This window comes from Pseudomonas sp. Pseusp9 (assembly GCF_059491265.1).
Genome location: NZ_CP168500.1, coordinates 3750705 through 3862209, shown reverse-complemented (window position 1 = coordinate 3862209; position 111505 = coordinate 3750705). Strand labels below are relative to the sequence as shown.

The following is a 111505-nucleotide window of genomic DNA, read 5'->3' as shown; positions in this document are numbered from 1 at the left end:
CGACCCAATTACGGCCGGTCTAGGGCCGGATTTCATACCCTTCGAAATCAAACGAGCGTCGTAAAGATTCAGAAAGAGAGCGCCATTTGTCCCGGAAGGTTGAGCCCCAACCGGAGATTTTTTTGTCGAATAGAGACGGATACCTATCTGTACCGTATCCAGAACCAGCGGATTGCTTGGCACATGGGTAATCCATGCTTACCGGCGTATGAAAAGCGTGATCAAAATAAGGACGCCGAAGATAACAATTGCCCGCAAAATTGCCCGTAACTGTTGGGCGGATTGCGGATCAGATATCAATACGGGCCGAAGCGGTTCCGGTTCTAGCTTTTCTTTGGATTTGACCGTAGTACTGACTGACTCAATCGGAAGAAGCTTTGACTGTTCTATTTCCCATATCGTCTTTGCAGTACGTGAGGTAAGAGCATTACCACCGATATCAACCCAAAGACTTATTTCGGTGGTGTCCATATTGGCGTTAAGCAATGAATCGAAAACTTCGACCGGCAGCACCGTGCTAATGCAGTAAGTTTCCATGCTATCCAAATAACGAATATTCCCAATTGGCCCGGACGGCTCACCGCATTCGATAGCTACACTGCCTTCCCTCACCATGCCGTGCCCAGGAATTTCAAAAGGGTTGCTCAATTCCAAGGCTGTTTTGAAGGTCAACTGTCTAAAGCTGCCTTCCGCTGACAATTCGTAGTTGGAGCGTCGGTCGCTCAAATCGAAACTCAGTAATGTCATGGTTTGTCATCCGGTTGTAGGGGCGGTCGGCATACCGAAACAAGTATATTCAGGTTGTGTACTTTTGGGCCTACACCACCGCATAGCCGTTCGGAACGGTTCCCTACGCCCGGATTCGGTCATGACGTTCGTCGGATAGGTTGCCGTTTCGACTTTCCCCGCCCTAGGGGAAGCGCTGGGGAAATCTCTTCAAGATTCAATTTAATTCGTTGTATATCAACAGCTTACATTGCCGCATACACGGGTGAAATCATTTCACTACTACACTGAAGCGAACCACTCCCCCGAGTGACACCGATCATGCGCTTCGACTGGATGGCCTCCTGCCTCGCCCTAACGTTGCTTGCCGACCCGGTAGCCGCCGGGGATCAAGCGCAAAAACAGCAAGCGGCGGAGAACAAGGCCGAGGTGCTTGAGCAGAAAGCCGCCGAAAACGACAACTCCGCACCGGTACCCAAGGCGCAAGCCATTACCCCGTCCGAAGTCCAGGCCGTCGACCCGGCGGGGTCCGCGCCCCTGGACGATGCGATCACCTGCCTGGCCCGCTCGATTTACTGGGAAGCCAAGGGCGAGGACCCCGCCGACATGGAGGCGGTGGCCAACGTGGTCATGAATCGCCTGGGCCACGAGGGCTTTCCGGACACGGTATGCAAAGTGGTCAAGCAGGGTTCCGAGACCAGGAGTTGCCAATTCTCCTGGTGGTGTGACGGCAAATCCGACTCGGTGCAGGAAGAGGTGCCTTACGCGATGGCCAAGGAAATCGCGCGCAAGGCCCTGAACAAGGAACTGCCGGATCGCACGCAGGGTGCCCTGTATTTCCATGACCGTACCGTCACCCCGGATTGGGCCAGGGAATACATCCGGACCGTGGATATCGGCTTGTTCCGGTTTTACAAGCCACATGACATATCGGCCAAAAAATAGCAGTCGTTTCGGCCAAATATCGTTTTTTTGCTGATGTCGTGCGCGCAATTATCGAAACTAAAATGTTTCTGTTTTATAAGCTTCATAACGTAACCTTGCGCGAATGACGCCATATGCAGGAACTACACATGAAGCTGTCGAGGGTCTGGAACAGTAATCTCGCGCCAATCGCGGCGCAGTCGCAGGTGTGCGCCCAATGACCGTTCTGGTCACCGGTGCGGCCGGTTTCATCGGTTTTCATACGGTCCAGCGTTTGTGCCGTGAGGGTCAGGACGTTGTCGGTATCGACAACCTCAACGACTACTACGACGTGGAACTCAAGCACGCACGCCTCGAATTGCTCGAGGCTTTGCCGGGCTTTCGCTTCCGGAAAATGGACATCGTCGATAAACCGGCGCTGATGAGCCTGTTCCAGGAACACCGTTTTACCGAGGTGGTGCATCTGGCCGCTCAGGCTGGCGTGCGCTACTCGCTGGACAACCCGGATGTCTATGGGCAATCGAACCTGGTAGGTTTTCTCAATGTGCTGGAAGCCTGCCGGCACCATCGGCCCGAGCATCTGATCTACGCCTCGAGCAGTTCGGTGTACGGCACCAACAGCAAGATGCCGTTCAGTGTCGAGGATCCTGTCGAACATCCCGTTTCGCTGTACGCTGCCAGCAAACGCGCCAATGAACTGCTGGCCGAAAGCTACTGCCATCTGTATGGCCTGAAAGCCAGCGGCCTGCGGTTTTTTACCGTCTACGGTCCATGGGGCCGCCCGGACATGGCGCTGTTCAAGTTTACCGACGCCATCCTCAAAGACCTGCCCATCGATATTTACAACCAGGGGCAGATGTCGCGCGACTTTACCTATGTCGACGACATTGTCGAAGGTATCGCCCGACTTCTCCCGAAGCCGCCGGTGCCGCAAGGCTCCGTCGCCGGGGTAAACCGGCTGTTCAATATCGGGCGTGGCATGCCGGTGGCATTGCTGGATTTCGTCGACTGCCTGGAATCCGCCCTGGGCCTGCAGGCCCGACGCAACTACATGCCAATGCAGGCCGGCGATGTGGTCAAGACCTGGGCCGACGTCTCGGCACTGGCCGAGTGGGTGGGTTTCAGCCCGCAGGTGACGCTCGAGACCGGCGTCGGTGAATTTGTGAAGTGGTATCGACAGTTCTATCAGATTTGAAGCGTTCGCCTCTGATCTCGAAGAAATCAAAAAGGCGAGAGAGACTCCATGAGCCAAGACATTTTTGTATCCGTACTGATTCCCGCCAAGAACGAAGCGAACAACCTCAAGCCTTTGCTTGAGGAAATCCGCGTGGCGCTGGCCGATGAATCCTACGAAATCATCGTCGTCGACGATGGCAGTACCGACTCGACCCTGCAGGAGTTGCGGCAGATGCGCCACGACGGCCTGAACACCCTGCGCATCCTCCATCACGAGCGCTCGTTGGGCCAGAGCACCTCGCTGTACCACGCGGCACGGGAGGCCCGCGGGCAATGGCTGGCGACCCTCGACGGCGACGGCCAGAACGACCCGGCGGACATTCCCGGCATGCTCGCGCTGGTGCGCGGCGAACCGGGCCAGGTCGATGTGCAGCTGGTTGCCGGGCACCGGGTCAATCGCCGCGACACCGCGAGCAAACGCTACGCCTCGCGTTTCGCCAACAACCTGCGCCGGCGCCTGCTCAAGGACTCGACCCCGGACACCGGTTGCGGCCTGAAGCTGATCGAGCGCGCGGCGTTCCTGCGCCTGCCGTACTTCGACCACATGCATCGCTATATTCCGGCGCTGATCCAGCGCCATAACGGGCGCATGATCGTGCACCCGGTCAACCACCGGCCGCGCACGGCCGGGGTGTCGAAATACGGCAACATCGACCGCGCGCTGGTCGGCATTCTCGATCTGTTCGGGGTCTGGTGGCTGATCAAGCGTACGCGGCTGAACACCACTGCCCAGGAGATCGAAGGATGATGTTGTCTCGTGAAACCCTGTGGCTGATCGTCGGCTTTGCGGGGCAGGTGGCCTTTACCGGGCGCTTTGTCCTGCAGTGGTTGTACAGCGAGTACAAGAAACGCAGCGTGATCCCGACCAATTTCTGGTACCTGAGCATCGTCGGCAGCACCTTGCTGCTCGCCTACGCCATCTATCGCGAGGACCCGGTGTTCATTGCCGGGCAGGCGTTTGGCTCCATTGTCTATTTTCGCAATCTGCAATTGATCGCCAAAAGCAGAAGCGTGAAGGAATAAACCATGCGTAGATCGTTGTCGCCCAGGGTCGAATGCCTGGGCCTGATGCTGCTTGCCCTGTTGCTGATCGGCGCGGGAATGGGGCTGCGCCAGGCGCAGAATGTGGATGAGGAACGCTTCCTCGGCGTCGCACTGGAAATGCTGCAAAACGGCTCGTGGCTGATCCCGCACCGGGCCGCCGAGATCTACGGCGACAAGCCGCCGATTTTCATGTGGACGGTGGCGTTCTTCACCTGGCTGACCGGCAAACCGAACATCGCCCTTTACATCCCGGGACTGTTTTCGGCCGTGACGGTCACGGTGATGGTCTATGACCTGGGCCGTCGCCTGTGGACCCAGCGTACCGGGCGTAACGCCGCACTGTTGTACCTGGCGACGTACCAGACCTACAGCATCCTGCGCACCGGTCAGATCGACAGCTTGCTGATTCTGTTCACCTCCCTGGGCCTGTACGGTCTGGCGCGACACCTGCTGCTGGGCCCTGCGTGGCGCTGGTTTTACGTAGGCTGCGCGGCCATGGGCATCGGCGTGATCACCAAGGGCGTGGGTTTTCTGCCGGCGCTGTTGCTGATTCCTTACGCCTATGCGGTGCGCAAAGGCTGGCCCGGTGTGGTGGCCATGCCCGGCGAGGCGCGCAAGTGGTTGCTGGGGTTTGCGCTGATGCTCGCGGCGATTGCGATCTGGCTGTTGCCCCTGGCCTTGTCCATCCTCTTCAATGGCAGCGAAGACGAAATTGCCTATGCGCGGGAAATCCTCCTGCACCAGACCGCGGGCCGCTATGCCGCCGCGTGGCATCACCGCGAACCGTTCTGGTACTTCTTCACCAACGTGATTCCGCAGTACTGGCTACCGCTGGTGCTGGTGCTGCCATGGCTGGTGCCCGCCTGGCGCCGTCAGTTGCAAAAACGTGACGGCCGGGTCCTGGTGTTGCTCGGTTGGGTAGCGCTGGTGGTGCTGTTTTTCTGCATCAGCAGCGGCAAGCGCAAGCTGTACATCTACCCGGCGCTGCCTGGGCTGGTGCTGGTCGCCGCGCCGTTGATTCCGTGGATGCTCAAGCGCTGGTTCAAAAGGCACCCGCGTTTGCGCCGGGTGTTCCCGGCACTGGTGGCGACCTGGTTCGTATTGTGGTTCGTCCGTGGATTCATCGAACCGCTCAAGGAAGGCACCAACATCGATCAGGTGCTCATGACGCAGGCTGCGACCATGACCCAGGGCGCCGATCTGGTGCTGGTCAACTGGGAGGAGGGGCACTGGTTGTTTGCCCGTCAGCCGATCGTGCATTTCGGCATGGATTATTCGTCCATCGAAAAAGCCGCGCTGTACCTGCGCGAACACCCCAAGGCCTACGCCCTGGTACCGGATGACGTGCTGAACCAGTGCTTCAAACCCGAAGCGGCCCGTGAACTGGGTGAAAACTCCCGGGCTAACTGGTCGATCGTGGGCGCGGATGCCGACACCGGCAAATGCGTGCCGCAGGAAGCCAGCAAGGCCTATCGGTTCACCTGGAGTGACCCGCATATGCCAGCGGTGCCGGCGCAAGTGGCCAATCCTTGACAGAAAACGAGCCTGCCAACCGGGCAACGGTTGATCAGGCTCGTCACGGTCGGGTCGCCTGCACCGCAAGGGCAACCCGTCTGTTTCTGCGTTACTTCACCCCGGGAACTGCTCGCCGAACATGGGATGCCCGCCAGCGGAGCTGTCGCGCGTAGCCTCGTCCTGAATGACATCCCAATGTTCGACCATCACGCCATCCTCAAGGCGCAGGATATCGACCACTACCCAGTTCACCGGTAGACCGAGACCGGAGAACCGGCCGTGCAGCATGACAAAATCGCCCTCGGCCACCGCCAGCTGACATTCGTAACGCAGGTCGGGTGGCGCTGTGGCGACCAGATTGAACAGGCCCTCACGCCCTGAGGGCACATGGGCACTGTGCTGGATGTAGGCGGGCGACCAGAAGTGCTCGGCCGCGGCCAGGTCTTTGCGATTGAACAGGGTTTCGAAGCCTTCGAGAACGATTGCCTTGTTCTCGCCGGGGGGGCGTGTGCTCATGGTGTGGGTCCTGCAAGTGGTGAGTGGATCTGGAGCCAATGGTCTCAGCCGAATGCCGGTCCGCTGGCAACCATGTCGTTGAACTGATTGACCCACGCGTGCTCGTTCGGGCCCGGATTGGCTCGCATCGCCTCGGCGGGCGCGACCAGGATTTCGTCCACGCCGCTTTCGAACTGCGCCATGGCGCCGGTAATGAACTGGTCGAGGGGAATGGCGCGCTCTTCCTCGCTGCTGTTGAGCAACTCGGTGCGTACCCAGGGCGGCGCGATCTCGACCACCTGCACGCCGTGTTCGCGCAGCAGGTAACGCTGCGACAGGGTGTAGGAGTGCAGAGCGGCCTTGGTCGCCGAATAGACCGCCGTCACCGCCATCGGCACGAAGCCGAGCACCGAGGAGACGTTGACGATGACCGCATCAGGCTGCGCCTTGAGGTGCTCGACCAGTGCCGAGGTCATGCGGATCGGGCCGAGCAGGTTGGTGGTGACGGTCGACAGTGCCATTTCATCGTCCACCGGACCTTCGGCATGATCGAGCAGCATGATGCCGGCGTTGTTGATCAGCACATTGACTTCGGGGTAATGGGCGATGAGGTGCCGGGCTGCCGCCTGGATACTGGCGGTGTCGTTGATGTCGAGTTCAAGGGCGGCCATGCCGGGGTTGGCGTCGAGCGTCGCTTGCAGCCGCTCCTTGCGCCTGCCGGAGATGATCACTTGATTGCCGAGCTTGTGGAAGGCTTCTGCCAGACCGCGGCCAATGCCGGAGCCGCCGCCAGTGATGAAGATCGTGTTGCCAGTCATACGCATGAGGGATTTCCTTGAACGAAAAAGTCAGGGCGTCCGCCACGCTGCCAGGTCGATCAACTCGACCATTGCGTCGCGGGGTATGGCGATAAATTGGCAGCTTCGGCGGGAACGCAGTAGACGCAGTGGCGGGCTATCTTCTATGCGTCGGATGCATAAGCGCCGCCGGCATCGTCAAGCAGGCTGGCGACAAGGTGTTCGATCAGGGCACGACCGGCACTGCGGGTCCGCGAGCCATGAGGGAAGTAGGCGTGAACGGGGACCGATTCGGTCGTCCAGTCGGTGAGCAGGGCGACCAGTTCGCCGCTTTCCAGCTCACGGCGGCAGGCCCATGCCGTCGTCGAGGTTATTCCCAATCCAGCCGTGGCCGCCGCGACCGCCCCTTCGTTTTCGTCGGTCGAGAAGTGCGCCTCCAGCGCAATGGTTTGGGTCTGTGCGTCGCGCGTGAACATCCAGCCGCTCGGCACAGTCGAGGCTGGACCAGCGATGATTCGGTGGGCTTGCAGGTCTTGCGGTGTCTGCGGTACGCCGGCCCTGCGCAAGTAGGAAGGCGAGGCCAGAATCAATCGGGAAATCGTCATGATCTGCCGGCTCGTTGCCGTGGAGTCCACCAGGCGCCCGAGTCTTATCGCCACATCGATGTTTTCACGCACCAGGTCCTGCCAGTGATCGGCGAGCAGGACCTGAATATGCAGGTTGGGGTGCTTCGCCACGAAAGGCGCCAGGCGCGGAATGATTTCCCGCACACCGATGCTCGTGGGCATGCTGATGCGCACGATGCCACGCAACTCCCCACCTTCGCGTACGCTTTGCTCGGCTTCTTCGACCGCCGCGAGGATGGGGTCCATGCGCGCCAGAAAGTCCGCCCCGGCCTCGGTGGGTACGACGGCGCGTGTGGAGCGCGCCAGCAACAGGGTGCCGAGATCGGCCTCCAGTTCGGCAATGATCCTGGAAACCTGGGGTTGTGAAAGACCGGCTTCCCGGGCGGCGGCCGAGAAACTGCCCAGCCGCGCCACCCGGATGAAAAGCCGGTAGGTAAAAAGGTCCTTCATGGGCAACCGGTCACTGACTGGCGTCCAGCACCACCCGGTAGCGCGCCTTGCCGCTGCGCAGATGATCGATGGCTTCGTTGATCCGGCTCATGGGAAACATCTCGACCTGTGGCAGGATCTGATGGCGCGCGCAGAATTCCAGCATGGTCGCGGTGTTGGCCGGTGAGCCGACCGGTGAGGCGGACAGGACCTTTTGCTGGGGAATCAGGTTGAACACGTGCACCGGAATGGCATCGGGCACGACGCCGACGAAGTGCAGGCGACCCTTGCCGCGCAGGGTGGCAAGCATGGCGGTCCAGTCGAGGTTGGCGTTGGCGGTGACCAGGAGAAAATCCAGGGTGCCGGCAATGGCATTGAGTGCATGGGTGTCGGTCGAGGCGACCACCTTGTGCGCGCCCAGGCGCCTGGCTTCGTCCTGCTTGCTCAGCGATGAGGTGAACGCCGTGACGTCGCAGCCCCAGGCGTTGAGAAAGCGCAGCGCCAGGTGGCCGAGGCCGCCGATACCCACCACGCCGACCCGGTCGGTGGGCTTGATGCCGAATTCCAGCAGCGGGTTGAACACGGTCGAGCCGGCACAGAACAATGGCCCGGCCAGCGCCGGATCGAGCCCGTCGGGAATCGGCAGGGCCCAGGCCCAGTGCGCGCGAATGCGGTCGGCAAAGCCACCGTTGCTGCCAATGATGGTCGGTTGAACCGTGCTGCACAGGTTATGGGAGCCTTCGATGCACGACGTGCAATGCATGCAACTGCCCTTGTACCAACCGATGCCCACCCGCTGGCCCGGTTCCAGACCGCGCACCTGGGCGCCCAGCCGCACGATACGGCCGACGACCTCGTGGCCGGGAATGAACGGGTAGCTGCTGATACCCCAATCGTTGTCGATCAGCGACTGGTCGGAGTGGCAGACGCCGCAATATTCCACGGCGACTTCCACCTCATCGTTTCCCAACGGGCCGGGATCGTAGCTGTAGCGTTGCAGTGGCGCGCCCGCTGCCGTGGCGGCCCAGCCGGTAAAGGTAGTGAGTTCGCTGCTGTCGCTCATGGGACACCTCCAGATCAGAAGTCAGGGGTTTTGGCCGCTGGGGTACAGCGGCGGAGCGAGGAAAGTGTAGCGGGTTGCCGGCGCTGTATCGGGCGCGACCCTGGCTACTTGCAAATACAAAGGCGTCTGATGTGGACACAATGCAGATACATGAGCGCGGTTTCATGGGCCAACTCCGACGTTCACAGAGAGATCAGCCATGTTCCGCAAATTGCAGCAGGTCGTCAGATTGCTCGGCCAAAGCGCCCGCTTGATGGTCGGCGTTCCCGAGTACGACAACTACGTGGCGCAAATGGCCCGCAACCGTCCGGGCGAGCCGGTGATGAGTCATGAGGCGTTTTTCCGCGAACGCCAGGAAGCGCGTTTTGGCCGGGGCAAGTGTAATACGCGGTGCTGCTGAAGGCGTTGGGTGTATGCGCGGGCCTTTAGTGACCGACGCATACGCCCGCCACGGTCACTGTTCGAACATTTGGCGATTGGCCTGTACGAAGTCAGCCACCGTTTGCGGCGCTTGACCGGTGATCTGCCCGATCACGCCATCCACTCCGGCAAAGATCCCGTTCTGGTAATCGACGGCCACTTCCAGGAAGTGCTGGATGACAAATTCTGGCAGATCGTAGGTTTGCAGGTGCTGGCGATACTCTTCCAGTGTCGACGGACTGTAGGTGATGGCACGGCCGACGATGGCGCTGATTTCCTCGGCGATTTGCCCATGGCTCAGTTCCACCGGGCCGCACAGGGGGTAGGTCTTGCCGATATGGCCGGCCGGCTGGGTCAGTAGCCTGGCGATCACACGGGCCTGGTCTTCGGCGGCAATCGGTGCGTGTCGTCCGTTACCGTACGGCAGCGTTATTTTGTTTTCCTTGACGATCTGATCCAGCACCCACGGAAAAATCAGCCATTCGGAAAAGAATGTCGGGCGAATGTGCACCACAGGCACACCCGACCAGTCGAGTACGCGCTCGGCGATCCAGTGGTCGCGGGCGGCATGGCTCAGCGAGTCTTCGCGGGCGGAAATCTGCGACATTTCCACCACCACCTCGACGCCTGCACGCCGTGCGGCATCGGCAAAGTAGGCAGTCGCCTGAATGTAGCCGGGGCGAACCGGGTAGCACAGGTAAGCACCGGTCACGCCCTCCATGGCACGCAAGATGTCGTCATGCTCCAGCAGGTCGCCGACGAAGATTTCGGCGCCCTCGTTCTGCAATGCGGTGCTGCGTTCGTCCAGTTGATGCACGAAGGCGCGCACCGCATGACCTTCATTGAGCAGATGACGGACGGTATGAACCCCGGTTTTACCGGTTGCCCCGGTGATGAGGTAGGTACGTGGCTGCATGGTGGAGTCTCCCAGAGTAATGAACGGATTGGCGTGGGTCAGCTGTCGAAGGGCGCGTTGTCGATCAGGTCGCAGACATTCGGGCAGTCGAAGCCATGGATATGGCGACGCCCGACATCCGCGAGCCCGGTGCCAATGGCCGTATGGGGTTTCTTCCTGGCCACTTCGGCAACGGCCTGGGTAAAGGCCGCTTTCATGCCGATGCGGGGGTAGAGCGCGAGCGTGTCGTCGACCAGCGAGGGGGTGATTTCATCCAGGTGCAGCCCCATGACATCGACATGGGCACCCAGATAGATCAGGGCGATTTCCGGCTGTTTGCGGTCGGCGATGCCGGCACTGGAGTGCAGGGCGATCGCATCCCAGACCTGTTCGGCTTTTGCCTGCGCATAACCGTTGGCCAGGAGAAAACGACGGGCGGCATCGGCGCCATCGACTTCAAAGCGCTGGTCGGCGGCAAACTCGGGCGTCAGCCCCAGATCATGCAGCAGTGCCGCGAGGTAGACCGTTTCCCGGTCGTACTGCAAGCCCCGGCGCTGACCGAGGAATTCGGCAAACCACCATGTCCGGTGCACGTGATGCAAAAGTGCCCTGGAGTGGACGCGTTCCACGAGCGCAGCGGCTCTGCGGGCCAGCTCGGAGTCTGGTGCGCTGAAGCCGCCGATGTTGATGGGTGTATTCATGTTGCCTCCCGGGGATGACGTTGACTTGACGTTCACTCTAGGGATGTGACGAGTGGCACGATTGACTATTTTCGGATGATTTGTGCCAATATTGATGTCCTGAACCTGCAGGAGTCAGCCGTGATCAGCAAGACAAAACCCGGCCAGCCATCGATTGGCCGCACGCCAAAACGCATCGTGATATTGGGCCTTCCACCGGTGGACGGGCTCGATGTGATCGGCCCGGCCGAGGTGTTTTCCCTGGCGAATACCCTGCACGAGGGAGCCTTCGCGCCCTACGTACTTGAGCTGGTTTGCGCGGGTGTCGACCCGCAGATGGCGAGTAGCACCGGCATCGGGCTCATGGCGCACACGACCCTGGAACACGAGCGGCGTGCCGACAAGTCCATCGACACGCTGATCGTGGCGACGGGCTGGCAGGCAATCGATCAACTGGACGGGGCGGCCATCGAATGGATTCGCACGCGTTCACAAAACGTACGCCGGGTGTGCTCGATCTGTGTCGGCGCGTTCGCCCTGGCGGATTCGGGGCTGCTGGATGGGCGCCGTGCGACGACTCACTGGCGCATGGCGCGTGACCTGGCCGAGCGTTTTCCCAAGGTGCGGGTCGATCCGAATCCGATCTGGATCAAGGACGGCAACGTCTACACCTCGGCGGGCATCTCGGCGGGCATCGACCTTGCCTTGGCTCTGGTCAGCGAAGACCTGGGGGATGACGCCGCGCTGGACATCGCGAAAAACCTGGTGCTGTTCCTGCGCCGTCCCGGTGGGCAGGCGCAGTTCAGCGTCGCCCTGCAATCGCAGCAGGTCCCCGGTTCAAATCTGGATGAGCTGCGTCACTGGATCAGCGAACATCTGGGTTCACAACTGACCGTGGAAATCCTCGCGGACCGCTTTGCCACCAGCGTGCGAACCCTGATCCGGATCTTCCAGCGGGAGTTGCAGACCACGCCGGCCAGGTACGTTGAAGACGTTCGGCTGGAAGCGGCCTGCCGGGAGCTCGAACTGGGCGGGCGCTCGATGGAAGAGGTCGCACGCCGATGCGGATATCAAAGCGTCGATGTGCTGAGGAAGGTTTTCGTCCGGCGCCTTGGCGTGAGCCCCAGGGAGTACGCGCAACGTTTCGCGCCAAGCGTGGGGTAAGGTCGCCCGAGGCTTTCGGGCGACCCCTTGACCAGCGGCCTAGTCGAGCGGCTTGCCGGCGGTTTCCTTGACCCGCGCCAGTCCGATCAGGGTCAGGCACAGGCACGCCATGACATACAGCGCCGGGGCGTTGTTGTTGCCGGTCAAGCCGATCAGCCCGGTGGCGAAGAACTGCGCGAAGCCACCGAACACCGAGACGCCCAGGCAATAAATGATCGACAACCCGGTGGCACGAATCGCCCTTGGGAACAGTTCAGTGATCAACACCAGGGTCGGCACCGTGATCAACACCAGCAACAGGGTGGTGAGCAACGAGACGGCCAGCAACATGCCGAGCGTCGGAAACCGGTTCATCAGGATGAACGCCGGGTAAATCAGCAACAGCATGGGGATACTGCCCAGGGCGATGGTGCGGCGCCGGCCGATCCGGTCGCTGAGCCGGCCGGCCCAGATCGACAGGCTGATCTGTACCAGTGCGCCAAGGCACGCGGCGGTGGTGCCCATGGTCATCGGCAGGTGCAGCACCGTGACCGTGTAGTTGGTCATGTAATCGAGCACGATGTAGCTGGACGCGGTGCTGCCGATCACCAACAGCACGCCGGTTACGATCAGGCGACGATAGCCGGTGAAGATCACCCGCACGCTGGATACCGCTTCATGACCTTGTTCGGCGGCGGTTTCCTTGAGGTGGCGACGGATGTAAATGCCGACCGGGATCACCAGGATTCCCAAGGCAAAAGGCACCCGCCAACCCCAGCTCTCCAACGCCTCGGGCGACAAGGATGAACTCAGGGCCAACGCCACCAGCGCCCCCAGCAGAAAACTCAAACCCTGGCTGAACAGCTGCCAACTGCCATAGAAACCGCGGCTTTTGTCGTCGGCGTATTCCATCAGCATCGCCGTCGAGGCTCCGACTTCACCGCCGATGGCGAAGCCCTGAATCAAGCGTGCCAGCACAATGATCAACGGCGCGAAGAGGCCGATCTGCGCATAGGTGGGGGCGATAGTGAACAACAGCGAACCCAGTGCCATCAGCCACAGGGTCAGCATCATCGCCGGTTTGCGTCCGGCCCGGTCGGCATAGGCCCCCAGCACCAGGCCACCGATGGGGCGCATGCCGAAACCGACGCCAAAGGTGGCCAGCGACAGCAGCAATTGCCCGAGCGTGCTCTCCACCGGGAAAAACTGGCGACCGATGAGCGTGGCGAAGAAGCTGTAGACGGAGAAATCGTAGAACTCGAGACCCGAGCCGATGGTGATGGCGGCGATGGCTTTTGCGCCAATCGGCCGCCGGGCTGCGGCGGCATCGGGCAGGGCGGTAGAAAGGGGAGTGGACATGGGGCGAACTCCTGAAGACGAGGGCGATACCAGCAGGTTTTGGAAGGATCAGGCCAGGAAGGCCTCGACCAGTCGCACCCAGTAGCTCGCACCGGTCGCCAGGCAGTCGTCGTTGAAGTCGTAGCCGGGGTTGTGCACCATGCAGCCGCCTTCACCATCACCGTTGCCGATCAGCAGGTAACAGCCGGGGCAGCGCTCGAGCATCACGGCAAAATCCTCGCTGCCGGTCAATGGCTGCATGTTCGCGATCAAGCCTTGTTCGCCCACCCAATCGAGCGCCACCTGCCGAGCGAATTCGGTACTGTCGGGGTGATTGAACAGTGCCGGGAAGCGCTGGGCCTCGTCGACCGTCACCGTGGCGCGTGCGCCAAAACTCGCTGCCTGGGCTTCGGCCACGGCGGTGATCCGTGTTATCAGCTCGTCGCGTACTTGCGCCTTGAGTGCGCGCACGCTCAGTTGCAACTCGGCATGATCGGGAATCACATTGGCCGCGATCCCGGCATGGAACGCGCCGACGGTGATGACAGCGGTGTCGAGCGGCGCGACATTGCGCGAGACGATGCTCTGCAACGCCATGACGATGGCCGAGCCGGCCAGCACCGGGTCAACGGCCTTGTGCGGCATGGCACCGTGGCCGCCAACGCCGTCGACCCGAATGCTCACGGTGTCGGTCGAGGCCATGAACGGACCGGCGAGGAAACCCAGTTTGCCCGTCGGCAGCCCCGGCATGTTGTGCATCGCAAATACCGCATCGCAGGGGAACAGTTCGAACAGACCGTCTTCGAGCATGCGCCGGGCGCCACCGTCGCCTTCCTCGGCGGGCTGGAAAATCACCACCAGCGATCCGTCGAACGCGCAACTCTCGGCCATGTAGCGGGCGGCCGCCAGCAGCATCGCCGTGTGCCCGTCGTGACCGCAGGCGTGCATTACACCCTCGTGGCGGCTGGAGTAGGGCAAACCGGTCTGTTCGATGATCGGTAGCGCATCCATGTCGGCACGCAGGCCGATCGTCTTGCCGCCGGTGCCTCGGCGCAGCAGCCCGACCACGCCGGTGCCACCCAGGCCCCGATGCACTTGATAACCCCAGGCCTGAAGCTTGCCCGCCACCAGGTCGGCGGTGGCGAACTCTTCAAAGCTCAGTTCCGGGTGGGCGTGGATGTGCCGGCGCAGGGCGATCATCTCTTCTTCGAGCGCACGAATGCCGGGCAGGGCGGGCAAATCGATCATCAGATTCTCCTCGTTTTTATTGGTCGTTTTCGGCTGTTGGACTGATACCCTGCGATGCTAATGAGTTGGCGAATGCCGCGGCAGTCGCAAAAAAGCTGGGCTGAAAACCATTGGTTTACACCCGGTGCATCAGGAGGAAGAGATGAAGCTGCATCAATTGCGGGCGCTGGTGATGATTGCCGACTGCGGCAGCATTCGTGCGGCGGCGCGGCAACTGGGCGTGTCGCAGACGGCAGTGGCCAAGGCGTTGCGCGAGCTGGAGGAGCACTTGAACCTGCCGCTGCTGGTGCGCAATGCCAGCGGCGTGGTGCTGACCACCTACGGTCAGTCGCTGTTGCAGCATGCGCGGCAGATGCTCAGCCAACTCGAACGCGCGCAACTGGAACTGGCACACCTGAGCGATCAGGCCGAAGGGCAGTTGCGCCTGGGCATTTCGCCGTGGATGGGCATGACCCTGTTGCCCGAAGTCGTGACGCTGTTCCGCCAGCGCATGCCCCGGGTACGCCTGGAAATTTTCGAAGGCCTGATGGCGGTGACGTTGCCGCGTTTGCGCGACGGCACCATGGAGTTTGCGGTGGGGCTGGTGTCTTCGTTACTGCCGCGCCCGGAGTTTGTCAGCGAGCAGATTTTTTCGTATCGCATGGCCGTCGTCGCCCGCCATGGGCATCCACTGCGTGAAAGCCGCTCCATCCACGAATTGCTCGATCAGGATTGGGTGGTCAATTACCCGGATGCCAACCACGAAGGTTTGATGACCGAGCTGTTCTGGCAGCACGGCGCGCAGATCGACATGCAGCATATCCACCGTGCGCATTCACCGCAGCTGACGCTTTCACTGGTCGAGCAGACCGACATGCTCAGTTATTTTCCGGAACCGATGCTCACCATCCCGGGCTACCGCGAACGGGTGAGGCGCCTGGCTCTGGAGGAGAGCTTTGCCACCGACACCATCGGTATCGTCACCGGGCGCAATGCCCAGATGGGTGTGGCCGCGCAATGCTTCGTCGACTGCCTGTTCCAGATCATCCGGCGCCGCGCCCGGTCGGCTCGGCCGGAGGATGTCGAGCTGTTCGATACACTGGAACTGTTGATCTGAGGGTTGCCTCAGAGCGCAAGGTCGATGACGAAGGCGTCATCGAAATCAGGATTTTCGTTGATGCCATTCCTGGCATAGCCCCGGGGGTTGCAGACCACGCGGGTGTTGCCCACCCGATAATCGAAGCTGCCATGGGTGTGGCCATGCAGCCACAGTGCCGGCTGCCAGTCTTTGATCCGCGCTTCGAGGTCCGAGACAAAACTTGAGTTGATCGGCGAACCGGCAAACGCCGGGCTGATGCTCGACCGTGTCGGGGCGAAATGAGAGACCACCACCGTGGGCATGCTGCGGTCGCGGGTGAAGCAGTCTTCCAGCCAGGCGACCGTCTGCAGGAACACCAGCTGGGAAATGGCGGGCGTGAACAGGTCCGGAAAGTCGGGGGCGATCTTGATGTGGCTGAAGTCACGGATCAGTTGGGTCGCCAGATCGATGCCCTGCGCCCGATCCTCGGGGCTGTCGAGCAGACGATGATCAGACCACAAGGTGCAACCGAGAAAACGCACACCGTCGTGGACATACTCCGAACGCTCCAGAACGTGGATCCGGGTGCCTTGCGCCAGGCTGTTCAACTGTTCGTGGGTGGACACCAGGTCACTGCCGTAAAACTCGTGATTGCCCGCCACGTACACCAGCGGAACCGGGCACGCCCTGGCCCACTCGATGGCCTTGACCGGCCGGGCGATATCCCCGGCGAGCACGACAATATCGGCATCCACGGCGGGAAAGGGGATCGCGTTGACGGACAGGTGCATGTCGGACAGCAAGGCGATGCGCATTGATCAACTCCGGCGGGTTTTGCAGGGCAGGTCATTCAACTTACGCGTTGTCAGCCCGTAGCCACAAGCCCTGTGGGAACGAGCCTGCTCGCGAATAGGCCGGCATATTCAACAGATATTTCGACGGACCCAGCGCTTTCGCGAGCAGGCTCGCTCCCACAGTTTTGATCTGCTGTGAACGCCAATCCTGCGGCGGACCGCAAGCCCTGTGGGAGCGAGCCTGCTCGCGAAGAGGTCGGTACATTCAACAGAGATGTCGACTGACCCAACGCTTTCGCGAGCAGGCTTGCTCCCACAGTTTTGATCTTCAGTGAACGCCAGTCCTGTGGCGGGCCACAATCCCTGTGGGAGCGGGCTTGCCTGCGATGAGGCCAGCACATCCAATAGAGATATTGGCTAACCCACCGCTCCCACAGTTGACCCGCTTACTTCAAATACCACCCCCACGGCTGGTCACTGACGTACTCGGTGACCTGCTTGACCTCCAGGTAATTGTGCAGGCCCCATTGGCCCAGCTCCCGGCCGATGCCGCTGTGTTTCATGCCGCCCCAGGGTGCCTCGACGAAGGTCGGTTGCGAGCAGTTGACCCAGACAATCCCGGCGCGCAGCTGGTTGGCGACCCGGGCGCTGCGTTGCAAGTCGGCGCTCATCACGGCGGCAGCCAGGCCGAAGCGGCTGGCGTTGGCCATTTGCACTGCTTGCTCTTCGGTCTTGAAGCGCTTGATGCACAGCACCGGGCCGAACACTTCCTCGCGCCACAGAATGCTGCTGTGGCCCGGCTCATCGAAAATCGCCGGTTCGATGAAATAGCCTTCGGCCAGGTGCGCCGGTCGCTGTCCACCCGTGAGCAGGCGGGCGCCGCTGGCCAGGCCCTGGTCGATGAAGCCGAGCACCTTGTCGTACTGGCCCTGGCTGACCAGCGGCCCGAGCAAAACGCCGGGCTGCATGCCGGGTCCAATGCTGATCCTGCGGGTCTCCTCCACCAGCCGCTCGATCAGGCGCGGGGCGATGGTTTCCTGCACCAGCAGGCGTGACGTGGCGCTGCACACCTGACCCTGATTCCAGAAAATCCCGAACAGAATCCACTCCACCGCCGCTTCGACATCGGCGTCGTCGAACACGATGAAGGCCGACTTGCCGCCCAGTTCCAGGCTGATGTTCTTGATGTCCCGCGCCGCCGCCGACATGATTTTCGCCCCGGTGGGCACGCTGCCGGTGAACGCCAGTTTGTCCACGCCCGGGTGCTCGGTGAGCGGGCTGCCGGCGTCGGCACCGAGGCCGCTGACCACGTTCAACACCCCGGCGGGCAAGCCAATGCGATCGGCGGCGGCGGCCAGTTCCAGGGCGGTCAGCGGGGTCAGCTCGGACGGTTTCAACACCACCGTGGCCCCGGCGGCCAAGGCGGGCGCCACCTTCCATGCAGCCATCAGCAACGGGTAGTTCCACGGAATGATTTGCCCGGCGACGCCAATCGGCTCGTGGCGGATGCGGCAGCGGAAACGCTCGTCCGGCAAGGCCAGCGGCTGGTCCTGCTGCTGGTCCAGTTCGCGGGCCAGGCCGGCGTAGTAGCGAAAGCAGGCGATGGCGTCGCCGATGTCCCATTGTGCTTCCGGCAAGGGTTTGCCGTTGTCGCGCACTTCCAGTTCCGAGAGTGCCTGTTTGCCGGTTTCCAGTTCATCGGCCAATGCCTCCAGCCACTGCGCGCGTTCGGCGCCGCTGCTTTGGCCCCAGCCATTGTCGAAGGCACGACGGGCTGCGCGCACGGCATGGTCGACGTCTTCTTCGGTACCTGCCGCGACACGGTGGAAGACCTGTTCGGTGGCCGGGTCGATCACGTCCAGATAACCGCCCAGATCCGGGCTGACCCACTCGCCATTGATGTAAAGCTGATCACGCATGGTGCGACTCCTGGATGCCGGTACGGCGGTTTTGCAGATGGCGGGAAGTGAACAGCAGGGCCAGCGACACGCAGATGATCACCGTCGAGATCGCGTTGATCTCTGGCGTGACGCCCCGGCGGATGGAGGAAAAGATGTAGATCGGCAGCGTCGTTTCGGAGCCGGCGACGAAGAACGCGATGATGAAATCGTCGAAGCTGAAGGTGAAGGCCAGCAGGAACCCGGCCATGATCGCCGGGCTGATCTGCGGCAGGGTCACCCGCCAGAAGGTGTCCATCGGCGGCGCGTAGAGGTCGGCCGAGGCTTCGAGCAAGGCCTTGTCCAGCGAGTCGACGCGGCTGCGCACGATCACCATGACCAGGGCCATGGTGAACAGCGAGTGTGCGGCGATCACGGTGAAAAAACCCATGTTCAACTTCGGCAGCGTCGGCAACCAGCTCGCCAGCAGCGGGTTGATCAGGTCGAACAGGCTGATGAAGGCGATCAGCGTCGAGATGCCGATGACGATGCCCGGCACGATGATCGCGCAATAGGTCAGCGCATCGAACAGCATCCGCACTTTGCTACCGCAGCGCTGCAAGCCGAACACCGCCAGGGTGCCGAACAGCGTGGCGATCACCGCCGAGCTGAAGGCGATCAGCGCGCTGTTGCCCAGTGCCTCCATGATGAACGGGTTGCCGAAGGCAGTGCCGAACCATTGCACCGAGCAGCACTGAAAGGCCAGGCCACTGCGCCCGGCGTTGAAGCTGAACAGCACGATCAAGGCAATCGGTGCGTAGAGGAACAGGTACAGCGATGTCGAATAGCTGCGCAGCCACATGTCACAGGCCTCCGTCGGCAGGGCGGCCGCCGTAGCGCGCCACCAGTTTCAAATACACGCCGATGATCAGCAGCATCATCGCCACCAGCGTCATGGCCAGGGCACTGCCGAACGGCCAGTTGCGCGATTGCAGGAACAGGTCGACCAGCGCGTTGCCGACAAAGAACACCTTGCCGCCACCGAGAATCGCCGGGATCAGGAACTCGCCCATCAGCAGGATGAACACCAGCATCACCCCGGTGATGATCCCCGGCGCGGACAAGGGCAGGGTGATGCGCCGGAAACTTTCGAAGGCGCTGGCACCGAGGTCCGCCGAGGCTTCGAGCAGGCGCTTGTCGAGTTTTTCCAGGCTGACGTAGATGGGGAATACCATCAGCGGCAGGTAGCCGTAGACGATGCCGATCAGCACCGCCCACGGCGTGTTGATCAATCGCACATCCTCAAGGCCCAGGCTGGCCAGCAGCGCCGGAATGCCTTTGCCGCTGAGGATGAAAATCCACGCATAGGTGCGGATCAGGAAACTGGTCCAGAACGGTACGATCACCAGGGTCAGCAACAGCGAACGGTTCTTCGTGACCTTGACCGCCAGGAAATACGCCAGTGGATAAGCCGCCACCAGGCACACCAGGGTGCCCAGCGGCGCGAGCATCAGCGTGTTGCTGAACGCCGCACCGCGCGAGCCGAGGTTCAGGTAGTTGGCCAGGGTGAAGCCACCGGCGTAACCGCCCACGGCACTGCGCTCGCCGAAACTGAAGACCAGGATGATCACCAGCGGCATCAACAACAGCAGCAGGAACCACAGGGTCGACGGCAAGAGCATCAACAGGGTGATGCGCCCGCCGAGGCTGCGCCGTTGGCGAACCTCGGCCGACAGGGCACGGCCCGGCTGCACCGTTTGCGGGTGGGCGGCGGCATTCATGGGTGACTCCTCATTGGCCATGGTCAAGCGATCAGGCGGACTTGAAACGTGCCATCAGTTCGGCGCGTGCCGGGCTGGTGAGCGTGGCGGCCGCCCCGAACTCCAGCGGGCTCAAGGCCTCGGCGGCCGGGTACATGATCGGGTCGTCGAGCATCGCCGTGGGCAGCAAGGCATCGACACGCTTGTCGCCGCTCGGGTAGCCGTGGCTCAGCACTTCGAGTTTGTTGTGCTGCGGATCGAGCAGGTAGTTGATGAAGGCATAGGCGGCGTCCTTGTGCTCCGAGCTTTTCGGAATCGCGAAGAAGTCGCTCCACAGCTCGCCACCTTCCTTGCCCAGCTCGAACTGCATTTGCGCGTTGTCGCGGTGCAGTTGCGAGGCGTCGCCGGTCCACGACATCGCCAGCCAGGCGTCGCCGCTGCGCATCGATGGCTGGATGTCGGAGTTGATCGCGAACAGGTGCGGCTTGACCTCGATCAGCAGTTTTTCCGCGTCGGCCAGTTCTTTCGGGTCCAGGGAGTTGAAGCTGTAGCCGAAGCTTTTGAGGGCGTTGCCGATGGCGGTCAACTGGTAGTCGTGGACCATCGTCCGGCCACTGGCCGGGCCTTGGGCGGCGGCCCAGAATTCCTTCCAGCTGCTCGGGCCGTTTTTCAGTTTGCCGGTGTCGTAGAGCATGCCGGTGGTGCCCCAGTTTTTCGGCACCGCGTAGACCTTGCCATCCACCGTGCCCTGGGCCATGAACTTCTGCTGGAACGCCGAGGCGTCGAAGTTGGGAATGCGCGACAGGTCCAGCGGCTCGATCAGGCCCAGCCCGACGTACGTGCTGATGGTGTAGTTGGTCGGTACCAGCACGTCCCAGCCACTGCCGCCGGCCTGCAATTTGGCGAGCATTTCTTCGTTGGAACCGAACACACTCATCGACACCCGGGCGCCTGTGGTCTTGCCGAAGGCGTCGAGGTTTTCCTGGCTGTGGTAGTTCGGCCAGGTCGCCAGCGACAGGCGATCACCGAGTTTGCTCTGCTCGGCCGCCTCGGCGGTGGAGGTCAGCAGGCCGGGCATATTGGTCGCGACCACGGCGGCGGCAATCCCGAGGCCCGTGCGGCCAAGGAAGTCGCGGCGACTGATCGAGCCGTTCTGCCAGCTGCGCAGGGTTTTTATAAAAGTCTTCTGGTCCATAGCACGCTCCACATCCGGTTGATGAAACGAATCGATGATTTACAACGCCATGGCCAGGCCATTGGCGTGATCCCAGCCGACGCGTACTGCCGCGCCGTGTTCGAATGCATTGGCGCCGTGATCCAGATGGCGCGGTACACGCACGCACACCACCCCGAAGGCCTGGGTGCGTACGCGGTATTCGGTGGAGTTGCCCAGGTAAATGCGGTCTTCGACGTTGCCCGGCAGCTTCACTTCGCGGGTCATTTCGGTGTTGGCCCCGGCGATGCTGATCAGCTCCGGGCGTACCGCAATGCAACCGGCGGCATTGGCGCTCAGGCCCTTGCCGGTGGGGGTGAGCGGGCTGGTCAGCTCCAGACCCTGCTCGGTACGCAGCACCACCGAATGGCCGTTGAGCTGGCGAACGGTGCCGTCGAACAGGTTGGATTCGCCGATAAAGTCGGCCACATAACGGCTGGCCGGGGCTTCATAGAGTTGTTCCGGGGTGGCGGTCTGGATGATCGAACCGTTGTGCATCACGCTGATGCTGTCGCTCATCGACAGCGCTTCTTCCTGATCGTGGGTGACCAGCACGAACGTGATGCCGACCTCGCGCTGCAAGCGCAGCAGTTCCGATTGCATCTCCTTGCGCAGCTTGCGGTCCAGCGCCGCCAGTGGCTCGTCGAGCAGCAACACCGTCGGCTTGTTGACCAGGGCGCGGGCGAGGGCGACACGCTGTTGCTGGCCGCCGGAAAGCTCGCTTGGCTTGCGTTGGCCGAAGCCGCTCAGGCGCACCATTTCCAGCGCTTCATCGGCCATGCGCAGTTGCTGTTTTTTATCCGGGCGCGGGGTGCGATAGCGCAGGCCATAGGCAATGTTCTGCGCCACGGTCAGGTGCGGAAACAGCGCATAATGCTGGAACACCATGTTCACCGGCCGCTCGAACGCCGGCACGCCGGCCACGCTCTTGCCGGCCAGACGCACCTCGCCGCTGGTGGGCTGTTCGAAGCCGGCGATCATGCGCAGGGTGGTGGTCTTGCCGCAGCCCGAACCACCGAGGAAGGAGTGAAACGAGCCACGCCGCACCGCGAAATTCAGACCGCCAACGGCCTGCACCTCGCCATAGCGTTTGACCACATTGCAGAATTCGATATCGCTTGGCGGGGTGTCGTTCACGCTGTTGTTCACGATGCGGGCTCCCTTGCAGTGATGAATCAGTGCGTCGGGGGCCAAACTAGCAATCGGGGTTTTGCGGTGTATATATCCCTTGGGGGATAGGAGCGATTTATTGTAGGAGCGAGCTCGCTCGCGATGAACTCAAGAGCGCTGCGTTGAGCCAGTCATCCCGCGTAATCGTTAACGACCATCGCGAGCGAGCTCGCTCCTACACAAAATGCAGGTGTGTGTTTAAAGACACCCGGCGTTACTTCGCGGAGGCTACAACACCTTGCGTCGTTGCCTACGGGTACGCCAGAATCCGCCGGCTTGTGCGCCTTGGACCTGGGTTTTATCGTTTGCCGGTCGCTGGAAAACAACAGCGATCGGGTTTGGTAGCCCAGGTATACGAGGTGCAATGCTTCATCATCTGCAGCGTTTTTCTACGCAGCTTTATGGTGGCCATGCACAGGGCGCCTTCGGGCGCGCCGGTCTCCTTGTATCCCGGTCTACCAACCTGCGTATGGCCACCACCCTACGTTTGGTAGCGTGAGAGTGATGGCTCCTTTTTACGATACGAGGAGTTTCACTATGTTCAAGGTCACATCCAGCCCGCCAGACACCGATCCGGCAACCCCGCGCACACCCTGCACGATGTTCATCGTCAATCCCGAGCTCAATACCGAAACCCTGCTGGTGCATGCCTGTGAATCGCTGGCGTCGGCCAATGTCATGGCCAACGATCTGGTGGATCATCTGCAGGGGACGAGCCGCAATGCACTGTTGGGGATTGCGCAGGTGATCATGTTGGGGGAACTGGCGGTAAACCGGGCGCTGGATCAGCTTGATCCACCTTAGGTATCTGAATCAGCGCCAAACAACCTGTGGGAGCGAGCCTGCTCGCGAATACGGTTTCACATCCAACGCTGATGTTGGCAGATACACCGCTTTCGCGAGCAGGCTCGCTCCCACAGGGATTTGCGTAAACCGACAGGTATCAGGCCTGCAGCTTGAAGCCGGGCGCCTGCAACGGATCCTCCGTCAGCTCCCGAATAAACAACCCGAGCAACTCCGACTGGCTGCCAATGCCCAGCTTGGCGTAGATGTTCTTGCGGTGAATCTTCACCGTGCCGGGGCTGATGCTCAGTTGTTCGGCCACCGACGCGCTGGAGTGGCCGCGCAGCAGCAGTTGCACGATTTCCTGCTCGCGCCCGGTGAGGATGTGCGCGCCGAAGTGGTCGAAGGCTTCGCGGATCTTGAAGTCCAGGTCTTGGGCCGGGCGTGGTTGCTGGGCCTGACGCAAGCGCCAGGCTTCATTGATGACCTGCTCGACCACCGCTTGCGCGCATTCGACCAGCTGCATTTCGTCACGGCTGAACGCGCAGCTGGCGGTCGAACGCATCAGCGACAGCACCGCCGTGGCGCCGTCGCCGAGGTCGACGAAAAACGCCACTTCCTCGGCCAGTCCGGTTTGCTGGTAATAGGTCAGGAAGTATTCGCCGAGATAGAAATGGTCGGGGGCGAACTGGCGCAAGCGCCACAGTCCCGGTGCCTGACCGCGGGTGCAGGCCAGGTAGAACGGATCGAGCAGGTAAGGCCCGCACTGGTAGTCGTCGACATACACCGCGCGCTTGTCCGCCGAGAACGTATCGAACAACGCCAGTGGCCGGTGATTGCCTTCGTAGACAAACAACACGAAATGATCGACCGGGCAGATTTGCCGGATCCAGTGGCTCAACCCCGACAGCCGCGCATGCCCGGCGGGCAGGTCGAGCAGGTGGGCGACACCGGTGGTCCAGAGTTTCAGTTCCTTGGGGCGCATGGCGGCTACAGGCAGAAGAGGATGGCCTTTGGATGCACAAAGTACGCCATGGCGGTTCTGCCCGTGTGGAGCGCGGCGGTTGGCGGCGCGTCGTGGAGAACACGCACCGCAACAGGGCCGGGTGTTACCGAGTGCTACAGGGCGGGTAGCAAAAGTGATCAGGTGGAGCGGTCATTCACGCTCCCGACGGGCGTTTTGCGGTAGACGGCAACAGGATCGTCAGAATCCCCAGCAGCGGCAGGTACGAACACAGCGTGTACACGTACTCGATGCCCTGGATATCCGCCAGATGCCCCAGCAGCGCGGCGCCAATCCCGCCGAATCCGAACATCAGGCCGAAGAACACCCCGGCGATCATGCCGACGTTGCCGGGCACCAGTTCCTGGGCGAAGACCACGATGGCCGAGAAGGCCGAGGCGAGGATGAAGCCGATGATCATGCTCAGCACGCCTGTCCAGAACAGGTCGACGTAGGGCAGGGCGAGGGTGAACGGCGCGGCGCCGAGGATGGAAAACCAGATCACCCGCTTGCGGCCGATCCGGTCACCGATCGGGCCACCAAAGAACGTTCCCGCCGCGACAGCGCCGAGGAACAAGAACAGGTACAGCTGCGAACTGGCCACCGACAGGTCGAACTTCTCGATCAGGTAGAAGGTGAAGTAACTGGTGAAGCTGGCCATGTAGAAGTATTTGGAGAACACCAGCAGCGCCAGCACCACCAAGGCGAACGTCACCCGTCGCTTGGACAGGCCGTGGGTGGCCTTGCTGCCTTGCTTGAGCTTGAACAGATTCAGGTGATTGCGGTACCAGCGGCTCAGGCCGTACTGCACGAGGATGGCAAACACTGCGAACAGGCCGAACCAGGCAACGTTGCCCTGGCCGTAGGGAATGATGATCGCCGCCGCCAGCAATGGGCCGAAGGCGCTGCCGGCATTGCCTCCCACCTGAAAGGTCGACTGCGCCAGGCCGTAGCGACCGCCCGAAGCCAGGCGCGCCACCCGCGAGGTCTCGGGGTGAAAGGTCGACGAACCGACGCCCACCAGTGCCGAGGCCACGAGAATGGCCGGGAAGCTGCCGACCATCGACAGCATCAGAATGCCGATCAGGGTGCAGACCATGCCGGCCGGCAGCAGCCACGGTTTGGGATGACGGTCGGTGTAGAAACCGATCCACGGTTGCAGCAGTGAGGCGGTGAGCTGGAAGGTCAGGGTGATCAGCCCGACCTGGGTGAAGCTCAGGCCATAAGTGGCCTTGAGCATCGGGTAGATCGACGGCAGCACGGCCTGGATCAGGTCGTTGATCAGGTGCGCCAGTGCGCACGCACCGATGACACGCATGACCAACGGGCTGGCCTGGTTGGCAACCGTGACGGTGGCTGAGGGGGAGCTGAGGGTAGTGGTCGACATGGGCGGGTTTCCGGATAAAAAACGCGAACTGCGAACGCAAGGCGCAGCCAATTTCGGGGTTCGGCGTTATCCTAGGGGCCGTAAAGGCGCCCGTCTCGCGCAACTCGGGCATGGACCATCGCAAAAAGGGCGTCATGATCAAGCCATTGCAGACATTTCTTGCGGAGATCGACCAAGGCGGCTGGAGCGTTCGCAGCAGTGCGACCGACTACCCGGAAAACTGGTTCATCGCGCCGCACTCCCATGAAAAACATCAACTGATCTATGCCATCGAAGGTGTGATGGTGGTGCACGCCGCTGCGGGCCAATGGACGGTGCCGCCGAGCCGTGGCATCTGGATGCCGAGTGGAGAGGTGCACTCGATTCGCTGCGTGGGGGCGATCAAGATGCGCAGCGTTTTCGTGCACCCGGACGCGAGCCCGGATCTGCCCGCCGAAACCCGGGCGGTGAGTGTTTCCGCGTTGCTGAGTGAGCTGATCAAGGTCTCGGTCGATTTCGACTTTTCCGCCGATCCGGACCCGCGGCAAGCCCGGGTGTTGCGCCTGATCCTGGATGAACTGACGATCCTGCCGACCTTGCCATTGAACCTGCCGCAGCCCACTGATCAACGTATCAACCTGATCTGTACCGCGTTGCAGCGTGATCCCGGTGATGGCTCGACAGTGTCGGACTGGAGCGCCCGGCTGGGCCTTGACGAAAAGACCATCCAGCGACGCTTCCGCAAGGAAACCGGCATGACCTTCGGCCAATGGCGCCAGCAAGCGCGACTGCTGCTGGCGCTGGAGCGAATCGCCGTCGGCGAGAAGATCATCGACATCGCCGGCGAGCTGGGGTACGACAGCCCGAGCGCGTTCACCACCATGTTCAAGAAGCAGTTCGGCAAGACGCCGAGTGATTTTTTCAAGTGATGGAAAGGGTGTTCACTTATAGAAGAGAACACCCCTGTCACTGGCCCATCTTCAAACAAACAGACGCAACAGTATCGTCGCCAGAATCACCGTCGAAGCCCCACCGATACGGGTGGAGATCTGCGCGAACGGCATCAACGACATGCGGTTCGAGGCCGAGAGAATTGCCACGTCACCGGTGCCGCCCAGGCCGCTGTGGCAGCAGGTCACGATGGCTGATTCGATGGGGTACATCTTCATCAGGTTGCCGATGAAGAAGCCGGCCACGGTCATCGACACCACCACCGAGACGCAGACCAGCACATAGCCGATCGAGAACACTTTCACCACGCTGTCCAGTGGCACGTAGAGCATGCCCAGGCCGATCATCACCGGCCAGATGAACGCCGAGGACACCAGTTTGTAAAAGCTGTTGGCACCTTTCTCGAGTTTTTCCGGTAGCACTCGAAGGTACTTAAACAGCACCGCGGCGAGGATCATCATCACCGGGCCGGGAATGCCCACGACTTTTTCCAGCAGACCGCCGAGGACGAAGAAAGCGCAGATCAACAGTACGCCGGCGCCCATGACACGGAAGTCGACGATGGCGCCTGCGTCTTCCTTGACCTGGAACCGGTCATTCTCGGCCTTGGCGCGAATCAGCGAGCCTTCACCGTTGATGGTCGGGCGTTTGAGGGCCAGGCGCGACAGATAACCCGCACAGATGATCGCCACGATGTTGCCGACCACGGCGGCGGGTGCCAGTTGCGCCACGTAGATATCCGGGGTGCCGCCGAGGATCGCCGAGTAGGCCAGCGACAGCGGCAGAATCCCTTCGCCGATCCCGCCGCCAATAATCGGCACGATGATGAAAAAGAACGTGTGGTGGAAGCTGTAGCCCATCAGTTTGCCGACCATCAATCCGCTGGCAACGGCGGCCAGGGTGCCGACGAGCAGGGGAATGAACATCCGCAGCATGCCCTGGACCAGAATGAAACGGCTCATTCCCAGAATGCTGCCGACCACCAGGCTGGCGATCACGAAGTACAAAAAGTTGGCTTCCTTCATCAACATTTTGGTCGCGTCGATCGTTGCCGGCCCGAAGAAGCCATAGAACACCAATATCGACGGCAGCATCAGGCACAGGATCGCGCCGCCGCCAATTTCCTTGAGGACCGGCAGGCGCGAGCCCATCTGGCCGAAGAACATGCCCATGGTCATGATGACGGCGAGCCCGCCGATCATGTTCTTGGGCAGGAAGCCCAGGTGGGCCGAGAGATAAACGATGACAGCGATGCCGAGAAACACCGGCAGCGGGATGACGCCGATTTCGTAGGCGCACAGGCTGCGCAGGCGTTGCACAAACCCGCCATCGGAGGCGGTTGCGACTTTCAGGGATTGCTCATAGGGCTTGTTCATGTCGCTCTTTCCTCATGTTGTTTTTATCGAGGATTCAGAAACCACGGCGGACCGGGGATGGATTGCCACTCGGTAGATCGATGGTATCCTTCGCAAATAGCGCAATAAACAGCGAAAGTATGAGGCGTATGAACACGAATCGTGATCAGTTTCCGTTGCCGGAAGACCTCAAGGTTTTCCTCACCGTCGTTCGAAAAAACGGCTTCGCCAGCGCCGCCGAGGAATTGGGTTTTTCACCGGCTTACATAAGCAAGCGCATTTCCGTTCTGGAAACCACGCTCTCGACCCGCTTGCTGCACCGCACCACACGGCGCATTGCGCTGACTGACGACGGCGAGCGGGTGCGGGTGTGGGCGGAGAAATTGCTCGGTGACTTCGATGATTTCGTCGGCGAAATATCCCAGGCGCGGCAACAGCCAATGGGCTCGCTGCACATTTGCAGCAGCTTCGGTTTCGGGCGTAACCATGTGGCGCCGGCCATCTGCGAACTGTCGCAAACCTATCCAAAACTCGAGCTGCGGCTGGACGTGTTCGATCGCGTGGTCGATATCGTCGGCGAAGGCTTCGACCTGGAAATTCGCGTGGGCGATGACCTGCCGGGCCAGCATCTGGGCCGCAAACTGGTGAGCAACCGGCGGGTGCTGTGTGCGACGCCCGAGTACCTGGAACGGCGGGGTGTGCCGCAATCGCTGGCGGACTTGAAAGACCACGATTGCCTGGTGCTGAAGGAGCGCAACAATGCGTTCGGCGTGTGGAGCCTGACGAAGGACGGGCAGGAAGAATCGGTGCGCGTCAGCGGACCTTTGTCCTCCAACAACGGTGAGATCGTGTTGCAGTGGGCCTTGAGTGGCGGCGGGATTCTGTTGCGCTCGATGTGGGATGTGAAGCCGATGCTGGAGCAGGGGCGGTTGGTGCAAGTGCTGCACGATTACACTCAGAGCGCCAACGTGTGGGCCGTGTACCCGACGCGCTTGAGCCAGTCGGCCAAGCTACGGGTTTGCGTAGAGTTTTTGGAACAGTATTTTCGTCATCTCTCGGTTGAGTGAACCATTGGCATCTGCACTGCTGTAGGAGCGAGCTCGCTCGCGATGGTCGTTAACGATAACGCGTGTTTGCAGGTTAAATGCGGTGCCGTTGAGTCCATCGCGAGCGAGCTCGCTCCTACAAAAATCCGTACATCCGCCGGGGTTTTCCATCAGTTCAGCCAGGGATTTTCCGCCAGGTGCCGGGCCTCGAAACTGCGAATCTGCGCCTCACGTTGCAGCGTGGTGCCAATCGCATCCAGGCCCTGCAACAGCGATTGCTTGCGCAATTGATCGATCTCGAACGGGATCACGTTGCCGTCTGCCAGTTCGATGGTTTGTTCCGGCAGATTGACGCTGATTCGAGCCGTTGCCGGGTTGCTGGTCAACGCGGCAATCTGCTTGAGTTGATCCTCGGCCAGCTGAATTGCCAACACACCATTGCGCTGGCAGTTGTCATAGAAAATACCGGCAAAGCTGCTGCCGATCAGCGCCCGGATGCCGACCTGTTTCAGCCCCCAGACCGCGTGTTCACGGCTTGATCCGCAACCGAAGTTAGGCCCTGTCACCAGAAAAACGGCGTCAGCCCAGGCTGGCTGGTTGAGGATGAATTCAGGATTGGCTGCGCCGGACTCCAGGAACCTCAGGTCAAAGAACAGGCCCTTATCCAGGCCCTTGCGATCGATTCCCTTGAGGAACTGCTTGGGCATGATCACGTCGGTGTCGATGTTGGCGGCCAGAAGCGGTGCGGCGCTGCCGCTGACGATAGTGAAAGGTTGCATGGTTCAAGCCTCCTGCGCGAACGTGCGCACGTCGGTCAAATGCCCGGTAATCGCTGCGGCGGCGACCATGGCCGGGCTCATCAGATGGGTGCGCGCACCGGCGCCTTGCCGGCCTTCGAAGTTGCGGTTGGTGCTCGAGGCGCAGCGATCGCCGGGGGCGAGCACATCGTCATTCATGGCCAGGCACATCGAGCAACCCGACTGGCGCCATTCAAAACCGGCATCGAGGAAAATCTGCGCCAGCCCTTCCTCTTCGGCCTGATTACGCACCAGTGTCGAACCGGGCACGATCATCGCCCGGACGTGGGCCGCCACCTGTTTGCCGCGCACGACGCGGGCGACATCGCGCAGGTCTTCGATGCGCGCATTGGTGCACGAACCGATGAATGCATGGCTGATCACCACGTCGCTCAGCGGCATGCCCGGTGCCAGGCCCATGTAGTTCAGGGCGCGTTGCATGCCCTGGCGCCGGATCAGGTCAGGCTGCGCGGCCGGGTCCGGTACATGCCCGCCCACCGGTGCCGCCTGATCGGGGCTGGTGCCCCAGGTCACCATGGGTTCCAGCGCCGCGACATCCAGGGTGACTTCGCGATCGAACACCGCGCCTGCATCACTGTGCAGGCCGCGCCATTTCGCGACGGCCTGTTCCCACAATTGGCCCCGAGGGGCGCGGGGCTTGTGTTGCAGGTAGGCGAAGACCTTGTCATCCGGGGCCATGAACGCGCCCCGGGCGCCGGCTTCGACGGCCATGTTGCAGATGGTCATGCGAGCTTCGACGCTGAGGTCGCTGATCGTCGGGCCGGTGAACTCGATGGCATAGCCGGTGGCGCCCGAAGCGCCGATTTTTTCGATCAGGGCCATGATGATGTCCTTGGATGTCACGCCTGTCCCGAGCACGCCATTGACCGTCACGCGCAGGGTCTTCAGGCACTTGTAGACCAAGGTTTGCGAGGCCAGCAAGTGTTCGATTTCCGAGGTGCCGATGCCGAAACCGAAGGCTCCGAGGGCCCCGTAGGTGGTGGTGTGGCTGTCGCCGGCGGCAACGACCATGCCGGGCAGGATAAAGCCTTGTTCGGGGGCCACGACGTGCTCGATGCCCTGGCGCTTGTCCAGCACGTCGAACAGCTCGATGCCGAAGTCGCGGCAGTTTTCTTCGAAGTAGGACACCTGACGGGCACCGCCAGCATCCGGCATGGCGGCAGTGCGCGTGGGTGCCGTGGGATTGACGTGGTCGACGACCGCCAGCGTCGCGGCCGGTCGCCAGGCTTTGCGACCCGATTCGCGCATGCCGCTGAAAGCTTGCGGGCTGGTGTACTCGTTGGCGACCTGGCGGTCGATGTACAGCAGCACATGGCCCTGATCGTCAAGGGCGCACACGGTGTGACTGTCGATATGCTTTTGGTAGAGCGTTCTGGGGCTGTTCATGGCGTGGGTTCTTTATGCGTGGGCGAGTTCACGGGAAACATGGCCACAGCATATTCGTCGCCATTCCTGCATCAAGTGCCATTAAGTGAAGGCATTGAGCACAATGCGTGAATTATCGAGCGCAACCCAACGTAAAGAAACTACCTAGGACACTGCGGCAAATGCCGTAAACCATGGGGTTCGTCTCAATATCCCGGCGGCGGGGGGCTGTCATAGGCTGTGGGCTTTGAAAGCCGTTCGCCGGAGTCGTTATGCGTTTTTTTGAACTGATCACTTTTACTGTGCGCGTGCGTACCGTCGCCGATGCCCTGGCGCGCATCGAGGCTGCGCTGGATGATCCGAATGTCGGCGGCACGCTGATGGGGTGCTGGGCCTCGGAGATCGGCCAGTTGAACCAGATTGCCGTGTTGCGTGGTTTCGCTGACGAGAGCCTGCGGCAGGCGGAGCGCGAGCGTTTTCTGTTGGGGGGCGAGGTCTTCGGTATCCGCGAATTCATCAGCGACCTGCGCATCGAAAACTACACGCTGTTTCCTTTTCTTGAACCCTTGAGCGCCGGCCAGCACGGTCCGTTCTACGAGTTGCGCGTCTACGACCTGGTCAGCAGCGGGTTGCAGCCAACCCTCGACGGCTGGAGCAAAGCCATCGAAGCGCGGACCGCCGAACAGTATTCGCCGGTGTACGCGGCGTTTTATGCCACTGACGGCGCGCTGCCGCGCTATCTGCACATTTGGCCGTGGACCAGCCTTGAACAGCGCTTGCAGGTGCGCACCCAAGCGGTCGCCGACGGCGTCTGGCCGCCAGAAAACTCCGGCCCGCAACTGCGCGACATGCGCTCGACGATCTATCTGCCCGCGAAGTTCTCGCCCTTGCAATGACCCGGGCGCGGCACGATCAGCCAGGTGTGAATTCAAGCGCAGCGGATGTCTGCCTCAATGCAACGCCTGCTCGTCCAGATACTCATTCAGGCACTCGATGAACGCCTGATGCTTGCGCGTGTGGCGGCGGTGCGCCGGGTAAATCACATGGATTTTCCTGCCGAACTGCTCAGGGTCGAGGTCGGCGTCCGGCAACAGTTGCACCAGTTCGCCACGCCGAAGGTACGGTGCGGCGCTCCATTGCGGGCAGAACTGTAAACCCCGGCCGGCCAGCAGGGCACCGAACAGGAAGTCGTAGTTGTCGCTGCTCAGCCGCGGTATCGGCTGGGCGATGCGTTTGCGTTCACCCTCGTGTTGGATCCACCAGTAATGCGGGTTCAGGGCGGGATGACGAAACAGCAGCCAATCATGCTGATTGAACGTGTGCGGTTGCACCTCCAGCGGGTTGCGTTGCAAGTACCGGGGGCTGGCGCACAAGAGGATACGGTTGGCTGTCAGCGGGCGCGTGATCAGATCGGGCAGTTCTATCGGGCCGTCCCGCACCGCCAGGTCGAACCGGCCTTCGACCAGGTCGACGAACTCATCGGTCAGCACCACGTCGAGGCGCATCTGCGGATAGCGCTCGAGAAAGCGACAGCACACCGCATTGAGAAAGGCCGGCGCGAACGAGGGTGGGGCGGTCACGCGCAGCAGGCCATACATTTCCCGCTGCAGTTGATCGATGTCTTCCCGGGCCTGCTCCAGTTGCGTCAGCACCTGCCGTGAACTGGCGAGGAAAATCTCCCCGGCCTCGGTCAGCGCGATGCGTCGTGTGGAGCGCTCGAACAGGCGCGTGCCCAACTCCTCTTCCAGGTGGGTGATGGCCCGGGTCAGGGCCGACGTGGTTTTGCCCAGTTGCGAGGCGGCGCGGGTGAAACTGCCTTGGTCGGCGGTTTCGACAAACATCGCGATGGCGCTGAGTTGGTCCATGCAGTGTTTCCTGTTTGGAAAGTATGTGTTGCGTGGGCCGAGTATTCTTTACTGCCACCCGGTTCGCTAGTCTCTCGGCATTCTTACAAGAAAAAAGGTGCGGGACGATGAAGCGAATATTCCAGTCGGCATTGGCCATGGCTATTGGTCTTTCCTCTATGGAAAGCATGGCGGCCGCCGATCTGATTTTGCATAACGGCAAAGTCTTTACGGCCGAGCAGGGCAAGGCCCTGCAACAGGCCGTGGCCGTGGAGGACGGAAAAGTCGTCAAGGTCGGCAGCGACGCCGAGGTGCTGGCGCTCAAGGATCCCGGTACGCAGGTCGTCGACTTGCAGGGCAAGGTATTGATGCCCGGTTTCATCGACACCCACAGCCACGCGGTGTTTGGCGGCGTAAAGCTCAAGTCCGCGGACCTTGAAACGCAAATGCTGCCGTTCGACGAACTGGAGCAGCACTTGCGCGAGTGGCGCGACAACGGCAAGGCCCGGCATGGCGACATGCTCGTCGTCGGTGGAACGCCCTCGACCTATTGGAGCCAGGTGGCGGAGTTTGAAAAGCGCTTCAACCAGGGTGAGTGGGCGGCCACGCCGATATTGTTTGTCGGTTGGGATTACCACACCGGTTGGGCCAACAAGGCCTTGCTCAAACGCGCTGGTATCGATGCCGAGCGGGTCAAGGCCCTGACTGGCGAAGCCGTGGCAACCATCGGCCATCATGACGACAACACACCCAACGGTTTCGTCGCCGATGCCGGATTGTCGGCGGTGATGTCGCAGCTGCCGCCAGCCAGTCTCGAGCAATTGATCGGCGCCGCCGAGGCTGCCCGCGATCTCTATCACAGCCTGGGCGTGACGGCCCTGATGGACCCGGCGGCCAACGCGGTGCCCGGCGATGCATTGTTCGACTTCAAGCCCACGGTGAAAAACGTCGGGGTACTGCCGGCCTACAAGGCGTTGGCGGACAAGGGTGAACTGCGCTTGCACGTGGCCGCCCTGATGGTCGTCAACCCCAAGAGCAAACCCGCCGACCTTGAGGTCATGGAGCAGGTGCGCCAGCAGTTTGCCGATGTCGACAATCTCAGCCTGCCCGGCATCAAGGTGTTTGCCGATGGTGTGGCCGAGTTTCCGGCGCAAACGGCGTCATTGCTATCGCCCTACAAAAACTCGCTCAAGGGCGGCGAACTGCTGATCGACCCGGCGCACTTCGGCGAACTGGTGGGGGCCGCCGATGCCCGCGGATGGCTGGTGCATATTCATGCCATCGGTGATCGTGCGGTGCGTGAATCCCTCAATGGCATCGAGCAAGCGCGCCGCGAGGGACACAACAACGTGGCCCATTCCATCACTCATTTGCAGATGGTCAACCCCAAGGAATTCACCCGGTTCAAGCCGCTCAATGTCATTGCGTCCATGCAACTCTACTGGGCTTCGGCAGACGAGCTGAGCATCGATCTGCTCCAGCCGTACATCAATGCCATGCAATTCCAGTTCATGTACCCGGCGCGTTCGCTGCTCAAGAACGGCGCGACCCTCTCCGGTGCCAGCGACTGGCCGGTGTCGACGCCTGAACCATGGAAAGCGATCGGGCAAGCCATCAGCCGCAAAGGCCCCAAGGGTGTGCTGAACCAGGCTGAAGCCATCGACCGCGAAACCATGTTCTACGCCTACACCCGCAACGCCGCGAAAACCATTGGCCTGGAACAACAGATCGGCTCGCTGACCCCGGGCAAGCAAGCCGACATGATCATTGTCGATCGCGATGTGTTCAGCGTCCCTGAAACGCAGCTGGCCGACACCCAGGTGCTCAAGACCTACTTCGCCGGGCGCGAAGTCTACAGCCGCCCGTAACTCCTCCCCCTGTTCGCCCACCCTTTGCCCGGCTGGCAAGGGGAGGGCGAAGCCTTGCCGACTCAATAATAAGAAAGGACCTGAAACATGCATCGCCCTGCATTGACCCTGTTTGTCGCCTGCACTTTTTTGCCGCTGGCCGCCCACGCAATCACGCTGACCGATGACTTTCAACTGATGCTCAAACCGGCGGTGGTCAGCGACTACCGCAGCCGTGGCTTGTCACTGACCCTGGGCGACCCGGCAGTGCAACTGGACGCGACATTGCTGCACAGCAGCGGCGCCTACGCCGGGGTCTGGACCTCCAATGTCGATTTCGGCCTGAACTATAAAACCCGGTTGGAGCAGGATTTCTACGCGGGCTTTTACAAGCAGCTCACCGATGACGTCAGCCTTGACCTGGGCTACCTCAAGTACACCTACGCCAGGCAGTCGGACTTCAATCAGAGCGAGGTCTACGCCATCGTCAAAGCCTATGGCTTCAAGTTCGCCAGTTACTACTCCAACGATTTGCAGACTTACCTGGGCAAGGACCAGGACACCCTCTACACCTGGCTGGGTTACAGCTACGCGCTACCGGCGGACACGGGGTTGGAGGTGCGTTATGGCCGATTCGATTTCAAGAATGACGTGTTCGTTTCCGGCAGCGGCAATACGCGCAGTGATTATCACGAGTGGGAAGCCCGGCTGACCCATAGCGCTGTGGGAGTCGACTGGGCGCTGGCCTATGTCGACACCGATCTGTCCAGCCATGAGTGCACCAGCTACTACGGTTATGGCGACGTGTGCGCCGCCACCGTTGTGGTCAGCGCCAGCAAGACCTTCTGATCGAGGCGGTTGTGTCCTGAGCAGAAGGTCTCGGCAGGTTCATTCAGAAACGATCCAGCCGGTACGCCGCTGTCGCCGGCAGGTCGTGGGGCTGGGTGCCGGTCAAGGGCGAGGCCATCTGCGCAATCATTTCCGCCGTGACCGCCGCCTGGGTCAACCCCAGGTGCTGATGGCCGAAGGCGAGCAGGACCTTGCCGTCGCACACCCGATCGATGATCGGCAGGGAGTCGGGCAAGGAGGGGCGAAAGCCCATCCATGGTGTGGCCGCTTCGGCACTCAGGTCGCGTTTGAACAGGCCTTTGCTCAGGCGGTGCAATTGCCAGGCACGCTCCATCGTCGGTGGGCATTCGAGACCGGCGAATTCAACGGTGCCGGCCAGGCGTAGCCCATCGGCCATCGGCGTCATGATGAACTTGCGCTCCAGCGAGGTGACGGCAAACGGCAAGCGCTGGTGTTCGTGGGGCAGCATCAGGTGATAGCCGCGCTCGGTGTCCAGCGGCACCTTCTTGCCGGTCAGCGCGGCGGTGAGCTTCGCCGAATGCGCACCGCAGGCGATCAGCACTTGCCGACTGCTGACGCGACCCTGATCAGTGATCAACGACACGCCGTGTTCATTCAATTGCCCGCCCTCGACCCGCTGCTGGAGGAATTGCACGCCGTTGCTTTTTGCCGCGTGGACCAGTTCGCCCACTACCCGGAAGGGATCGAGAAAATGCCCGGTGCGCGGGAAGAACAGGCCACCGCGAATCTGCTCGCTCAGTTGCGGCGCTGCATCGCGGACGGCCTTGGCCTGCCAGAAATCGACCGGCACCTGTTGCTGGCGCATGCGCGCCTGCAGTGCCTCGATGGCCTGTTGCGAGTCGGCGCGCTCGAACACCAGTAGCGAGCCGTCCTCCTTCAGCAGCCCGGGACGCTCGATGGCCTCCAGCAAGCGGTACCAGGCCCCCAGGCTGCTTTCATTGAGCGCACGGATGCCGGCCACGGTGCGCCGGAATGGCGCCGGCCGCAGGTTCAGCATCAGCCGCATGAACCAGGGCAGGGCCCGGGGCATGTATTTCCAGTCCAGGCGTAGCGGGCCCATGGGGTCCAGGAGCATGGCGGGCAGGCACTTGAGGATGGACAGGTCGGCAATGGGGAACACCTGCTCGGTCGCCAGGTGCCCGGCATTGCCGAACGAGGCGCCACGACCAGGCTCCTGCTGATCGATGACCACCACGCGCCGGCCCTGGCGAGCCAGGCGCAAGGCGCAGGCGACACCGATGATCCCGGCGCCGATCACGGCAACGTCCGCCGTGGCGTGCGGGTTGCTGAAAAGGGAGACGTTGGACATGGCCTAGGCTTCTCTCTGCCCATCGAGCAGGCGACGCAACTGCAACGGATTGCCGTGCTTGAGCGCGGTCGGCAACAGGGCGTCCGGGAAATCCTGATAGCAGACCGGGCGCAGGAAACGCAGGATGGCGGCGGTGCCGACCGAGGTGGTGCGCGTGTCGGAAGTCGCCGGGAACGGGCCGCCATGAACCATGGCATCGCACACCTCGACCCCGGTCGGCCAGCCATTGACCAACAGGCGCCCGGCCTTGCGTTCCAGAGTCGGCAGCAATGCCCTGGCGCTTTCCACGTCGGCATCGTCCAGGTGCAGGGTGGCGGTCAGTTGGCCTTCCAGGTGTTCGATGACCTGGCGGATTTCCTCGTCGTTGGTACATTGCACGATCAGCGAAGCGGCGCCGAACATTTCTGCCTGCAAGGCTGGGTCAGCGAGAAAATCACTGGCCTGGGTGACGAACAAGTGGGCCTGGCACTGGTTAGGTGTTTCGCCCTCAAGGCCGCTGGCCACCGATTGCGCGCGGGCATGCTCGAGCAGCGCGCCGACACCTGTCTCGTAGGCGTTGAAAATGCCGGGGGTGAGCATGGTCTGTGCCGGGCTGCGCTGGATCAGTTGCGCGGCCGTCTGGATGAAACGCTCAAGGGCCGGGCCTTGGCGGGCAATCACCAGGCCGGGGTTGGTGCAGAACTGGCCGGCACCCTGAGTGAAGGAGGCGACGAAGCCTTGCGCCAGCGCTTCGGCTCGCGATTGCAGTGCTGCCGGGAACAGCAATACCGGATTGATCGAGCTCATTTCCGCGTACACCGGGATCGGTTCGGGACGCGCCTGGGCCGCCTTGCACAAGGCGATGCCACCACTGCGCGAGCCGGTGAAACCCACGGCCTTGATGCGCGGGTCGGTGACCAGGGCGATGCCCACTTCGCGGCCTGAGCCGAACAGCAGCGAAAACACGCCTTCATGCAGCCCGCACAGTTTGACCGCACGAGCCAAGGCCCGGCCCACCAGCTCACTGGTGCCGGGGTGCGCGCCATGGGCCTTGACGATCACCGGGCAACCGGCGGCCAGCGCCGACGCGGTATCACCGCCGGCGACCGAGAAGGCCAGGGGAAAGTTGCTGGCGCCGAACACGGCCACCGGGCCCAACGGCACCTGACGCTGACGCAGGTCCGGGCGGGGCAGAGGCTGGCGTTCCGGCAGAGCGTTGTCGACCCGTACATCCAGCCATTCGCCAGCGCGTACAGTGCGGGCAAAGGTGCGCAGTTGCTGGCAGGTACGGCCGCGTTCACCCTGGATGCGCGGGCGTGGCAAGCCGGTCTCGGCCACGGCGCGGTCGATCAGCGCATCACCGAGGGCTTCGATTTCGCTGGCGATGGTTTCGAGGAATTCGGCGCGAGCATCAAGGGATGTTGCGCGATAGCTGTCCAGGGCACTCCACGCCAGGGCGCAGGCCTGTTCGACGTGCTCGCTGCCGCCACCGTGATAGGCCGGTTCAAGGGGAAGACCGGTGGCCGGATCAATGCCGTGGATCGCTTCGCGGTTGCCGGGGATGGCCTGCTGGCCGATCAACATGTTGCCTGTCAGAGTCATGGTTTTTCCTGAAAAAAAGAGGCTGGGCGTTTGCAAAAAAACGCGCTACCGCCGTGGACGAAAATAAAAGCGGCGCGCTTTGGCACGCCGCTGTACCGGCTGAATATCAGGCGAAGTCCTGCTCGGCCGACCATTGCTCGTACCACTGGCGGAACAGCGCGTACTGGTTCTCGGCATAACGACGCTGGGCATCGCTGAGGGCATCGGTCTCGTTGAAATGCAGGGTGTATTCCTTGTCGCCGTTAAGCACCATCAGGTGCTTGTAGTAGAGCACCAGGTCGCAGCCCTCATCGAAGGACGACAGCACAGCCAGGGCGGACTCCAGTTCCCGCGCCTGACGACGTGCCTTGGCATCGCCCTTGGCCGCTTGTTTGCTCAAGGCCACCAGGCGCAGCACTTCGCGCGGCAATGCGTTGCCGATGCCGGTGATGGCGCCGGTGGCGTTGCAGTTGACGAAACCATGCACCACCTGGGTGTCGACACCGACCATCAGGGTCACGTCATCGTCCCTGGAGGTGATGTGTTCGGCGGCGTAGCGCAGGTCGGCCGCACCGCCGAACTCCTTGAAGCCGATCAGGTTCGGGTACTCGCGGCGCAGTTCGAAGAACAGGTCGGCGCGGGTGGCGAAGCCGTAGTAAGGGCTGTTGTAGATCACTGCCGGCAAGCCCGGGGCAGCTTTGAGGATCGCAGCGAAGTGGGCTTTTTGCGCGGTGACCGAAGCGCCGCGAGACAGCACGCGAGGAATGACCATCAAGCCATGGGCGCCGACTTTGGCTGCGTGTGCGGCATGGGAAACCGCTTCGCGGCTGTTGACCGCACCGGTGCCGACGATGGTCGGAACGCCGGCGGCCACCAGGCGCGCCACGCCTTCCTGACGCTCGGCTTCGGTCAGCAGCGGCCAGTCGCCCATGGAGCCGCAATACACCACGGCGCTCATGCCGATGTCGATCAGCTCGCGACCCTTGGCCACCAGCGCGTCGAAGTCCGGCTTGCGCTCGGCGGTGCACGGGGTCATCAGTGCAGGGATGCAGCCGGTGAAAATGTTGTCGCTCATTTTGTTGTCACTCCTTGAAGCGTTCATACAGATCGGGTGAAGGAAGAGGCGTGGGGCTCAAATGCCCCACGCAAAGGGATCCTGTTCGTCGATCAGCAAGGTGCTGTCGGCGGTCATGTAGGCGCGGCCAGTGATGAAAGGGATGATGCGTTCGCCTGCCCATTCATAGCTGCCGACAAATTGGCTGGCGGTGATGCTGGCCTGGACCCAGCGTTCACCGGCGGCCAGTTTGCCGTCGGCCGCCAGGCATGCCAGTTTCGCGCTGGTGCCGGTGCCGCAGGGCGAGCGGTCGTAGGCCTTGCCGGGGCACATGACGAAGTTGCGACTGTCGGCTGATTCGTCGTCGGCAAACAGTTCGATGTGGTCGATCAGCGCGCCGTCTTCGCCGTGGATGCCCTGGGCCTCGAGGGCCTTGAGCATTGCCCAGGTGTACTCGGTGAGGAACTCGACGTTGTCCATCTGCAACGCCTGACCGTGATCGGACACCAGGAAAAACCAGTTGCCGCCCCAGGCGATGTCGCCGTACACGCGGCCATGCCCCGGCACTTCGACCGGCACCTGTTGGCGGTAGCGGTAGGCAGGCACGTTGCGCAGGGTGACGTTGCCGTCCTCGTGCAGCGTGGCGCTGACCGGGCCGACCGGCGTATCGATCTTGTGCTCACCGGGCTGTATGTGGCCCAGGTGATGCAGCGAGTTGACCAGGCCGATGGTGCCGTGACCGCACATGCCGAGGTAGCCGGCGTTGTTGAAGAAGATCACGCCGCAAGTCGCATCCGGCGACACCGGTTCGCAATACAGCGCACCCACCAGCACATCGTTGCCACGGGGCTCCAGCAGGCAGGCGCGACGCCATTGGTCATGCTGCTCGCGCAGGGCATCGCGCTTTTCGGCCATGGTCCGGCCGGACAACGGGGGCAGGCCCGACATCACCAGGCGAGTCGGTTCGCCGCCGGTGTGGGAATCAATGACATGTACTTTTTTCATAAACCTTTCCATTAGAGGAACACGCAGGCTTTGCCGGCCTGAATTTCAGCGAGAGGTCTGGACGGCTATACCGATCGGACGCCGGCCTGTGGTCGTGCCGCGGTGAACGGGATCGGCTTCGCTTTCACCGTCCTCTTCTTCCAGGCGAACCAGATGCGCCGGCACCCCGGTGGCCGCGCCCCAGTAGTAGATGCCCAAGGCGCAAGCCGCCACGACCAGGGTGTCGAAGGGATGGGTAAGCACACCTATGCCGCCGAAGCTGCCGAGCCAGGACAGCACGATGGTCACGGCGTAGAAGCCGATCAGCCACGCCGAAGAACGCACTTGTTGGCCCAGGCTCAGGTGCTGGGTCGGCACAAAGCGACCGCACAGCAGGTACACCACGAACATCAGGATTTGCAGGCCAAGCAGCCAGGACACGGTGCTCCAGCCGGACCAGTAGACGATCAGCGCGGCGATGATGAACGACACCGGGCCGAGGACGCCCATGCGCTTGACCTTGAACGGCCGTGGCATGTCCGGCGCATTGCGGCGCAGGGCAGCCACCGACACCGGGGCGACGGCGTAGCTCAACACCAGCGCAGCGGAGACCACGTTGATCAGCGCTTCCCACGAAGGGAAGGGCAGGGTCCAGAACACCGACAGGGCAAAGGTCAGCCACAACGCCGGACGCGGGATGCCGGACTTTTCGTCAATGCGGGTGAAAACCTTGAAGAACGTACCGGTCTGCGCCCAGCCGTAGATCACCCGCGGGGTTGCGTTCATGTAGATGTTGCCGCAGCCGCTGGGGGAGATCACCGCGTCGGCCACCACCAGATAAGCCAGCCAACCCACGCCCAATGCCAGGGCGATGTCGCGGTAGGGCAGGGCCAGTTCCTTGGCGACGCCGGCCCAACCGTTGGCGAGCATTTCGCTGGGCACGCCGCCGAGGAAGGCCACTTGCAACAACACATAGATGGCGGTGGAGAGCAGTACGGAGAGGATCAGTGCAATCGGGATGGTGCGTTGCGGATTCTTCACTTCGCTGGCCACCGAGATGATCGGCGTCAACCCCAGGTAGGCGAAGATGATGCCGCCGGCGGACACCGCCATCTCGACACCGGACAGCCCGAACGGCATGAAGCCCTGGGACTGGAAGTTCTGCGGTTTGAAGAAAGTGAACAGCACGCCGATCACCAGCAACGGCACGATGAACTTGAACATGCTGATCAGGTTGTTGGCCTTGGCAAACGTTTTCACGCTGTAGTAGTTGAGCATGAAGAACAGGCACAGCAGGCCGAACTGAACCAGCCAGCCGATCGCCGTCGGATTGCTGGAACCGGCCTGGGTCAATGCCGGAAACCACGCCGCGGCGTACTGGCGCGCGGCGACCACCTCGATGGCCACCAGGCTGGAAAACGCGATCAGCGTGATGAAGCCCATCAGGTAGCCGAGCAACGGCCCGTGGGAGTAAACCGGGTAGCGAATCACACCACCGGCACGGGGCAATGCGGCGCCGAGTTCGCAGTAGACGATGCCCAGCAGCAGCACCGCAAAACCGCCCAGCAGCCAGGAAAATATCCCCGCCGGCCCCGCAATGGCGGACACATGACTGGCTGCGAACAACCAGCCGGAGCCGAAGATGGCACCCAGTCCGATGAACGTAAGGTCTATCAATGAAAGTTGTTTTTTGAACTTGCCTTGGCCTGACATGGCATTGTCTTCTTGTGAGTTATTGGATAGGCAGGTGTGCACTTCAAGTCGTCCCCCGTCGGTTTTGCCGAGGAGGGCGGTGGCCATAGAGTGAACTCGGCGGCTTGCTCGCGATTGATGTTTTCCTTGGGTGTCGATGACGAAATCAGCACAATGGGCAATGGCCGATCATTGGGAGAGACAGGTAGATGACTGAGGATGCGTTTGCGCTGTTGTGCCAGGGCGACGACTCGAACCGCCCCGAATCCATCGAGCAACTGCTGGCAGGCATTGCGCTTTTGTTGCCGATGCTCGATGTCATTCCGAACGCCGCGATCTTCATCAAGGACGTGCAGGCGCGCTATGTCATGGCCAACCGCACGCTGGTGCAACGCTGTGGCTTGAAGCAGCTCAAACCGCTGCTGGGGAAAACCAGCGCCGAGGTGTTTCCCGAGCAGTTGGGGCCCGGCTACACCGAACAGGACCGGCGTGTGCTGGAGCAAGGTCTGGTGCTGTCAGATCAGCTGGAGTTGCATCTGTACGGCAGCCGGGAGCCGGGCTGGTGCCTGACCCATAAACGACCGCTGTATAACCGTCATAATCAGATCATCGGTCTGGCGGGCATCTCGGTCGACCTGCAATCGGCCAGTGACACGCACCCGGCGTACCAGCGCCTGGCGGCGGTGGACGAGCACATCCGCACGCATTTCAACCGTCGCGTCACCCTCGGCGAGTTGACGCGCATCGCCGGCATTTCCGTGGCGCAGCTCGAGCGCTACTGCAAGCGTGTGTTCCATTTGACGCCACGGCAAATGATCCAGAAGGTTCGCCTGGAACACGCGCATCGACTGCTCCACACGGACCTGCCGATCACCGAGGTTGCCCTGCAATGTGGCTATACCGACCACAGCGCATTCACCCGGCAGTTCAAGGCGTTGACCGGCTTCACCCCGCGCCAGTACCGCCAGGCCACCGGCCACATGCAACCGTCCGGTGCGGATTAGCGACGCGCCGGCAATGGCCCTGTAGACTGGCCGCGCAAAGGCGCCAGCCTCACCCCTTCAAGCAAGAGAGTTCTCATGGCAAATCACGACCTGACCTTTACGCCCGATCCTGATGCGGATTCGATTTCCTCCGACGTCGTCGGTTTTGGCGGCGTGCTGGTCTCCACGCAGATCCCGACCCGCGCCGACGGCAGCCTGGAACTGGGCGACATCACCCTGCAAAGCGAATGCACCCTGCAAGCGCTGAAGGTTGCGCTGGAGCGTGCCGGCAGTTCCATGGACCGCGTGATGCACCTGACCATCTACCTCACCGACATGGCCGATCGCGCCGCATTCAACGAGGTCTACAAGCGCTACTTCGCCAAGCCATGGCCAGTGCGCGCTGCTGTCGGGGTTGCCTCGTTGGCGGTGGAAGGCATGCGTGTGGAAGTGACCGCAATGGCGGCCAAGGCCTGAGTCCGTCGACACACACGCACAACCCTGTGGGAGCGAGCCTGCTCGCGAAGGGGCCATCTGGTCCGGCATCATCATTGCCTGATACACCGCCTTCGCGAGCAGGCTCGCTCCCACAGTGGTTATTTGTCGAATCCAGAATTTGGGCGCGCATCCAGCTCCGCCAATACACCACCTGGCAGCACACGGGTGCCGGTCGGGCGTTTCGCCGCTACAATGCACGCCTCGACCGTGACAAGCCTGACTAAAAAAACTATGTCTTTGCCCAAACATCACCTGGAATTGCTCAGCCCTGCCCGCGATGTCGCCATCGCCCGCGAGGCTATCCTGCATGGTGCCGATGCCGTGTACATCGGTGGCCCGAGCTTCGGCGCCCGCCACAACGCCTGCAACGAAGTGAGCGATATCGCCCAATTGGTGGAATTCGCCCGTCGCTACCACGCGCGCGTGTTCACCACCATCAATACGATCCTGCACGACAACGAACTGGAGCCGGCCCGCCAGCTGATCCACCAGTTGTACGACGCCGGCGTCGATGCGCTGATCGTCCAGGACCTGGGTGTGATGGAGCTGGACATTCCGCCGATCGAACTGCACGCCAGTACCCAGACCGACATCCGCACGCTGGAGCGGGCGAAGTTCCTCGATCAGGCCGGTTTCTCACAACTGGTACTGGCCCGCGAGCTCAATCTCAAAGAGATCCGTGCCATCGCCGACGAAACCGACGCGGCCATCGAGTTCTTTATCCATGGCGCGTTGTGCGTGGCGTTCTCCGGCCAGTGCAACATTTCCCACGCGCAAACCGGGCGCAGCGCCAACCGAGGCGACTGCTCCCAGGCCTGCCGTCTGCCGTACACCCTCAAGGACGAAAAGGGTGGCGTGATCGCTTACGAAAAGCACCTGCTGTCGATGAAGGACAACAACCAGAGCGCCAACATCCGCGCACTGGTCGAGGCCGGCGTGCGTTCGTTCAAGATCGAGGGCCGCTACAAGGACATGGGCTATGTGAAAAACATCACCGCCTACTATCGCCAGCGCCTCGACGCGGTGCTTGAAGACCGTCCGGATCTGGCCCGTGCCTCCAGCGGCCGTACCGCGCATTTCTTCCTGCCCGACCCGGAAAAAACCTTCCACCGCGGCAGCACCGATTATTTCGTCACTGACCGCAAGATCGATATCGGCGCGTTTGACTCGCCGACCTTCACCGGTTTGCCGGTGGGTGTGGTCGAGAAAGTCGCCAAGCGTGACATGCAGGTCGTGACCCACGAGCCGCTGTCCAACGGCGACGGCCTCAACGTGCTGGTCAAGCGTGAAGTGGTGGGTTTCCGCGCCAACATCGCCGAACCCAAAGGCGAGTTCGAGGAGGACGGCGAGAAGCGTTATCGCTATCGCGTCGAGCCCAATGAGATGCCGGAGGGAATGTACAAGCTGCGCCCCAACCATCCGCTCAATCGCAATCTCGATCACAACTGGCAACAGGCGCTGCAAAAGACCTCCGCCGAGCGTCGCGTGGCCCTGCGCTGGGTTGCGCGCCTGCGTGAAGAGCAGTTGGAACTGACCGCTACCAGCGAAGAGGGCATCGACGCCAGCGTTACCCTGAATGGCCCGTTCGGTGCTGCCAACAAGCCGGAACAGGCACTGGAGCAATTGCAGGATCTGCTCGGCCAACTGGGTACCACGCAGTACCACGCCATCGACATCAAGCTCGACGCACCGCAGGCGTACTTCATCCCGAACTCGCAGCTCAAGGCCTTGCGCCGTGAAGTGATCGACGCCTTGACCGAAGCGCGGATCGCCGCCCACCCGCGTGGCAGCCGCAAGGCCGAAACCTCCCCGCCGCCGGTGTACCCGGAGTCGCACCTGTCGTTCCTGGCCAACGTCTATAACCAGAAGGCCCGCGACTTCTATCATCGCCATGGCGTCAAGCTGATCGACGCAGCCTACGAGGCCCACGAGGAAGCCGGCGAGGTGCCGGTGATGATCACCAAGCACTGCCTGCGTTTCTCCTTCAACCTGTGCCCGAAACAGGCCAAGGGCGTGACCGGCGTGCGCACCAAGGTTGCGCCGATGCAGCTGATCCACGGCGATGAAGTGCTGACGTTGAAGTTCGACTGCAAGCCTTGCGAGATGCACATCATCGGCAAGATGAAGGGCCACATCCTCGATATGCCGCAGCCGGGCAGCGTGGTGGGGCACATCAGCCCCGAAGACCTGCTCAAGACCATCCCGCGCGCGCCGCACTGAGTGAGCGGTGAGCGCGTCGCAATGGCGCGCTCACCTGTTGTTCAAAACCCTGTGTACTTGAAGTAAACGAATGCCACGGCCACTGCCAGACCAAAGGCTGCCAGGGCTTTTGTCTGTGCCGTGGCCTGGAATTCGCTCGGCGCCTGCTCATGGGGTTGTGAGTAGGCGGTGGCGTGTTGCTGGCGCTGCAGAATGGCCCGCCAGGTGTAACCCAATCCGATCAGCAGGGAAACGGCGATCAGGCCGAGGATCAGCCAACGTGTGGTTGCCGGCTTTTTAGCGGCGGCCAGGCTGTTCTCGTGTTCACAGGCCGCGCTCCCGAACTCCAGGACAGAAACGGGTTGGTAGACCGGCGAGGACTGTTGCGCATCACTGCGTGTCGCCGCCATTTGTTCCAGGTCCAGTGCCCGATACCTCCAGAGTGTCGTCGATCCCTCCCTGCAGTAGGTGAACGCTGTGGGGCTGGAAGCGCCGATGATGCAGGCGTCGTTGATACCGATTTTTTTCAGGGTTTCCGTTGCAGACCGGGTGAAGTCCAGTTCCAGAACAGGAATGACGCCATTGGCAGACACCGCGACCGACACCAGCAGGCCCGCGATGGTGCAGAGGGTTGATATTTTCAAAGTCGGGGCATCCTCGTTTTCGTGGTGTTCTTGTTATAAACGCGGAGTCTGGTTGCAACCCGTCTTCACTGAACTCTAGACGCTGGCGACAAACATGGAGCGGTTGTTCGGCGCTATTGGCAAGTCTCGGCGACGGCCTTTTCAGCTCGTTTGAATTCCTGTTTGACGTCGGTGGGGATGCGCTGTTTCTTGAGCTCCTGACCGAGGAAGGGTTGATCGCCCCGGGACTGGACCTCTGCGTCTTCGGCGGTTATTTGCGCTTCGATGGCCGCAGCGTGCTTGTCGATGACGGCATCGACCTCGGCTGCATTCCTGGCGGTATCGAGTGCCAGGACCAACTGGCCGGCCTCGGCTTTTTCGGCTTCGGCATAGGCTTCGACCGTCAATCCGGAGGCCAGCGCCCGCGCCTGGATTTCCAGCCTGTTGAGATGCTCCCGGGCGGCCTTGCAGACCGTTTCCTGTCGCTGGCTCTGGATGTGTTCCCAGGTGTTCAACCCATAGATTGCGGCCCCGACCACCAGGAGGGTTACTGCGGTACCCAGTAATTTGCCTTTCACATTTGGCGCCCTCAGATGGCAAGGGTAAGGGTGTTGCGCAAACGGTTCCCGGCTTCATTCGAGAAAAGCGTAGCAGACCTGGCCGGGCTGAACCTGTACTGACCGTTCGCCGCGATACGGCTCAACACTAAGCGTCTGTTTTAAAAAACAAAATGTTCTGTTGGGGCTTCCCAGACGCGACAAAAGTTGGTAAATTGCGCCCACACTTGCACAGGCCCTCACGGAGCCTCTCGCGCAAGCAGGCGACAGGTCTTGTTGCCACTCAAGAAAGCGAGTGCCAGGCACTCATCGCAACAGATACAGGGGCGTCGCCAAGCGGTAAGGCAGCAGGTTTTGATCCTGCCATGCGTTGGTTCGAATCCAGCCGCCCCTGCCATTTTCTTCCTGCACAATCAGATAACACCCGATCGGCGGTTATTATTCGTCGATTCGCTGGCGTTTTGCGTCCGTTATCCATTTCCCTGATCTTCCCTTGCCAGTCAGCGTCCAGCCAAGGCTCGCAGGCGTTCTTTCGGCGCGTGTCATGAAGGCTTCCCGGATAATCGACTATCGTCTCAGGAGTCTTGCCGGCATGGCGCCGGGACAGTCAATGTGGCGATTGTTCCCTGGATACATTCAGCGCTGTAGTTGTTTCTACATAGCGCTTACACTGATGATGCCGGCCGTTTCCTAACTTCAAAGTCAAGAAAAGGACGCCTCACATGAAAGTCAGTGCACGCAACGTATTCAAAGGCAAAGTCAGCCAGGTCCAGCCAGGCGCGGTCAACGCCGAAGTGGTCCTGACCCTGGCGGGCGGTGAGCAACTGGTTGCCGTCGTCACCATGGAAAGCATCAAGAGCCTGGGCATCGCCGTCGGCAAAGAAGCCGTCGCGCTGGTCAAGGCGCCGTGGGTAATGTTGATGACCGAGTCGAGCGACATTCGCCTGTCGGCGCGTAACTGCCTGGAAGGCAAGGTACTGAGCGTTACCGATGGTGCGGTCAATGCAGAGGTGGTCATCGAGCTGGCCGGCGGTTCGAAGGTCTATTCGATCGTCACCCGCGATGCCGTGGCAGAGCTGGGGCTGGCAACCGGCGTCAGCGCCACGGCAGTGATCAAGGCTTCCCACATCATCCTGGGTGTTCCGGCCTGAATAGACGCAAGCGTTCATTACTGATCCCCGTGATCCATTGCTCGATGGATCACGGGGATTTTCGTTTTCGGCTCTCGATCATCACTACCGAAACCGTTGTGGAATGGCCTCGGCGAACGGGTACATGGAAAAGTACGGCCTCGCCTCGTCGATCACCCACTTGACCGAAGGCCTCTGGATCAACCTGTCGAAATAAGCGTTCAAGCGCTGATGATCGTCGGGAAACGGCACCAGGGTGCTGGCATAGAACAGCGCCGGGGCAGCGGCACAGTCGGCCATGCTGAACGCCGGGCCGGCGGCCCAGGTGTTTGCGCTCAACTGACGTTCAAGCATGCCGTATGCCGTTGTCAGCGCGGCGCGTTCGCGGGTCAGGTCGCCGTTGCAGGCGTTCATTCGGTCAACGACGATCTTCTGCATCGGCACCTGGACGTGCAGGTCGAAAAAACGATCCCACAGGCGTACTTCCAGCGCGGTTTCCCAATCTTCAGGAATCAGGCGCAGGTGGCCGGCCTGGTGGTGGTCCAGGTATTCGATGATCACACTCGACTCGGCTACGTTCCGTTGGCGGTCGTGATCGCGGATCACCGGAAATTTGCACAGTGGCCACAGTGCTTGCAACTCGGCCCGGTCAGCCGCGTTGCCGAGGTCGATGATTCTTTTTTCAAACTCGATTTCCAGTTCATAGAGCGCGATCAACGCTTTGTGGCAGAACGACGAGAGCGGGTGGAAGTAAAGAGTCAGCGGCATGTCTGTTTCCTCGGCGATGGGGGAGGCCTGTGCAGTATCGACCGAGGTTCGCGTCGGTGCGAGGCGGCTCGTCAGGTGGCTGTGATCTCGGTGGCGATTGCCATTCCCCGCGCAAACTGGTTTAAGGGCAAAAGACTGGCTTGCCCAAGGCTTTCAACTTGCGTAAACAGTGCAGGCGCCGAATGTTCGGCGCCAGGGGATACAGGTTTCCAGGTCGGGAGTGACAGGTATCAAAGCGTTATTTCACAGGTTCGTCGACAGGACGAAGCGAGGCGAGCGTTGGTAGAGCGACGTCAGTTCAGTGGAGCGATGAAAGGCAAGAACCTTCGCTTCCTCAAAGAGCATGAAGGCCAAGCCGTTCTGCAGGCGCGTGCAGGTTTCCTGTTGCTGGAGCATTTCTCGCTGCCGGCGTTTACCCAGGCGCTGGATACGGTCGTGACAGCGAACCTGTTGCGGCCGGAGCTGTTTTCAACGAAAACCTTCGGCCTGAAGGACGCAGAGGTGATCAGCGATCTGGGCTTGGTCATCCGTCCCGACGCCTGCCTGAGCCATGCCGAGATTCAGAACCTGGACCTGCTGGTGGTCTGTGGCGGATACCGCACCCATCTGCACGCCGACGAGGCATTGATCAACCTGCTGCAAGACGCGGCGGAGCAGGGCGTTACCCTAGCTGGCGTGTGGAACGGCGCGTGGTTTCTCGGGCGCGCCGGTTTGCTTGAGGGTTATCGCTGCGCGATTCACCCGGAGCACCGCCCGGCACTGGCGGAAATTGCCAAGCTGACCCAGGTGACCAGCGAAGCCTACGTGGTGGATCGTGACCGCCTGACAGCGTCGAGCCCGACGGGTACGTTCTATATGGCCCTGGAGTGGATCAGGGGGCTGTACGACAAGGCGCTGACCGATGGCATCGAAGACATCCTGGCGTTTGAAGCTTCACGCTACCGGCGCATCAAGCCGTCGCTGAATGTCTCGGTCAGTGGGCCGCTCAGGGAGGTGGTCAACCTGATGGACGCCAATCTGGAGGAGCCGCTGGAAATGGAGACGCTCTGCCTCTACGCAGGGCGCTCTCGACGGCAGATCGAGCGTCTGTTCAAGGAGCAGTTGGGCACCACGCCGCAGCGCTATTACATGGACTTGCGCATCACTGAAGCGCGACGCTTGCTGCAGCACACCACGCTGACCATCGTCGAAGTCTCGGTCGCCTGTGGTTTTGTTTCTCCCAGCCACTTCAGCAAGTGCTACAGCTCTTATTTCGGCTATCGGCCGTCCAGGGAAACCAGGCTGGTGAAGTAAGCCGCCGATCAACGCCCGGCGTCACCCTGATTTCCGCTGCGGGCTGTTCGGGTTAGAGTGCAGGCTCTGGCCTGATTGTCAGGCATGCCACGTTTAGGGTCATAACGCCATGCACCAGATCGGACTCATTGTTTACCCCGGTTTTCAGGTTCTGGGGCTGGCCATGTGTGCCGCCTTCGAGTTGGCCAACAGCGCTGCGGGTGAGCCGTTGTACAGCATTGCATTACTGTCCGAACCGGGTGGTCTGGTGCAGACGTCCGCCGGTTTCGGTGTGCAGACCGAAGCGTTCGACCAGCGCTCGTTCGATACGCTGCTGGTCATGGGCGACAACCTGATCCGCCCGACCACGCCGGGCATGCTGGCGTTTTTGCGCCGCGTCAGCCACGGCACCCGACGTCTGGGCTCGATCTGCACCGGTGCGATTGCGCTGGCGGAGGCCGGCCTGCTCGACGGTCGGCGGGCGACCACCCACTGGGCGCATGTGCCGGCCTTTCGCAAGGCATACCCGAATGTGAAGGTCGAAGAAGACCGGATCTTCATCAATGATGGTCAGCTGTGGACGGCGGCGGGCATGAGCGCGTGCGTGGACCTGGCATTGGCCTTGGTGGAGATGGATCTGGGCGCCGAGGTTGCCCGCAAGGTGGCGCGGCAATTGGTGGTGTACCACCGGCGTTCCGGCGGGCAGTCGCAGTTTTCGGTGATGCTGGAACTGGCCCCCAGGACCGATCGGATACAGGCCGCGCTGAACTATGCCAAGCAGCATCTCAAGTCGGCGCTGACGGTCGAGGAACTGGCCGGCGCGGCCAATCTCAGCCCCCGGCAATTCAGCCGGGTGTTTCATGCCGAAACCGGCCAGTCTCCGGCCAAGGCCATCGAAAACCTGCGGGTCGAGTCGGCCCGGTTGATGATGGAAAGCGGGCGGCACTCCATCGATGCAGTGGCGACAGCCACTGGTTTTGGTGATCGGGAACGCATGCGCCGCGCTTTTATACGGGCGTTCGGACAGCCACCGCAGGTGATTCAGCGAGCCAGTCGGGGGTGATTTCACGATGTCCTAAAAGGTGGTGCATACGACATTCATGCCTTTATATTATTGACGTAATATTGATCTCGTTGAAACCTTTCCCTCAATGAGATCACCGCCATGAGCCTCGTCAAAGCCGCCGCCGTACAAATCAGCCCTGTTCTTTACAGCCGAGAAGGCACCGTCGACAAAGTGGTGCAGAAGATTCTCGAACTCGGCGAACAGGGTGTGCAATTCGCTGTGTTCCCGGAAACCGTCGTACCGTACTACCCGTACTTTTCCTACGTGCAGTCGCCGTTCGAAATGGCCGCCGAACACCTCAAGCTGCTGGATCAGGCAGTCACCGTGCCGTCAGCTGCCACCGATGCCATCGGCGCGGCGGCCAGGCAAGCCGGCATGGTCGTGTCCATCGGCGTCAACGAGCGCGATGGCGGCACGCTGTACAACACGCAGTTGTTGTTCGATGCCGACGGCTCGCTGATCCAGCGTCGTCGCAAGATTTCCCCGACTTACCACGAACGCATGATCTGGGGCATGGGCGACGGCTCCGGCCTGCGGGCCGTCGACAGTGCAGTAGGGCGCATCGGTCAATTGGCTTGCTGGGAGCATTACAACCCGCTGGCCCGTTATGCCTTGATGGCCGATGGCGAGCAGATCCATGCGGCGATGTACCCGGGGTCGTTTGCCGGTCCCCTGTTCACCTCGCAAATGGAAGTCAGCATTCGCCAGCATGCCCTGGAGGCCGCGTGCTTCGTGGTCAACTCCACGGCCTGGTTGTATCCCGAGCAACAGGCGCAAATCATGGCCGACACCGGTTGCGCCATCGGCCCGATCTCCGGCGGTTGCTATACCGCGATCATCAGCCCGGATGGCACGGTGCTGGGCTCGTTGCTGGAAGGTGAGGGCGAGGTGATCGCCGACCTCGACATGAGCCTGATCGACAAGCGCAAGCGCATGATGGATTCGCGCGGCCACTACAGCCGCCCGGAACTGCTGAGCCTGCTGATTGACCGCACACCTCACACTCATGTGCATGAACGCAGTGCGCATCCGAAACTGGCCGAGGAGACTGGGCTGGAGGAAGTGATTGGTTAGTTTCAAGGCAAAAAAAACAGGGGACTTCATCGAAGTCCCCTTTGTTTGTCCGCGTTGCGGATTTCGTTTCAGCGCCGCCAGAAGAAACGGGTCAGCAGCGCATCGATGCTGAGCTTGCCGGCACCCGACAGCAGCAGCGGCGTAAAGGCCACAAGGTAGATCAATGGCAGTTTGAAGTTGCCGTAACCCTTGTTGCTGATGGCATAGCCCTGGGCAAGTTCACTCAGGGTGTGCCAGTCGGCAGGCCAATGGATGGCCGCGGTTGCGACGAGGGTCACGACCATCAGGCTCAACGCCGAAAAACGCGTGCCCAGGCCAACCAGCAACGTCATGGAAAAGATCAGTTCGGCCCACATCGACAGCTCCCAGTTCAGTGTTGCGGGAATGTGGTCGAACGGAAACGGGAAGCGCTCCTGGATATCGGCGAACCAGTTCTGGCCGTTGAGTTTCTCAAGGCCGGACTCGAAGAATTCCCAGGCGAGGAACACCCGCAACGCCAGGGGGGCAACCCAATCGCCGGCACGGTCGAGGTTCAGGTGCAGGCCTTTGACGGCCGAAGAAATGGAGGTGCTCATGGACGTTGATCTCTTTCAGGTCAGGGAGGTGGGGCAACGGCATGCCCCATGAGTTGAGCGCTTTGATCGGCTGAGCCAATCGGCAGGCGTATTTCAGCAATGGGGTGTATCTGCGGTGTGTCGTTGTGGCGGGGTTTTGAGTGCGGGGTGTGTCGGGGGCGGGGCTGTATACATTGAGATACGTAGACGGCCACCACATGACCCCTGTGGGAGCGAGCAGGCTCGCTCCCACAGGGAATTTGCTATACATTTTCAGGCCGCCCATTGCCTGGTGTAACCGCTTCATGTCTCTTGCGCTCGAACGTCTAGTCGCTGGCACGCCCATCCCTTTCGCCGGTAATCGTGTCACTGTCGTCAGCCCCGAACTGGCGCAACGCTTCCAGCCCGGTGACCACCTGCTGGTGGAGCAGGTCAGCGGCGAGTTGCTGCTGATCCCCGTGGCGGACCAGCAAGCGGCCAGCGTGGCAATCGAGCGTGCCGAAGCGGCATTTACCGCGCTGTCGGCGGTGTCTGATCAAGCGATCAGCGCCTTTTTCGACCTGTTTGCCCAACGTCTGGAAACTCCTGAATGCTGGGCGTTGATCGAAGCTGCCAACCTGGCCGACATCGAACGGGCCAAGGCGCGCGGTCGCTCGACCACCCGGTTGCTGGCCGATGAGCGCATGCGTCGCGACATGATCGCCGGCCTGCGCGCGTGGCGTGATGCAGCGGCCAGCCGTGGCAAGGTGATCAGCTGTGTGGAGCACGATGGCTGGAAAGTCGAGCAAGTGGTTTCGCCGCTGGGCATCGTCGCGTTCGTCTTCGAAGGCCGGCCGAATGTGTTTGCCGATGCCGCTGGTGTGTTGCGCACCGGCAACACCGCTGTGCTGCGCATCGGCAGTGATGCGTTGGGCACGGCCCAGGCGATTGTCACCCATGCGCTGAACCCTGCGCTGAGCGACGCCGGCTTGCCGGCCGGTGCCGTGTCGCTGGTGGAAAGTGTCAACCACGCCGCCGGTTGGGCGATGTTCGCGGACCGGCGCCTGTCATTGGCGGTGGCCCGCGGTTCGGGTCGCGCCGTCAGCCAGTTGGGCAGCATCGCGCAGCAAGCCGGCACGGCGGTCAGCCTGCACGGCACCGGTGGCGCCTGGCTGATCGCCGATGCCAATGCCGACGCCCGGCGCTTTGCCGCGGTGGTGCGCAACTCCCTGGACCGCAAGGTCTGCAACACTCTGAACGTCTGCCTGATTCACCGCGACCGCGCCGCTGAACTGGTGCCGCTGTTCCTCGACGCACTAAAGCAGGCCGGCACCGCGCGGGGCCAGGGTTGCAAGTTGCACATCGTCGAAGGCAGCGAGTCGCACCTGCCGCCAGACTGGCTGGCGGCAACGGTCAAGGTGTACCGCGCCGAAGGCTATCAGACCGAGGCGCAGGCCGAGCCGTTGCCGGAAGATCAATTGGGTCGTGAGTGGGAGTGGGAGGAAACCCCGGAAGTCAGCCTGAAAATCGTTGATGACCTGGACAGCGCCATTGCCTTGTTCAATCGCTACAGCCCGCAATTCACGGTGTCGTTGATCAGTGAAAATGCACAGGCGCAGGAGCACTTCTACAACGCGGTCAACGCGCCTTTTGTCGGCAATGGCATCACCCGTTGGGTCGACGGCCAATACGCGTTGAACAAGCCGGAACTGGGTCTTTCGAACTGGGAAAGCGGGCGCCTGTTTGCTCGCAGTGCGATTCTCTCGGGTGATGGCGTGTTCACCATTCGCAGCCGCATGACCCAGATCGACCTGGGCGTCAAACGCTGAGCCGGCGCAATCGTGACCGCTGCACGGGCGGTCACTTTCTTCGGAGGTGGCTCAGCTTGAGTTTGCGTTGCTGAGCCCGGACTGCATCACCCGCACATGCATCGATGAATATTTCTCAGGTGCACATCACGCCCAAAGTGGCGTTTGTGGACCTGGTGTTGGGCACTGATCTTTCAGGACCGCCACAAAACCCACAGTTGATCTTCATTCGGACATGAAAAAGGCCTGCTCTTTTTGGGAGCAGGCCCTTTTATTTATAAGTCAGTAATGACTCATTTCAATCAGTAGAACCGGTCAATCACCCGAACTTCGTTCTGATTCTGCATCGAGGCCCAGGCCTGTTTCAGGGTTTGCAGAACATTACCGATGAAGTCCTTGTCGGCTGCGGCTTTCTTGCCGACATAGCCATGGCCGCGACGGTACATCTTCAGTCGGGCAAGCAGGTTCTGGTTGTTCTGGTCGAACTCTGCTTCATGGGCGTGCGGCGACAGGCAGTCGATATGCACCTGGCCACACTTGCTGATCCAGAGAATATGGCTGTCGTGGCTGTCTTTTTTTGCAGCGAAGATACGAGCCAGTTCATCGATAGTTGGTTGATTGTTCAGATTCATCATAAAGCCCCTTGACCAATTGGTGATCTTTCAAAGTTGATTCGCTAATACAGGTAGCCCATCGGTTAGTTGATCCCTGGCACCGAAACCAGGACGTCAGCGTTCGACCGCCTTATCGGGCGGGGTCCTGCGTCTGTTGCATGTAGTCGTGTTGAATAACTGCTACGCAATAGCGTCACAACGAAGAGAAGCGGCGAAAACCTTAAGGCCACTGCCGACGTTTTCAGGGTCGGCCACAAGCTTCATGAGGATTGCTCGCCAAGACTTCTCGCCCTTGTACTGGACGTTCAGGCCAGGTCAGCTTCTTCAATCTGCCTTGTGGGCAGCGTGTATCCGGGAAAAACAGCTCGGCGGTCAGACGAGCTTGCTCAAACGTGTTGCCTGTACTCCCGATCGGGGAGACGTCTGCATCATGCAAGGGCAAATCGGAGGCGTCAACGGTTTTGTAGTGAATATTTTCAGTCACTACATATTGTCGGACAAAGCTGTTGGGAATTAGCGCGGGGAGTCGAGGGCGTGCCGGTCAGGACGACACGGGCGGACACTGAAAGCGGTAAAACGTGCAGGGATGGCGTTCAACCACCTGCTGATGCAGGGTGAACCCATCAATGCCGAGCCCTGGCATGACGGCCGCCCAGAACAGCCGAGCCGGTTGATTGGCCTCGATGTGGAAAATCTGCCATTGACCGGGGAATTGACTCAAGAGGGTGGACACGACAAACCGGGCGACACCCCGGCCACGGAAGCGTCGACTGACGAACAGATAGCCAATGTTGTACTCGGCGCCGGGTAGATGGGTCTGGTTATCCACGGTCACGAAGCCGGCCAGTTCTGCGTCGACCTTGATCAGGAAGGGGCGGGTGGCCGGGTTTCGCCAGTAGTCCGACATGGGCTGGATGTTGAAGAAACCGTATTCACCCAGTTTCAGCGGTAACCATTCGCTGAAGTCGTAGGTGTAGAACTGCATCAGGTTTTCGATGGTTTCCAGCTCATCGCGTTGGGCGGCGTGCAGTTCTATCGAAGACATGCGGAGTGGCTCCTGACCGGTCAAGGGACAGGGTTGATTATGGCCGGTGTCGAGTGATCCGTGGCGATGTCAGGTTTGAGTTTTGCCGGCCGGTTTTGCCCTGCGCTGGGTGCCGCCCGGTTTGCGCGGGGCACTCTTGCGTTTTTTCTTCCATGGGGCTGCGGCGCGCCCGGTAGGTGGTGGACCGCTGATGGTCAGGCTGAGCCCTGAGCAGCGACTGACCTGTTTGCTCATCCATGCGGCCTGTTTGGTGACGAATTCTTCCAGGCTCATTTCCCCGCTTTGCACCATGTCCAGGGCCTGTTCCCAGATTGCCGTGGTGCCCGGATCGGCGATGGCCCGGGGCACGGCGTCGATCAGGCTGAACGCGGCCGGTGTGGCGGCCAGGGCCTTGCCGTTCTTGACCAGGTAACCACGGTCGAGCAGGCCCTGGATGATCGACGCGCGGGTCGCTTCGGTGCCGATGCCGGTGGTGTCCTTGAGCTTTTGCTTGAGCAGCGGGTCTTCCACCAGCTTGGCGACATTCTTCATGGCCCTGATCAGGTCGCCTTCGGTGAACGGCTTGGGCGGTTGCGTCCAGAGGTCCTTGAGTTGCACGCCGGCCACAGCGCAAACGATGCCTTCTGCCAGGTTGGGCAGTGTCTGCGGCGCGGGAGCTTCGCGGCCCTTGGCCGGCGCCAGCGCTTCGGGCAGGGCGCGTTTCCAGCCCGGTTCGATGATCTGCTTGCCCACGGCGCGCAGGGCTTGGCCGGCGCAATCGAAGTCGGCCTGGGTGCGGTCGTATTCGTGATTGGGCAGGAACTGCGCCAGGTAGCGGGCACGGATCAGCGTGTAGACCGCGCGCTGCTTGCCCGCCAGCTTGTCGAGGTTCTTCGCCGCAGCCGTGGGGATGATGCCGTGGTGAGCGCTGACCTTGGCATCGTTCCAGGCCCGTGAGCGCCGTTGCGGATCAAGGTGATCGTGCAAGGCGTTCAACGCCGGGTCGGCCTGGCGCAACGCCGCCAGGATGGCCGGCGCCTCGCTGTGCTGACTGAGGGGCAGGTAGCCGCAATCACTGCGTGGATAGGTAATGACCTTGTAGGTTTCGTACAGCGCCTGGGCGATATCCAGGGTTTCCTGGGCGCCGAGGCCGAGCTTCTTCGAGCAGACTTCCTGCAGGGTGCCCAGGTCGAACGGCAGCGGGGCCACTTCGCGCATCCGCTCGGTGCGCAGCCTGATCACCCGCGCACTGGCCGCGCCACTCATGGCGGCGGCCGCCTGTTGTGCCAGCGCCTGGTTCAGGCAGCGGTCCTGATCGTCGCAAACATCGGATGCCGCGCGCCATTGCGCCGTGAACGCGGTGCCGTTGTGCAGCAGTTGTACATCGATGGCCCAATAGGGCACGGGCACAAAGTCGGCGATGCTGCGATCGCGATCCACCACCAGGCGCAAGGTCGGCGTTTGCACCCGGCCGACCGGCAACACGCCTTGATAGCCGGACTGGCGCCCCAGCAAGGTGAATAGTCGACTCATGTTCATGCCGATCAGCCAGTCGGCCCGGGAGCGTCCCAGGGCCGAGTGATAGAGGCTGAAGGTCTCGTTCCCCGGTTTCAGCGCCGCGAGGGCCTTGCGGATTGATGCATCGTCCAGCGCCGACAGCCACAGGCGGCGGATCGGCCCGCGATAGCGGCAATGTTCCACCAGTTCCCGGGCGATCATCTCGCCCTCGCGGTCGGCGTCCGTGGCAATGATCAGTTCGGTCGCTTCACCGAGCAGGCGCTTGACCGCCTTGTACTGACTGGCGGTGCGCGGCTTGACGGTCATTTTCCACTTTTGCGGAATGATTGGCAGGTCGGCCAGCACCCAGCGCTTGTAGCGTGCGTCGTAGGCATCCGGTGGCGCGGTTTCGAGCAGGTGGCCGATGCACCAGGTCACCGTGACGTCTGTTCCCAGCCAGCAGCCATCGCCCCGGCGTTTGGCGCCGAGGACCGCTGCAATGTCTTTGGCCTGGGAAGGTTTTTCACAGAGGTACAGCCGCATAACCACCATCGTCGATCTATGTGCCAGAGGTGCACAGAATGGCGGTTGATGGACGATCGGGCAATCTTTATCTGTATGGATGTACAGTTTTGTGTGTCGTGACGACTGCCTTGCTCCCGTTCGGCTGCGAAGCCGTTGCGAGGGTGAAACTTGGGTTATACCTGATAAAACCGTGGTTTCAGGTTTTGGGGCTGCTGCGCAGCCCGTCGCGGGCAAGCCACGCTCCCACACCGATTTGCAGGTCCATCACCGTCATGAGGAACGTATTCCATGAAAAGCACCGGTCCTAGTCCTGTCATCACCATCGCCGAGCAACCCGGCTGCCTGTTGGTGAAGTTCCACGGAATCCAGGTGGCCGCATCCTCGCGCGCGCTGGTGTTGCTGGAGGCCAATTACCCGCCGGTGTACTACGTGCCGCGAGAGGACATCGACGAGAAGTATTTCGCCCGCACTGATCACACCAGTTATTGCCCGTACAAGGGCGATGCCAGTTATTTCAATTTGCAGGTCCCGGGTCATGAGGGCGCCAACGCGGTGTGGAGCTACGAGAATCCCAAGGTCTCCGTCAGGCAGATTCAGGAGTACATGGCTTTCTATCCGGATCAAGTGAAATTCGAGGTCATCGAACTCGACGAGTGATTGTCGTTTTCACTGCGACAAAGAAGCCACGATCTACTGGCCTCCTGTGGGAGCGAGCAAGCTCGCTCCCCCCTCAGGTTGTTACTGGCCAGCCTCAGTTTTTGTCGAGATCCACGTTGCGTGTCTCACGCAGGCAAATCATCCCCACCACCAGGCTCACCCCGGTGATCAGCACCGGATACCACAGCCCGTAGAAGATGTCCCCGGTGTACACCACCAGCGCGAACGACACGGTCGGCAGGAACCCGCCGAACCAGCCGTTGCCGATGTGGTAGGGCAGGGACATCGAGGTGTAGCGGATGCGGGTCGGGAACAGTTCGACCATCAACGCCGCCAGCGGGCCGTAGCACATCGCGGAGATGATGATCAGCGCAACGATCAGCGCGACGATCATCGGCTTGTTGATCTGCTGCATGTCCGCCTGTTGCGGGTAACCGGCGAGGGTCACGGCACCGCGCAAGGCAGATTCGTCGAAACCATCGATCTTCACCTCACCGACGCTCACCTGCACGCCACTGCCGGCCGGTGCGGCAGCACTGTTGTAGGGCAAGCCCTGCTTGACCAGGAAGGTCTTGACCTTGTCGCACGGGCTGTCGAATTTCGCCTTGCCCACCGGGTCGAACTGGAAAGTGCAGGTGGCCGGGTCGGCCATCACGGTGATCGGCGCCTGGCGGCTGGCCTGGTCGATGGCCGGGTTCGCGTAGTGGGCCAGGGTCTTGAAGATCGGGAAGTACAGCGCGGTGGCCAGCAGCAGGCCGATCATCAGTACCGGTTTGCGCCCGACCTTGTCCGACAGCCAGCCAAAAAAAATGAAGAAGGGCGCGCCGATGGTCACGCTGACAATCAGCAAACCGTTGGCGACGGCCGGGTCCATTTTCAGGAACTGGGTGAGAAAGAACAGCACATAGAATTGCGCAGCGTAGAAGGTCACCGCTTGCCCGGCATTGATGCTGAACAGCGCGATCAACACCACTTTGAGGTTTTCCCATTTACCGAAGGAGTCGCGAATCGGCTGTTTGCACAGCTTGCCTTCCTCTTTCATTTTCACGAAGGCCGGCGATTCGTGCAGGCTCAGGCGAATCCAGGTCGAGATGCCCAGCAACACGATGGAAAACAGGAACGGAATACGCCAGCCCCAGACTTCGAACTGATCGCCGGTGAAATAGCGGCAGCCCAGCACCACCAGCAGCGAGAGCAGCAGGCCCAGGGTCGCGGTGGATTGAATCCAGCTGGTGTGAAAGCCACGCTTGCCGATGGGCGCGTGCTCGGCGACATAGGTCGCAGCGCCGCCGTATTCACCGCCCAGGGCCAGGCCCTGGAGCATGCGCAGCACCACCAGGATGACCGGCGCGGCGATACCGATGCTGGCGTAGGTCGGCAGCAGCCCCACACAGAACGTCGCCAGGCCCATGAGGATGATGGTGGCGAGGAAGGTGTACTTGCGCCCGATCATGTCTCCCAACCGACCGAACACCAGCGCGCCGAACGGCCGCACGATGAAGCCGGCGGCGAAGGCCATCAGCGCGAAGATGAACGCCGTGGTGTCGTTGACCCCGGCAAAAAACTGCTTGCTGATCACCGCCGCGAGGGCGCCATAGAGGAAAAAGTCGTACCACTCGAAGACCGTCCCGAGGGACGAGGCGAAGATGACTTTCTGGGTTTCCTGACTGGTGCCCGCGCTGCGCACGGCTTCCAGCGATTGAACGTGTTCTGACATACCGGTATCCCTCACAGTGATTGTTTTTGTTGTTCCACTGTCGGCACAGGCCTTGTGGGCGGGTGCCGCTACTGCGATGTATCAGGTGTATCCGCTACTTGTAGGAGCGAGCCTGCTCGCGATGGTCGTCAACGATAACGCTGTAAATCTGACACCCACGTGCGCTCTCAGGTTCATCGCGAGCGGGCTCGCTCCTACAGGGGGCGCGTAAGGATTCAGGGGTGTGCGATCAGTTCCATTGTCGGTGTGATGTTCCTTGTGGCGGGGTTGAGAATCATCTGTGCAGCCTTCTCGGCAATCATCAGCGTCGGCGAGCAGGTGTTGCCCGAGGTGATGCGCGGCATGATCGAGGCATCGGCAATGCGCAGGCCGGGGACGCCATGGACCTTGAGTTGCGCATCGACCACGGCGTCGGCGTCGTTGCCCATGCGGCAGGTGCCCACCGGGTGGAAAATCGTGGTGCCGATCCGCGCGGCGGCTTCGTGCAGTTGTTCTTCGCTTTGCAGGCTGTCGCCGGGCAGGTACTCCACCGGGTTGAAGGGGCGCAGGGCCGGCGCGCTGACGATGCGCCGGGTCAGGCGAATGGCGTCGGCGGCCACCCGCAGGTCTTGCGGGTGGCTGAGGTAGTTGGGCTGGATCAGCGGTGCTTCCTGCGGGTTGGCCGAGCGGATGTCCACCCGGCCACGGCTTTGCGGGCGCAAATCACAGACCGAGGCGGTGAAGGCCGGGAACGCATGCAGCGGTTCGCCAAAGCGCTCCAGCGACAGCGGTTGTACGTGATATTCGAGGTTGGCCGAAGTCTGTTCCGGTCCCGAGCGGGCAAAGGCACCCAACTGGCTCGGCGCCATGGACAGCGGGCCGCTGCGGTCATACAGGTAACGCAGGCCCATGCCCAGCTTGCCCCACAGGCTGCCGGCAATCTGGTTCAGGGTACGGGCATTTTCCAGCTTGTAGATCAGCCGCAGTTGCAGGTGATCCTGCAAATTGCCACCGACACCGGGTAGCTCATGGGCGACGCCAATGCCCAGCCGCTCCAGCAGTGGACGCGGGCCGATGCCGGAACGCTGCAGGATGCCTGGCGAACCGACCGAGCCGGCACAGAGGACGATCTCCTTGCGGGCCTTGAAGGTTTTCGCCTGACCCTGCCAGCGGGCGCTGACCGCCGAGGCGCGTCCATTGTCCAGCAGCACCCGGTCGACTTCGACCCCGGTCAGTACGGTGAGATTGGGACGCTGGCGCACCGGCTTGAGAAAAGCCTTGGCTGCGTTCCAGCGGACGCCGGCCTTCTGATTGACCTGGAAGTAGCCGCACCCTTCGTTGTCGCCCTGGTTGAAGTCATCGATGCTGGCGATGCCGCTTTGTTCGGCGGCACTGCGGAAAGCGTCGAGAATCGGCCACGACAGGCGCTGGCGTTCGACTCGCCATTCGCCCGCGGCGCCGTGAAATTCGGCAGCGCCGGCAAAGTGGTTTTCGCTCTGCTTGAACAGCGGCAACACGTCTTGCCAGCTCCAGCCGGGGTTGCCGTCGGCGGCCCAGCGGTCGTAGTCGCCGGCCTGGCCGCGCATGTAGATCATGCCGTTGATGGAGGAGCAGCCCCCCAGCACTTTGCCGCGCGGATAGCTCAGGGCGCGGCCTTGCAGGCCGGGTTGTGCTTCGGTCTTGAAGCACCAGTCGGTGCGCGGGTTACCGATGCAGTACAGGTAGCCCACGGGGATGTGAATCCACGCATAGTTGTCGCGGCCGCCGGCCTCGAGCAGTAATACACGATGTTGTGGATTGGCCGACAGTCGATTGGCCAGCAGACACCCGGCCGGCCCGGCCCCGACCACGACGTAATCGAACTCATCAAGGGAAGTCTGCATCCCTGACCTCGTTTTGTTGTTCTTGTTGTCTGTCATCCTAGTTGTTAGCTTTCGTCAAAAGAATGTTAGTTTTTGCGCAGCCGCTGTGCGTTTTTAAACAGCGCCCCGAACGGCAACGAACAAGGACGCTTCATGTTCGACTGGAATGACCTGCGGTTTTTTCTCGAATTGCAGCGCAGCGGGCGTTTGCTCACGGCCGCTCGCCGCCTGAATACCACCCATGCCACCGTGGCGCGGCACATCGAGGCCATCGAAAAGAGCCTCGGTACGGCGTTGTTCGTTCAGCATGCCCAGGGATATGAGATGACCCCGGCTGGCGAAGCGTTGCTTAAACACGCCGAGGCGATGGAGAACGTGGCGCTGCTGGCCCAGGAGGAAATTACCCAGTCCACCGCGCCGCTGGGCAAGATCCGCGTCGGGGTGACCGAAGGCCTGGGCATCATGTTCCTCGCCAGTCGCATGAACGGTTTGTTCGAGCGTTATCCGGGGCTGGAAGTGGAGCTGGTGGCGGTGCCGCGGTTTGTCAGCATCCTCAACCGCGAGGCGGAAATCAGCATCCACCTTGAGCGCCCGGCGGCCGACATGCTGGTCACCCGCAAACTCACCGACTATCGCCTGGCGCTTTACGCCAGTCAGGACTACCTCGACCGTGCGCCGCCGTTGCGCAGTCGCGAAGACCTGGGGCGTCACGCCTGGATCGGCTACGTCGATGACTTGCTGTTCAGCCAGGAACTGGTGTTCCTCAACAGTTTCTGCCGCAATCCGCAGGTGGTGTTTCACAGTACCAGCGTGATCGCCCAGCAACAGGCGGCGCGCTCGGGCCTGGGGATCGCGGTGCTGCCGTGCTACATGGCCAGCGCCGACCCGGGCCTGGTGCCGCTGTTGCCGGACGAAAGCATCCAGCGCAGCTACTGGATCAGCACCCGCCGCGAACTGCACAAATCGGTGCGGTTGCGGGTGCTTTGGGACTATGTGGTGGAGTTGTGTGAGCGGGAGCAGGGGTTGCTACAGGGGGGCTGAACTGACGCCTTCGCGAGCAGGCTCGCTCCCACAGGATTTTGTGCTGTTCACACTAACTGTGTAGCGCAGCAGATCCATGTGGGAGCGAGCCTGCTCGCGAAGGCGTCGGCACATCCAGCGCCAATTCAAGCAAGAATCTCGAACGCCGTACTGGCCAGCCGTTCACCGTTGACCATGATGTGCACCGCATGGCGCCCCGCGTAATGCCGGCGGGTGGTGAGCTCCTTGATGTGCTGGCCTCGGCTGACGGCTTCGCTGGCGTTGCCGGGCAGCGTCAGGGCCTTGAGCTTGAATACCTTCGCCGAGGTGCTGCCATTGGCCTTGACGTAATCGATGGCGTAGTCGATCACCAGGCGCTGACTGCTTTCAACGGTGGATTTGACGGCAAACGACAGGGTGATCTTTTCTCCCAGGCCAATCACCGGCGGTTCGACTTTCACATCGACGATCTCGACTTCAGGCTTGCCGCCCGCGCCGATAATCGCCAGTGCGCGCTGGTTGCCCTGTTTGATCAGGCTGCGCAGAGCGTGTTTGGCGATCCATGCGGTGTGCCTGTTGTCCAGCGACCAGCCTTCGATCAGGTCCAGCACCCATTCGGGATGATCCTTGGTGATGTCGTTGAGGTGATTGGCCACGGATTTGCGCACGTACAGGCTCGTGTCGGCCTTGAGGTTGTCGAGGATTCTCGCAGCGAGCTGCGGATCGGCCTGAATCGGCTCCAGCCGGAATGACCAGGGCAGGCGTGGCCGGGATCCTTCACTGGCCAGGCGCCGCACATGCTCGTTGTCATCCAGCGACCAGGCGTGCATCAGCTTGAGCGAACGCTCGAGGTCGCTGCGCAGAAAATGGCGGATCGCGAACTCCGAGGAGCCGAAGGCAGTGAAGTACTTCAGGGCGTCCATCGACACTTCGAACGCATGGGCCCCATAAGTGGCGACATAGTGCGGCAGGCACATGCTGACGAAGCCGCTGTTGAGGCGCGGGGCGAGGGCGCGCAGCACCTTGAGTGACGCTTCATAGTCCAGGGGCAGCACGGCGTGCAGGCATTCACTGACCCGGGCCATGCGCTGCATGACGCTGAGGTCTGCCAGGCCGGTTTGGGCCAGCTTCAGGAAGCGTTTGGCCTCGAATGCCGGATAGACCGCGGTCATCTCGCAGGCGATGTGCCTGAGGCGCTCGGTGTTGAAGATTTCCTTCAGAGCAGGGGCAGGTTGGTCGGCCATGCTGGTTCCTTTGAAATTGTGGTTATTCCATCACACCGTGTCATCGTTCTTCGCGAGCAGGCTCGCTCCCACAAGAGGTCTCTGCCAGGCACACAGTTTGTGGGCAACCGAGATCAAGTGTGGGAGCGAGCCTGCTCGCGAAGACACCCTTTAATTCACCTCAAGTCCTGGCCGACTCCTCTTCCAGTTGATCGGACTCAAACAACTTCGCCAGTTCGACTCGCGCTTCCTTTGCCGTCTGCATCACTTTCACGGCGTCGTCATACACCGCATGCTGGGCCTCGAGCACCTCTTCGTCGTGCTGCTTGAAGCGTTTGATCCGTGCATCGGCCTGGGCCTGGGTCAATCCCAGCCCGATCAGGGTTTTGCGGCTCATTTCCAGGCTCGAATAGAAGGTTTCGCGCACGGCGTGGGCGCCGACGTCCATCAGCCGGTGCACATGCTGACGGTTACGGGCACGGGCGATGATTTTCATATGCGGGTAGAGCTTGTGCACCAGCTCGGCGGTCTTGATGTTGGTGTCCGGGTCGTCGGTGGCGATCACGAAAAACTCGGCTTCCCCGACCTTGGCCGCGCTGAGGATTTCCGGGCGCATCGGGTCGCCGTAGAACACCGGCACGCCACCAAAGCTGCGGGACAGCTCGATGGTTTCCACCGAGGTGTCGAGGGCCACGAACTTGATGTTCTGTGCGCGCAGGATCCGCGCAACGATCTGGCCCATGCGGCCCATGCCGGCGATCACCACCCGTGGTGCGTCGGCGTCGATTTCGCGGAATTTCTCCGGCACTTCCACCGGTTGCACTTTCGGGCTGACCAACCGCGCGCAAACCAGCAGCAACAACGGCGTCACGGCCATGGACAGGGTGATGGTCAACACCAGCAAGTCATAGAGTTCTGCGGCGAACAGCCCGTGATCGCGACCGATCTTGAACACTACGAAGGCAAATTCACCACCGGCCGCCAGCACGATGCCCAGGCGGATCGCACTGACCTTCTTCAAGCCGCCGGCCAATCGACCGACAACAAACAGCAGCGGCAGTTTGATTGCGATCAGCAGCAGGGTCAGGCCCAGCACCGCGACCGGCATGCTCAGCAACAGGCTCAGGTTCGCGCCCATGCCGACGCTGATGAAAAATAGCCCCAGCAACAGGCCCTTGAACGGCTCGATCTGGGCTTCCAGTTCATGGCGATACTCGGAGTCCGCCAGCAGCAGGCCGGCGAGGAATGCGCCCAGGGCCATTGAAATGCCAGCCAGCTCCATCAGCCAAGCGGTGCCGATCACCACCAGCAGCGCCGTGGCGGTGGAGACCTCCGGCAGTGCGGTTTTGGTGACTATGCGAAACACCGGCCGCAGCAGATAACGCCCACCTATCACCACCACGGCGATGCTGACCAGCACTTGCAGGCCATGGTTCAGGTCTTCGCCGGCCGTGGTGGCGTGATCGCCGCCGGCCAGTAACGGCACCATGGCGATCAACGGGATTGCAGCGATGTCCTGGAACAATAGAATCGCGAACGCCAGCCGCCCGTGGGGGCTGGTCAGCTCCTTGCGTTCAGCCAGGCTTTGCAGGCCGAATGCCGTGGACGACAGCGCCAGGCCCAGGCCCAGGACAATCGCCGTGTTCAATGGCTGGCCGAAGATCCACAGCGCCACCACGCCAATCACCGAGCCGGTCAGCAACACTTGCGCCAGACCCACGCCGAACACGGATTTGCGCATGACCCACAAACGTCGCGGCGACAGCTCCAGACCGATGATGAACAGCAACAACACCACGCCGAGTTCGGAAATGTGCGCGACGCTTTGCGGGTTGTCGATCAGGCCCAGCACCGACGGGCCGATGATCACACCGGCAAACAGATAACCCAGGACCGCCCCCAGTTGCAGGCGTTTGGCCAACGGAACGATGAGCACGGCCGCCAACAGAAACACGACAGCGGCTTGTAGCAGGTTGCCTTCTTGGGGCATGAGAAAACTCCAGAACTCGGTACAACGGGGAGGACAAGAATAAAGGCTGAGCCCTTCGACGTCAGCAAAGCGCCCGGGTTCAGATGTTACAATTTGCATTAATTAGTTACATTTATAGAATTTGCTGATCAATCAGCTTCGTTTCCGAGCAACTCCATGGCAATCAACTTCGACCTCAATGACCTGCAAGCCTTCCGTGCCGTGGTCGAGCAGGGCAGCTTCCGCAAGGCGGCCGATTCCGTACGGATATCCCAGCCAGCCTTGAGCCGGCGGATTGAAAAGCTCGAAGACGCCCTGGGTGTGAAGCTGTTTGAACGCACCACGCGCAAGGTCAGCCTGACCCAGGCCGGACGGGGTTTCATGCCCAGCGTCGAGCGCCTTCTGGACGATCTGGACGTAGCATTGCTGGGCATCAGTGAAGTCGCTTCGACCCGGCTCGGTCACGTCACGGTCGCCTGTGTACCCTCGGCGGCTTACTACTTCATGCCGCGGGTGATCGCGCACTATCACCGGCAGTTTCCGAAGATCAAGGTCAAGGTGCTGGACTCCAGCGCCCACGAAGTGTTGAGCGCGGTAGTCAATGGCGAAGCGGATTTCGGCCTGAGTTTCATGGGCACGCTGGAAGCCGAAGTGGATTTCGAGCCCTTGGTGCAAGAGGGGTATGTCGTGGCGTGCCGGCGCGATCATCCGCTGGCGGGGCGACGCAGTGTCACCTGGAACGAGTTTTATCAGCAGGATTACATCTCGCTGGATAAAACCTCGGGCAACCGCTTTCTGCTGGATCAGGCGTTGACTGGCGTGGTGCCGCAGCGGCCGAGTATCTGCGAAACCCGCCACGTGACCACCATGATCGGTCTGGTGGAGGCCGGGCTGGGCGTAGCGGCGGTGCCGCTGATGGCGATGCCGGCAGCGGATCACCCGATCCTGACGCGGGTGCCGTTGACGGATCCGCAAGTGATGCGCAGCGTCGGTCTGATCAAGCGCCGGGGTCGAACACTGACCCCGGCGGCACTTGAACTGGAACGGCTGGTGGTGGAGATGAAAGTCCTGCAGCCGTCGGTCAGTGGCTGACCGAGTCCAGTCCGGTCGATTTTACGTCCGGTTGAGCCTGGGCCGAAGCCATATATTCGAGCAAGGCTCTGGCTTCGGCCGGGTGCTGTGCTCCTACCGGGATACCGGCGGCAAACCGGGTAACCGACTGCACTGACTCCGGAATTTTCGCCACGAAACTGACCCCCGGCACTGGCAGTAACTCGCTGACTTGCTGGAAGCCCAGTTGATGATCGCCAGTGGCAACCACCGAACCCACGGGGATTTTCGGGACCATGGTCGACTTGGGCTTGAGTTGGTCTTCGATACCCAGGCGTTTGAACAGCTGCTGTTCGATGTAAACGCCACTGGCGCTGTCGGAGTAGGCCACTGATTCAGCCTCGAGCAGCGTCTTTTTCAGACCCTCGACATTGCTGATATCCGGTTTCGGTGCCCCTTCGCGCACGACCAGGCCAATGCGCGAATCTGCCAGTTCGACTCTTGAAGCGGGATCGACTTTGCCTTGTTTGATCAGATCGTCCAGTGCGTAGCCGACCATGATCACCACGTCGGCTTGCTCTCCGCGGGCCAGGCGATTGGGAATCGCCTCTGGCGCCTTGCCCATGGATGGACCGAGCGCGGTGTCGAGGGTGTTGCCGGTGGCGGCGGCGAACTTCGGCCCGAGAATCTTGTAGGCCGCAGTGAAGCCGCCGGAGGTCATCACGCGGATCTCTTCAGCCTGGGCAATGCCGCTCAAGCCCAGGCTGGCCACCAACGCGAGGGTGGCCAGATTGAACGGTTTTTTCATGGTCATGTTCTCGATGAAGGACAGGTTCATGACGCCACCGCTTGCAGAGGAGTCGAGGCTCGGCGATAGAGCACAAGCGTCGCGCACAGCGCGCACAATGCTGCAAAGCTCATCCAGTAACCCGGCGCAGCCTTGTCGCCGGTGTACTGGATCAGCAAGGTCGAAATCGCCGGAGTGAACCCGCCGAACACGGCCGTAGCCAGGCTGTACGCCAGCGAGAACCCGGCGACGCGCACTTCCACGGGCATGATTTCCGTCAGCGCCGGGATCATCGCGCCGTTGTACAGGCCGTAGATGAACGACAGCCACAGCAAGACCAGCAGCATGTGGATGAAGCTGGGCGCGTTGACCAGAAAGGTCAGCGTCGGGTAGGTGGTGGCGATGGCCAGCAAGGCCATGGCGATCAACACCGGGCGTCGACCGATACGGTCCGAGAGAGCACCGCCAATCGGCAGCCAGATGAAATTCGAGACGCCGACCAGCAACGTCACCAGCAACGCATCGGACGTGCTCAGCTGCAGCACGGTTTTACCGAAGGTCGGTGCGTATACCGTGATCAGGTAGAACGCGGTGGTGGTCAGGGCGACCATCATCATGCCTGCGAACACGATCAGCCAGTTTTGCCCCAGGGTGCGGAACACTTCACCCATGCCCGGACGGTGTTTACGGGTGGCGAACTCTTCGGTTTCTTCCAGGTTGCGGCGCAGCAGGAAGATGAAGGGCACGATCATGCAGCCGACGAAAAACGGAATCCGCCAGCCCCAATCGGCAATCACAGCCGGTGCCATCCACTGGTTCAAGGCATAGCCCAGCGCGGCGGCGACAATGATTGCCACTTGCTGGCTACCCGACTGCCAACTGGTGAAAAAGCCCTTGTGGCCGGGTGTGGCGATTTCGGCGAGATACACCGACACGCCACCCAATTCCGCACCGGCGGAAAAGCCTTGCAGCAGCCGCCCGATCAGCACCAGGGCCGGGGCGAACAAACCGATGGTTTCGTATCCGGGCACCAGCACAATCAGGATGGTGCCGCTGGCCATGATCGACAAGGTCACGATCAGCCCTTTGCGTCGGCCCACATCATCGATATAGGCACCCAGCACCACGGCGCCCAACGGACGCATCAAAAAGCCTGCACCGAACACGGCGAAGGTCATCATCAGCGAGGCGAATTCGCTGCTGGCCGGGAAGAACACGGCAGCGATCTGCGTGGCATAGAAACCAAAAAGGAAGAAGTCGAATTGTTCGAGGAAGTTGCCCGAGGTGACCCGGAAGATCGCGCTGGCCCGGGAGCGACCGGTAGTCGCGGGCCGTTGGATTGATGCTGTCATTGACGTGTACTCCACCGCTTTTATGACGTGCACCGATTGGACGCGGCGCACGGTTCTTATTGGGGTGGATAGTGGAGTAGGGGCATCGATATGTTAATTGCATTGTTGGTATGCATTGATGTGCAAAGTGGATCAATGCATTTGGGGCAGGACCGTGCCTGCGTCAGGCTGGGTGGCCAAGCGATCAGATAAACGCCTCGATATGCGCCATGCCCCGGGCCACATACTCATCCTTCTCACCCACAGGGGCAAAATTGTTCAGCACTTCCCGGGCTGTTTCGCGGTCTTTCAAGCGGGCCAGGATCCAGGCCGCGAGGTACGGCGACGCCAGGCAGCCACCCGCGGTGGCAATGTTGCCGTTGGCGTAGAAGGCCTGGTTGACGACATTGACCCCGGCTTCCACTACCCAGGGCTTGCTGATGGCATCGGTGCAGGCCGGGGCATCCCCGAGCAGGCCGAGTTTGGCCAGCAGGAAGGTGCCGGAACACTGGGCCGCCAGCAGTTGGCGTGCGGGATCGAATTGCAGTTGCTCCATGATCCCTGGGGTTGCGGCCACTTCCCGGGTCTTGCGGCCACTGCCCACCAGCACCGCATCCGCCTGACAGGCCTCGGCGAGACCGATGTGCGCGTCGATGGTCAAACCGTTCATCGACGTGACCCTTGCAGTCGGTGACGCAATGCTCACGCGCCAATCCTTGTCCCCGAGCAGGGCAACCCGGCTGAGCATGCCGTAGGCGATCAGCGAGTCCAGTTCGTTGAAGCCGTCAAAGGTCAGGATGGCGATATGCATGGCGAGCTCCGATGGTGTTTTGAGCAGCCTACCCGGGTGCCCCTCAAGGTTGCCGGTACAGTTAGAGACATTATTATGATAACAGTCATGTAACGCGAGCCGGCACCCGCCGAAATCGCGCTACTGGCTGTGTGCCCGCACCACGCTCTCGGTGCCCAACCGATACTGATTGTTCCCGCTGCGTTTGGCCTCATACATCGCCAGGTCGGCAATGTGCAGCAAGCGGTCGATGCTCGGCGCATGGTCGGGGAACACAGCGACACCAAGGCTGGTGCCGATATGACGCTGGTCGTTGCCGATGGCGACGGGCGGGGAGAGTTCGACGAAGATTTTCTGGCAGATGGTGCGCGCTTCATCTTGCAGGCTTTTACCTTGGGGCAAGTCCTGGAGGATGACCACGAATTCGTCGCCACCGATCCGGGCGACGGTGTCGGTGCCGCGCAGAATGCGCTTGAGCCGCGTGGCGGTTGTGACCAGCACCCGGTCGCCGGCCGCATGGCCATAGCGGTCGTTGATGGCCTTGAAGCCATTGAGATCGACAAACACCAGCGCCACCCGCGTGGCGCTGGTGCGCGCCTGTTCCAGTGCTTCGGACAGGCGCTCTTCGAGCACGAGGCGATTGGGCAGGCCGGTCAAAGGGTCGTAGTGGGCCAGGTGCTTGAGGTAATTGGCCGAGGCCTTTTCTTCGGTGATGTCGCGTACCACGCCCATCATCTTGATCGTTTCGTCGTGGTCGTTCTTGACCACATTGCCGGTTTCCCGCAGCCAGCGGATCGTTCCGTCGGGCCAGACCACGCGATATTCCTCATCATGGTTTTCGCCGGTTTCCAGGCAGCGCAATTCGCCGGCCCGCACCCTGAGCCGGTCGTCCGGGTGCACGCAGGAGCAGAACAGGGCATAGGAGGGCGTCACTTCGCCGACCTTGAAGCCGAACATGCCGAAGATGGCTTCCGACCAGTACAGCCGGTCGGTGTCGACGTCCCAGTCCCAGGTGCCGATACGAGCGAAATACTGGCTGCGCTTGTAGCGCTCGGCATCGCCTTCCTGGTGGATGTTCCGGCCCTCGGACAGGCTGTTGATGATCGTGCGATATTCTGCCAGTCGCTTTTGCAGCAAGCGCTCGCGCCAGACCAGCACAACGATCAGGCTGAGCGTCATTGAACCAAGGATGACGCTGGTCCAGAGCTGGATCATTCGGGGGTGGCCATCAGGGCGGTGAACCGTAGGGGTAATTGTTGATCATTTTAGTTCAGCAAGCCGCTTTGAACGCCGCCCGCGGAGACGGCAATGGTTGCCAATCGAGGGTAAATCTGGGAAAACGGCGCCCATCGGGCCCTTGAGGGCCAATGAGCATACGAGTGAATTCTATGAATGACGAGCTTCAGGTAATCGATCTTCAGCCGGGTGACGGAAAAGCCGCCGTAAAAGGCGCACTGATCACCACCCAGTACCGTGGCTGGCTGGAGGACGGCAGCGAATTCGATTCTTCCTGGAGTCGTGGCAAGCCCTTCCAGTGCGTGATCGGCACCGGACGTGTGATCAAGGGCTGGGACCAGGGCATCCTGGGTATGCAGGTCGGCGGCAAGCGCAAGTTGCTGGTGCCGGCGCATCTGGCCTATGGCGAGCGCACCATGGGCAAGATCCCGCCGAATTCGAACCTGATCTTCGAAATCGAATTGCTGGAAGTGCTGACGCGGGATGATTGACTCGAGACCGAACAACCATATCCATTTACGAATTAGTCACTTTACCGCTACATCTCGTAACTGAAAGGGCCAGGTAAATCTGGAAGGATTTATTGGTGATATCATAAGGCTATCAATGGTGGATATCCCACGTATCTTCAGGGAAGCGAGATGAAAAAGATTTTGATTTTGGCGGCATTTGTATCTGCAGCAGTGTCGGGAAATACGTTCGCCCGTGGTAGCAGTCACAGTGGCAGCTATGGCACTGGGCATAGCTCTTCCTACAACCTCACAAGTAGCCGCTCGGATCATGCTATTAGCGGATACACCCGTAGCAACGGAACCTATGTCCGGCCCTCGCACGCTACAAATCCGGATGCGACCAAGAACAACAACTACACCACCCGGGGTAATGTAAATCCGTATACCGGCAAAATTGGTACTAAGCCCCGCGACTGATCCCTTAGCAGTAACTGTGGGTAAGTTGCTGGTGCCGGCGCATCTTGCCTATGGCGAGCGCACCATGGGCAAGATCCCGCCGAACTCGAACCTGATCTTCGAAATCGAATTGCTGGAAGTGCTGACGCGGGATGATTGACCGTCAGGCTTGAAAGGTTTCCCGGTACGCATACAGGCCGGGTGTTCCGCCGGTCATGATGAACAGCACATTGTCCCCGGGGGCGAAGCGCCCTTGCCGCAGGTCGGCCAGCAATCCGGCAAAGGCCTTGCCGGAATACACCGGGTCGACCAGCAGGCCTTCGGCACGCGCCATCAAGCTTACCGCGTCCTGCATGGCGACGGTTGGCAGGCCATAGCCGGTACCCAGCTGGCTGCCGTCAATCACCAGCTCGTCAGCCCGAACTTCGGCGTTGCTGTCCAGTAGCGCCAATGTCTCGCGGGTCAGTTGCAGGGTTCTCGCCGTTGAAGACTCCTGGTCGGACAGCACCGAGAACGACTTGACCAGAGACGCGCCCCGGCCAAGCAATTGGAAACCCGCCGCCAGCCCGGCATGGGTCCCGGCGCTGCCGTTGGGGACCACCACTTGATTGAAGGTCAGGCCCAGCTCTGCCTCTTGCCGGGCGATTTCCCCTGCACAGCGGGCATACCCGAGGCTGCCCAGGGGCGTCGAGCCACCGGTTGGCAGCACCATGACCTTGTGCCCGGCGTCCCGAAGCTGCGCCGCCCTGGCCTGGGCCTTGGCCAGTGAGTCGGTACCGCGGGCAAACACCTGTATTTGCGCGCCGAACAACTGGTCGAGCAGCACGTTGCCGTTGAGCTCGTAATCCACCTCGGTCTTGGCCACGGCCCGGGTCAGGAACAACTCGCAGGCGATGCCCAGTCGGGCGCATACCGCGGCGGTCAGGCGGGCATGATTGGACTGGATGCCGCCCACGGTAATGATCGTATCGACCCCGGCTTGCAGCGCCGCGCCGATATGGAATTCAAGCTTGCGCAGCTTGTTGCCGCCCGCGCCGATCAGCATATGGTCGTCGCGTTTGAGAAACAGGCCGATACCCTGTCTGTCCAGGCCCAGCAGCTGTTCGAGTCGCGCGGCGCGCTGAATGGGTGTGGGACCTTGCAGCAGGTCTGCCCGCGCAAAAACACTCAGTGCCTTGTCCAGTCGGGTTTGCATTAGTCGAGCCTCGTTGTTCACCATGATCCGGGTGACTCTATGGAGAAAGTCCTGCGGGATAAACGCACTACCGGTCATGACTGTTTTAACACGGTGTAACCAATCGGTCGGGCAGCAGGACTTTTCAGGTCGCTTTGGATAGGCTGGGCCGGGATTGAAACCATGACCGCAAGAGGAGAGGGCGAGTTGCCAATCAATGAGTACATCCAGGCCATCGAATTGCTGGACGAGTCTTTTCGGCACTGGACCGGCGAACCCCTGCCGGCCCCGCAAGCGCTGACCGGGCTGAAGCGACTGCACTGGCTGCACGCCGACGCGCCCTACAGTTTGCTGGCCCACGGCACTGAAGGCGACCCGCTGTTCTTCTACGCCAATGAACAGGCGCTGGTCTGCTTCAAGTACCCGCGCCCGGAATTTCTGGGCATGCCTTCACGGTTCAGCGCCTCGCCACTGGACCGCGCGGTGCGCCAGACCCTGCTGGAGCAGGTCACGGCCCATGGCATTGCCCATGGTTACAGTGGCTATCGGGTGGATCGGGAGGGTAATGCCTTCATGATTCATGAGGGCAAGGTGTGGACGCTCATCGACCGGCAGGGTGTGCGCGTGGGGCAGGCGGCGTTGTTCTGGCCGGATGCTGGACGGATTGGGCAGTTGGAGTGTTGAACCTGAACGTTTAGCGGCCAACGGGCTGGCGGAAGTCGAAGTCACGCCAGGCCGACCGATTATCTGCTTGTGCCTTGCCAGGCTCCGCTCTATCGGCGATCCTACGCATAATATAGGGGTAGGGGGTATAGGTATGTCGCACATTCACGAACACAAGGATGACCTGATCAAACGGGTGAGGCGCATTGCCGGCCAGGTGGAAGCCGTGGAGCGGGCGCTCGAGTCCGATGCCGATTGCGCCAAGACCCTGCATCTGGTGGCCGCCATCCGGGGTGCGGTCAATGGTCTGCTGGAGCAGTTCATCGACGCCCACGCCCGTGAGCACGTCGCCCATCCAGACCTGAGTGAGGAAGAGCGCGCCCAGGGCGTGGAAGACTTGCTGTTGGCCATCCGTCGTTATGCCAAATAGAGGCCTGAATCCCATGACACTGACACCACAGGCTTCACGTTTTTCCCACGACCACGTGTTTCTCGGCGCCTCCCATGATGAAAACGCCCGCCGCACCTTATGGGTGGTGGCGCTGACGTTTGTGATGATGATTGGCGAAATTGCTGCCGGTTACATTACCGGTTCCATGGCGTTGCTGGCTGATGGCTTTCACATGGCCACCCACGCCGGGGCCTTGGGCATCGCGGCGGCGGCCTATGGGTTCGCACGGCGCAATGCCAACAATGCGCGTTACAGCTTCGGCACCGGCAAGGTCGGGGATCTGGCGGGTTTTGCCTCGGCCATGGTGCTGGGGCTGGTGGCGATCGGCATCGCCGGTGAGTCGGTCTTTCGCCTGTTTCAGCCCACCACAGTGGCCTTCACCGAAGCGACAGTGATTGCGGTGGTGGGGTTGGCGGTAAATATTGTCAGCGCCTTTTTGCTGGCGGGCGACCACGGTCATCATGGCCATGATCACGGGCACAGTCATGACCACGGTCATCATCACCATCACGACAACAACCTGCGCTCGGCCTATGTCCATGTATTGGCCGACGCCTTGACTTCGGTACTGGCGATTGCCGCATTGCTGGCCGGGCGATATCTGGGGTGGGTGTGGCTGGACCCGGTGATGGGCATCGTGGGTGCCATCGTCATCGCAAAATGGGCCGTTGGCCTGATGCGTGACAGCGCTGCGGTATTGCTCGATGTCACCGACGCACAGGTTGCCGATGAGATTCGTCAACTGCTCGAGTCGTCGGACGATGTGCGTATCAGCGATCTGCATGTGTGGCAGGTCGGCCCGCAGGCACGGGCGGCGATTGTCAGCGTTGTGGCGACGGCCGATGTCAGTGCCGACGCCATTCGCGAACGCCTGGCGCCGGTCCATGAGTTGTCTCACCTGACTGTCGAATATCGCACTGCTTGAGGGGCGTTGAGGGCCGAACCTTCGGTCAAACGCTGAACAGCGGAATTCGTCCATTCGCGGAGGGGCGGTATTCCCGTTTCAGCTGGTCCAGTGCCGGCCTCATCGCCAGAAGCTGCTTGAGCGTAGCGCCGGCAATGCTCAATGCCAGCCGTTGCCCCGGACATTGATGGCGCCCCGCACCAAAGGTGAAGCTGCGCCGGTTCGGGCGGTCGAGCAGGAAGGCGTCGGGGTTGTCGTTGAGCTGCGGGTCGCGATTGGCCGAGGCCAGCAGCACCAGGATCACGTCTGCGGCATTGAGCCTCACTCCGTCAATCTCGCAGGCGGCGGCGACGAAGCGGCGGGTGTTCTGTACCGGCGGGTCGAAGCGCTGCACTTCGGCCAGCAGGTCTTCAACCGGGGTTGATTCACTGCGCAACGACGGATGCTGGATCAATGCCAGCACGGCGTTGCCGATCAACCCGGCAGTGGCCTCGAAGGTCTGGGAGAACAGGCCGATCAGGTTGGCGATCAGCGTTTGCAATGGGTCAGACGCGAAACGTTGGCGGATGCCTGCAAGCAGGTGGCTGCGGTTGTCCGGGTCGGCCAACAGCTCGACACAGTAGCCACCCAGTTGTTCGGCGGCAGCGTGGGCGGCGGTCAGCTGTGCCGCGCTACTCAAGGGCGACAGGCAAGCCACGAAATCCGCCGTCAGTTCGCTGATGACGCGGCCCTGAGCCGGGGTGAATCCCAATAACGCCGCCACCACGCACACCGGCCCACGGAACATGGCGTTGTACAACCCGGCGGCGTCGGCGGTGATCAACCGGGCGTTGACCAGAACCTCGACTTCCCGCGCATCGACCAACTCCAGCCCCGGCGCAATCGCCGACCGTGGACAGCGCTGGCGCTCGCCCTCATTCATGCGCATCAATTGGCGGAACACCTGGCCGGCCATGCCATCGGCAATCGCCCTGGGGACTGGCTCCTGCGCGGGGCGAACGTGGCAGTCGGGATGCGCCAGCACGGCGGTCACCGCCCGGGCGCTGCTGGCCACCCACATGTTCAGCCGCGGATGAAAGGCCAGCCCACCCTCGGCCCGCAGTTGTGCATAGTAGGGATAAGGATCGGCATGGGTCGCAGCGATGATCGGGTCCATGGGTCGCAGCCTTCTGTTGTTGGAAAGTGTTGCTACTATCTCCAGTCCGAAAGGGCGTTGATTCGTCCGGGAGCGAAATATGAGCGCAGAACAACACGACATTGGCGTCTCGCAGGTGGCGGCAGGCATCGCTGAGCCGGCGCGGACGAAAATCCTCTGTTCACTGATGGACGGCCACGCCCGCACCAGTACCGAACTGGCGGCGGTGGCCGAAGTCAGCGCGTCGACCGCCAGTGCCCATCTGGCCAAACTCAAGGAACTGGCGCTGGTGCGCCTGCACGTTCAGGGACGTCACCGCTATTACAGCCTGGCGGACAAGCGCGTGGCCCAGGCCCTGGAAGCGCTGATGGTGATCGGGCGCAACACCGCGCCGGCCTTCCAGCCGAATACCCCGGATCGCCTGCAATTTGCCCGCACCTGCTACGACCACATGGCAGGCACCCTGGCCGTGCTGCTGCATGACCGGATGCTCGAGGCAGGCTGGCTTGAGGAAACCGACGAACAGGCCTATCGCTTGAGTGACAGCGGTACGGCAATGTTTCAGGGGCTTGGGGTCGAGGTGCAGGACTTGAGTACTTTGCGCCGCCGCTTTGCCTGCCCATGCCTGGACTGGAGCATGCGCCGGCCGCATCTGGGTGGATCGCTGGGCGCGGCGTTGCTGCAAACGGCACTCAAGCGCAAGTGGGTGACGCAGGACCTGGACAGTCGCGCGCTGGCGCTGACGGCGTTGGGGCGCAAGGAGATGGCGGGGCGGTTCGGGGTTGAGTTGCCGTTGGCGGTTGAAAACCGTGGTAACAGGGCGCGGACTGTGGCGGCTCGGGTTGAGTCCGAGGGCATTCGCTGACAGGTCGGTAGCGGTCCTTCAGCCAATTGTGTTTTTTATGTGCTGCCGTCTTCGCGAGCGGGCTCGCTCCCACAGGTAGTACATTGCAATTAAAAAGCCCCCCATCGGTCACCCGATGGGGGGCTTTTGTGCGTCTGGCGTCAGGTCAGACCTTGACGATCCAGCCTGCTGGCGCTTCGATGTCGCCGGTTTGCACGCCGGTGAGCTCTTTGTAGAGCTTCTGGGTGATCGGGCCGACTTCGGTTTCGCTGTGGAACACGTGCAGGTGGTCGTTGTAGCTGATGCCGCCGATCGGTGTGATCACCGCCGCAGTACCGCAAGCACCGGCTTCCTTGAAGTCCGAGAGCTTATCGATGAACACGTCGCCTTCGATCACTTCCAGGCCCAGACGGGTCTTGGCCAGTTCGATCAGCGACAGGCGGGTGATCCCCGGCAGTACCGACGGCGAGTTCGGGGTCACGAACTTGTTGTCGTGGGTGATCCCGAAGAAGTTGGCCGAACCGACTTCCTCGATCTTTTTGTGAGTCATCGGGTCCAGGTAGATGGCATCGGCAAAGTGCGCCTTCTTGGCCTGGGAGCCCGGCATCAGGCTGGCGGCGTAGTTGCCACCGACCTTGGCGGCACCGGTGCCCTGTGGCGCGGCGCGGTCGTAGCTGGAAATCTGGAAGTTGTGCGGGGTCAGGCCGCCCTTGAAGTAGGCGCCGACCGGGATCGCAAACACCGAAAAGATGAACTCCGGCGCGGTACGCACGCCGATGTTGTCACCCACGCCGATCACGAACGGACGCAGGTACAGCGCGCCGCCGGTGCCGTACGGCGGAATGAAACGTTCGTTGGCACGCACCACTTCCTTGCACGCCTCGATGAACTGCTCGGTGGACACGTGCGGCATCAGCAGGCGGGTGCAGCTGCGCTGCATGCGCGCGGCGTTCTGGTCCGGGCGGAACAGGTTGATCGAGCCGTCCTTGCAACGGTAGGCCTTCAGGCCTTCGAAGCACTGCTGGCCATAGTGAAGGGCAGTGGAGCCTTCGCTGATGTGCAGCACGTTGTCTTCGGTCAGGGTGCCTTTGTCCCATTCGCCATTGCGAAAGTACGACAGATAGCGTTTGTCGGTCTTGATGTAGTCAAAACCCAGCTTGTCCCAGTTGATGCTTTCGTTACCCATGACACCCTCTATCACTTAACAACCGCCGAAACGGTTCAAGGCTTCTGACGTTTTTCCGGATGGGCACAACAATACTTCATTCCGGGCCCATTTCGCAGCCCGGACTATCGGATGACGGACAGATAATTCGCGTTGACCTTGAGAATTCGCGAGCAGGCTCGCTCCCACCGGGTTATGTGAACGCCATAAATCCAAAGTGGGAGCGAGCCTGCTCGCGAAGAGGCCAGCATTGCCGCCATCAATCGCTCTGAATCAAAGGTGCAATGCGTGGCCAAGTGCCCGCAACGCCGCTTCCTGCACCGCCTCACCCAGCGTCGGGTGCGCATGGATGGTGCCGCCGATGTCTTCCAGCCGCGCCCCCATCTCCAGGCTCTGGGCAAACGCCGTCGACAACTCCGACACGCCAACGCCTACCGCCTGCCAGCCGATAATCACATGATTGTCGCGACGGGCGACCACGCGCACGAAGCCGCTTTTCGACTCCAGCGTCATGGCCCGGCCATTGGCGGCGAACGGGAAACTCGACACGATGCAGTCCAGGCCGGCGGCCTTGGCCTCGTCCGGGGTCTTGCCGACCACCACCAGTTCCGGGTCGGTGAAGCACACGGCGGCGATGGCGGTCGGGTTGAACTCGCGGGCTTTGCCGCTGATCAGTTCGGCGACCATCTCGCCCTGGGCCATGGCCCGGTGCGCGAGCATCGGTTCGCCGCTCAGGTCGCCGATGGCATAGACGTTGCGCATGCTGGTCTGGCAGCGGTTGTCGATCTTGATCGACGAACCGTTCATGTCCAGGTTCAGCGCTTCGAGGTTCCAGCCCTGGGTGTTCGGCTTGCGACCGACGGCCACCAGCACCTGATCGGTTTCCAGGTTCAGGGTATCGCCGTCCGGATCCAGAACTTGCAAGGTATTTTGTTGTGAATCAAAGCCTTGCACGCTGTGTTTCAAGTAAAGCTTCACGCCGAGTTTTTTCAGTTCGTCGTGCACAGGCTGGGTCAGTTCGGCGTCGTAGGCCGGCAGGATGCGTTCCTGGGCTTCCACGACACTGACGTCGGCGCCGAGCTTGCGATAGGCAATGCCCAGCTCCAGACCGATGTAACCGCCGCCGACCACAATCAGGCGCTTGGGCACGGAGGTCGGCGCCAGGGCTTCGGTGGACGAGATGATCGGCCCACCGATCGGCAGCATCGGCAGGTTGACGCTCTTGGAGCCGGTGGCCAGCACCAGGTGTTCGCACTGGATACGCGTGTCGCCGACTTCCACGGTTTTGCCGTCGATGACCTTGGCCCAGCCTTGAATGACCTGGACCTTGTTCTTTTTCAGCAGCGCCGCGACGCCGGTGGTCAGGCGATCGACGATGCCGTCCTTCCATTCCACGCTCTTGCCGATGTCCAGGGTCGGCGCCGAAACGCTGATGCCCAGGGCCGAATGCTGGCTGTGGTGGCGGGTCTGATGGAACTGCTCGGCGACGTGAATCAGTGCCTTGGACGGAATGCAGCCGATGTTCAGGCAGGTGCCGCCCAGGGATTGGCCTTCCACCACAATGGTAGGAATGCCCAACTGGCCGGCACGGATCGCCGTCACATAACCGCCGGGGCCGCCGCCGATGATCAGCAGCGTGGTGTGCAAAGTTTGCATGGCCTTACTCCACAAACAGGGTAGCGGGTTGTTCGAGCAAGCCACGGATGGCCTGGATGAATAGCGCCGCGTCCATGCCGTCGACCACCCGGTGATCGAAGGAGCTGGAGAGGTTCATCATCTTGCGGATCACGATCTGGCCTTTGATCACCATTGGCCGTTCGACGATCTTGTTGACGCCGACAATCGCCACTTCCGGCAGGTTCAGCACCGGCGTACTGACGATGCCGCCCAAGGCGCCGAGGCTGGTCAGGGTAATGGTCGAACCGGACAACTCGTCGCGGCCGGCCTTGCCATTGCGCGCGGCGGTGGCCAGGCGGGCGATTTCCGCCGCGTTGTCCCACAGGCTGCGGGCTTCGGCGTGACGCACCACCGGTACCATCAGGCCGACATCGCTCTGGGTCGCAACGCCAACGTGTACGGCGCCGAGGCGGGTGATGACCTGGGCTTCGTCGTCGTAGCGGGCGTTCATTTGCGGGAAATCGCGCAGGGCAACGACCATGGCGCGGACCAGGAACGGCAGCAGCGTGAGTTTGCCGCGGGTCGCGCCATGTTTTTCATTGAGGTGTGCGCGCAACTCTTCCACGGCGGTGACGTCGATTTCTTCGACGTAGCTGAAGTGGGCGGCGCGCTGGGTGGCGTCCTGCATGCGCTGGGCGATCTTGCGGCGCATGCCGATCACCGGGATCTGCTGTTCATCGGTACGCTGGGCATAAGCGGCGGCGGCCGGCGCTGAAGCGTTCGACTGACCCTGGGCCAGATAGGCTTCGAGGTCGTCGTGCAGAATCCGTCCGGCGGGGCCGCTGCCACGCACCAGGCGCAACTGGATGCCGAGGTCCAGCGCATGTTTGCGCACGGCCGGCGAGGCCAGCGGACGTTCATCGGCTTCGCGAGCGACCATCGGGCCCTGGCATACGGCAGCTTTCGGCGCTGCGGCAGCGACCGGTTTGCTTTCCATCACGGCTTCGACTTTCGGTGCTGCAACTGGCGCTTCTTTCACAGGGGCCGGTTGCGCCGACTCCTTAACGTTGCCCGCGCCTTCGACTTCAATGCTGATCAACACACTGCCAACCGCCATGACTTCGCCCGGCTGGCCACCAAGGGCGATGACCTTGCCATGCACCGGCGACGGAATATCCACCATCGCTTTATCCGTCATGACATCGGCCAGCACCTGGTCTTCGACGACCATGTCGCCGACCTTGACGTGCCACACCGACAATTCAACTTCTGCAATGCCTTCGCCAATGTCCGGCATTTTAATAACGTGCGTGCCCATTCAGACCTCCATGACCCGTTTCAACGCCGCGCCCACACGGGACGGCCCTGGGAAATACGCCCACTCTTGCGCGTGCGGGTAGGGGGTGTCCCAACCGGTGACGCGTTCGATCGGCGCTTCCAGGTAGTGGAAGCAGTGCTCTTGCACCAGCGCCGTCAGTTCGGCGCCGAAACCGCAAGTGCGGGTGGCTTCGTGAACGATCACGCAGCGCCCGGTTTTCTTCACCGACTTGGTGATGGTTTCCAGGTCCAGCGGCCACAGGCTGCGCAGGTCGATGACTTCGGCATCCACGCCGCTTTCTTCAGCGGCGACTTGCGACACATAGACAGTGGTGCCGTAGGTCAGCACGGTGACGTCCTTGCCCGGACGGGCGATCGCGGCAACGTCCAGCGGTACGGTGTAGTAGCCGTCCGGAACCTGTGCGGCAGGGTGTTTCGACCATGGGGTCACCGGGCGGTCGTGGTGGCCGTCGAACGGGCCGTTGTACAGGCGCTTCGGCTCGAGGAAGATCACCGGGTCATCGTTTTCGATGGAGGCGATCAGTAGGCCTTTGGCGTCGTAGGGATTGGACGGCATGACGGTGCGCAGACCGCACACCTGGGTGAACAGTGCCTCGATGCTCTGGCTATGGGTCTGGCCGCCGTAGATGCCGCCGCCGCAGGGCATGCGCAGGGTCATCGGCGCGGTGAACTCGCCGGCCGAGCGATAACGCAGACGCGCGGCTTCGGAAATGATCTGATCGTAGGCCGGGTACACGTAGTCGGCGAACTGGATCTCCACCACCGGGCGCAGACCGTAGGCGCCCATGCCCACGGCAGTGCCGACGATACCGCTTTCAGAAATCGGCGCGTCGAACACCCGCGAGGTGCCGTACTTGGCCTGCAGGCCTTCGGTGCAGCGGAACACGCCGCCGAAGTAGCCCACGTCCTGGCCGAAGACCACGACGTTGTCGTCACGCTCAAGCATCACATCCATGGCCGAGCGCAGGGCCTGGATCATGGTCATGGTGGTCGTGGTCATGGCGGTTTCCAACTCGATTTTGTTGTTGTGATCGTTCATGTCAGATCCCCAACTCTTGACGCTGGCGCTTCAAGTGCTCCGGCATCTCTTTGTAGACGTCTTCGAACATGGTCGCGGCGCTCGGAATCTGGCCGCCGGCGAGGGTGCCGTACTGTTCGGCTTCTTTTTGCGCGGCGATCACTTCGGCTTCCAGTTCGGCGCTGACCGCGGTGTGTTCCTCTTCGGACCACTGGCCGATCTTGATCATGTGCTGCTTGAGGCGCGCAATCGGATCACCCAGCGGGAAGTGGCTCCAGTCATCGGCAGGGCGGTATTTCGACGGATCATCGGAAGTCGAGTGCGGGCCGGCACGGTAGGTGACCCATTCGATCATGGTCGGGCCGAGACCGCGGCGCGCACGTTCGGCGGCCCAGGCAGAGGCGGCGTAGACCGCGACGAAGTCGTTGCCGTCGACCCGCAGGGAAGCAATGCCGCAACCGACGCCACGACCGGCGAAGGTGGTGGCTTCACCACCGGCAATCGCCTGGAACGTGGAAATCGCCCACTGGTTGTTGACCACGTTGAGGATTACCGGCGCGCGGTATACGTGGGCGAAGGTCAGGGCGGTGTGGAAGTCCGATTCGGCGGTGGCGCCGTCACCGATCCACGCCGAGGCGATCTTGGTGTCGCCCTTGATCGCCGAAGCCATACCCCAGCCCACGCCTTGAATGAACTGGGTGGCGAGGTTGCCGGAAATGGTGAAGAAACCGGCGTCCTTGACCGAGTACATGATCGGCAACTGCCGGCCCTTGAGCGGATCGCGCTCGTTGGACAGCAACTGGCAGATCAGGCCGACCAGCGGTACGTCGCGGGCCATCAGGATGCTTTGCTGGCGGTAGGTCGGGAAGCACATGTCGTCGATGTTCAAGGCCAGGGCCTGAGCGCTGCCGATGGCTTCTTCGCCAAGGCTCTGCATGTAGAACGACATCTTTTTCTGACGCTGGGCGACCACCATGCGGTTGTCGTAGATGCGGGTCTTGAGCATGGCACGCATGCCCTTGCGCAAAATCTCCACCGGCACGTTTTCAGCCCAGGGGCCGTGGGCGTTGCCCTGGTCGTCGAGCACGCGGATCAGGCCACGGGCCAGGTCGGCGGTGTCGGCGGGTTCAACGTCGATTTGGGGTTTGCGCACCGTGCCGGCATCGGTCAGGTGCAGGTAGGAGAAGTCGGTTTTGCACCCTGGGCGGCCCGAGGGTTCGGGGACGTGCAGGCGCAGCGGTTCGTACGCTTGGGTCATGGCTTCTACGCTCGATCTTGTGAATTTCTTGTAGTGAGCTGACAGATTTCATTCGGTAAATGAAATCTTGTCCTACAACAATCATAGGCCCGCCCAAGAAGAATATTTCTCTCTGTTTCGTTGCGCTAAAGACCATTTGCAGATAAAAAAACTGCATAAACATAAAAAACAGGTGGTTTTTTCTCATGCGCAAACTGGACCGTACCGATATCGGCATTCTCAACAGCCTTCAGGAGAACGCACGCATCACCAACGCCGACCTCGCGCGTTCGGTGAACCTGTCGCCGACACCGTGTTTCAACCGGGTCAAGGCCATGGAAGAACTGGGGGTGATTCGCGAGCAAGTGACGCTGCTGGATGCCGATCTGCTGGGGCTGCATGTGAACGTGTTCATTCACGTCAGCCTGGAGAAGCAGGTGGAGGAGGCGTTGCAGCATTTCGAGGAGGCGATTTCCGACCGCCCCGAAGTGATGGAGTGCTACCTGATGGCCGGCGACCCGGACTACCTGATCCGGGTACTGGTGCCGACCATTCAGTCGCTGGAGCGCTTCATGATGGACTTTCTGACCAAGGTGCCAGGGGTGGCGAATATCCGTTCGAGCTTTGCGCTCAAGCAGGTGCGCTACAAGACGGCGTTGCCGTTGCCGGCCAATGGGTTGACGTTGCCGTAGGAGCGAGCTTGCTCGCGAAAAACCTGAGGGCGCCGGGGGGCGTCAGGTTTGCCGCGTTATCGTTGGCGTTTTTCGCGAGCAAGCTCGCTCCTACAGGGTCAGAATTTGTTCAGAGGGATTTTCAGGTAAGTCACGCCATTGCCCTCGGCCGGCGGCAAATTCCCCGCCCGCACATTCACCTGGATCGCCGGCAGTAACAGCGTCGGCATGCCCAGCCCTGCATCACGTCGTGTGCGCATTCCGACGAACGCGGCTTCATCGATCCCGTCATGCACATGAATGTTGTCTTTGCGTTGATCGCCCACAGTCGTCATGCATTGGGGCGAGCGGCCATTAGGCGGGTAGTCGTGGCAGACGTACAGCCGCACGCTGGCGGGGAAGGCCAGCAGTTTGTGGATCGAGGCGAACATCTGGTTGGCATTGCCGCCGGGGAAATCGCAGCGGGCGGTGCCGACGTCCGGCATGAACATCGTATCGCCCACCAGAATCACATCATTGTCGATCAGGTAAGCCATGTCCGCCGGGGTATGGCCGGGCACGTGCAGGGCGGTCGCCTTGAGATTGCCGATCATGAACGATTCGTCGGGGGCGAACAGGTGATCGAACTGGGAGCCGTCGACGCGAAAGGAGGGCTCCAGATTGAACAGCGCCTTGAACACGTCCTGGACCTTGCTGATCGACTCGCCAATGGCGATCTTGCCGCCCAGCTCCCGCCGCAGATAAGGCGCGGCGGACAGGTGATCGGCGTGGGCGTGGGTTTCCAGCAGCCATTGCACCTGCAGCTTGTGGGCACGGACGAAGGCGATGATTTTGTCCGCCTGGGTCGTCGCGGTGCGCCCGGCGGCACCGTCGTAATCGAGCACCGGGTCGACAATCGCACACTGCCCGCCATCGGCCTCGTAAACCACATAACTGTAGGTCGAGGAGGCAGGGTCGAGGAAAGCTTCAATCAGCGCGGGCATGGACACGGACCTGTGCAGGGTTGGAAAAACCAGTCATGGGTTGCAACACTTTACATAAAAACATAATGTTCACAGCTTAAGTGACGATGAAGGCATCCTGCAAATGCAATCCAGTCTGACCGAATGTGAAGTCGCTCAACTGCGCGCTTCGGCTTCCAAGGCATGCGCGCTGCTCAAGGCCCTGGCCAATGAGGATCGCCTGTTGATCCTGTGCCAGCTGACCCAGGGTGAGCGCAACGTAGGCGAGCTGGAAAAAATGACCGGCGTGCGCCAACCGAGCCTGTCCCAGCAATTGGGGGTCCTGCGCGACGAAGGACTGGTCGCGACCCGTCGTGAAGGCAAGTACATTTTTTACGGTCTCGCCAGTCACGAAGTGATCCAGGTGATGAAAACCCTCTCCGGGCTGTACTGCGGGGCCGTGCTTAAAAGCTGGGTTCAACCCTGAATGCCAGCCAGCACACTGATCCAATGTGGGAGCGAGCCTGCTCGCGAAAGCGTAGTGTCAGTCGACATTGTCATTGACTGACCTGCCACCTTCGCGAGCAGGCTCGCTCCCACAGGATCTGAGTTGCGACTGGAAGAAAATTTGCGTGCAGCAAAAGGAACAAGCAATGAACGATCAACACTGGGGCCCATCCATCAGTGCAGATATCGTGGTCATCGGCGGCGGCACGGCGGGCATCGGCCTTGTCGCCAGCCTGCTCAAGCGTAGCCCGCATCTGAACATCACCGTGATCGAGCCCAGCCCCCGGCACTTCTATCAACCGGCCTGGACGCTGGTCGGCGGTGGTGCATACAACGTGGAAAACACTGTGCGGCCGACCGCGTCGGTGATGCCGCGTGGGGCCAATTGGGTGCAGGCTGCCGTGACCGGCATCGATCCTGACAAGCGCCAACTCACCCTCAGTGACGCGCGCACGGTCAGCTATCTCAATCTGGTCGTCTGCCCCGGCCTGCGCCTGGCCTGGGAGAAAATCGAAGGTTTGGAGGAAACCCTCGGCCAGCATGGCGTGACCTCCAATTACAGCTATCAGCACGCGACCTACACCTGGGACCAGGTGCAGAAATTGCGTGGCGGCAAGGTACTGTTCACCCAGCCGGCCATGCCGATCAAATGTGCGGGCGCGCCACAAAAGGCGCTGTACCTGTCCTGCGATCACTGGAACAAGAGTCGTGTGCTGAACAACATTGACGTCGAATTCAATCTTGCGGGCGTGGCACTGTTCGGTGTGGCGACCTTTGTCCCGCCACTGATGAAGTACATCGAAAAGTACAACGCCCGGTTGGCGTTCAACTCGAATCTGGTCAAGGTCGACGGCCCGGCGAAGACCGCGTGGTTCGACGTCAAGGATGCCGATGGCAATGTCACCCGCCAGGCAAAGACCTTTGACCTGCTGCATGTCGTGCCACCACAAGTTTCCCCGGACTTCATCGCCCAAAGTCCGCTGGCCGACGCCGTCGGCTGGTGCGAGGTCGATCCCCACACCCTTCAACATCCGCGCTATCCAGGCGTGTTCGCGCTGGGTGACATCTGCGGCACCACCAATGCAAAAACCGCCGCAGCGGTGCGCAAGCAGATCGTGGTGGTGGCCGAAAACCTGCTGGCCTTGCGCAAGCAACAAGCGCTGCCGCTGAAGTACGACGGCTATGGTTCCTGTCCGCTGACGGTGGAGAAGGGCAAGGTGATCCTCGCCGAGTTCGGTTATGCGGGCAAGCTGCTGCCGACCTTTCCCCTTGACCCGACGGTGCCGCGCCGCTCGGCATGGTGGCTGAAGGCGACCCTGCTACCGTGGTTCTACTGGAACGGTATGCTGAAGGGCCGCGAGTGGCTGACACGTGTATCCAGGGTCGATTGAGAGCTCCCTATGTTGCTGGCAAGTCTGTTTGGCGTAGTGATGGGATTGGTGCTCGGCTTGACTGGCGCCGGCGGCGGTATCCTTGCGGTCCCGGCGCTGGTGTTGGGGCTGGGCTGGAGCATGACCCAGGCCGCTCCGGTGGCGTTGTTCGCGGTGGGCAGTGCGGCGGCGGTCGGCGCCATCGATGGTTTGCGCCATGGCCTGGTGCGTTATCGCGCGGCGCTGCTGATCGCGGCCCTGGGTGCGGTGTTTTCGCCGGTGGGCATCTACTTCGCCCATCAGTTGCCGGAAAAAATCCTGATGATCCTGTTCAGCCTGTTGATGGTCATGGTGGCCTGGCGGATGTTGCGCCGTGAGCGCAAGGGTGACGGCCCGAGCGATCATGGGCAGGCCAACTGGGGCCAGAAGAGCTGCATGCTCGATCAACAGACCGGGCGCTTTTCCTGGACCGCCAAATGCACCGCGACCCTCGCCGCACTCGGTGCGGTGACCGGCGTGGTCTCGGGTTTGCTGGGAGTAGGCGGCGGCTTTCTGATCGTCCCGGCCTTCAAGCAACTGACTGATGTGCAAATGCGCGGGATTGTCGCCACCTCGCTGATGGTGATCAGCCTGATTTCCGCCATCGGTGTGATCGGCGCTTTCCATGCCGGCGTGCGCATTGACGGCGTCGGTGCCACCTTCATCGGCGCCAGCATCGCCGGCATGATCGTTGGCCGCAAGCTGTGCGCGCGGGTGCCGGCGCGGGGCTTGCAGGTCGGGTTCGCCAGCATCTGCGTGGTGGTCGCCGCTTACATGCTGTTCAAAGCCAACGCCTGACCGGTACCGGTACCTGCGGATGCCAGTGGGGTCCGCAGGCCTACACCCTAAGTGGCGAGCCTCGCTGACCAGCGGTCGTACGCCATAGTGGCCACGCACCGCCGGCCAGTCCAAAGCAGCTGAAAACCACCCCCAAGGCAGCGTATGGCGCCGCCGGTCAGGTTTCGATAATCGCCTCCGACACTCAGTCCCCGTTTCGGAGCGCGCCATGCACAACAATAAGAACTTCACGCATCGTTTTCTGCCAGCCGTCATCGCCAGCCTGTCTGCCCTTGGCCTGAGCCCGGTGGCCAAGGCGGAAATCATGCTGTACGACAAGGACCAGACCACGTTCTCCACCGACGGTTACATCAACGCCTTTTACGTGAACAGTGATGTCGACCGTGCCGGCGATCAGTTCGACCGTCGGCAGTCGCGGGTGAAGATGGGCTTTTTGCCCAACTACCTGGGGTTCAACATGGGCAAGCAGGTAGACGATCTCAAGCTCGGTGCCCGCGCCTCGTTCTGGGTCACCATCAACGACAGTCAAACCAACGGCACCGACACGGCCATCGATGTGCGCCAGTTCTATGGCACAGTGGCCAACCCGGAATGGGGCGAAGTGCTGATCGGCAAAGACTTCGGGCTGTTCGCCCGTTCCAACATCCTGCTCGACGAAATGCTCGCCGGTTACGGTCAGGTCAGCGATACGTTGGGGCTGGTGGATGGCGGCGGGGTGTCGTTCGGCAACATCGGCACCGGTTACCCGTATCCGTTCCCGACCTCGCAGATCACCTATCGCACCCCGGTGATCGACGGTCTGCGCGTGGCGGTAGGCATCATGGACCCGGTAGACACCAACGACAGTAGCCCGACGGGCAAGGCGTATCAGGAAAACCCGCGTACCGAGAGCGAAGTCACCTATCAGTTCGACCTGGCCGGGGCAAAGATCTACAGCTGGGTCAACGGCAGCTATCAGACCTCGGACAACACCGATTCCTCGGTCCAGACCGTCACCTCCAAGGGTGTCGGTTATGGTGTGCAGGCGAAGATGGGCGGCTTGTCCCTCACCGGGTCGGGTTTCCAGGCCAAGGGCATCAACCCGTTTTTCACCAACAATGCCGGCGAGCCGACCCTGCGCAACGTCGACAGCGACGGCTACCTGTTGCAGGGCTCCTACAAACTGGGCAAGAACCGCCTGGCCTTGTCCTACGGCAAGACCAATGACGATGGCAACGGCGTGGTCGGCAGCGGCGCGGACTACGAGACCCGCGGCATCGCGTTGTTCCATGACGTGAACGACAACCTCAAGCTGGTGGCCGAGTACAACCAGTTCGAAATCAACGGCCACGACACCAGTGCCCAGAACGAAGACACCGACACCTTTGCCGTGGGTGCGGTGCTGACCTGGTAACCCCCGGGAGGTGACCCTGGCCGTGCGCATCGCGGCGAGGGTCGCCAACCGCCTCATCCCATCGAAGCGGCTACCCGCTACCCAAGTAGCATTCGTCGCCCCCCACAGACTTCGTACACTCGTGCCTCATACACACGCACCTGCGGGAGGTAAGGATGCAGCAGAGCGAAGGCGTCGTCAGTGCAATGTCCCAGGCCACCGATGCCCGGCAGGTCGCGCAGGAACTGGCAGGACAGTTGTTGCATCCGCACCTGGGGTTCGTGCTGTTCTTCTGTTCCGCCGAGTACGACTTGCAGGTGCTGGGCCAGGCCTTGCAGCACAGCTTCGGCGGCATTCGCCTGGTGGGCTGCACCAGCGCCGGGGAGATTACCCCGCTGGGCTACGGGCGCAATTGCGTGACGGCGGTGGGCTTCGATCATCGGCACTTTTCCATCGCGATCGAGCTGATCGACCAGATGGAGCACTTCAGCCTGATCGACGCCCAGCAAATGGTCGAGCGCCTGGTCAGTGGCTGCCGCAGCAACACCCTGGCCCCGATCAAGGGCAACAGCTTTGCCCTGACCCTGCTCGATGGCCTGTCCAGCCGCGAAGAAATGGTCCTGGCGGCCTTGAGCGCGGCCTTGGGCGACATTCCGCATTTCGGCGGCTCGGCCGGCGACGATAACTACCTGACACATACCCATGTGTACTTCGATGGCGAGTTTCACAGCGGCGCGGCCGTGGTGGTGCTGGTCAATACCTGGCTGGATTTCGAAGTGTTCACCACCCATCACGTGTTGCCCCGTGCCGAGAAACTGGTGGTCACCGGAGCCGACAGTGCCTTGCGCCGGGTCTTCGAACTCAATGCCGAGCCGGCAGCCGCCGAGTACGCCCGGCATATCGGCGTGCCGGTGGAGCAGCTCGATCACCGTGTCTTCGCCGCGCACCCGCTGGCGGTGCGAATCAACCAGCAGTACTACGTGCGGGCCATCCAGCAGGTGCATCCGGACCTGAGCCTGAGTTTCTACTGCGCCGTGGAAAACGGCATCGTCCTCACCGCGATGACCCCGGGCCCGATGCTGCCGAACCTGCAGAGCCTGTTCGAGGGGTTGCAGGAGCGCCTGGGTGATTTGCTGCTGACCATCGGTTGCGACTGTTTCCTGCGGCGTCTGGAACTCGAAGACGACGGCAGTCTTGACCGGATCGGCGCGTTTTTGCGTGAGCAACGGGTGATGGGTTTCAACACCTATGGAGAACAGTTCAATGGCATGCACATCAACCAGACCTTCACCGGCGTTGCCATTGCCCGTGGCCGTGCCCCAGGACCTCGCTGAGCTGCAGGCCGAGCTGGCCAGGCTGCGCCTCGAAAACCATAAACTGCAGCGCATCAATGGCGCGCTGATCGAACGGGTCGAGTCCGGGGTGACCCGCGGCAACGATCCGTACGCCGCATTCCAGCATTCGGTGGTGCTGGCCGAGCAAGTGCGCGAACGCACCGATGCCCTGAACCAGGCCATGGCGGAACTCAAGGCCGGTAATCATTTGCTCAGCGAAGCCCGCCTGCGCGCGGAAACGGCGCATCAACACCTGATCGATGCCATCGAAAGTATTTCCGACGCCTTCGTCCTGTTCGATGCCGAGCAGCGCATCGTGCTGTTCAACAGTCGCTTCAAGGCGTTCTGGAGCAACAGCCGGATGCGGATCAACGCCGGCATGCGCCTGACCGAGGTCAAGCGCCTGATGATGAACAACGGCCTGTTCACCGAAGAGCCGCGCGGGCATGCCGACGAAAACCTGCTTTACCGCCTGCAGGACGGGCGCTGGCTGCAAATCAGCGAGCGGCCGACCCAGGAAGGTGGGCGGGTGATTCTGTTCACCGACATTACCGACGTCAAACTCAGCGAAACCGTACGCCGTGAGCAGGCGGTGGCGCAGAAGTCGCATCTGTTGCAACGGGCGGTCGACAACTTGTCCCAAGGGGTGGCAATGGTCAACGCCGAGGGCATTCTGGAGCTGTGGAACCGGCGTTTCCTGGAGTTGAGCGGTCTGGCGCCGGTGGCGGCCCATCGCCCGTTTGCCGAAGTGATCGCCGACAGCGAATTGAACCTGCTGACCCCGGCCAGTCGCGATGGCAACGGACGACCGGTAAGGGAGTGCGAGCAGCGCCTGTACGATGGCCGGGTCCTGGAAATCCGCACCCATCCGCTGCCCACCGGCGGTTTCGTCAACACCTTCACCGACATTACCGAACGCTACCAGCACGCCGAGGCGCTGAGTGAAAGCGAACACTGGATTCGCCTGATCACCGATCACGTGCCGGCACTGATTGCCTACCTCAATGCCGATCTGGTCTACGAGTTCACCAACAAGGTCTACGAAGAGTGGTACTGCTGGCCCCGAGGCGTGATGCTCGGCCAGAGCTTGCGCGAAGTGCACAGTGAACAGCATTACCAGCGGCTGGAACCCTACGTGGCCAGGGCGCTGGCGGGCGAGAGCGTGACCTTCGAGTTCGCCGAAACCAACGTCAACGAGCAGGAACGCTACATGCTGCGCTCCTATGTGCCCAACCGCCTGGCCAGTGGCGAGGTGGTGGGGATTTTCGTGCTGATCCGCGACATCACCGAACGCCGCCGCACCGCCGAGGCGCTGCATCAGGCCTATCAGAACCTTGAGCTGCGGGTACGCGAACGCACGGCGGAATTGACCACCCTCAACGATCAGTTGCTGCGCGAGATCGATGAGCGTCGCCTGGTCGAGTCACGCTTGCGCGAGGCCAAGCAGGAAGCCGAGCAGGCCAACCTGTCGAAAACCAAGTTCCTTGCGGCCGTCAGCCACGACCTGCTGCAACCGTTGAATGCCGCGCGACTGTTTACCAGTGCCTTGCTGGAACGGCGTGAGCCGATGTCCAGCGAGATACTGGTGCGCAACGTGAGCAATTCCCTGGAAGACGTGGAAAACCTGCTGGGCACCCTGGTGGATATTTCCAAGCTCGATGCAGGGGTGATCAAGGCCGACATCGCGCCGTTCGCCCTCAGTGAGCTGCTGGACAACCTGGCCGCCGAATACACCCAGGTGGCGCGCAGCGAGGGCCTGCAACTGCACTTCATCGGTTGTTCGGCGCTGGTGCGCAGCGACATCCAGTTGCTGGCGCGCATTCTGCGCAATCTGCTGAGCAATGCGATTCGCTATACCTGCAGTGGTCGCGTGGTGCTGGGGTGCAGGCGGCATCGTCAGTGCCTGACGATCGAAGTCTGGGACAGCGGCATGGGCATTGCCGAGCATCGCCTGGAGGAGATTTTCCAGGAGTTCAAGCGCGGTGACGTGCAGCGCCCCGATCAGGATCGCGGCCTGGGCCTGGGTCTGGCGATTGTCGAGAAAATTGCCGGCATCCTCGGGCATCGCATACATGTGCGCTCGTGGCCGGGCCGGGGCTCGATGTTCTCGGTCGAAGTACCGCTGAGCGACACCGCGCCGAAACCGCCGCCGACATTGCCGATGAGCGAGCCGATGCTTGAACGCCTGCGTGGTGCACGGATCTGGGTACTGGACAACGACGCAACCATCTGTGCCGGCATGCGCACCTTGCTGGAGGGGTGGGGGTGTCGGGTGGTGACGGCGCTGTCGGAGGAAGACCTGGCGCGGCAAGTGGACAACTACCAAGCCGAGGCCGACTTGCTGATCGCCGATTACCACCTGGACAACGACCGCAACGGAGTCGACGCCGTCGCCCGGATCAATGCCCGGCGCGCGTCACCGGTCCCGGCGATGATGATCACGGCCAACTACAGCAATGAACTCAAACAGCAGATCCGCGAACTGGGCCACACCCTGATGCACAAGCCGGTGCGGCCGATGAAGTTGAAGACGGCGATGAGTCATTTGTTGGGCAGGCCATGAAGTGGCGCTCCCTTCGCGAGCAGGCTCGCTCCCACAGGTACATCGCTGTCCTTGTGGGAGCGAGCCTGCTCGCGAAAGGCGCGCCGCGGTCTTTCTGATTCAACGCCGCAGGTATGACCCGAAATCAATATCCCCGGCACTCAGGATCGCCTGCACCCGGTTGTGCACATTGAGCTTGCGCAGTATCGCCGAAACGTGGGCCTTGACCGTGGTCTCGGCGATTTCCAGGGTGTAGGCGATCTGCTTGTTCGATTCGCCCTTGGTCATGCGCTCCAGCACTTGCAGTTGCTTGCGGGTCAGGGCCTGGAGCAGTTCGGGCGGGAAGCTCGGAGTGTCGTTCATCCGCCGTTGGGTGCTGCTTTTGGCAGTGCGGATGATGTCCGGGGGCAGGTAGACATTGCCATTGAGAATTTGCTGAATGGCATCGGTCATCTGTGCGCGCGGTGAAGACTTGGTAATAAAACCCACGGCACCATAGGTGATGGCTTGCAGCACGATCTGTTTGTCTTGCTCGGCGGAAACAATCACCACCGGAATGGTCGGTGCTTCGTTGCGCAGGTTGATCAGGCCATTGAGCCCGTGCATGCCGGGCATGTTCAGGTCGAGCAGGATCAGGTCGAGGTCATCGTGTTCCCGGGTCAGCGCCAGGGCGCTGTCCAGGTCAGCGGTTTCCATCACTTCGCTGCCGGCAAAACCGTCGCTGATGACGTTGTGAATGGCTTCGCGAAACAGCGGGTGATCGTCGGCAATCAGAATTTTGTACATGGCCTTTCACCTCATTATTTTGATTATGGTGTGGCAACTACACGCACGCGTAAAGCTTCAGGGAAAGGGCTCGGGTGTGGCCGGCGAAACCGGCAGATTGGCCGCTTGCCAGGCGTCCAGGCCATCGCGATACCAATACAGGGTCTTATAGCCCATGGTGGCTGCGCGTTTGACCGCGTTCCAGCTCAACCAGCAGTCGGAGCGGCAATAGAAGACCAGCGGGTGCGTCGGGTCGCCGCCAGCCAGTGACTTCAGGTTGCGGGAGAAATAATCCTGCCAGGCGGGCGTCAGGTCGCCGTCGCCGGTATTGGCCAGCCAATGGCTGCCGGGCAGGTTTTCATGGGGCTGGTCCTCGATGAATTGCCCTTGCAGCCACTGACGGCGGTAGACGTCGATCAGCACCGGGCGCGGGTTTTGGCTGAGCAGCGTCTGCAGGGCGCGGGTGTCGACGATGGTTGCGCCGTGCAGCTGGTCGGGCGTCGGGCTGCGGTACAGGCCGATGCGATAGCCGTCGGTGGAGAACAGCGCTGTGTCGGCCTGTGCAGTACTCAGCAGCAGGCTCAGTGACAGGGCGGCGAGAACAGGGCGCAACAGGCGACGTCGGGCACGCGGCATGGGTTCAGTCCTTATAGTTATGGACCTATTACATGCCAGTCGGAGGACGTTGGGAATGCGACGATAGACAGGGAAACCAGTACTAAAGTAGTAATTTCACCCAGTTCAAAAAAGATCACCTGTAGGAGCGAGCCTGCTCGCGAAGGCGTTGTGTCAGTCAACTCATTCATTGAATGTACCGCCGTCTTAGCGAGCAGGCTCGCTCCCACATTGGGATCGTGTTGTTACCCGGTTTTGCGCAGGGCGGCGTGTTGGGGGTTGAAGGTCAGCACCGCGAGCAGCGCGAACAGCAGCGTCAGCCCCACGCACACCGCCAGCGCCAGCGGATTGAAGCGCTCATACAAGGCAAAGCGCACCAGTTCCACCGCATGGCTGAACGGGTTCAGGGCGCACAGCCAATACAGCCACTCGCTGGCCTCGCGCATCTTCCACAGCGGATACAGCGCCGATGACAGGAAAAACAGCGGGAAGATCACGAAATTCATCACCCCGGCAAAGTTCTCCAACTGACGGATCGCGTTCGACAGCAACAGGCCCAGTGCGCTGAGCATCAACGCCACCAGCAGCAGGGCCGGCAACGCCATCAACAGACCCAGGGCGGGTGGCCGTACGCCGTAAATCCAGGCAATCGCCAGAAACGCATACACCTGCAACAGCGAAATCAGTGAGGTGGCCAGCAGCTTGCTGCACAGCACGAAGGTGCGTGGCAGGGGGCTGGTCAACAGCACGCGCATGCTGCCCATCTCGCGGTCGTAGACCATCGACAGTGACCCCTGCATGCCGTTGAACAGCAGGATCATGCAGGCCAGCCCCGGAATGATGTAGACCTCATAGGGAATGTAGGTGTCGTAGGGCTCGATGATGGCGATCCCGAGCGCTGCGCGAAAACCGGCCGCGAATACCAGCAGCCACAGCAGTGGCCGCACCAGGGCGCTGAGAAACCGCGTGCGTTGCAGCACAAAGCGCAGCCATTCGCGTAGCACGATGCCGCTCAAGCATTGCCAGTAGGCTGTCATTGCGTGGCTCCTGTGGTCGTCAGGCGGGTGAATGCCGAACCGAGGTCACCGCCGTGTTCCAGGCTCAGGGCATCGGCTTGTCCGCTGGCTACCAGCCGGCCTTGATGAAGAATCAGCAAGTCGTCACTGGGCTGCACTTCGTCGAGCAGGTGAGTGGTCCAGAGCACGCTGATGCGCTCCTCGCGACACAGGCTGCGCAGGTGCTGATTGAGCGCCAGGCGACTCGCCGGGTCGAGGCCGACACTGGCTTCATCGAGCAGCAGCAGACGCGGCTCATGCAACAGGGCGCGGGCAATTTCTACCCGCCGACGATGGCCGCCGTTGAGTTCACGCACCCGTTCGCGGCGGCGCTCGGTCAGGGCCTGGCGGGCCAGTTCGGCGTCGACCCGAAGGCCGCTCTGACGCCGGGACAGGCCATGCAATGCCGCGTGATAACGCAGGTTCTGCTCGACGCTGAGGTCCAGGTCCAGCGTGCTTTGCTGGAACACCACGCCCAATTGCCGGAGTGCATTGCGTGCCGCGCTGCGCAATGAACAGCCACCGACGCGGATCTCGCCTTGTTGCAGATCATAGAGCCGGGTCAGCAGGGCAATCAGGGTCGACTTGCCCGCACCGTTGGGCCCCAGCAGCGCGGCGAAATGCCCGGGCTGCAGATTGAAACTCACCTTGCGCAAGGCCTCCCGGGTACCGTAGGCGAAGCTCAGGTCACTGACTTCAAGGGCGTTCATGGCGTCACCACCACGCCCCAGGGATAGCGCCCGACCTTTACCGACTTGCTGACCTTGAGACTGTCGACATCGATCACCGAGACATCGCCGCTGACGCCGTTGGTGGTCAGCAATTGCTTCTGGTCCGGAGTGAACGCCATCTGCCAGACCCGTCGGCCCACCAGCAGGTAATCGACAATCTCGAAGGTTCTGGCGTCGACCACCGCGACGTGATTGGCCGGGCCGAGGGCGACGAATGCGTATTTTCCATCGGCGCTGAGCTTGATGCCCACCGGTTGCACCTTGTCCGGGTGCACGCCCTTGATCTGGAAGTTCAGGGTCTTGAGGACGTTGCGGCTGGCCACGTCGAGAATGCTCACGGTGCCGCCGATTTCCGCCGAAGCCCAGAGCTTCGCGCCATCCGGGGAGAACTCGACGAAGCGCGGTCGCTGATCCACCAGGGTGCTGTCGGCCAGGGTCTGGGTGCTGGTGTCGATCCAGTGCAGCATGTTGGTGGTTTCGCTGGTATTGACCGCCCACTTGCCGTCAGGGCTCACCGCCATGCCTTCGGGTTCGACGCCGACGTTGATCTGGCCGAGGACCTTGGAGGTCTCGGTGTCGATCACCGTGACCAGTGCATCGTCTTCGTTGGAGACATACAACCAGCGATTGTTCGGGTGCAGGGCGAATTGTTCAGGGTCTTTGCCCGAGGGCAATTCCTTGATGATCTTGCGCGTGGCCACGTCCATCACCTGGACCCGGTCCGAGTCACTGGCGCAGATGTACAACAGCTTGTTGTCATGGGACAGCAGCAGGCCGCGGGGGCGCTGGCCGACGGGCAGGGTGTCGGTGACTTGCAGGGTCTGCATGTCGATCAGGCTCAGGCTGTTGTCCTTTTCGTTGGAGACCCAGGCCGTGCTGGCGACGGCGTGGCCAGCGGCGAGCAGCAGGGCGCATGAAAGCAGGGTGCGGCGCATGGCAGTGTCCTTGTTGTAGTTGTTGTGTTCAGGGAAAGCGGCAGCTGACCTCGTTCTTGTCGTAGCCCAGGCTGTCCATCTCGTTGAACGGGTGCAGAAAGCCGTCCTGGGGTGAGGTGCTGACCAGTGCCCGGGGCTGGACAATGGGAATCGGCTGGCGCAACTGGCCGTTCCACGGCCGATAGCTGAGCTTGCGGCCCTTGAAGCCGTCGAGCGGCAACTGGTCGCTGATTTCAAGCGTACGGATCGCCATCGGCTCGGCCTGACGCAGTTTGCTCACGGCGCTGGCGATACTGCGCACGGCAATCCATGCGGCGAAATCGCGGTCGTTCATCCAGCGTCCGGCCAGGGCTTCGAAGCGTTTTTGCAGTTGCGCGGCGCCGTAGGTTTCCACGGTCTTGTGCCAGCCCACCGGGGTCAGGCCCTGGGTGCCGGCGACCGGGCGCGGGTACCAGGTCTGGTAGGGCACGTATTCACCGAAGTCGCCGCGTTCATCGGCCACCAGTACCACGTCGTACTCGGCGGTCTGGGTGAACAGCGGCATATCCGCCTGGGCACTGCGCCGCTGGTCGTTATCAAAGCTCCAGGGTTTTTCCGCCACCAGTTGCAGGCCGAAGCGCCTGGCGGCGCGGCGCAGGGCGGCGGCGTAGGCTTGATCGTCCGCCGTCGGGCCGACTATCAGCAGCGCCCGCTGCCATTTGCGCAGCACCAGAAACTGCACCAGTGCATCGGCGAGCATCGCCCGGCTCGGCAAGGTGTGCAGCACGTTCGGCAGGCAATCGCTGGTGCGCAGGTTGTCGTCCGGGCTGCCGGCGTTGAACAGCAGGCTGTCGGGCAGTGCGGCACTGAGCTGCTGCAGGCTGCCTGCGGGTGCGTTCACCACAAACAGGCGCAGACCTTGTTCGTGCTGCACCTTCGCCGCTTCGAGCAAGGCTTCGGGGCTGTCGACGCTGGCGCTGACCAGACTGTAGCCGTGATTGAGAAAACGCCCGGTGCTGTTGCTGTCGGTGATCGCCAGTTCGGCGCCGCGCAGGCCGGCATCAATGGGTTCGGGAATGACGTTCGACAGCAACGGGCCAGGGTCGGGGCGATAACCCAGGTAGCCGATGCGCACCTGCAAGGGGGCATCCGCGGCCTGGCTATGGGTGGCCAGGCCGGCGGCACAGGCAATCGCCAGCAGATAGATCAGGGCATAAGGGGCAAGCTGGCGCATAAGGCTCTCCATGACCGGTAGCGCCAGCATAGAAAGCCTGTGGTGCAGTGAAAATATGCAGAAAGTACCGAAGGGCCAGTACCAAGGTAGTAGCCCGCCACGTACGGCGCGGTTCTAGCATGGGCAACCACGGCCATCGATCTGGAGGGGGTTGACCATGCGTATCGTCAAAACACTGCTCCTGCCGTTTCTGCTGATCCTGACCCTGATCGGCGTCGACCGGCTCCATGGCCCGCGTCCGCAGTCCACCGATCGCCTTACGACCAAGGGAGTAGATGGCGACCACCAAAGCAGCATGGGGCCTGTGCGCAGGGCTTTCTAAGATGACCGCCATAGCCTCTGACAAGAGGTTTTGCGTGCAATCCTGAGGGCAGAACAATGACAACAAAACGCAACGCCTTGCTCGTGACCGGGCTGCTGGCCGGTCTTATCAGCGCAGGTTCCGTGTGGGCCCACGGCAACGTGGTACCCCAGGCTGTGGAAACCAAGGGACTGACGCCGATCAAGGACGCCGGTGTGCAGCTCGATGCCGACGGCTGGGCTGCGGTAAACCCTTATCGCACCGCCCCGGAACATGACAAGGCAGTGGAAATCGGCGCCTCGGCCTATACCCAGAACTGCGCGGCCTGTCATGGCCTGGAAGCCAAGTCCGGAGGTATCGCCCCCGACTTGCGCATGCTCGATGTCGGTGAGTCGGGCGATGAATGGTTCGCCGAACGGGTACGCCACGGCGCGGTGCGCGACGGTCGGGTGTACATGCCGAAGATGGCCGACTACCTGAGCCAGGAAGCGCTGTGGGCGGTGCGCACCTACCTGGACACTGTGCACGTCGAGGAGTGACCCATGCGCCTGCTCGCGGTGATGCTCGGCGCTCTGTGGCTGTGCTGCCAGCCGGCGCAGGCGCAGGTTCGCAACTACGACGAAATGATCGCCGCCGGGGAGCTGAAGGTGGCGGTCTACAAGGACTTCGCCCCCTACAGTTTCGAAAGCGGCGGAAAGCCCCAAGGGGTCGATGTTGAAATTGCCGAGGCCTTGGCCAAGGCACTCGGTGTGCGCCTGTCGCTGATCTGGGCGCCGGCCGGGGAAAAGCTCGATGACGACCTGCGCGACTACATCTGGCGTGCCAGTGCCTTGCACAATCAGCAACTGGCCGACCTGATGATGCGCGTGCCCTACGACCGTGACTACGCGCAAAAACGTAATGAGTTCGGCGAACTGGAAAATGGCCATGTGGTGATGTTCGGTCCGTACCAGAACGAACAATGGCAGGTGGCCTATGACCGTCGGCGGCTGGACAAGGTCGCCAGCGTCGCGGTGTTCGAGCAACACCCGATTGGCGTGGAAGTCGACAGCGTACCGTCGTTCTACCTGACCTCGGTGTTCAACGGCATGCTCGCCGGCAAGACTCATCACTATCCCGGCGTGCCCCAGGCGTTTGCCGCGATGAAGGCCGGAGAGGTCGACGCGGTGATGGCCATGCGTGGCGAGATCGACTGGCAGGTACACCTGGCCGCCGACCCGCAAGTGGCACTGGCAGAAAACGCCTACCCGAACATGGGCAAGCAGCTTTGGGAAATCGGCATGGCGGTTCACGAAAGCAACCGTCAACTGGCCTATGCCGTGGAAGAGGCGCTCGAAGGCCTGATTCGCGAAGGCTCGGTGAAGGCAATCTACGGCCATTACGGCCTGCGTTATGACGTGCCCGAGATGTATCAATAGGAGCAGGCGATGAAATGGCGAGGGAGTTGTCTGTTGGCCTGCTGGTTGAGCCTGGCGGCCCAGGCCGCCGATATCGATCCCGGCAAGGATCCGGTGCCATCGGTGATGTGGACGTTCTATCACAAGCAGTTTCTTGGCGATGCACCGTTCGTTTTCGATGACCGGGTCAAGTTGCTGGCGCCGCCGTTTGCCGAAGACGCCCGGCAGGTGCCGCTGGAAATCGACGCCCGGGCGTTCAATGGCGAGGTGGTGAAAATCCTCGCCTGGGCAGAGCTGAACCCTTTACCGAAAATCGTCGACTTCCAGCCGCTGGATTCCGTTTTGCCCTGGCTGTCGCTGCGCATTCGCATCGAACAGGCCACGCCCTTGCGCGCGGCGGTGTTGACCCGTGACGGCCTGTGGCACGTCGGTTCGACCCTGATCGACGCGGCGGGTGGTGGCTGCACCGCGCCGAGCGTGGTTCGCAGCCAGCCGGGTTGGGAGGAGCACATCGGCGAAGTGTTCGGCGGCCGCTATCCCCGGGGCGAGTTCAATCGTTTGCGTTTGCAGGTGGCCCATCCCATGGACAACGGCATGGTCAGCGGCATTCCGGAGTTCTTCATCAACCATGCCGAACTGCGCGACCGCAGCGACCAGGTACTGGTCCGGCTGGAGCTGTTTCCCGCCGTCAGCGAAAACCCCAACCTGGCCTTCGACATCGTAGGGGCAGGGCAAACGCGCCTGTTACTGCGGGACAACAGCGGCAATGAGTTCGATGCATCAATTCCCTGACCCAAAGGAGCGTGGCATGCGCTGGATACTGCTGATGGTGTTGTGCGTCAGTCTGCCGACCCTGGCCGACCTCGAATACTCGCTCAAGCCCCGGCAGATTGCCCAGGACACCTGGTTGCTGGAGGGCAGCACTGATAATTTCGCCAAGGCCAACGGCGGCAACATCGTCAACACGGCGTTCATCGTCACTGAACGTGGTGTGGTAGTGATCGACAGCGGGCCGTCGAAACGTTACGGCGAAGCGATGCGCAAGGCGATTGCCGCCACCACCGACAAGCCGGTGATCCAGGTGTTGCTGACCCACCATCATCCTGACCATGTGCTGGGCAACCAGGCCTTCACCGACGTGCCGATCGGTGCCTTGGCCGGCACCACCGGGCTGATGCATCAGCAAGGCGATGCCATGACCGAGAACCTGTATCGAATGGTCGGCGACTGGATGCGCGGCACCGAAATGGTATTGCCCAGCCAGGTGCTGACGCCCGGCGTGACAAGTTTTGGGAATCACGATTTGCGTCTGCTGAGCCTGGGTGGGCATACGGGCGCGGATCTGGCTATTCTCGACCAGCAAACCGGCGTGCTGTTTGCCGGGGACCTGGTGTTTTATCAACGGGCGCTGACCACGCCCAACAGTCCGGGGCTTGCGCAGTGGCTGGCGGATATCGCGACCCTGCAAGGCTTGCCCTGGACGCTGGTCGTGCCCGGCCACGGGCCGGTGGCAAGCGATCCACGACCCTTCGAGCAGATGCGCGATTACCTGACCTGGCTCGATCAACTTATGCGCGACGGCGCCGCCAATGGCAGCGACATGGCCGAGATGATCCGCAGCCCCATCCCCGAGCGTTTCACCGGGATCAACCTGAGCCGATACGAACTGATTCGCAGCGTCAGCCATTTGTACCCGCGTTACGAGCGCGGGCAGATGAGCCGGGTGGATTCCAACGCTGACAACTGACCTACACGCCGATCCCCTGTGGGAGCGAGCCTACTCGCGAAAGCGGTATATCAGGCAACTTCAATTCTGATCGTAAGGGCCCCTTCGCGAGCAGGCTCGCTCCCACAGGAGATCCGTGTCGAGCGCAAATTCCAACCCCCTACCAAGGAACTAGAAAACTCCACATTGCGGGCAATTGTTGCCAGGGCGGCGGCGCCCAAGAATCTGCACCAGACCGGGAAAATTTCCCGGGCATAACAAAAATTGCAGAGGAAGCCGTCATGACTCAACCCGCACGTCGCCAGCCCTTCGTCCTGAGCCTGCTGCTCAGTGCCATGCTGTTGTCCGGCCAGGCATTGGCCGGGGTTTCCGACCAGGACATTCTCCAGGACCCGAAGAATCCCGAGCAGGTCGTGACCAACGGCTTGGGTGTCCAGGGGCAGCGCTACAGTCCGCTGGACATTCTCAATGTCGACAACGTCAAGGAGCTGCGACCGGCCTGGGCGTTTTCCTTCGGTGGTGAAAAACAGCGTGGCCAGCAAGCGCAGCCGATGGTCAAGGACGGCGTGATGTACATGACCGGTTCCTACTCGCGAGTATTCGCTGTGGATGCGCGCACCGGCAAGAAGCTCTGGCAATACGATGCGCGCCTGCCGGATGACATTCGTCCCTGCTGCGACGTGATCAACCGTGGCGTTGCGCTGTATGGCGACCTGGTGATCTTCGGCACCCTCGACGCCAAGCTCGTGGCGCTGAACAAGGACACCGGCAAGGTGGTCTGGAGCAAGAAAGTCGCCGACCACAAGGAAGGCTACTCGATCAGCGCCGCGCCGTTGGTGATAAACGGCAAACTGATTACCGGCGTGGCCGGAGGCGAGTTCGGCGTGGTGGGCAAGATCGAAGCCTACGACCCGAAAAACGGTGACCTGCTGTGGACCCGGCCGACGGTCGAAGGCCATATGGGCTACGTCTACAAGGACGGCAAAGCGGTGGAAAACGGCATCTCCGGTGGCGAGGCGGGCAAGACCTGGCCGGGCGATCTCTGGAAAACCGGCGGTGCGGCCCCTTGGCTTGGCGGCTATTACGACCCGGAAACCAACCTGCTGCTGTTCGGTACCGGCAACCCTGCACCGTGGAACTCGCACCTGCGCCCTGGCGACAACCTCTACTCCTCATCGCGCCTGGCACTCAATCCGGACGACGGCACCATCAAGTGGCACTTCCAGAGCACGCCCCACGACGGTTGGGATTACGACGGCGTGAACGAGCTGGTGTCGTTCAATTACAGCGAAGGCGGTAAGGAGATCAAGGCGGCGGCCACTGCCGACCGTAACGGTTTCTTCTACGTGCTGGATCGTACCAACGGCAAATTCATCCGTGGCTTCCCGTTCGTGGACAAGATCACCTGGGCCACCGGCCTGGATAAAACCGGCCGGCCGATCTACAACGAAGCCAGCCGTCCCGGTGCCCCGGGTTCCGAAGTCAAGGGCAGTTCGGTCTTCGTCGCGCCGGCGTTCCTCGGTGCGAAAAACTGGATGCCGATGGCTTACAACAAAGACACCGGGCTGTTCTATGTGCCGTCCAACGAATGGGGCATGGACATCTGGAACGAAGGCATCGCCTACAAGAAAGGTGCGGCGTTCCTCGGCGCCGGATTCACCATCAAGCCGTTGAACGAAGACTACATCGGCGTGTTGCGGGCCATCGATCCGAAAACCGGCAAGGAAGTGTGGCGCCACAAGAACTACGCGCCGCTGTGGGGCGGGGTGCTGACCACCAAGGGCAACCTGGTGTTCACCGGTACGCCTGAAGGATTCCTGCAGGCGTTCAACGCCAAGACCGGCGAGAAAGTCTGGGAGTTCCAGACCGGTTCCGGTGTGCTCGGCTCGCCCGTGACCTGGGAAATGGACGGCGAACAGTATGTCTCGGTGCTCTCCGGCTGGGGTGGCGCCGTACCGTTGTGGGGGGGCGAAGTGGCCAAGCGGGTGAAGGACTTCAACCAGGGCGGCATGCTCTGGACCTTCAAGCTGCCCAAGGACCTGGTAGCCAAACACTGACCTCAATGCGCAATCCTGTAGGAGCGAGCCTGCTCGCGATGAACCTGAGAACACCATGGGGTGTCAGGTGCCCAGCGTCATCGTTGACGACCATCGCGAGCAAGCTCGCTCCTACAGGGATCGGTGCAGAACCTACGACCAAATAACGAGAGCCCCTCCTGCCAACGATGCATTCGTCTGGTACGCGGGGCTCTCTAGTATCGGCTCATCGCCTGTCAGCACGACAGGCTCCGACCCAGACAGAGGCCCATCATGATCTACGCACAACCCGGAACCCCAGGCGCCGTCATTACCTTCAAGCCGCGCTACGGCAACTTTATCGGCGGCGAATTCGTCGCGCCGGTCAATGGCGAGTACTTCACCAATACCTCGCCGGTCAACGGCGAAGTGATTGCCGAATTCCCGCGCTCCAGCGCCGCCGACATCGACATGGCCCTCGACGCTGCCCATGCCGCCGCCGACGCCTGGGGCAAGACCTCGGCCCAGGATCGCGCCCTGGTGCTGCTGAAAATCGCCGATCGCATCGAGCAGAACCTTGAGGTCCTGGCCGTCACCGAAACCTGGGACAACGGCAAGGCCGTGCGCGAAACCCTCAACGCCGACGTGCCGCTGGCGGCCGACCATTTCCGTTACTTCGCCGGCTGCATCCGCGCCCAGGAAGGCGGTGCCGCCGAGATCAACGAGCTGACCACGGCCTATCACTTCCATGAGCCGCTGGGCGTGGTCGGGCAGATCATTCCGTGGAACTTCCCGCTGCTGATGGCCGCCTGGAAACTCGCCCCGGCCCTGGCGGCGGGCAATTGCATCGTGCTCAAGCCCGCCGAACAGACACCTCTGTCGATCATGGTCTTCGCCGAGCTCATCGCCGACCTGCTGCCGGCGGGCGTACTGAACATCGTCCAGGGCTTCGGTCGCGAAGCCGGCGAGGCCCTGGCCACCAGCAAGCGCATCGCCAAGATCGCCTTCACCGGTTCGACCCCGGTGGGTGCGCACATCATGCATTGCGCCGCCGAGAACATCATTCCCAGCACCGTCGAACTGGGCGGCAAGTCGCCGAACATCTTCTTCGAAGACATCATGAACGCGGAACCTGCGTTCATCGAAAAAGCCGCCGAAGGCCTGGTGCTGGCGTTCTTCAACCAGGGCGAAGTCTGCACCTGTCCGTCCCGGGCGCTGGTGCAGGAGTCGATCTACGAGCCGTTCATGGCCGAGGTGATGAAGAAGATCGTCAAGATCAAGCGCGGCAACCCGCTGGACACCGAGACCATGGTTGGTGCCCAGGCGTCCGAACAGCAATACGACAAGATCCTCTCGTACCTGACCATCGCCCAGGAGGAGGGCGCCGAGCTGCTCACCGGCGGCGCGGCCGAGCGTCTGGAAGGCGACCTGTCCAGCGGTTACTACATCCAGCCGACACTGCTCAAGGGCCACAACAAGATGCGTGTGTTCCAGGAAGAAATCTTTGGCCCGGTGGTGGGTGTCACCACCTTCAAGGACGAAGCCGAAGCCCTGGCCATCGCCAACGACAGCGAGTTCGGCCTCGGTGCCGGCCTGTGGACCCGCGACATCAACCGCGCCTACCGCATGGGCCGGGCGATCAAGGCCGGGCGCGTGTGGACCAACTGCTACCACCTGTACCCGGCGCACGCCGCGTTTGGTGGCTACAAGAAGTCCGGCGTCGGTCGGGAAAACCACAAGATGATGCTCGACCACTATCAGCAGACCAAAAACCTGCTGGTGAGCTACGACATCAACCCGCTGGGGTTCTTCTGATTCCTTGAGCACGACGCATAACCTGTAGGAGCGAGCCTGCTCGCGATGGTCGTCAACGATAACGCGGGAAGCCTGGTGCCCCGTGGCGTTCTCGGGATCATCGCGAGCAAGCTCGCTCCTACAGTATTTGTGTGTACATGACGATCGCATACCCCCTACCAAATCACCCCCAAAGCTCCTTCGAAAGTAGCATTCGGGCGCTCGACGCCCCGTGCATTAATGGCATTACCGGAATCACCCGGGCACAAGAAGAGGAATGACCCATGTGGACTAAACCCGCGTTTACCGATTTGCGCATTGGCTTCGAAGTGACGATGTATTTCGCCAACCGTTGATTGATCACCCGGCCAGCCGATGCGTTGGCCGGGCCTGCCTTTCGGAGTATCTGCCATGTACATCCGCGTTCTCGGTTCCGCAGCCGGCGGTGGCTTCCCGCAGTGGAACTGCAACTGCCGCCAGTGCGCCGGCGTGCGCAATGGCAGCCTCCAGGCACAGCGCCGTACGCAGTCGTCGATTGCCCTGAGTGACGACGGTGTGGCGTGGGTGCTGTGCAACGCTTCACCGGACATTCGCGCGCAACTCGAGAGTTTTGCGCCCCTGCAACCGGCGCGGCGACTGCGTGACAGCGCCATCGCCGGCATCGTGCTGCTGGACAGCCAGATCGACCATTGCACCGGTTTGCTCAGTTTGCGCGAAGGCTGTCCGCATGCGGTGTGGTGCACCGAGCGCGTGCATCAGGACCTGAGCAGTGGTTTCCCGTTGTTCGAGATGCTTGGGCATTGGAACGGCGGACTGCAATGGCAACCGGTCGGCCTCGATCGCCAGCCGTTCGGCATCCCGGCCTGCGAGCATTTGCAATTCCGTGCGATTCCCCTGGTGAGCAACGCGCCGCCGTATTCGCCCAATCGCGGCAACCCGCAACCGGGCGACACCATTGGCCTGTTCATTGAAGACCTGCGCAACGGCGCCTCGCTGTTCTATGCCCCGGGCCTCGGGCAAATCGACGATGAAGTGCTGGGCTGGATGCAGCGTGCCGATTGCCTGCTGCTGGACGGCACCCTGTGGCGCGACGATGAGATGCGTCTGTGCGAAGTCGGCCAGAGCCTGGGCAGCGAAATGGGGCACCTCGCACAAAGCGGCCCCGGCGGGATGCTTGAAGTGCTGGAGGGGTTCAACCGCCAGCGCAAGGTGCTGATCCACATCAACAACACCAATCCGATCCTCGATGAAAACTCGGCCGAGCGGGCGCTGCTGGAGCGGCGGGGGATCGAAGTGGCCTATGACGGCATGGGTATTGAGTTGTAGTCGATGGCCCCTTCGCGAGCAGGCTCGCTCCCACAGGGGGCACCGCATTTTCAATGTGGGAGCGAGCCTGCTCGCGAAGAAGCCAGACCAGACGCCGCAGAACTTTCCGGAGAACCGCAATGACTGACAACGCAATGACCCCCACAGAATTCGAAGCCGCCCTGCGCGCGAAGGGCGCCTACTACCATATCCATCATCCGTTCCACCAGGCCATGTACGCCGGACGCGCCAGCCGCGAGCAGATCCAGGGCTGGGTCGCCAATCGCTTCTACTATCAGGTCAACATTCCCCTGAAAGACGCTGCGATTCTGGCCAACTGCCCGGACCGTGACGTGCGCCGGGAATGGCTGCAACGGATTCTCGACCACGACGGCGTCCCCGGCAGCGAGGGCGGTATCGAAGCCTGGCTGCGCCTGGGCGAAGCCGTCGGGCTGGATCGCGAGCGGATTCTGTCCCAGGAACTGGTATTGCCCGGGGTGCGGTTTGCGGTGGATGCCTACGTCAATTTCGCCCGTCGCGCCTGTTGGCAGGAAGCGGCCAGCAGTTCGCTGACCGAACTCTTTGCCCCGCAGATTCATCAATCGCGACTCGATGCGTGGCCCACCCATTACCCGTGGATCGACGTCGCAGGCTACGACTATTTCCGCACGCGCCTGAGCCAGGCGCGGCGTGATGTCGAACATGGCTTGCGCATCACCCTGGCGCACTACGTGACGGCCGAGGGGCAACGACGCATGTTGGAGATTCTACAGTTCAAGCTCGACGTGCTGTGGAGCATGCTCGATGCCATGAGCATGGCCTATGAGCTTGCGCGCCCGCCGTATCATACGGTCACCGGCGACAACGTCTGGCACCGGGGGATCGCCCTGTGAGCCTGATCGATCGCCAGCAGTCACCGGCCTTGCGTCGCGGTTTTCGTCTGCAATGGGAGCCCCGTCAGGCCTGCCATGTGCTGCTGTACCCCGAAGGCATGATCAAGCTCAACAGCAGTGCCGGACAGATTCTCGACCTGGTGGACGGCCAGCGCAGCGTGGCGGCGATCATTGAGCGATTGAGCGCGAATTTCCCCGGAGTACCGGGGATCGACGAAGACGTGCTGGCGTTTCTGGAGGTGGCCCATGCGCAATTCTGGATCGAGTGAGGCGCTGCCCGGACCGCCGTTGTGGCTGCTTGCCGAGTTGACTTACCGCTGCCCGCTGCAATGCCCGTACTGTTCCAATCCATTGGATTTTGCCCGGCACGGCGAGGAACTGAGCACGGAAGAATGGATCCGCGTATTCCGTGAAGCGCGGGACATGGGGGCCGCGCAATTGGGCTTTTCCGGTGGCGAGCCGCTGGTACGTCAGGACCTCGCCGAACTGATCAAGGCCGCCCGGGACATGGGCTACTACACCAACCTGATCACCTCCGGCATCGGCCTGACCGAGCAGAAGGTACGTGACTTCAAGGTAGCCGGGCTGGACCATATCCAGATCAGTTTCCAGGCCGCCGACGAAGCGGTGAACAATATGCTGGCCGGTTCGCGCAAGGCCTTCGCCCAGAAACTCGCGATGGCCAGGGCGGTGAAAGCCCAGGGCTATCCGATGGTGCTGAACTTCGTCACCCATCGGCACAACATCGACCGGATCGAGCAGATCATCGAGCTGTGCCTGGAGCTGGAGGCGGACTTTGTGGAACTCGCCACATGCCAGTTCTATGGCTGGGCCGAACTCAATCGCGTCGGCCTGCTGCCGACCCGTGAACAATTGCTACGGGCCGAGCGCGTCACCAACGAATATCGCCAGCGGCTTGAGGCGCAGGGCCATCCCTGCAAGCTGATCTTCGTCACCCCCGACTACTACGAAGAGCGTCCCAAGACCTGCATGAACGGCTGGGCCAACCTGTTTCTCGACATCACCCCCGATGGCACGGCATTGCCTTGCCACAGCGCCCGGCAATTGCCGGTACAGTTTCCCAACGTGCGCGAGCACAGCCTCTCGCACATCTGGAACGACTCGTTCGGCTTCAACCGTTTTCGCGGCGATGACTGGATGAAGGAGCCGTGCCGCTCCTGTGACGAAAAGCACAAGGACCTGGGGGGTTGCCGTTGCCAGGCCTTCATGCTGACCGGTGACGCCGCCAATGCCGACCCGGTGTGCAGCAAGTCCGCGCACCACGGCGTGATCCTCAAGGCTCGCGAAGAAGCCGAGGCACCGGGGTTGGGGATGGAGCACCTGACATTGCGCAATGAGAAGGCGTCGCGGCTGATCTATCGCGGATAAATCAAGCAGCACAAATCCCTTGTAGGAGCGAGCCTGCTCGCGATGGTGTGTCAGTCGACACCTGTTTTGCTGACACTCCTTCGCGAGCAGGCTCGCTCCTACAGGGGGCTGCGGTGAATTCGAATGGGCTACCCATTGGTCTGATTGCATTCGCAGCTGGATGGTTTAGTGTGGCTTTTACCTTCCAAAACAATAAAAACAGGCTTTCCAATGAGCCAGAGTCTCAACCAGCTGCGTAAATTCGTTTCACCTGAAATCATCTTCGGTGCCGGTAGCCGGCACAATGTCGGCAACTATGCCAAGACCTTTGGCGCGCGCAAGGTCCTGGTGGTCAGCGATCCCGGCGTGATTGCCGCCGGCTGGGTCGCCGATGTCGAAGCCAGCCTGCAGGCGCTGGGCATCGACTACTGCCTTTACAGTGATGTCTCGCCCAACCCGCGGGTCGAAGAGGTGATGCGCGGCGCCGAGCTGTACCGGGAAAACCACTGCGACGTGATCGTCGCCGTCGGAGGCGGCAGCCCGATGGACTGCGGCAAGGGCATCGGCATCGTCGTCGCCCATGGTCGCAGCATTCTCGAATTCGAGGGCGTGGACACCATCCGCGTGCCCAGCCCGCCGCTGATCCTGATCCCGACCACTGCCGGCACCTCCGCCGACGTCTCGCAATTCGTGATCATTTCCAACCAGCAGGAGCGCATGAAGTTCTCCATCGTCAGCAAGGCGGTGGTGCCGGACGTTTCGCTGATCGACCCGGAAACCACCCTGAGCATGGATCCGTTCCTGTCGGCCTGTACCGGCATCGACGCGTTGGTGCATGCCATCGAAGCCTTCGTGTCCACCGGCCACGGGCCGCTGACCGACCCTCATGCGTTGGAGGCGATGCGCCTGATCAATGGCAACCTGGTGCAAATGATCGCCAACCCGACCGACATCGCCCTGCGCGAGAAGATCATGCTCGGCAGCATGCAGGCCGGGCTGGCATTTTCCAACGCAATCCTGGGTGCCGTGCATGCCATGTCCCACAGCCTCGGCGGCTTTCTCGACCTGCCCCACGGCCTGTGCAACGCGGTGCTCGTCGAACACGTGGTGGCCTTCAATTACAACTCGGCACCGGAGCGCTTCAAGGTGATCGCCGAGACCTTCGGCATCGACTGCCGGGGCCTGAATCACCGGCAGATCTGCGGGCGTCTGGTGGAACACCTGATCGCTCTCAAGCATGCCATCGGCTTTCACGAAACCCTCGGTTTGCATGGC

General features: G+C 61.6%; 106 protein-coding genes, 1 tRNA gene and 2 pseudogenes (1 of these 109 running past the window's edge). 54 read left to right on the top strand and 55 right to left on the bottom strand.

Annotation, left to right across the window (positions count from 1 at the left end; translation table 11 throughout):
- Positions 1-198 precede the first annotated feature (198 nt).
- Entirely contained in the window at positions 199-747 is a 549-nt protein-coding gene (locus ACEN8E_RS17260) for a hypothetical protein (protein ID WP_495589142.1), read from the bottom strand.
- A 300-nt stretch (positions 748-1047) separates the two neighbouring features.
- Here ACEN8E_RS17260 and ACEN8E_RS17255 point away from each other — a divergent pair, with 300 nt between their 5' ends.
- From ACEN8E_RS17255 to ACEN8E_RS17235, 5 genes are all read left to right on the top strand, one after another.
- Entirely contained in the window at positions 1048-1671 is a 624-nt protein-coding gene (locus tag ACEN8E_RS17255) for a cell wall hydrolase (protein ID WP_495589141.1), read from the top strand.
- 196 nt (positions 1672-1867) lie between these two features.
- Positions 1868-2845, top strand: coding sequence for an NAD-dependent epimerase (locus ACEN8E_RS17250; RefSeq protein ID WP_495589140.1), 978 nt, complete (start codon positions 1868-1870; stop codon positions 2843-2845).
- 48 nt (positions 2846-2893) lie between these two features.
- Complete coding sequence (locus ACEN8E_RS17245; protein ID WP_495589139.1) at positions 2894-3634, top strand: glycosyltransferase family 2 protein; 741 nt, start codon at positions 2894-2896, stop codon at positions 3632-3634.
- Positions 3631-3909: a lipid-A-disaccharide synthase N-terminal domain-containing protein gene (locus ACEN8E_RS17240; RefSeq protein WP_413426816.1), complete on the top strand. Its 279-nt coding sequence runs from the start codon at positions 3631-3633 to the stop codon at positions 3907-3909. The genes ACEN8E_RS17245 and ACEN8E_RS17240 overlap by 4 nt, the downstream gene beginning before the upstream one ends.
- Before the next feature lie 3 nt (positions 3910-3912).
- Entirely contained in the window at positions 3913-5463 is a 1551-nt protein-coding gene (locus tag ACEN8E_RS17235) for an ArnT family glycosyltransferase (protein ID WP_495589138.1), read from the top strand.
- A gap of 96 nt (positions 5464-5559) precedes the next feature.
- Here ACEN8E_RS17235 and ACEN8E_RS17230 read toward each other — a convergent pair whose 3' ends face one another.
- The 4 genes from ACEN8E_RS17230 to ahr all read right to left on the bottom strand — a co-directional run bounded on the left by ACEN8E_RS17230 (position 5560) and on the right by ahr (position 8855).
- The gene (locus tag ACEN8E_RS17230) at positions 5560-5961 is read right to left on the bottom strand and encodes a nuclear transport factor 2 family protein (RefSeq protein ID WP_495589137.1); all 402 of its coding nucleotides are present in this window, start codon (positions 5959-5961) and stop codon (positions 5560-5562) included.
- Between the two features lie 44 nt (positions 5962-6005).
- Positions 6006-6764 carry an SDR family oxidoreductase gene (locus ACEN8E_RS17225; RefSeq protein ID WP_495589136.1) on the bottom strand — a complete coding sequence of 253 codons (759 nt, stop codon included), beginning with the start codon at positions 6762-6764 and terminating at the stop codon, positions 6006-6008.
- A gap of 137 nt (positions 6765-6901) precedes the next feature.
- Positions 6902-7813 (bottom strand): LysR family transcriptional regulator, encoded by a 912-nt coding sequence (locus ACEN8E_RS17220; protein WP_495589135.1) that lies wholly within the window; start codon positions 7811-7813, stop codon positions 6902-6904.
- A gap of 10 nt (positions 7814-7823) precedes the next feature.
- Positions 7824-8855, bottom strand: coding sequence for an NADPH-dependent aldehyde reductase Ahr (gene ahr, locus ACEN8E_RS17215; protein WP_495589134.1), 1032 nt, complete (start codon positions 8853-8855; stop codon positions 7824-7826).
- A gap of 199 nt (positions 8856-9054) precedes the next feature.
- Between ahr and ACEN8E_RS17210 the strand changes: the two genes are divergently transcribed.
- Positions 9055-9255 (top strand): YbdD/YjiX family protein, encoded by a 201-nt coding sequence (locus ACEN8E_RS17210; protein ID WP_495589133.1) that lies wholly within the window; start codon positions 9055-9057, stop codon positions 9253-9255.
- 54 nt (positions 9256-9309) lie between these two features.
- Here ACEN8E_RS17210 and ACEN8E_RS17205 read toward each other — a convergent pair whose 3' ends face one another.
- On the bottom strand, positions 9310-10191 hold the full coding sequence (locus tag ACEN8E_RS17205) for an NAD(P)H-binding protein (RefSeq protein ID WP_495589132.1): 882 nt from the start codon (positions 10189-10191) through the stop codon (positions 9310-9312).
- A gap of 38 nt (positions 10192-10229) precedes the next feature.
- A complete protein-coding gene (locus ACEN8E_RS17200; protein ID WP_495589131.1) occupies positions 10230-10871 on the bottom strand; it encodes an HD domain-containing protein in 642 nt (213 codons plus the stop codon).
- 120 nt (positions 10872-10991) lie between these two features.
- On the opposite strand from ACEN8E_RS17200, the gene ACEN8E_RS17195 reads away from it, so the two are divergent.
- Positions 10992-12014 carry a GlxA family transcriptional regulator gene (locus tag ACEN8E_RS17195; RefSeq protein ID WP_495589130.1) on the top strand — a complete coding sequence of 341 codons (1023 nt, stop codon included), beginning with the start codon at positions 10992-10994 and terminating at the stop codon, positions 12012-12014.
- Positions 12015-12053: 39 nt separating this feature from the next.
- On the opposite strand, the gene ACEN8E_RS17190 is transcribed toward ACEN8E_RS17195, so the two are convergent.
- On the bottom strand, positions 12054-13352 hold the full coding sequence (locus tag ACEN8E_RS17190) for an MFS transporter (protein ID WP_495589129.1): 1299 nt from the start codon (positions 13350-13352) through the stop codon (positions 12054-12056).
- A 48-nt stretch (positions 13353-13400) separates the two neighbouring features.
- Positions 13401-14579 carry a M20 aminoacylase family protein gene (locus tag ACEN8E_RS17185; RefSeq protein WP_495589128.1) on the bottom strand — a complete coding sequence of 393 codons (1179 nt, stop codon included), beginning with the start codon at positions 14577-14579 and terminating at the stop codon, positions 13401-13403.
- A gap of 142 nt (positions 14580-14721) precedes the next feature.
- Between ACEN8E_RS17185 and ACEN8E_RS17180 the strand changes: the two genes are divergently transcribed.
- Positions 14722-15675: a LysR family transcriptional regulator gene (locus ACEN8E_RS17180; RefSeq protein WP_495589127.1), complete on the top strand. Its 954-nt coding sequence runs from the start codon at positions 14722-14724 to the stop codon at positions 15673-15675.
- An 8-nt stretch (positions 15676-15683) separates the two neighbouring features.
- On the opposite strand, the gene ACEN8E_RS17175 is transcribed toward ACEN8E_RS17180, so the two are convergent.
- From ACEN8E_RS17175 to ACEN8E_RS17150, 6 genes are all read right to left on the bottom strand, one after another.
- A complete protein-coding gene (locus ACEN8E_RS17175; RefSeq protein WP_495589126.1) occupies positions 15684-16451 on the bottom strand; it encodes a metallophosphoesterase in 768 nt (255 codons plus the stop codon).
- 425 nt (positions 16452-16876) lie between these two features.
- Entirely contained in the window at positions 16877-18349 is a 1473-nt protein-coding gene (locus ACEN8E_RS17170; RefSeq protein WP_495589125.1) for an aldehyde dehydrogenase family protein, read from the bottom strand.
- A complete protein-coding gene (locus ACEN8E_RS17165; protein WP_495589124.1) occupies positions 18342-19169 on the bottom strand; it encodes an ABC transporter permease in 828 nt (275 codons plus the stop codon). Before ACEN8E_RS17165 ends, ACEN8E_RS17170 begins: the two co-directional genes overlap by 8 nt.
- A 1-nt stretch (position 19170) precedes the next feature.
- The gene (locus tag ACEN8E_RS17160) at positions 19171-20088 is read right to left on the bottom strand and encodes an ABC transporter permease (RefSeq protein WP_495589123.1); all 918 of its coding nucleotides are present in this window, start codon (positions 20086-20088) and stop codon (positions 19171-19173) included.
- 31 nt (positions 20089-20119) lie between these two features.
- Positions 20120-21262 (bottom strand): ABC transporter substrate-binding protein, encoded by a 1143-nt coding sequence (locus ACEN8E_RS17155; protein WP_495589122.1) that lies wholly within the window; start codon positions 21260-21262, stop codon positions 20120-20122.
- 39 nt (positions 21263-21301) lie between these two features.
- Complete coding sequence (locus ACEN8E_RS17150; RefSeq protein WP_495589121.1) at positions 21302-22429, bottom strand: ABC transporter ATP-binding protein; 1128 nt, start codon at positions 22427-22429, stop codon at positions 21302-21304.
- A gap of 558 nt (positions 22430-22987) precedes the next feature.
- Here ACEN8E_RS17150 and ACEN8E_RS17145 point away from each other — a divergent pair.
- Positions 22988-23254, top strand: coding sequence for a DUF6124 family protein (locus tag ACEN8E_RS17145; protein ID WP_495589120.1), 267 nt, complete (start codon positions 22988-22990; stop codon positions 23252-23254).
- Positions 23255-23393: 139 nt separating this feature from the next.
- On the opposite strand, the gene ACEN8E_RS17140 is transcribed toward ACEN8E_RS17145, so the two are convergent.
- Together ACEN8E_RS17140 and ACEN8E_RS17135 are read right to left on the bottom strand one after the other, a co-directional pair.
- Entirely contained in the window at positions 23394-24218 is an 825-nt protein-coding gene (locus tag ACEN8E_RS17140; protein ID WP_495589119.1) for a response regulator transcription factor, read from the bottom strand.
- A gap of 175 nt (positions 24219-24393) precedes the next feature.
- Entirely contained in the window at positions 24394-25623 is a 1230-nt protein-coding gene (locus ACEN8E_RS17135; protein ID WP_495589118.1) for an MFS transporter, read from the bottom strand.
- Between the two features lie 134 nt (positions 25624-25757).
- Here ACEN8E_RS17135 and ACEN8E_RS17130 point away from each other — a divergent pair, with 134 nt between their 5' ends.
- The gene (locus ACEN8E_RS17130) at positions 25758-26531 is read left to right on the top strand and encodes an AraC family transcriptional regulator (RefSeq protein ID WP_495593342.1); all 774 of its coding nucleotides are present in this window, start codon (positions 25758-25760) and stop codon (positions 26529-26531) included.
- Positions 26532-26582: 51 nt separating this feature from the next.
- Here the strand turns inward: ACEN8E_RS17130 and ACEN8E_RS17125 are convergent, their stop codons facing one another.
- Complete coding sequence (locus tag ACEN8E_RS17125; protein ID WP_495589117.1) at positions 26583-27929, bottom strand: 2-hydroxycarboxylate transporter family protein; 1347 nt, start codon at positions 27927-27929, stop codon at positions 26583-26585.
- 128 nt (positions 27930-28057) lie between these two features.
- On the opposite strand from ACEN8E_RS17125, the gene ACEN8E_RS17120 reads away from it, so the two are divergent.
- The gene (locus ACEN8E_RS17120) at positions 28058-28975 is read left to right on the top strand and encodes a LysR substrate-binding domain-containing protein (protein ID WP_495589116.1); all 918 of its coding nucleotides are present in this window, start codon (positions 28058-28060) and stop codon (positions 28973-28975) included.
- Between the two features lie 149 nt (positions 28976-29124).
- Here the strand turns inward: ACEN8E_RS17120 and leuD are convergent, their stop codons facing one another.
- Both leuD and leuC read right to left on the bottom strand, forming a co-directional pair.
- Positions 29125-29733 carry a 3-isopropylmalate dehydratase small subunit gene (gene leuD, locus ACEN8E_RS17115; protein ID WP_495589115.1) on the bottom strand — a complete coding sequence of 203 codons (609 nt, stop codon included), beginning with the start codon at positions 29731-29733 and terminating at the stop codon, positions 29125-29127.
- 3 nt (positions 29734-29736) lie between these two features.
- Positions 29737-31158: a 3-isopropylmalate dehydratase large subunit gene (leuC, locus tag ACEN8E_RS17110; protein ID WP_495589114.1), complete on the bottom strand. Its 1422-nt coding sequence runs from the start codon at positions 31156-31158 to the stop codon at positions 29737-29739.
- Positions 31159-31409: 251 nt separating this feature from the next.
- Here leuC and ACEN8E_RS17105 point away from each other — a divergent pair, with 251 nt between their 5' ends.
- Positions 31410-32033: an NIPSNAP family protein gene (locus ACEN8E_RS17105; RefSeq protein WP_495589113.1), complete on the top strand. Its 624-nt coding sequence runs from the start codon at positions 31410-31412 to the stop codon at positions 32031-32033.
- Between the two features lie 54 nt (positions 32034-32087).
- Here ACEN8E_RS17105 and ACEN8E_RS17100 read toward each other — a convergent pair whose 3' ends face one another.
- Positions 32088-33002 carry a LysR family transcriptional regulator gene (locus ACEN8E_RS17100; protein WP_495589112.1) on the bottom strand — a complete coding sequence of 305 codons (915 nt, stop codon included), beginning with the start codon at positions 33000-33002 and terminating at the stop codon, positions 32088-32090.
- Positions 33003-33109: 107 nt separating this feature from the next.
- Here ACEN8E_RS17100 and ACEN8E_RS17095 point away from each other — a divergent pair, with 107 nt between their 5' ends.
- Together ACEN8E_RS17095 and ACEN8E_RS17090 are read left to right on the top strand one after the other, a co-directional pair.
- Positions 33110-34849 carry an amidohydrolase gene (locus ACEN8E_RS17095; protein WP_495589111.1) on the top strand — a complete coding sequence of 580 codons (1740 nt, stop codon included), beginning with the start codon at positions 33110-33112 and terminating at the stop codon, positions 34847-34849.
- Between the two features lie 87 nt (positions 34850-34936).
- Positions 34937-35677: a TorF family putative porin gene (locus ACEN8E_RS17090; protein WP_495589110.1), complete on the top strand. Its 741-nt coding sequence runs from the start codon at positions 34937-34939 to the stop codon at positions 35675-35677.
- A 43-nt stretch (positions 35678-35720) separates the two neighbouring features.
- On the opposite strand, the gene ACEN8E_RS17085 is transcribed toward ACEN8E_RS17090, so the two are convergent.
- The 5 genes from ACEN8E_RS17085 to ACEN8E_RS17065 form a co-directional block, all read right to left on the bottom strand.
- A complete protein-coding gene (locus ACEN8E_RS17085; RefSeq protein WP_495589109.1) occupies positions 35721-37007 on the bottom strand; it encodes an NAD(P)/FAD-dependent oxidoreductase in 1287 nt (428 codons plus the stop codon).
- Between the two features lie 3 nt (positions 37008-37010).
- Entirely contained in the window at positions 37011-38588 is a 1578-nt protein-coding gene (locus tag ACEN8E_RS17080) for an aldehyde dehydrogenase (NADP(+)) (RefSeq protein ID WP_495589108.1), read from the bottom strand.
- 106 nt (positions 38589-38694) lie between these two features.
- On the bottom strand, positions 38695-39642 hold the full coding sequence (locus ACEN8E_RS17075) for a dihydrodipicolinate synthase family protein (protein ID WP_495589107.1): 948 nt from the start codon (positions 39640-39642) through the stop codon (positions 38695-38697).
- A 57-nt stretch (positions 39643-39699) separates the two neighbouring features.
- Positions 39700-40626: a 4-hydroxyproline epimerase gene (locus tag ACEN8E_RS17070; protein ID WP_495589106.1), complete on the bottom strand. Its 927-nt coding sequence runs from the start codon at positions 40624-40626 to the stop codon at positions 39700-39702.
- Between the two features lie 45 nt (positions 40627-40671).
- Positions 40672-42318: an APC family permease gene (locus tag ACEN8E_RS17065; RefSeq protein ID WP_495589105.1), complete on the bottom strand. Its 1647-nt coding sequence runs from the start codon at positions 42316-42318 to the stop codon at positions 40672-40674.
- 188 nt (positions 42319-42506) lie between these two features.
- Here ACEN8E_RS17065 and ACEN8E_RS17060 point away from each other — a divergent pair, with 188 nt between their 5' ends.
- The 3 genes from ACEN8E_RS17060 to ACEN8E_RS17050 all read left to right on the top strand — a co-directional run bounded on the left by ACEN8E_RS17060 (position 42507) and on the right by ACEN8E_RS17050 (position 45998).
- On the top strand, positions 42507-43301 hold the full coding sequence (locus ACEN8E_RS17060) for a PAS domain-containing protein (RefSeq protein ID WP_495589104.1): 795 nt from the start codon (positions 42507-42509) through the stop codon (positions 43299-43301).
- 75 nt (positions 43302-43376) lie between these two features.
- Complete coding sequence (locus ACEN8E_RS17055) at positions 43377-43757, top strand: RidA family protein (RefSeq protein WP_008021538.1); 381 nt, start codon at positions 43377-43379, stop codon at positions 43755-43757.
- A gap of 252 nt (positions 43758-44009) precedes the next feature.
- The gene (locus ACEN8E_RS17050) at positions 44010-45998 is read left to right on the top strand and encodes a peptidase U32 family protein (RefSeq protein WP_495589103.1); all 1989 of its coding nucleotides are present in this window, start codon (positions 44010-44012) and stop codon (positions 45996-45998) included.
- A 41-nt stretch (positions 45999-46039) separates the two neighbouring features.
- On the opposite strand, the gene ACEN8E_RS17045 is transcribed toward ACEN8E_RS17050, so the two are convergent.
- Positions 46040-46621, bottom strand: coding sequence for a hypothetical protein (locus ACEN8E_RS17045; RefSeq protein WP_495589102.1), 582 nt, complete (start codon positions 46619-46621; stop codon positions 46040-46042).
- Positions 46622-46734: 113 nt separating this feature from the next.
- A complete protein-coding gene (locus tag ACEN8E_RS17040; protein WP_495593341.1) occupies positions 46735-47163 on the bottom strand; it encodes a hypothetical protein in 429 nt (142 codons plus the stop codon).
- A gap of 316 nt (positions 47164-47479) precedes the next feature.
- Here ACEN8E_RS17040 and ACEN8E_RS17035 point away from each other — a divergent pair.
- Both ACEN8E_RS17035 and ACEN8E_RS17030 read left to right on the top strand, forming a co-directional pair.
- A tRNA-Gln gene (locus ACEN8E_RS17035) sits at positions 47480-47554 on the top strand.
- A 325-nt stretch (positions 47555-47879) separates the two neighbouring features.
- Positions 47880-48308: a TOBE domain-containing protein gene (locus ACEN8E_RS17030; RefSeq protein ID WP_495589101.1), complete on the top strand. Its 429-nt coding sequence runs from the start codon at positions 47880-47882 to the stop codon at positions 48306-48308.
- Positions 48309-48392: 84 nt separating this feature from the next.
- Here the strand turns inward: ACEN8E_RS17030 and ACEN8E_RS17025 are convergent, their stop codons facing one another.
- Positions 48393-49055 (bottom strand): glutathione S-transferase family protein, encoded by a 663-nt coding sequence (locus ACEN8E_RS17025; RefSeq protein WP_495589100.1) that lies wholly within the window; start codon positions 49053-49055, stop codon positions 48393-48395.
- A gap of 279 nt (positions 49056-49334) precedes the next feature.
- Between ACEN8E_RS17025 and ACEN8E_RS17020 the strand changes: the two genes are divergently transcribed.
- The 3 genes from ACEN8E_RS17020 (at position 49335) to ACEN8E_RS17010 (ending at position 52467) form a co-directional block, all read left to right on the top strand.
- A complete protein-coding gene (locus ACEN8E_RS17020; protein ID WP_495589099.1) occupies positions 49335-50348 on the top strand; it encodes a GlxA family transcriptional regulator in 1014 nt (337 codons plus the stop codon).
- 109 nt (positions 50349-50457) lie between these two features.
- The gene (locus ACEN8E_RS17015) at positions 50458-51390 is read left to right on the top strand and encodes a GlxA family transcriptional regulator (protein ID WP_495589098.1); all 933 of its coding nucleotides are present in this window, start codon (positions 50458-50460) and stop codon (positions 51388-51390) included.
- A 102-nt stretch (positions 51391-51492) separates the two neighbouring features.
- A complete protein-coding gene (locus tag ACEN8E_RS17010; protein WP_495589097.1) occupies positions 51493-52467 on the top strand; it encodes a nitrilase-related carbon-nitrogen hydrolase in 975 nt (324 codons plus the stop codon).
- A gap of 68 nt (positions 52468-52535) precedes the next feature.
- Here ACEN8E_RS17010 and ACEN8E_RS17005 read toward each other — a convergent pair whose 3' ends face one another.
- Complete coding sequence (locus ACEN8E_RS17005) at positions 52536-53042, bottom strand: HvfX family Cu-binding RiPP maturation protein (RefSeq protein WP_495589096.1); 507 nt, start codon at positions 53040-53042, stop codon at positions 52536-52538.
- A gap of 284 nt (positions 53043-53326) precedes the next feature.
- On the opposite strand from ACEN8E_RS17005, the gene ACEN8E_RS17000 reads away from it, so the two are divergent.
- Together ACEN8E_RS17000 and ACEN8E_RS16995 are read left to right on the top strand one after the other, a co-directional pair.
- Entirely contained in the window at positions 53327-54829 is a 1503-nt protein-coding gene (locus ACEN8E_RS17000; RefSeq protein WP_495589095.1) for an aldehyde dehydrogenase family protein, read from the top strand.
- Positions 54830-54869: 40 nt separating this feature from the next.
- Positions 54870-54972: pseudogene (locus tag ACEN8E_RS16995) on the top strand (transcriptional regulator CynR); the annotation flags it as partial.
- A gap of 138 nt (positions 54973-55110) precedes the next feature.
- Here ACEN8E_RS16995 and ACEN8E_RS16990 read toward each other — a convergent pair.
- From ACEN8E_RS16990 to ACEN8E_RS16980, 3 genes are all read right to left on the bottom strand, one after another.
- Positions 55111-55440, bottom strand: coding sequence for a hypothetical protein (locus ACEN8E_RS16990; protein ID WP_429368245.1), 330 nt, complete (start codon positions 55438-55440; stop codon positions 55111-55113).
- Positions 55441-55963: 523 nt separating this feature from the next.
- On the bottom strand, positions 55964-56467 hold the full coding sequence (locus ACEN8E_RS16985) for a GNAT family N-acetyltransferase (RefSeq protein ID WP_495589094.1): 504 nt from the start codon (positions 56465-56467) through the stop codon (positions 55964-55966).
- Between the two features lie 69 nt (positions 56468-56536).
- The gene (locus tag ACEN8E_RS16980) at positions 56537-58486 is read right to left on the bottom strand and encodes a DNA topoisomerase III (RefSeq protein ID WP_495589093.1); all 1950 of its coding nucleotides are present in this window, start codon (positions 58484-58486) and stop codon (positions 56537-56539) included.
- 270 nt (positions 58487-58756) lie between these two features.
- Between ACEN8E_RS16980 and ACEN8E_RS16975 the strand changes: the two genes are divergently transcribed.
- Complete coding sequence (locus tag ACEN8E_RS16975; RefSeq protein ID WP_495589092.1) at positions 58757-59125, top strand: DUF427 domain-containing protein; 369 nt, start codon at positions 58757-58759, stop codon at positions 59123-59125.
- A 94-nt stretch (positions 59126-59219) separates the two neighbouring features.
- Here the strand turns inward: ACEN8E_RS16975 and ACEN8E_RS16970 are convergent, their stop codons facing one another.
- Both ACEN8E_RS16970 and ACEN8E_RS16965 read right to left on the bottom strand, forming a co-directional pair.
- Positions 59220-60842 (bottom strand): MFS transporter, encoded by a 1623-nt coding sequence (locus ACEN8E_RS16970; RefSeq protein WP_495589091.1) that lies wholly within the window; start codon positions 60840-60842, stop codon positions 59220-59222.
- Positions 60843-61057: 215 nt separating this feature from the next.
- Positions 61058-62704, bottom strand: coding sequence for a GMC family oxidoreductase (locus tag ACEN8E_RS16965; protein WP_495589090.1), 1647 nt, complete (start codon positions 62702-62704; stop codon positions 61058-61060).
- Positions 62705-62836: 132 nt separating this feature from the next.
- On the opposite strand from ACEN8E_RS16965, the gene ACEN8E_RS16960 reads away from it, so the two are divergent.
- Complete coding sequence (locus ACEN8E_RS16960; protein WP_495589089.1) at positions 62837-63724, top strand: LysR family transcriptional regulator; 888 nt, start codon at positions 62837-62839, stop codon at positions 63722-63724.
- A gap of 125 nt (positions 63725-63849) precedes the next feature.
- On the opposite strand, the gene ACEN8E_RS16955 is transcribed toward ACEN8E_RS16960, so the two are convergent.
- Both ACEN8E_RS16955 and ACEN8E_RS16950 read right to left on the bottom strand, forming a co-directional pair.
- Positions 63850-64947: a DNA alkylation repair protein gene (locus tag ACEN8E_RS16955; protein WP_495589088.1), complete on the bottom strand. Its 1098-nt coding sequence runs from the start codon at positions 64945-64947 to the stop codon at positions 63850-63852.
- A gap of 160 nt (positions 64948-65107) precedes the next feature.
- Positions 65108-66916, bottom strand: a complete 1809-nt coding sequence (locus ACEN8E_RS16950) for a monovalent cation:proton antiporter-2 (CPA2) family protein (protein WP_495589087.1) — start codon at positions 66914-66916, stop codon at positions 65108-65110.
- A gap of 156 nt (positions 66917-67072) precedes the next feature.
- Here ACEN8E_RS16950 and ACEN8E_RS16945 point away from each other — a divergent pair, with 156 nt between their 5' ends.
- On the top strand, positions 67073-67987 hold the full coding sequence (locus ACEN8E_RS16945) for a LysR family transcriptional regulator (protein ID WP_429368262.1): 915 nt from the start codon (positions 67073-67075) through the stop codon (positions 67985-67987).
- On the opposite strand, the gene ACEN8E_RS16940 is transcribed toward ACEN8E_RS16945, so the two are convergent.
- From ACEN8E_RS16940 to ACEN8E_RS16925, 4 genes are all read right to left on the bottom strand, one after another.
- Positions 67977-68753, bottom strand: coding sequence for a substrate-binding domain-containing protein (locus tag ACEN8E_RS16940; RefSeq protein WP_495593340.1), 777 nt, complete (start codon positions 68751-68753; stop codon positions 67977-67979). The two genes, ACEN8E_RS16945 and ACEN8E_RS16940, sit on opposite strands and share 11 nt — an antisense overlap.
- Positions 68754-68779: 26 nt before the next feature.
- Positions 68780-70084 (bottom strand): MFS transporter, encoded by a 1305-nt coding sequence (locus tag ACEN8E_RS16935; protein ID WP_495589086.1) that lies wholly within the window; start codon positions 70082-70084, stop codon positions 68780-68782.
- Positions 70085-70268: 184 nt separating this feature from the next.
- Positions 70269-70874 (bottom strand): DJ-1/PfpI family protein, encoded by a 606-nt coding sequence (locus tag ACEN8E_RS16930; RefSeq protein WP_495589085.1) that lies wholly within the window; start codon positions 70872-70874, stop codon positions 70269-70271.
- A gap of 120 nt (positions 70875-70994) precedes the next feature.
- On the bottom strand, positions 70995-72068 hold the full coding sequence (locus tag ACEN8E_RS16925; protein WP_495589084.1) for a diguanylate cyclase domain-containing protein: 1074 nt from the start codon (positions 72066-72068) through the stop codon (positions 70995-70997).
- Between the two features lie 173 nt (positions 72069-72241).
- On the opposite strand from ACEN8E_RS16925, the gene ACEN8E_RS16920 reads away from it, so the two are divergent.
- From ACEN8E_RS16920 to ACEN8E_RS16910, 3 genes and pseudogenes are all read left to right on the top strand, one after another.
- Entirely contained in the window at positions 72242-72580 is a 339-nt protein-coding gene (locus ACEN8E_RS16920; RefSeq protein WP_495589083.1) for an FKBP-type peptidyl-prolyl cis-trans isomerase, read from the top strand.
- Positions 72581-72730: 150 nt separating this feature from the next.
- A complete protein-coding gene (locus tag ACEN8E_RS16915; protein WP_495589082.1) occupies positions 72731-73018 on the top strand; it encodes a hypothetical protein in 288 nt (95 codons plus the stop codon).
- 22 nt (positions 73019-73040) lie between these two features.
- Positions 73041-73157: pseudogene (locus ACEN8E_RS16910) on the top strand (FKBP-type peptidyl-prolyl cis-trans isomerase); the annotation flags it as partial.
- 3 nt (positions 73158-73160) lie between these two features.
- Here the strand turns inward: ACEN8E_RS16910 and ACEN8E_RS16905 are convergent.
- Positions 73161-74192, bottom strand: coding sequence for a D-cysteine desulfhydrase family protein (locus ACEN8E_RS16905; RefSeq protein WP_495589081.1), 1032 nt, complete (start codon positions 74190-74192; stop codon positions 73161-73163).
- Between the two features lie 162 nt (positions 74193-74354).
- On the opposite strand from ACEN8E_RS16905, the gene ACEN8E_RS16900 reads away from it, so the two are divergent.
- The 3 genes from ACEN8E_RS16900 to dmeF all read left to right on the top strand — a co-directional run bounded on the left by ACEN8E_RS16900 (position 74355) and on the right by dmeF (position 76210).
- A complete protein-coding gene (locus tag ACEN8E_RS16900) occupies positions 74355-74855 on the top strand; it encodes an MEKHLA domain-containing protein (RefSeq protein WP_495589080.1) in 501 nt (166 codons plus the stop codon).
- A 133-nt stretch (positions 74856-74988) separates the two neighbouring features.
- Positions 74989-75264 (top strand): metal/formaldehyde-sensitive transcriptional repressor, encoded by a 276-nt coding sequence (locus ACEN8E_RS16895; protein WP_495589079.1) that lies wholly within the window; start codon positions 74989-74991, stop codon positions 75262-75264.
- 13 nt (positions 75265-75277) lie between these two features.
- A complete protein-coding gene (dmeF, locus tag ACEN8E_RS16890; RefSeq protein WP_495589078.1) occupies positions 75278-76210 on the top strand; it encodes a CDF family Co(II)/Ni(II) efflux transporter DmeF in 933 nt (310 codons plus the stop codon).
- A 25-nt stretch (positions 76211-76235) separates the two neighbouring features.
- Here dmeF and ACEN8E_RS16885 read toward each other — a convergent pair whose 3' ends face one another.
- Positions 76236-77345 (bottom strand): cytochrome P450, encoded by a 1110-nt coding sequence (locus ACEN8E_RS16885; protein ID WP_495589077.1) that lies wholly within the window; start codon positions 77343-77345, stop codon positions 76236-76238.
- Between the two features lie 79 nt (positions 77346-77424).
- Between ACEN8E_RS16885 and ACEN8E_RS16880 the strand changes: the two genes are divergently transcribed.
- The gene (locus ACEN8E_RS16880) at positions 77425-78189 is read left to right on the top strand and encodes an ArsR/SmtB family transcription factor (RefSeq protein WP_495589076.1); all 765 of its coding nucleotides are present in this window, start codon (positions 77425-77427) and stop codon (positions 78187-78189) included.
- A gap of 145 nt (positions 78190-78334) precedes the next feature.
- Here ACEN8E_RS16880 and ACEN8E_RS16875 read toward each other — a convergent pair whose 3' ends face one another.
- The 5 genes from ACEN8E_RS16875 to ACEN8E_RS16855 form a co-directional block, all read right to left on the bottom strand.
- The gene (locus ACEN8E_RS16875; RefSeq protein WP_429368282.1) at positions 78335-79354 is read right to left on the bottom strand and encodes a branched-chain amino acid aminotransferase; all 1020 of its coding nucleotides are present in this window, start codon (positions 79352-79354) and stop codon (positions 78335-78337) included.
- A 252-nt stretch (positions 79355-79606) separates the two neighbouring features.
- Complete coding sequence (lpdA, locus tag ACEN8E_RS16870) at positions 79607-80989, bottom strand: dihydrolipoyl dehydrogenase (protein WP_495589075.1); 1383 nt, start codon at positions 80987-80989, stop codon at positions 79607-79609.
- 4 nt (positions 80990-80993) lie between these two features.
- A complete protein-coding gene (locus ACEN8E_RS16865) occupies positions 80994-82268 on the bottom strand; it encodes a dihydrolipoamide acetyltransferase family protein (RefSeq protein ID WP_495589074.1) in 1275 nt (424 codons plus the stop codon).
- Positions 82269-83327, bottom strand: a complete 1059-nt coding sequence (locus ACEN8E_RS16860) for an alpha-ketoacid dehydrogenase subunit beta (protein WP_495589073.1) — start codon at positions 83325-83327, stop codon at positions 82269-82271.
- A 1-nt stretch (position 83328) separates the two neighbouring features.
- A complete protein-coding gene (locus tag ACEN8E_RS16855) occupies positions 83329-84564 on the bottom strand; it encodes a 3-methyl-2-oxobutanoate dehydrogenase (2-methylpropanoyl-transferring) subunit alpha (RefSeq protein ID WP_495589072.1) in 1236 nt (411 codons plus the stop codon).
- 185 nt (positions 84565-84749) lie between these two features.
- Here ACEN8E_RS16855 and bkdR point away from each other — a divergent pair, with 185 nt between their 5' ends.
- Entirely contained in the window at positions 84750-85235 is a 486-nt protein-coding gene (gene bkdR, locus ACEN8E_RS16850; protein ID WP_095944115.1) for a Bkd operon transcriptional regulator BkdR, read from the top strand.
- Between the two features lie 98 nt (positions 85236-85333).
- Here the strand turns inward: bkdR and ACEN8E_RS16845 are convergent, their stop codons facing one another.
- Positions 85334-86197: an MBL fold metallo-hydrolase gene (locus ACEN8E_RS16845; RefSeq protein WP_495589071.1), complete on the bottom strand. Its 864-nt coding sequence runs from the start codon at positions 86195-86197 to the stop codon at positions 85334-85336.
- Between the two features lie 103 nt (positions 86198-86300).
- Here ACEN8E_RS16845 and ACEN8E_RS16840 point away from each other — a divergent pair, with 103 nt between their 5' ends.
- The 6 genes from ACEN8E_RS16840 to nahK all read left to right on the top strand — a co-directional run bounded on the left by ACEN8E_RS16840 (position 86301) and on the right by nahK (position 94138).
- Positions 86301-86642, top strand: a complete 342-nt coding sequence (locus ACEN8E_RS16840) for an ArsR/SmtB family transcription factor (protein WP_495589070.1) — start codon at positions 86301-86303, stop codon at positions 86640-86642.
- A gap of 166 nt (positions 86643-86808) precedes the next feature.
- Entirely contained in the window at positions 86809-88053 is a 1245-nt protein-coding gene (locus ACEN8E_RS16835; RefSeq protein ID WP_495589069.1) for an NAD(P)/FAD-dependent oxidoreductase, read from the top strand.
- A gap of 9 nt (positions 88054-88062) precedes the next feature.
- On the top strand, positions 88063-88869 hold the full coding sequence (locus ACEN8E_RS16830; protein ID WP_495589068.1) for a sulfite exporter TauE/SafE family protein: 807 nt from the start codon (positions 88063-88065) through the stop codon (positions 88867-88869).
- Positions 88870-89077: 208 nt separating this feature from the next.
- Positions 89078-90262: a porin gene (locus ACEN8E_RS16825; protein WP_495589067.1), complete on the top strand. Its 1185-nt coding sequence runs from the start codon at positions 89078-89080 to the stop codon at positions 90260-90262.
- Between the two features lie 155 nt (positions 90263-90417).
- Positions 90418-91575, top strand: a complete 1158-nt coding sequence (gene nosP / locus ACEN8E_RS16820) for a nitric oxide-sensing protein NosP (RefSeq protein WP_495589066.1) — start codon at positions 90418-90420, stop codon at positions 91573-91575.
- Positions 91505-94138, top strand: coding sequence for a hybrid sensor histidine kinase/response regulator NahK/ErcS' (gene nahK, locus ACEN8E_RS16815; RefSeq protein WP_495589065.1), 2634 nt, complete (start codon positions 91505-91507; stop codon positions 94136-94138). The genes nosP and nahK overlap by 71 nt, the downstream gene beginning before the upstream one ends.
- A gap of 99 nt (positions 94139-94237) precedes the next feature.
- Here nahK and ACEN8E_RS16810 read toward each other — a convergent pair whose 3' ends face one another.
- From ACEN8E_RS16810 to ACEN8E_RS16785, 6 genes are all read right to left on the bottom strand, one after another.
- A complete protein-coding gene (locus tag ACEN8E_RS16810) occupies positions 94238-94903 on the bottom strand; it encodes a response regulator transcription factor (RefSeq protein ID WP_057397452.1) in 666 nt (221 codons plus the stop codon).
- A 57-nt stretch (positions 94904-94960) separates the two neighbouring features.
- Positions 94961-95518: a PQQ-dependent catabolism-associated CXXCW motif protein gene (locus ACEN8E_RS16805; RefSeq protein ID WP_495589064.1), complete on the bottom strand. Its 558-nt coding sequence runs from the start codon at positions 95516-95518 to the stop codon at positions 94961-94963.
- 224 nt (positions 95519-95742) lie between these two features.
- Positions 95743-96534, bottom strand: coding sequence for an ABC transporter permease (locus ACEN8E_RS16800; protein WP_495589063.1), 792 nt, complete (start codon positions 96532-96534; stop codon positions 95743-95745).
- A complete protein-coding gene (locus ACEN8E_RS16795; protein ID WP_495589062.1) occupies positions 96531-97262 on the bottom strand; it encodes an ABC transporter ATP-binding protein in 732 nt (243 codons plus the stop codon). The genes ACEN8E_RS16800 and ACEN8E_RS16795 overlap by 4 nt, the downstream gene beginning before the upstream one ends.
- Positions 97259-98218 carry a YVTN family beta-propeller repeat protein gene (locus tag ACEN8E_RS16790; protein ID WP_495589061.1) on the bottom strand — a complete coding sequence of 320 codons (960 nt, stop codon included), beginning with the start codon at positions 98216-98218 and terminating at the stop codon, positions 97259-97261. Before ACEN8E_RS16790 ends, ACEN8E_RS16795 begins: the two co-directional genes overlap by 4 nt.
- A 28-nt stretch (positions 98219-98246) precedes the next feature.
- Positions 98247-99431 (bottom strand): ABC transporter substrate-binding protein, encoded by a 1185-nt coding sequence (locus ACEN8E_RS16785; protein WP_495589060.1) that lies wholly within the window; start codon positions 99429-99431, stop codon positions 98247-98249.
- 157 nt (positions 99432-99588) lie between these two features.
- Between ACEN8E_RS16785 and ACEN8E_RS16780 the strand changes: the two genes are divergently transcribed.
- The 13 genes from ACEN8E_RS16780 to ercA form a co-directional block, all read left to right on the top strand.
- The gene (locus tag ACEN8E_RS16780) at positions 99589-99753 is read left to right on the top strand and encodes a hypothetical protein (protein WP_495593409.1); all 165 of its coding nucleotides are present in this window, start codon (positions 99589-99591) and stop codon (positions 99751-99753) included.
- 56 nt (positions 99754-99809) lie between these two features.
- Positions 99810-100271: a cytochrome c-550 PedF gene (gene pedF / locus ACEN8E_RS16775; RefSeq protein ID WP_495589059.1), complete on the top strand. Its 462-nt coding sequence runs from the start codon at positions 99810-99812 to the stop codon at positions 100269-100271.
- Between the two features lie 3 nt (positions 100272-100274).
- Entirely contained in the window at positions 100275-101150 is an 876-nt protein-coding gene (locus ACEN8E_RS16770; RefSeq protein WP_495589058.1) for a substrate-binding periplasmic protein, read from the top strand.
- Between the two features lie 9 nt (positions 101151-101159).
- On the top strand, positions 101160-101921 hold the full coding sequence (locus tag ACEN8E_RS16765; protein WP_495589057.1) for a quinoprotein dehydrogenase-associated SoxYZ-like carrier: 762 nt from the start codon (positions 101160-101162) through the stop codon (positions 101919-101921).
- 16 nt (positions 101922-101937) lie between these two features.
- Positions 101938-102876, top strand: coding sequence for a quinoprotein relay system zinc metallohydrolase 1 (locus ACEN8E_RS16760; protein ID WP_495589056.1), 939 nt, complete (start codon positions 101938-101940; stop codon positions 102874-102876).
- 260 nt (positions 102877-103136) lie between these two features.
- The gene (locus tag ACEN8E_RS16755) at positions 103137-104912 is read left to right on the top strand and encodes a PQQ-dependent methanol/ethanol family dehydrogenase (RefSeq protein WP_429368324.1); all 1776 of its coding nucleotides are present in this window, start codon (positions 103137-103139) and stop codon (positions 104910-104912) included.
- A 252-nt stretch (positions 104913-105164) separates the two neighbouring features.
- Positions 105165-106685, top strand: coding sequence for an acetaldehyde dehydrogenase ExaC (gene exaC / locus ACEN8E_RS16750; RefSeq protein WP_495589055.1), 1521 nt, complete (start codon positions 105165-105167; stop codon positions 106683-106685).
- Positions 106686-106948: 263 nt separating this feature from the next.
- Entirely contained in the window at positions 106949-107020 is a 72-nt protein-coding gene (pqqA, locus tag ACEN8E_RS16745; RefSeq protein ID WP_003253598.1) for a pyrroloquinoline quinone precursor peptide PqqA, read from the top strand.
- 55 nt (positions 107021-107075) lie between these two features.
- A complete protein-coding gene (pqqB, locus tag ACEN8E_RS16740; protein WP_495589054.1) occupies positions 107076-107990 on the top strand; it encodes a pyrroloquinoline quinone biosynthesis protein PqqB in 915 nt (304 codons plus the stop codon).
- A 119-nt stretch (positions 107991-108109) separates the two neighbouring features.
- A complete protein-coding gene (gene pqqC / locus ACEN8E_RS16735; protein WP_495589053.1) occupies positions 108110-108862 on the top strand; it encodes a pyrroloquinoline-quinone synthase PqqC in 753 nt (250 codons plus the stop codon).
- The gene (pqqD, locus tag ACEN8E_RS16730; RefSeq protein WP_495589052.1) at positions 108859-109131 is read left to right on the top strand and encodes a pyrroloquinoline quinone biosynthesis peptide chaperone PqqD; all 273 of its coding nucleotides are present in this window, start codon (positions 108859-108861) and stop codon (positions 109129-109131) included. The genes pqqC and pqqD overlap by 4 nt, the downstream gene beginning before the upstream one ends.
- Positions 109109-110251: a pyrroloquinoline quinone biosynthesis protein PqqE gene (gene pqqE / locus ACEN8E_RS16725; RefSeq protein WP_495589051.1), complete on the top strand. Its 1143-nt coding sequence runs from the start codon at positions 109109-109111 to the stop codon at positions 110249-110251. The genes pqqD and pqqE overlap by 23 nt, the downstream gene beginning before the upstream one ends.
- A gap of 210 nt (positions 110252-110461) precedes the next feature.
- A protein-coding gene (ercA, locus tag ACEN8E_RS16720; protein ID WP_495589050.1) for an alcohol dehydrogenase-like regulatory protein ErcA crosses the window boundary here: on the top strand, positions 110462-111505 show its 5' portion. 120 nt of this gene lie beyond the right edge of the window; 1044 of the gene's 1164 nt are visible here — the first part of the coding sequence; its start codon is at positions 110462-110464; the stop codon falls past the right edge of the window.

Bases quoted from the DNA above. Each gene is read 5' to 3' on its own strand.
- ACEN8E_RS17260 (WP_495589142.1), bottom strand. From the start codon at position 747: ATGACATTACTGAGTTTCGATTTGAGCGACCGACGCTCCAACTACGAA.
- ACEN8E_RS17255 (WP_495589141.1), top strand. From the start codon at position 1,048: ATGCGCTTCGACTGGATGGCCTCCTGCCTCGCCCTAACGTTGCTTGCC.
- ACEN8E_RS17250 (WP_495589140.1), top strand. From the start codon at position 1,868: ATGACCGTTCTGGTCACCGGTGCGGCCGGTTTCATCGGTTTTCATACG.
- ACEN8E_RS17245 (WP_495589139.1), top strand. From the start codon at position 2,894: ATGAGCCAAGACATTTTTGTATCCGTACTGATTCCCGCCAAGAACGAA.
- ACEN8E_RS17240 (WP_413426816.1), top strand. From the start codon at position 3,631: ATGATGTTGTCTCGTGAAACCCTGTGGCTGATCGTCGGCTTTGCGGGG.
- ACEN8E_RS17235 (WP_495589138.1), top strand. From the start codon at position 3,913: ATGCGTAGATCGTTGTCGCCCAGGGTCGAATGCCTGGGCCTGATGCTG.
- ACEN8E_RS17230 (WP_495589137.1), bottom strand. From the start codon at position 5,961: ATGAGCACACGCCCCCCCGGCGAGAACAAGGCAATCGTTCTCGAAGGC.
- ACEN8E_RS17225 (WP_495589136.1), bottom strand. From the start codon at position 6,764: ATGCGTATGACTGGCAACACGATCTTCATCACTGGCGGCGGCTCCGGC.
- ACEN8E_RS17220 (WP_495589135.1), bottom strand. From the start codon at position 7,813: ATGAAGGACCTTTTTACCTACCGGCTTTTCATCCGGGTGGCGCGGCTG.
- ahr (WP_495589134.1), bottom strand. From the start codon at position 8,855: ATGAGCGACAGCAGCGAACTCACTACCTTTACCGGCTGGGCCGCCACG.
- ACEN8E_RS17210 (WP_495589133.1), top strand. From the start codon at position 9,055: ATGTTCCGCAAATTGCAGCAGGTCGTCAGATTGCTCGGCCAAAGCGCC.
- ACEN8E_RS17205 (WP_495589132.1), bottom strand. From the start codon at position 10,191: ATGCAGCCACGTACCTACCTCATCACCGGGGCAACCGGTAAAACCGGG.
- ACEN8E_RS17200 (WP_495589131.1), bottom strand. From the start codon at position 10,871: ATGAATACACCCATCAACATCGGCGGCTTCAGCGCACCAGACTCCGAG.
- ACEN8E_RS17190 (WP_495589129.1), bottom strand. From the start codon at position 13,352: ATGTCCACTCCCCTTTCTACCGCCCTGCCCGATGCCGCCGCAGCCCGG.
- ACEN8E_RS17185 (WP_495589128.1), bottom strand. From the start codon at position 14,579: ATGATCGATTTGCCCGCCCTGCCCGGCATTCGTGCGCTCGAAGAAGAG.
- ACEN8E_RS17180 (WP_495589127.1), top strand. From the start codon at position 14,722: ATGAAGCTGCATCAATTGCGGGCGCTGGTGATGATTGCCGACTGCGGC.
- ACEN8E_RS17175 (WP_495589126.1), bottom strand. From the start codon at position 16,451: ATGCGCATCGCCTTGCTGTCCGACATGCACCTGTCCGTCAACGCGATC.
- ACEN8E_RS17170 (WP_495589125.1), bottom strand. From the start codon at position 18,349: ATGCGTGATCAGCTTTACATCAATGGCGAGTGGGTCAGCCCGGATCTG.
- ACEN8E_RS17165 (WP_495589124.1), bottom strand. From the start codon at position 19,169: ATGTGGCTGCGCAGCTATTCGACATCGCTGTACCTGTTCCTCTACGCA.
- ACEN8E_RS17160 (WP_495589123.1), bottom strand. From the start codon at position 20,088: ATGAATGCCGCCGCCCACCCGCAAACGGTGCAGCCGGGCCGTGCCCTG.
- ACEN8E_RS17155 (WP_495589122.1), bottom strand. From the start codon at position 21,262: ATGGACCAGAAGACTTTTATAAAAACCCTGCGCAGCTGGCAGAACGGC.
- ACEN8E_RS17145 (WP_495589120.1), top strand. From the start codon at position 22,988: ATGTTCAAGGTCACATCCAGCCCGCCAGACACCGATCCGGCAACCCCG.
- ACEN8E_RS17140 (WP_495589119.1), bottom strand. From the start codon at position 24,218: ATGCGCCCCAAGGAACTGAAACTCTGGACCACCGGTGTCGCCCACCTG.
- ACEN8E_RS17135 (WP_495589118.1), bottom strand. From the start codon at position 25,623: ATGTCGACCACTACCCTCAGCTCCCCCTCAGCCACCGTCACGGTTGCC.
- ACEN8E_RS17130 (WP_495593342.1), top strand. From the start codon at position 25,758: ATGATCAAGCCATTGCAGACATTTCTTGCGGAGATCGACCAAGGCGGC.
- ACEN8E_RS17125 (WP_495589117.1), bottom strand. From the start codon at position 27,929: ATGAACAAGCCCTATGAGCAATCCCTGAAAGTCGCAACCGCCTCCGAT.
- ACEN8E_RS17120 (WP_495589116.1), top strand. From the start codon at position 28,058: ATGAACACGAATCGTGATCAGTTTCCGTTGCCGGAAGACCTCAAGGTT.
- leuD (WP_495589115.1), bottom strand. From the start codon at position 29,733: ATGCAACCTTTCACTATCGTCAGCGGCAGCGCCGCACCGCTTCTGGCC.
- leuC (WP_495589114.1), bottom strand. From the start codon at position 31,158: ATGAACAGCCCCAGAACGCTCTACCAAAAGCATATCGACAGTCACACC.
- ACEN8E_RS17105 (WP_495589113.1), top strand. From the start codon at position 31,410: ATGCGTTTTTTTGAACTGATCACTTTTACTGTGCGCGTGCGTACCGTC.
- ACEN8E_RS17100 (WP_495589112.1), bottom strand. From the start codon at position 33,002: ATGGACCAACTCAGCGCCATCGCGATGTTTGTCGAAACCGCCGACCAA.
- ACEN8E_RS17095 (WP_495589111.1), top strand. From the start codon at position 33,110: ATGAAGCGAATATTCCAGTCGGCATTGGCCATGGCTATTGGTCTTTCC.
- ACEN8E_RS17090 (WP_495589110.1), top strand. From the start codon at position 34,937: ATGCATCGCCCTGCATTGACCCTGTTTGTCGCCTGCACTTTTTTGCCG.
- ACEN8E_RS17085 (WP_495589109.1), bottom strand. From the start codon at position 37,007: ATGTCCAACGTCTCCCTTTTCAGCAACCCGCACGCCACGGCGGACGTT.
- ACEN8E_RS17080 (WP_495589108.1), bottom strand. From the start codon at position 38,588: ATGACTCTGACAGGCAACATGTTGATCGGCCAGCAGGCCATCCCCGGC.
- ACEN8E_RS17075 (WP_495589107.1), bottom strand. From the start codon at position 39,642: ATGAGCGACAACATTTTCACCGGCTGCATCCCTGCACTGATGACCCCG.
- ACEN8E_RS17070 (WP_495589106.1), bottom strand. From the start codon at position 40,626: ATGAAAAAAGTACATGTCATTGATTCCCACACCGGCGGCGAACCGACT.
- ACEN8E_RS17065 (WP_495589105.1), bottom strand. From the start codon at position 42,318: ATGTCAGGCCAAGGCAAGTTCAAAAAACAACTTTCATTGATAGACCTT.
- ACEN8E_RS17060 (WP_495589104.1), top strand. From the start codon at position 42,507: ATGACTGAGGATGCGTTTGCGCTGTTGTGCCAGGGCGACGACTCGAAC.
- ACEN8E_RS17055 (WP_008021538.1), top strand. From the start codon at position 43,377: ATGGCAAATCACGACCTGACCTTTACGCCCGATCCTGATGCGGATTCG.
- ACEN8E_RS17050 (WP_495589103.1), top strand. From the start codon at position 44,010: ATGTCTTTGCCCAAACATCACCTGGAATTGCTCAGCCCTGCCCGCGAT.
- ACEN8E_RS17030 (WP_495589101.1), top strand. From the start codon at position 47,880: ATGAAAGTCAGTGCACGCAACGTATTCAAAGGCAAAGTCAGCCAGGTC.
- ACEN8E_RS17025 (WP_495589100.1), bottom strand. From the start codon at position 49,055: ATGCCGCTGACTCTTTACTTCCACCCGCTCTCGTCGTTCTGCCACAAA.
- ACEN8E_RS17015 (WP_495589098.1), top strand. From the start codon at position 50,458: ATGCACCAGATCGGACTCATTGTTTACCCCGGTTTTCAGGTTCTGGGG.
- ACEN8E_RS17010 (WP_495589097.1), top strand. From the start codon at position 51,493: ATGAGCCTCGTCAAAGCCGCCGCCGTACAAATCAGCCCTGTTCTTTAC.
- ACEN8E_RS17005 (WP_495589096.1), bottom strand. From the start codon at position 53,042: ATGAGCACCTCCATTTCTTCGGCCGTCAAAGGCCTGCACCTGAACCTC.
- ACEN8E_RS17000 (WP_495589095.1), top strand. From the start codon at position 53,327: ATGTCTCTTGCGCTCGAACGTCTAGTCGCTGGCACGCCCATCCCTTTC.
- ACEN8E_RS16990 (WP_429368245.1), bottom strand. From the start codon at position 55,440: ATGAATCTGAACAATCAACCAACTATCGATGAACTGGCTCGTATCTTC.
- ACEN8E_RS16985 (WP_495589094.1), bottom strand. From the start codon at position 56,467: ATGTCTTCGATAGAACTGCACGCCGCCCAACGCGATGAGCTGGAAACC.
- ACEN8E_RS16980 (WP_495589093.1), bottom strand. From the start codon at position 58,486: ATGCGGCTGTACCTCTGTGAAAAACCTTCCCAGGCCAAAGACATTGCA.
- ACEN8E_RS16975 (WP_495589092.1), top strand. From the start codon at position 58,757: ATGAAAAGCACCGGTCCTAGTCCTGTCATCACCATCGCCGAGCAACCC.
- ACEN8E_RS16970 (WP_495589091.1), bottom strand. From the start codon at position 60,842: ATGTCAGAACACGTTCAATCGCTGGAAGCCGTGCGCAGCGCGGGCACC.
- ACEN8E_RS16965 (WP_495589090.1), bottom strand. From the start codon at position 62,704: ATGCAGACTTCCCTTGATGAGTTCGATTACGTCGTGGTCGGGGCCGGG.
- ACEN8E_RS16960 (WP_495589089.1), top strand. From the start codon at position 62,837: ATGTTCGACTGGAATGACCTGCGGTTTTTTCTCGAATTGCAGCGCAGC.
- ACEN8E_RS16955 (WP_495589088.1), bottom strand. From the start codon at position 64,947: ATGGCCGACCAACCTGCCCCTGCTCTGAAGGAAATCTTCAACACCGAG.
- ACEN8E_RS16950 (WP_495589087.1), bottom strand. From the start codon at position 66,916: ATGCCCCAAGAAGGCAACCTGCTACAAGCCGCTGTCGTGTTTCTGTTG.
- ACEN8E_RS16945 (WP_429368262.1), top strand. From the start codon at position 67,073: ATGGCAATCAACTTCGACCTCAATGACCTGCAAGCCTTCCGTGCCGTG.
- ACEN8E_RS16940 (WP_495593340.1), bottom strand. From the start codon at position 68,753: ATGAAAAAACCGTTCAATCTGGCCACCCTCGCGTTGGTGGCCAGCCTG.
- ACEN8E_RS16935 (WP_495589086.1), bottom strand. From the start codon at position 70,084: ATGACAGCATCAATCCAACGGCCCGCGACTACCGGTCGCTCCCGGGCC.
- ACEN8E_RS16930 (WP_495589085.1), bottom strand. From the start codon at position 70,874: ATGCATATCGCCATCCTGACCTTTGACGGCTTCAACGAACTGGACTCG.
- ACEN8E_RS16925 (WP_495589084.1), bottom strand. From the start codon at position 72,068: ATGATCCAGCTCTGGACCAGCGTCATCCTTGGTTCAATGACGCTCAGC.
- ACEN8E_RS16920 (WP_495589083.1), top strand. From the start codon at position 72,242: ATGAATGACGAGCTTCAGGTAATCGATCTTCAGCCGGGTGACGGAAAA.
- ACEN8E_RS16915 (WP_495589082.1), top strand. From the start codon at position 72,731: ATGAAAAAGATTTTGATTTTGGCGGCATTTGTATCTGCAGCAGTGTCG.
- ACEN8E_RS16905 (WP_495589081.1), bottom strand. From the start codon at position 74,192: ATGCAAACCCGACTGGACAAGGCACTGAGTGTTTTTGCGCGGGCAGAC.
- ACEN8E_RS16900 (WP_495589080.1), top strand. From the start codon at position 74,355: ATGACCGCAAGAGGAGAGGGCGAGTTGCCAATCAATGAGTACATCCAG.
- ACEN8E_RS16895 (WP_495589079.1), top strand. From the start codon at position 74,989: ATGTCGCACATTCACGAACACAAGGATGACCTGATCAAACGGGTGAGG.
- dmeF (WP_495589078.1), top strand. From the start codon at position 75,278: ATGACACTGACACCACAGGCTTCACGTTTTTCCCACGACCACGTGTTT.
- ACEN8E_RS16885 (WP_495589077.1), bottom strand. From the start codon at position 77,345: ATGGACCCGATCATCGCTGCGACCCATGCCGATCCTTATCCCTACTAT.
- ACEN8E_RS16880 (WP_495589076.1), top strand. From the start codon at position 77,425: ATGAGCGCAGAACAACACGACATTGGCGTCTCGCAGGTGGCGGCAGGC.
- ACEN8E_RS16875 (WP_429368282.1), bottom strand. From the start codon at position 79,354: ATGGGTAACGAAAGCATCAACTGGGACAAGCTGGGTTTTGACTACATC.
- lpdA (WP_495589075.1), bottom strand. From the start codon at position 80,989: ATGCAAACTTTGCACACCACGCTGCTGATCATCGGCGGCGGCCCCGGC.
- ACEN8E_RS16865 (WP_495589074.1), bottom strand. From the start codon at position 82,268: ATGGGCACGCACGTTATTAAAATGCCGGACATTGGCGAAGGCATTGCA.
- ACEN8E_RS16860 (WP_495589073.1), bottom strand. From the start codon at position 83,327: ATGAACGATCACAACAACAAAATCGAGTTGGAAACCGCCATGACCACG.
- ACEN8E_RS16855 (WP_495589072.1), bottom strand. From the start codon at position 84,564: ATGACCCAAGCGTACGAACCGCTGCGCCTGCACGTCCCCGAACCCTCG.
- bkdR (WP_095944115.1), top strand. From the start codon at position 84,750: ATGCGCAAACTGGACCGTACCGATATCGGCATTCTCAACAGCCTTCAG.
- ACEN8E_RS16845 (WP_495589071.1), bottom strand. From the start codon at position 86,197: ATGCCCGCGCTGATTGAAGCTTTCCTCGACCCTGCCTCCTCGACCTAC.
- ACEN8E_RS16840 (WP_495589070.1), top strand. From the start codon at position 86,301: ATGCAATCCAGTCTGACCGAATGTGAAGTCGCTCAACTGCGCGCTTCG.
- ACEN8E_RS16835 (WP_495589069.1), top strand. From the start codon at position 86,809: ATGAACGATCAACACTGGGGCCCATCCATCAGTGCAGATATCGTGGTC.
- ACEN8E_RS16830 (WP_495589068.1), top strand. From the start codon at position 88,063: ATGTTGCTGGCAAGTCTGTTTGGCGTAGTGATGGGATTGGTGCTCGGC.
- ACEN8E_RS16825 (WP_495589067.1), top strand. From the start codon at position 89,078: ATGCACAACAATAAGAACTTCACGCATCGTTTTCTGCCAGCCGTCATC.
- nosP (WP_495589066.1), top strand. From the start codon at position 90,418: ATGCAGCAGAGCGAAGGCGTCGTCAGTGCAATGTCCCAGGCCACCGAT.
- nahK (WP_495589065.1), top strand. From the start codon at position 91,505: ATGGCATGCACATCAACCAGACCTTCACCGGCGTTGCCATTGCCCGTG.
- ACEN8E_RS16810 (WP_057397452.1), bottom strand. From the start codon at position 94,903: ATGTACAAAATTCTGATTGCCGACGATCACCCGCTGTTTCGCGAAGCC.
- ACEN8E_RS16805 (WP_495589064.1), bottom strand. From the start codon at position 95,518: ATGCCGCGTGCCCGACGTCGCCTGTTGCGCCCTGTTCTCGCCGCCCTG.
- ACEN8E_RS16800 (WP_495589063.1), bottom strand. From the start codon at position 96,534: ATGACAGCCTACTGGCAATGCTTGAGCGGCATCGTGCTACGCGAATGG.
- ACEN8E_RS16795 (WP_495589062.1), bottom strand. From the start codon at position 97,262: ATGAACGCCCTTGAAGTCAGTGACCTGAGCTTCGCCTACGGTACCCGG.
- ACEN8E_RS16790 (WP_495589061.1), bottom strand. From the start codon at position 98,218: ATGCGCCGCACCCTGCTTTCATGCGCCCTGCTGCTCGCCGCTGGCCAC.
- ACEN8E_RS16785 (WP_495589060.1), bottom strand. From the start codon at position 99,431: ATGCGCCAGCTTGCCCCTTATGCCCTGATCTATCTGCTGGCGATTGCC.
- ACEN8E_RS16780 (WP_495593409.1), top strand. From the start codon at position 99,589: ATGCGTATCGTCAAAACACTGCTCCTGCCGTTTCTGCTGATCCTGACC.
- pedF (WP_495589059.1), top strand. From the start codon at position 99,810: ATGACAACAAAACGCAACGCCTTGCTCGTGACCGGGCTGCTGGCCGGT.
- ACEN8E_RS16770 (WP_495589058.1), top strand. From the start codon at position 100,275: ATGCGCCTGCTCGCGGTGATGCTCGGCGCTCTGTGGCTGTGCTGCCAG.
- ACEN8E_RS16765 (WP_495589057.1), top strand. From the start codon at position 101,160: ATGAAATGGCGAGGGAGTTGTCTGTTGGCCTGCTGGTTGAGCCTGGCG.
- ACEN8E_RS16760 (WP_495589056.1), top strand. From the start codon at position 101,938: ATGCGCTGGATACTGCTGATGGTGTTGTGCGTCAGTCTGCCGACCCTG.
- ACEN8E_RS16755 (WP_429368324.1), top strand. From the start codon at position 103,137: ATGACTCAACCCGCACGTCGCCAGCCCTTCGTCCTGAGCCTGCTGCTC.
- exaC (WP_495589055.1), top strand. From the start codon at position 105,165: ATGATCTACGCACAACCCGGAACCCCAGGCGCCGTCATTACCTTCAAG.
- pqqB (WP_495589054.1), top strand. From the start codon at position 107,076: ATGTACATCCGCGTTCTCGGTTCCGCAGCCGGCGGTGGCTTCCCGCAG.
- pqqC (WP_495589053.1), top strand. From the start codon at position 108,110: ATGACTGACAACGCAATGACCCCCACAGAATTCGAAGCCGCCCTGCGC.
- pqqE (WP_495589051.1), top strand. From the start codon at position 109,109: ATGCGCAATTCTGGATCGAGTGAGGCGCTGCCCGGACCGCCGTTGTGG.